Origin of the sequence: Streptomyces sp. NPDC096048, assembly GCF_044763415.1 — a bacterium.
In the GTDB taxonomy this organism is placed as follows: domain Bacteria; phylum Actinomycetota; class Actinomycetes; order Streptomycetales; family Streptomycetaceae; genus Streptomyces.
On sequence record NZ_JBIWGG010000006.1, the window covers coordinates 497,807 to 592,891 of the forward strand.

Annotated in this window: 102 protein-coding genes, 1 tRNA gene and 1 rRNA gene (1 of these 104 running past the window's edge); 46 read left to right on the forward strand and 58 right to left on the reverse strand. The window is 71.8% G+C overall.

What is annotated here, in order from left to right:
• Positions 1-1,258, forward strand: partial view of an NADase-type glycan-binding domain-containing protein gene (locus ACIQ6R_RS19480; RefSeq protein WP_404222604.1) — the 3' portion only. Its footprint begins 410 nt before the window's first position; only the last 1,258 of its 1,668 coding nucleotides appear in the window; the start codon falls outside the window, past its left edge; the stop codon is at positions 1,256-1,258.
• A 112-nt stretch (positions 1,259-1,370) separates the two neighbouring features.
• Entirely contained in the window at positions 1,371-3,032 is a 1,662-nt protein-coding gene (locus tag ACIQ6R_RS19485) for an alpha/beta hydrolase (protein WP_404222605.1), read from the forward strand.
• A 62-nt stretch (positions 3,033-3,094) separates the two neighbouring features.
• Here ACIQ6R_RS19485 and ACIQ6R_RS19490 read toward each other — a convergent pair.
• Positions 3,095-3,168: transfer RNA gene (locus tag ACIQ6R_RS19490), tRNA-Thr, on the reverse strand.
• A gap of 220 nt (positions 3,169-3,388) precedes the next feature.
• On the opposite strand from ACIQ6R_RS19490, the gene msiK reads away from it, so the two are divergent.
• From msiK to ACIQ6R_RS19505, 3 genes are all read left to right on the forward strand, one after another.
• Complete coding sequence (gene msiK / locus ACIQ6R_RS19495; RefSeq protein WP_404222607.1) at positions 3,389-4,525, forward strand: diacetylchitobiose ABC transporter ATP-binding protein MsiK; 1,137 nt, start codon at positions 3,389-3,391, stop codon at positions 4,523-4,525.
• Between the two features lie 222 nt (positions 4,526-4,747).
• Positions 4,748-5,203 (forward strand): hypothetical protein, encoded by a 456-nt coding sequence (locus ACIQ6R_RS19500; RefSeq protein WP_404176706.1) that lies wholly within the window; start codon positions 4,748-4,750, stop codon positions 5,201-5,203.
• Between the two features lie 43 nt (positions 5,204-5,246).
• Complete coding sequence (locus ACIQ6R_RS19505; RefSeq protein WP_404222608.1) at positions 5,247-5,984, forward strand: NDP-sugar synthase; 738 nt, start codon at positions 5,247-5,249, stop codon at positions 5,982-5,984.
• Between the two features lie 95 nt (positions 5,985-6,079).
• Here ACIQ6R_RS19505 and ACIQ6R_RS19510 read toward each other — a convergent pair whose 3' ends face one another.
• The 6 genes from ACIQ6R_RS19510 to ACIQ6R_RS19535 all read right to left on the reverse strand — a co-directional run bounded on the left by ACIQ6R_RS19510 (position 6,080) and on the right by ACIQ6R_RS19535 (position 12,822).
• Positions 6,080-7,801, reverse strand: a complete 1,722-nt coding sequence (locus ACIQ6R_RS19510; RefSeq protein WP_404176327.1) for a DoxX family membrane protein — start codon at positions 7,799-7,801, stop codon at positions 6,080-6,082.
• A gap of 239 nt (positions 7,802-8,040) precedes the next feature.
• Complete coding sequence (gene rlmB / locus ACIQ6R_RS19515) at positions 8,041-8,982, reverse strand: 23S rRNA (guanosine(2251)-2'-O)-methyltransferase RlmB (protein WP_404176330.1); 942 nt, start codon at positions 8,980-8,982, stop codon at positions 8,041-8,043.
• Positions 8,983-9,125: 143 nt separating this feature from the next.
• Entirely contained in the window at positions 9,126-10,526 is a 1,401-nt protein-coding gene (cysS, locus tag ACIQ6R_RS19520; protein ID WP_404222609.1) for a cysteine--tRNA ligase, read from the reverse strand.
• Positions 10,527-10,743: 217 nt separating this feature from the next.
• Positions 10,744-11,256 carry a 2-C-methyl-D-erythritol 2,4-cyclodiphosphate synthase gene (gene ispF / locus ACIQ6R_RS19525; protein WP_404222610.1) on the reverse strand — a complete coding sequence of 171 codons (513 nt, stop codon included), beginning with the start codon at positions 11,254-11,256 and terminating at the stop codon, positions 10,744-10,746.
• Positions 11,246-12,022 carry a 2-C-methyl-D-erythritol 4-phosphate cytidylyltransferase gene (gene ispD / locus ACIQ6R_RS19530; protein WP_404176339.1) on the reverse strand — a complete coding sequence of 259 codons (777 nt, stop codon included), beginning with the start codon at positions 12,020-12,022 and terminating at the stop codon, positions 11,246-11,248. The genes ispF and ispD overlap by 11 nt, the downstream gene beginning before the upstream one ends.
• A gap of 317 nt (positions 12,023-12,339) precedes the next feature.
• Positions 12,340-12,822, reverse strand: a complete 483-nt coding sequence (locus ACIQ6R_RS19535) for a CarD family transcriptional regulator (RefSeq protein WP_003953493.1) — start codon at positions 12,820-12,822, stop codon at positions 12,340-12,342.
• Between the two features lie 654 nt (positions 12,823-13,476).
• Here ACIQ6R_RS19535 and ACIQ6R_RS19540 point away from each other — a divergent pair.
• Positions 13,477-14,214 carry a DUF461 domain-containing protein gene (locus ACIQ6R_RS19540; RefSeq protein ID WP_404176342.1) on the forward strand — a complete coding sequence of 246 codons (738 nt, stop codon included), beginning with the start codon at positions 13,477-13,479 and terminating at the stop codon, positions 14,212-14,214.
• A gap of 94 nt (positions 14,215-14,308) precedes the next feature.
• Here ACIQ6R_RS19540 and ACIQ6R_RS19545 read toward each other — a convergent pair whose 3' ends face one another.
• Positions 14,309-14,989 (reverse strand): response regulator transcription factor, encoded by a 681-nt coding sequence (locus tag ACIQ6R_RS19545; RefSeq protein ID WP_310872655.1) that lies wholly within the window; start codon positions 14,987-14,989, stop codon positions 14,309-14,311.
• Entirely contained in the window at positions 14,986-16,257 is a 1,272-nt protein-coding gene (locus ACIQ6R_RS19550; RefSeq protein WP_404176345.1) for a sensor histidine kinase, read from the reverse strand. The genes ACIQ6R_RS19545 and ACIQ6R_RS19550 overlap by 4 nt, the downstream gene beginning before the upstream one ends.
• Before the next feature lie 223 nt (positions 16,258-16,480).
• Here ACIQ6R_RS19550 and phoU point away from each other — a divergent pair, with 223 nt between their 5' ends.
• From phoU to ACIQ6R_RS19575, 5 genes are all read left to right on the forward strand, one after another.
• Complete coding sequence (gene phoU, locus ACIQ6R_RS19555) at positions 16,481-17,170, forward strand: phosphate signaling complex protein PhoU (RefSeq protein WP_404176348.1); 690 nt, start codon at positions 16,481-16,483, stop codon at positions 17,168-17,170.
• 179 nt (positions 17,171-17,349) lie between these two features.
• Entirely contained in the window at positions 17,350-17,505 is a 156-nt protein-coding gene (locus ACIQ6R_RS19560; RefSeq protein ID WP_404222611.1) for a hypothetical protein, read from the forward strand.
• Positions 17,506-17,621: 116 nt separating this feature from the next.
• Positions 17,622-17,870 (forward strand): SCO4226 family nickel-binding protein, encoded by a 249-nt coding sequence (locus tag ACIQ6R_RS19565; RefSeq protein ID WP_404176354.1) that lies wholly within the window; start codon positions 17,622-17,624, stop codon positions 17,868-17,870.
• A 111-nt stretch (positions 17,871-17,981) separates the two neighbouring features.
• Positions 17,982-18,341: an SCO4225 family membrane protein gene (locus ACIQ6R_RS19570; protein WP_404176357.1), complete on the forward strand. Its 360-nt coding sequence runs from the start codon at positions 17,982-17,984 to the stop codon at positions 18,339-18,341.
• A 301-nt stretch (positions 18,342-18,642) separates the two neighbouring features.
• Positions 18,643-19,032 (forward strand): RidA family protein, encoded by a 390-nt coding sequence (locus ACIQ6R_RS19575; protein ID WP_404222612.1) that lies wholly within the window; start codon positions 18,643-18,645, stop codon positions 19,030-19,032.
• 7 nt (positions 19,033-19,039) lie between these two features.
• On the opposite strand, the gene ACIQ6R_RS19580 is transcribed toward ACIQ6R_RS19575, so the two are convergent.
• Entirely contained in the window at positions 19,040-19,381 is a 342-nt protein-coding gene (locus ACIQ6R_RS19580; RefSeq protein ID WP_404222613.1) for a PIN domain-containing protein, read from the reverse strand.
• Between ACIQ6R_RS19580 and ACIQ6R_RS19585 the strand changes: the two genes are divergently transcribed.
• Positions 19,376-19,549, forward strand: a complete 174-nt coding sequence (locus ACIQ6R_RS19585; protein ID WP_404222614.1) for a hypothetical protein — start codon at positions 19,376-19,378, stop codon at positions 19,547-19,549. The two genes, ACIQ6R_RS19580 and ACIQ6R_RS19585, sit on opposite strands and share 6 nt — an antisense overlap.
• Positions 19,550-19,629: 80 nt before the next feature.
• On the opposite strand, the gene ACIQ6R_RS19590 is transcribed toward ACIQ6R_RS19585, so the two are convergent.
• Positions 19,630-20,391 (reverse strand): phosphoglyceromutase, encoded by a 762-nt coding sequence (locus tag ACIQ6R_RS19590; protein WP_053133235.1) that lies wholly within the window; start codon positions 20,389-20,391, stop codon positions 19,630-19,632.
• Positions 20,392-20,552: 161 nt separating this feature from the next.
• On the opposite strand from ACIQ6R_RS19590, the gene ACIQ6R_RS19595 reads away from it, so the two are divergent.
• Positions 20,553-21,851: an MDR family MFS transporter gene (locus ACIQ6R_RS19595; RefSeq protein WP_404222615.1), complete on the forward strand. Its 1,299-nt coding sequence runs from the start codon at positions 20,553-20,555 to the stop codon at positions 21,849-21,851.
• 58 nt (positions 21,852-21,909) lie between these two features.
• On the opposite strand, the gene ACIQ6R_RS19600 is transcribed toward ACIQ6R_RS19595, so the two are convergent.
• Positions 21,910-22,365 carry a DUF2000 family protein gene (locus tag ACIQ6R_RS19600; protein ID WP_404176448.1) on the reverse strand — a complete coding sequence of 152 codons (456 nt, stop codon included), beginning with the start codon at positions 22,363-22,365 and terminating at the stop codon, positions 21,910-21,912.
• 49 nt (positions 22,366-22,414) lie between these two features.
• On the opposite strand from ACIQ6R_RS19600, the gene ACIQ6R_RS19605 reads away from it, so the two are divergent.
• Complete coding sequence (locus ACIQ6R_RS19605) at positions 22,415-23,227, forward strand: AraC family transcriptional regulator (protein ID WP_404176451.1); 813 nt, start codon at positions 22,415-22,417, stop codon at positions 23,225-23,227.
• Between the two features lie 7 nt (positions 23,228-23,234).
• Here the strand turns inward: ACIQ6R_RS19605 and ACIQ6R_RS19610 are convergent, their stop codons facing one another.
• A complete protein-coding gene (locus ACIQ6R_RS19610; RefSeq protein ID WP_404222616.1) occupies positions 23,235-23,738 on the reverse strand; it encodes a YbjN domain-containing protein in 504 nt (167 codons plus the stop codon).
• Positions 23,731-25,104: a D-inositol-3-phosphate glycosyltransferase gene (gene mshA, locus ACIQ6R_RS19615; protein ID WP_404176708.1), complete on the reverse strand. Its 1,374-nt coding sequence runs from the start codon at positions 25,102-25,104 to the stop codon at positions 23,731-23,733. The genes ACIQ6R_RS19610 and mshA overlap by 8 nt, the downstream gene beginning before the upstream one ends.
• Positions 25,105-25,293: 189 nt before the next feature.
• On the opposite strand from mshA, the gene ACIQ6R_RS19620 reads away from it, so the two are divergent.
• From ACIQ6R_RS19620 to ACIQ6R_RS19630, 3 genes are all read left to right on the forward strand, one after another.
• Positions 25,294-26,106: a class I SAM-dependent methyltransferase gene (locus tag ACIQ6R_RS19620; RefSeq protein WP_404222617.1), complete on the forward strand. Its 813-nt coding sequence runs from the start codon at positions 25,294-25,296 to the stop codon at positions 26,104-26,106.
• 363 nt (positions 26,107-26,469) lie between these two features.
• Positions 26,470-27,588, forward strand: a complete 1,119-nt coding sequence (locus ACIQ6R_RS19625) for an NlpC/P60 family protein (RefSeq protein WP_404222618.1) — start codon at positions 26,470-26,472, stop codon at positions 27,586-27,588.
• 267 nt (positions 27,589-27,855) lie between these two features.
• Positions 27,856-29,277: a PP2C family protein-serine/threonine phosphatase gene (locus ACIQ6R_RS19630; protein ID WP_404222619.1), complete on the forward strand. Its 1,422-nt coding sequence runs from the start codon at positions 27,856-27,858 to the stop codon at positions 29,275-29,277.
• Between the two features lie 123 nt (positions 29,278-29,400).
• Here the strand turns inward: ACIQ6R_RS19630 and ACIQ6R_RS19635 are convergent, their stop codons facing one another.
• The 5 genes from ACIQ6R_RS19635 to ACIQ6R_RS19655 all read right to left on the reverse strand — a co-directional run bounded on the left by ACIQ6R_RS19635 (position 29,401) and on the right by ACIQ6R_RS19655 (position 32,387).
• The gene (locus ACIQ6R_RS19635) at positions 29,401-29,736 is read right to left on the reverse strand and encodes a DUF2516 family protein (protein ID WP_404176465.1); all 336 of its coding nucleotides are present in this window, start codon (positions 29,734-29,736) and stop codon (positions 29,401-29,403) included.
• Positions 29,737-29,853: 117 nt separating this feature from the next.
• On the reverse strand, positions 29,854-30,465 hold the full coding sequence (locus ACIQ6R_RS19640) for a hypothetical protein (RefSeq protein ID WP_404176468.1): 612 nt from the start codon (positions 30,463-30,465) through the stop codon (positions 29,854-29,856).
• 76 nt (positions 30,466-30,541) lie between these two features.
• A complete protein-coding gene (locus tag ACIQ6R_RS19645) occupies positions 30,542-31,036 on the reverse strand; it encodes a helix-turn-helix domain-containing protein (protein ID WP_404222621.1) in 495 nt (164 codons plus the stop codon).
• 93 nt (positions 31,037-31,129) lie between these two features.
• Positions 31,130-31,801: a maleylpyruvate isomerase family mycothiol-dependent enzyme gene (locus ACIQ6R_RS19650; RefSeq protein WP_404222622.1), complete on the reverse strand. Its 672-nt coding sequence runs from the start codon at positions 31,799-31,801 to the stop codon at positions 31,130-31,132.
• A 226-nt stretch (positions 31,802-32,027) separates the two neighbouring features.
• Positions 32,028-32,387 (reverse strand): winged helix-turn-helix transcriptional regulator, encoded by a 360-nt coding sequence (locus ACIQ6R_RS19655; RefSeq protein WP_403555938.1) that lies wholly within the window; start codon positions 32,385-32,387, stop codon positions 32,028-32,030.
• A 50-nt stretch (positions 32,388-32,437) separates the two neighbouring features.
• Between ACIQ6R_RS19655 and ACIQ6R_RS19660 the strand changes: the two genes are divergently transcribed.
• Positions 32,438-33,331: an NAD(P)-dependent oxidoreductase gene (locus ACIQ6R_RS19660; protein WP_404222623.1), complete on the forward strand. Its 894-nt coding sequence runs from the start codon at positions 32,438-32,440 to the stop codon at positions 33,329-33,331.
• 15 nt (positions 33,332-33,346) lie between these two features.
• Here the strand turns inward: ACIQ6R_RS19660 and ACIQ6R_RS19665 are convergent, their stop codons facing one another.
• From ACIQ6R_RS19665 to ACIQ6R_RS19685, 5 genes are all read right to left on the reverse strand, one after another.
• The gene (locus ACIQ6R_RS19665) at positions 33,347-35,497 is read right to left on the reverse strand and encodes a HelD family protein (protein WP_404222624.1); all 2,151 of its coding nucleotides are present in this window, start codon (positions 35,495-35,497) and stop codon (positions 33,347-33,349) included.
• A 45-nt stretch (positions 35,498-35,542) separates the two neighbouring features.
• Positions 35,543-36,172, reverse strand: coding sequence for a TetR family transcriptional regulator (locus ACIQ6R_RS19670; RefSeq protein WP_404222625.1), 630 nt, complete (start codon positions 36,170-36,172; stop codon positions 35,543-35,545).
• 61 nt (positions 36,173-36,233) lie between these two features.
• Positions 36,234-38,426, reverse strand: coding sequence for a phosphotransferase (locus ACIQ6R_RS19675; RefSeq protein ID WP_404222682.1), 2,193 nt, complete (start codon positions 38,424-38,426; stop codon positions 36,234-36,236).
• A 359-nt stretch (positions 38,427-38,785) separates the two neighbouring features.
• Positions 38,786-39,541, reverse strand: a complete 756-nt coding sequence (locus ACIQ6R_RS19680) for an HAD family hydrolase (protein ID WP_404222626.1) — start codon at positions 39,539-39,541, stop codon at positions 38,786-38,788.
• Positions 39,541-40,416, reverse strand: coding sequence for a winged helix-turn-helix domain-containing protein (locus ACIQ6R_RS19685; RefSeq protein ID WP_404176490.1), 876 nt, complete (start codon positions 40,414-40,416; stop codon positions 39,541-39,543). The genes ACIQ6R_RS19680 and ACIQ6R_RS19685 overlap by 1 nt, the downstream gene beginning before the upstream one ends.
• Positions 40,417-40,562: 146 nt before the next feature.
• Between ACIQ6R_RS19685 and ACIQ6R_RS19690 the strand changes: the two genes are divergently transcribed.
• A complete protein-coding gene (locus ACIQ6R_RS19690) occupies positions 40,563-40,751 on the forward strand; it encodes a hypothetical protein (RefSeq protein ID WP_345635879.1) in 189 nt (62 codons plus the stop codon).
• Between the two features lie 12 nt (positions 40,752-40,763).
• Here the strand turns inward: ACIQ6R_RS19690 and ACIQ6R_RS19695 are convergent, their stop codons facing one another.
• Entirely contained in the window at positions 40,764-41,675 is a 912-nt protein-coding gene (locus tag ACIQ6R_RS19695; protein ID WP_404222628.1) for a FadR/GntR family transcriptional regulator, read from the reverse strand.
• A 153-nt stretch (positions 41,676-41,828) separates the two neighbouring features.
• Here ACIQ6R_RS19695 and ACIQ6R_RS19700 point away from each other — a divergent pair, with 153 nt between their 5' ends.
• Positions 41,829-42,014 carry a hypothetical protein gene (locus ACIQ6R_RS19700; RefSeq protein WP_404176496.1) on the forward strand — a complete coding sequence of 62 codons (186 nt, stop codon included), beginning with the start codon at positions 41,829-41,831 and terminating at the stop codon, positions 42,012-42,014.
• Between the two features lie 174 nt (positions 42,015-42,188).
• Here ACIQ6R_RS19700 and ACIQ6R_RS19705 read toward each other — a convergent pair whose 3' ends face one another.
• From ACIQ6R_RS19705 to ACIQ6R_RS19715, 3 genes are all read right to left on the reverse strand, one after another.
• Complete coding sequence (locus ACIQ6R_RS19705; protein ID WP_404222630.1) at positions 42,189-43,481, reverse strand: GNAT family N-acetyltransferase; 1,293 nt, start codon at positions 43,479-43,481, stop codon at positions 42,189-42,191.
• A gap of 319 nt (positions 43,482-43,800) precedes the next feature.
• Entirely contained in the window at positions 43,801-44,817 is a 1,017-nt protein-coding gene (locus ACIQ6R_RS19710; RefSeq protein ID WP_404222631.1) for an asparaginase, read from the reverse strand.
• Positions 44,818-44,908: 91 nt separating this feature from the next.
• On the reverse strand, positions 44,909-45,529 hold the full coding sequence (locus ACIQ6R_RS19715; RefSeq protein WP_404176505.1) for an aerial mycelium formation protein: 621 nt from the start codon (positions 45,527-45,529) through the stop codon (positions 44,909-44,911).
• A 180-nt stretch (positions 45,530-45,709) separates the two neighbouring features.
• On the opposite strand from ACIQ6R_RS19715, the gene dtd reads away from it, so the two are divergent.
• Positions 45,710-46,135: a D-aminoacyl-tRNA deacylase gene (dtd, locus tag ACIQ6R_RS19720; protein ID WP_404176507.1), complete on the forward strand. Its 426-nt coding sequence runs from the start codon at positions 45,710-45,712 to the stop codon at positions 46,133-46,135.
• A gap of 68 nt (positions 46,136-46,203) precedes the next feature.
• Here dtd and ACIQ6R_RS19725 read toward each other — a convergent pair whose 3' ends face one another.
• From ACIQ6R_RS19725 to ACIQ6R_RS19735, 3 genes are read right to left on the reverse strand one after another with little or no spacing between them, the layout of a single operon-like run.
• Positions 46,204-47,169 carry a YgfZ/GcvT domain-containing protein gene (locus ACIQ6R_RS19725; RefSeq protein WP_404222632.1) on the reverse strand — a complete coding sequence of 322 codons (966 nt, stop codon included), beginning with the start codon at positions 47,167-47,169 and terminating at the stop codon, positions 46,204-46,206.
• A 10-nt stretch (positions 47,170-47,179) separates the two neighbouring features.
• Positions 47,180-47,617, reverse strand: a complete 438-nt coding sequence (locus tag ACIQ6R_RS19730; RefSeq protein ID WP_404176513.1) for a Fur family transcriptional regulator — start codon at positions 47,615-47,617, stop codon at positions 47,180-47,182.
• A gap of 32 nt (positions 47,618-47,649) precedes the next feature.
• Positions 47,650-48,225: an FABP family protein gene (locus tag ACIQ6R_RS19735; RefSeq protein ID WP_404222633.1), complete on the reverse strand. Its 576-nt coding sequence runs from the start codon at positions 48,223-48,225 to the stop codon at positions 47,650-47,652.
• 260 nt (positions 48,226-48,485) lie between these two features.
• Here ACIQ6R_RS19735 and ACIQ6R_RS19740 point away from each other — a divergent pair, with 260 nt between their 5' ends.
• Positions 48,486-48,848: a DsrE family protein gene (locus ACIQ6R_RS19740; RefSeq protein WP_404222635.1), complete on the forward strand. Its 363-nt coding sequence runs from the start codon at positions 48,486-48,488 to the stop codon at positions 48,846-48,848.
• An 88-nt stretch (positions 48,849-48,936) separates the two neighbouring features.
• On the opposite strand, the gene ACIQ6R_RS19745 is transcribed toward ACIQ6R_RS19740, so the two are convergent.
• The 9 genes from ACIQ6R_RS19745 to ACIQ6R_RS19785 form a co-directional block, all read right to left on the reverse strand.
• Positions 48,937-49,092: a hypothetical protein gene (locus ACIQ6R_RS19745; RefSeq protein ID WP_404222686.1), complete on the reverse strand. Its 156-nt coding sequence runs from the start codon at positions 49,090-49,092 to the stop codon at positions 48,937-48,939.
• A gap of 94 nt (positions 49,093-49,186) precedes the next feature.
• Positions 49,187-49,453 (reverse strand): DUF3099 domain-containing protein, encoded by a 267-nt coding sequence (locus ACIQ6R_RS19750; protein WP_404222636.1) that lies wholly within the window; start codon positions 49,451-49,453, stop codon positions 49,187-49,189.
• 112 nt (positions 49,454-49,565) lie between these two features.
• Positions 49,566-49,853: a DUF1416 domain-containing protein gene (locus ACIQ6R_RS19755; RefSeq protein WP_100569102.1), complete on the reverse strand. Its 288-nt coding sequence runs from the start codon at positions 49,851-49,853 to the stop codon at positions 49,566-49,568.
• 32 nt (positions 49,854-49,885) lie between these two features.
• Positions 49,886-50,731 (reverse strand): sulfurtransferase, encoded by an 846-nt coding sequence (locus tag ACIQ6R_RS19760; RefSeq protein ID WP_404176530.1) that lies wholly within the window; start codon positions 50,729-50,731, stop codon positions 49,886-49,888.
• A 127-nt stretch (positions 50,732-50,858) separates the two neighbouring features.
• Entirely contained in the window at positions 50,859-50,939 is an 81-nt protein-coding gene (locus ACIQ6R_RS19765; protein WP_350310325.1) for a putative leader peptide, read from the reverse strand.
• Between the two features lie 215 nt (positions 50,940-51,154).
• Complete coding sequence (locus tag ACIQ6R_RS19770) at positions 51,155-51,892, reverse strand: DUF2993 domain-containing protein (RefSeq protein WP_404176533.1); 738 nt, start codon at positions 51,890-51,892, stop codon at positions 51,155-51,157.
• A 285-nt stretch (positions 51,893-52,177) separates the two neighbouring features.
• Positions 52,178-53,524: a hypothetical protein gene (locus ACIQ6R_RS19775; protein ID WP_404222637.1), complete on the reverse strand. Its 1,347-nt coding sequence runs from the start codon at positions 53,522-53,524 to the stop codon at positions 52,178-52,180.
• A gap of 3 nt (positions 53,525-53,527) precedes the next feature.
• Entirely contained in the window at positions 53,528-53,782 is a 255-nt protein-coding gene (locus ACIQ6R_RS19780; protein WP_404222638.1) for a MoaD/ThiS family protein, read from the reverse strand.
• 62 nt (positions 53,783-53,844) lie between these two features.
• The gene (locus ACIQ6R_RS19785; protein ID WP_404222639.1) at positions 53,845-54,768 is read right to left on the reverse strand and encodes an alpha/beta hydrolase; all 924 of its coding nucleotides are present in this window, start codon (positions 54,766-54,768) and stop codon (positions 53,845-53,847) included.
• Between the two features lie 246 nt (positions 54,769-55,014).
• On the opposite strand from ACIQ6R_RS19785, the gene ACIQ6R_RS19790 reads away from it, so the two are divergent.
• The 5 genes from ACIQ6R_RS19790 to ACIQ6R_RS19810 all read left to right on the forward strand — a co-directional run bounded on the left by ACIQ6R_RS19790 (position 55,015) and on the right by ACIQ6R_RS19810 (position 60,310).
• Positions 55,015-55,788, forward strand: a complete 774-nt coding sequence (locus ACIQ6R_RS19790) for a winged-helix domain-containing protein (protein ID WP_404176545.1) — start codon at positions 55,015-55,017, stop codon at positions 55,786-55,788.
• Between the two features lie 42 nt (positions 55,789-55,830).
• Positions 55,831-56,853: a LacI family DNA-binding transcriptional regulator gene (locus ACIQ6R_RS19795; RefSeq protein WP_404222640.1), complete on the forward strand. Its 1,023-nt coding sequence runs from the start codon at positions 55,831-55,833 to the stop codon at positions 56,851-56,853.
• Between the two features lie 114 nt (positions 56,854-56,967).
• Positions 56,968-58,029: a S1C family serine protease gene (locus ACIQ6R_RS19800; protein WP_404222641.1), complete on the forward strand. Its 1,062-nt coding sequence runs from the start codon at positions 56,968-56,970 to the stop codon at positions 58,027-58,029.
• Between the two features lie 95 nt (positions 58,030-58,124).
• Entirely contained in the window at positions 58,125-58,865 is a 741-nt protein-coding gene (locus ACIQ6R_RS19805) for a response regulator transcription factor (protein WP_404176553.1), read from the forward strand.
• On the forward strand, positions 58,862-60,310 hold the full coding sequence (locus tag ACIQ6R_RS19810; protein WP_404222642.1) for a sensor histidine kinase: 1,449 nt from the start codon (positions 58,862-58,864) through the stop codon (positions 60,308-60,310). The genes ACIQ6R_RS19805 and ACIQ6R_RS19810 overlap by 4 nt, the downstream gene beginning before the upstream one ends.
• On the opposite strand, the gene ACIQ6R_RS19815 is transcribed toward ACIQ6R_RS19810, so the two are convergent.
• From ACIQ6R_RS19815 to ACIQ6R_RS19830, 4 genes are all read right to left on the reverse strand, one after another.
• Positions 60,301-60,699: a hypothetical protein gene (locus ACIQ6R_RS19815; RefSeq protein WP_404176559.1), complete on the reverse strand. Its 399-nt coding sequence runs from the start codon at positions 60,697-60,699 to the stop codon at positions 60,301-60,303. The two genes, ACIQ6R_RS19810 and ACIQ6R_RS19815, sit on opposite strands and share 10 nt — an antisense overlap.
• Positions 60,696-60,983 carry a hypothetical protein gene (locus tag ACIQ6R_RS19820; protein WP_345635924.1) on the reverse strand — a complete coding sequence of 96 codons (288 nt, stop codon included), beginning with the start codon at positions 60,981-60,983 and terminating at the stop codon, positions 60,696-60,698. Before ACIQ6R_RS19820 ends, ACIQ6R_RS19815 begins: the two co-directional genes overlap by 4 nt.
• A gap of 150 nt (positions 60,984-61,133) precedes the next feature.
• Positions 61,134-61,331, reverse strand: coding sequence for a DUF397 domain-containing protein (locus ACIQ6R_RS19825; protein WP_404222643.1), 198 nt, complete (start codon positions 61,329-61,331; stop codon positions 61,134-61,136).
• Entirely contained in the window at positions 61,328-62,089 is a 762-nt protein-coding gene (locus ACIQ6R_RS19830; RefSeq protein WP_404222683.1) for a helix-turn-helix domain-containing protein, read from the reverse strand. Before ACIQ6R_RS19830 ends, ACIQ6R_RS19825 begins: the two co-directional genes overlap by 4 nt.
• A gap of 186 nt (positions 62,090-62,275) precedes the next feature.
• On the opposite strand from ACIQ6R_RS19830, the gene ACIQ6R_RS19835 reads away from it, so the two are divergent.
• The gene (locus ACIQ6R_RS19835; RefSeq protein WP_404222645.1) at positions 62,276-62,575 is read left to right on the forward strand and encodes a hypothetical protein; all 300 of its coding nucleotides are present in this window, start codon (positions 62,276-62,278) and stop codon (positions 62,573-62,575) included.
• An 87-nt stretch (positions 62,576-62,662) separates the two neighbouring features.
• Here the strand turns inward: ACIQ6R_RS19835 and ACIQ6R_RS19840 are convergent, their stop codons facing one another.
• Entirely contained in the window at positions 62,663-64,489 is a 1,827-nt protein-coding gene (locus ACIQ6R_RS19840; protein WP_404222646.1) for a bifunctional metallophosphatase/5'-nucleotidase, read from the reverse strand.
• A 184-nt stretch (positions 64,490-64,673) separates the two neighbouring features.
• Between ACIQ6R_RS19840 and mshD the strand changes: the two genes are divergently transcribed.
• Positions 64,674-65,603 carry a mycothiol synthase gene (mshD, locus tag ACIQ6R_RS19845; RefSeq protein WP_404222647.1) on the forward strand — a complete coding sequence of 310 codons (930 nt, stop codon included), beginning with the start codon at positions 64,674-64,676 and terminating at the stop codon, positions 65,601-65,603.
• Positions 65,604-65,659: 56 nt separating this feature from the next.
• Here mshD and ACIQ6R_RS19850 read toward each other — a convergent pair whose 3' ends face one another.
• Genes ACIQ6R_RS19850 through ACIQ6R_RS19870 form a run of 5 tightly spaced genes read right to left on the reverse strand, consistent with a single transcriptional unit; the run spans position 65,660 to position 70,133 of the window.
• Positions 65,660-66,322, reverse strand: coding sequence for an ABC transporter (locus ACIQ6R_RS19850; protein ID WP_404222648.1), 663 nt, complete (start codon positions 66,320-66,322; stop codon positions 65,660-65,662).
• Positions 66,310-67,827, reverse strand: coding sequence for an ABC transporter permease (locus ACIQ6R_RS19855; RefSeq protein WP_404222650.1), 1,518 nt, complete (start codon positions 67,825-67,827; stop codon positions 66,310-66,312). Before ACIQ6R_RS19855 ends, ACIQ6R_RS19850 begins: the two co-directional genes overlap by 13 nt.
• Entirely contained in the window at positions 67,824-68,687 is an 864-nt protein-coding gene (locus ACIQ6R_RS19860; protein ID WP_404222651.1) for an ABC transporter ATP-binding protein, read from the reverse strand. Before ACIQ6R_RS19860 ends, ACIQ6R_RS19855 begins: the two co-directional genes overlap by 4 nt.
• A gap of 43 nt (positions 68,688-68,730) precedes the next feature.
• On the reverse strand, positions 68,731-69,594 hold the full coding sequence (locus ACIQ6R_RS19865; protein ID WP_404222652.1) for a zf-HC2 domain-containing protein: 864 nt from the start codon (positions 69,592-69,594) through the stop codon (positions 68,731-68,733).
• Positions 69,591-70,133: an RNA polymerase sigma factor gene (locus ACIQ6R_RS19870; protein WP_404222653.1), complete on the reverse strand. Its 543-nt coding sequence runs from the start codon at positions 70,131-70,133 to the stop codon at positions 69,591-69,593. Before ACIQ6R_RS19870 ends, ACIQ6R_RS19865 begins: the two co-directional genes overlap by 4 nt.
• Before the next feature lie 277 nt (positions 70,134-70,410).
• Between ACIQ6R_RS19870 and ACIQ6R_RS19875 the strand changes: the two genes are divergently transcribed.
• From ACIQ6R_RS19875 to pstB, 7 genes are all read left to right on the forward strand, one after another.
• Positions 70,411-72,651: an RNA degradosome polyphosphate kinase gene (locus ACIQ6R_RS19875; RefSeq protein ID WP_404222655.1), complete on the forward strand. Its 2,241-nt coding sequence runs from the start codon at positions 70,411-70,413 to the stop codon at positions 72,649-72,651.
• Entirely contained in the window at positions 72,632-73,867 is a 1,236-nt protein-coding gene (locus ACIQ6R_RS19880) for a CHAD domain-containing protein (protein ID WP_404222656.1), read from the forward strand. The genes ACIQ6R_RS19875 and ACIQ6R_RS19880 overlap by 20 nt, the downstream gene beginning before the upstream one ends.
• Positions 73,868-73,887: 20 nt before the next feature.
• Positions 73,888-74,325, forward strand: coding sequence for an NUDIX hydrolase (locus tag ACIQ6R_RS19885; protein ID WP_404176592.1), 438 nt, complete (start codon positions 73,888-73,890; stop codon positions 74,323-74,325).
• Positions 74,326-74,541: 216 nt separating this feature from the next.
• Complete coding sequence (gene pstS, locus ACIQ6R_RS19890) at positions 74,542-75,669, forward strand: phosphate ABC transporter substrate-binding protein PstS (protein ID WP_404222657.1); 1,128 nt, start codon at positions 74,542-74,544, stop codon at positions 75,667-75,669.
• A 129-nt stretch (positions 75,670-75,798) separates the two neighbouring features.
• On the forward strand, positions 75,799-76,812 hold the full coding sequence (pstC, locus tag ACIQ6R_RS19895; protein WP_121747786.1) for a phosphate ABC transporter permease subunit PstC: 1,014 nt from the start codon (positions 75,799-75,801) through the stop codon (positions 76,810-76,812).
• On the forward strand, positions 76,809-77,873 hold the full coding sequence (pstA, locus tag ACIQ6R_RS19900) for a phosphate ABC transporter permease PstA (RefSeq protein WP_404222658.1): 1,065 nt from the start codon (positions 76,809-76,811) through the stop codon (positions 77,871-77,873). The genes pstC and pstA overlap by 4 nt, the downstream gene beginning before the upstream one ends.
• Before the next feature lie 57 nt (positions 77,874-77,930).
• Positions 77,931-78,707 carry a phosphate ABC transporter ATP-binding protein PstB gene (gene pstB / locus ACIQ6R_RS19905; protein ID WP_404176601.1) on the forward strand — a complete coding sequence of 259 codons (777 nt, stop codon included), beginning with the start codon at positions 77,931-77,933 and terminating at the stop codon, positions 78,705-78,707.
• A 209-nt stretch (positions 78,708-78,916) separates the two neighbouring features.
• On the opposite strand, the gene pitH is transcribed toward pstB, so the two are convergent.
• Together pitH and ACIQ6R_RS19915 are read right to left on the reverse strand one after the other, a co-directional pair.
• Complete coding sequence (pitH, locus tag ACIQ6R_RS19910; protein ID WP_404222659.1) at positions 78,917-79,915, reverse strand: low-affinity phosphate transporter PitH; 999 nt, start codon at positions 79,913-79,915, stop codon at positions 78,917-78,919.
• A 7-nt stretch (positions 79,916-79,922) separates the two neighbouring features.
• Complete coding sequence (locus ACIQ6R_RS19915) at positions 79,923-80,543, reverse strand: DUF47 domain-containing protein (protein ID WP_053133402.1); 621 nt, start codon at positions 80,541-80,543, stop codon at positions 79,923-79,925.
• Positions 80,544-80,782: 239 nt separating this feature from the next.
• On the opposite strand from ACIQ6R_RS19915, the gene ACIQ6R_RS19920 reads away from it, so the two are divergent.
• On the forward strand, positions 80,783-81,187 hold the full coding sequence (locus ACIQ6R_RS19920; RefSeq protein WP_404176607.1) for a metal-sensitive transcriptional regulator: 405 nt from the start codon (positions 80,783-80,785) through the stop codon (positions 81,185-81,187).
• A gap of 51 nt (positions 81,188-81,238) precedes the next feature.
• On the opposite strand, the gene ACIQ6R_RS19925 is transcribed toward ACIQ6R_RS19920, so the two are convergent.
• Both ACIQ6R_RS19925 and ACIQ6R_RS19930 read right to left on the reverse strand, forming a co-directional pair.
• Complete coding sequence (locus tag ACIQ6R_RS19925) at positions 81,239-81,418, reverse strand: hypothetical protein (RefSeq protein ID WP_404222660.1); 180 nt, start codon at positions 81,416-81,418, stop codon at positions 81,239-81,241.
• Between the two features lie 68 nt (positions 81,419-81,486).
• Positions 81,487-82,398: a hypothetical protein gene (locus tag ACIQ6R_RS19930; protein ID WP_404222684.1), complete on the reverse strand. Its 912-nt coding sequence runs from the start codon at positions 82,396-82,398 to the stop codon at positions 81,487-81,489.
• 86 nt (positions 82,399-82,484) lie between these two features.
• Here ACIQ6R_RS19930 and ACIQ6R_RS19935 point away from each other — a divergent pair, with 86 nt between their 5' ends.
• Positions 82,485-82,655: a hypothetical protein gene (locus tag ACIQ6R_RS19935; protein ID WP_404176613.1), complete on the forward strand. Its 171-nt coding sequence runs from the start codon at positions 82,485-82,487 to the stop codon at positions 82,653-82,655.
• Between the two features lie 98 nt (positions 82,656-82,753).
• Here the strand turns inward: ACIQ6R_RS19935 and ACIQ6R_RS19940 are convergent, their stop codons facing one another.
• The gene (locus tag ACIQ6R_RS19940; protein WP_310872582.1) at positions 82,754-83,464 is read right to left on the reverse strand and encodes a phosphatase PAP2 family protein; all 711 of its coding nucleotides are present in this window, start codon (positions 83,462-83,464) and stop codon (positions 82,754-82,756) included.
• A 236-nt stretch (positions 83,465-83,700) separates the two neighbouring features.
• The gene (locus ACIQ6R_RS19945) at positions 83,701-84,720 is read right to left on the reverse strand and encodes an NlpC/P60 family protein (RefSeq protein WP_404176619.1); all 1,020 of its coding nucleotides are present in this window, start codon (positions 84,718-84,720) and stop codon (positions 83,701-83,703) included.
• Positions 84,721-85,186: 466 nt separating this feature from the next.
• Between ACIQ6R_RS19945 and ACIQ6R_RS19950 the strand changes: the two genes are divergently transcribed.
• The 6 genes from ACIQ6R_RS19950 (at position 85,187) to ACIQ6R_RS19975 (ending at position 92,328) form a co-directional block, all read left to right on the forward strand.
• Positions 85,187-85,495, forward strand: a complete 309-nt coding sequence (locus tag ACIQ6R_RS19950; protein ID WP_121747793.1) for a hypothetical protein — start codon at positions 85,187-85,189, stop codon at positions 85,493-85,495.
• 165 nt (positions 85,496-85,660) lie between these two features.
• A complete protein-coding gene (locus ACIQ6R_RS19955; RefSeq protein WP_404222661.1) occupies positions 85,661-86,470 on the forward strand; it encodes a hypothetical protein in 810 nt (269 codons plus the stop codon).
• Positions 86,460-87,803, forward strand: coding sequence for a hypothetical protein (locus ACIQ6R_RS19960; protein WP_404222662.1), 1,344 nt, complete (start codon positions 86,460-86,462; stop codon positions 87,801-87,803). Before ACIQ6R_RS19955 ends, ACIQ6R_RS19960 begins: the two co-directional genes overlap by 11 nt.
• Entirely contained in the window at positions 87,800-89,359 is a 1,560-nt protein-coding gene (locus ACIQ6R_RS19965) for an SCO6880 family protein (protein WP_404222663.1), read from the forward strand. The genes ACIQ6R_RS19960 and ACIQ6R_RS19965 overlap by 4 nt, the downstream gene beginning before the upstream one ends.
• Before the next feature lie 12 nt (positions 89,360-89,371).
• The gene (locus ACIQ6R_RS19970) at positions 89,372-90,784 is read left to right on the forward strand and encodes an ATP-binding protein (RefSeq protein WP_121747796.1); all 1,413 of its coding nucleotides are present in this window, start codon (positions 89,372-89,374) and stop codon (positions 90,782-90,784) included.
• A 23-nt stretch (positions 90,785-90,807) separates the two neighbouring features.
• Positions 90,808-92,328, forward strand: coding sequence for a type VI secretion protein (locus tag ACIQ6R_RS19975; RefSeq protein ID WP_404222664.1), 1,521 nt, complete (start codon positions 90,808-90,810; stop codon positions 92,326-92,328).
• A 19-nt stretch (positions 92,329-92,347) separates the two neighbouring features.
• Here ACIQ6R_RS19975 and ACIQ6R_RS19980 read toward each other — a convergent pair whose 3' ends face one another.
• Positions 92,348-92,908, reverse strand: coding sequence for a GNAT family N-acetyltransferase (locus ACIQ6R_RS19980; RefSeq protein WP_404222665.1), 561 nt, complete (start codon positions 92,906-92,908; stop codon positions 92,348-92,350).
• Positions 92,909-93,003: 95 nt separating this feature from the next.
• Between ACIQ6R_RS19980 and ACIQ6R_RS19985 the strand changes: the two genes are divergently transcribed.
• Entirely contained in the window at positions 93,004-94,266 is a 1,263-nt protein-coding gene (locus ACIQ6R_RS19985; protein WP_404222666.1) for a sensor histidine kinase, read from the forward strand.
• A complete protein-coding gene (locus ACIQ6R_RS19990) occupies positions 94,263-94,922 on the forward strand; it encodes a response regulator (protein WP_404222667.1) in 660 nt (219 codons plus the stop codon). Before ACIQ6R_RS19985 ends, ACIQ6R_RS19990 begins: the two co-directional genes overlap by 4 nt.
• A gap of 81 nt (positions 94,923-95,003) precedes the next feature.
• On the opposite strand, the gene rrf is transcribed toward ACIQ6R_RS19990, so the two are convergent.
• Positions 95,004-95,085: ribosomal RNA gene (rrf, locus tag ACIQ6R_RS19995) — 5S ribosomal RNA — on the reverse strand; the annotation flags it as partial.

Below are 95,085 nucleotides of genomic sequence, written 5' to 3' on the forward strand. Positions count from 1 at the left end.
TGCCGCAGGCGCCGCGAGTACAGCGGGTGCCGCCGGTACCGCGGGAGCGGGAGGCGCCGCGGGCACCACCGGTTCCGCGGGCTCGGCCGCGACCTCCGGTACCGCCGGCTCCCCCGACGACACGGCGACGACCGGGCCGACGGGCACCCACGGAAGCACGGGCGGCCCCGGAAGCACGGACACCCCCGAAGGCACGAGCACACCCGGAAGCGCGGCCACCCCTGGACGCACCAGCACCCCCGGAAGCGCGGGCACCGCCGGAGGCCCCCGCACCTCCGACGTGGACGAGACCGCCCCCACCACCCCGATGGCGTCCGCCCCGGCCCCGAACGCCCCGAACGCCCTCACCGACACGATGTCCGACCGCGCCCGCTCCCTCCTCGTCCCCGTCGCGGACCCGGAGGCCCACAGCCCGGCCCCGCCGCCCGCCGTCGCCCCCGTCCTGCCCGGCCGCCCCGACGCGGACCGCCCGCAGGTACGCGCCCCCGGCCACCAGCAGGACATCGCCAACGGCCCGCCGTGCCCGTGGTGTTCCACCCCCAACCGCCCCGACCGCCACTACTGCGCGCGCTGTGCGATGCCCCTGGTGCGCACCGGCGAGGACGGCACCGCACCCGGCCCCTGGTGGCGCCGCCTCTTCGGCGGCCGGCGCAGCGAGACCCCCTGGGCCGGCGACCGCCCCCGCCTGCGCCGCGTCTTCGACCGCATCGGCACCTGGATCACCGTCCTGGTCGTCATCACCCTGGTGGTCCTCGGCTTCGTCTACATCCCCGACGGCGTCCAGGCCACCCGCGACCACTTCGCCAAGCGCGCCCCGGTCTCGCCGGACCGGATCACGGCCTCGCGCTCCTTCACCGGCCACAAGCCGGAACTGCTCATCGACAAACTCAGCAACACCTGGTGGGGCCCGGGCATCTCGCAGTCCGGCCAGGGCGAGTGGATCGAGGTCAGCTTCACCGAGCCGACCCGGCTGCTCGACCTGATCATCACCCCGGGCACCTCCACCAAGCCCGACCAGCTCAACCAGTCGGCCCTGCCGCACCGGGTGAAGGCGACGATCACGACGAAGGACGGCAAGACCACGACCCGCGACCTCACCCTGGACCAGGGCGCCGGCGGCCAGCGACGCCCCTTCCGCGTCGGCGAGGTCACCAAGGTCCGCTTCACCATCGAGTCGGCGCACGCGGCCTCCGCGAAGAAGCAGGTGGCCATCGCGGAGATCGAGTTCTTCGGCCCGTCGAGCGCCAACCGCGCCTGACCCGGCCCCGGAACACCTGGAAAACGGTCTCCGCCCGGCACCGGCGGAGGCCGTTTCCGCCGAATGGACGCCACGCCGCGCGCTCCCGGACGGCCCGCCGGAGCCTGAGGCCATGCCCTCCGCACGAGCGATAGCCACCGCTGCCCTGCTGGCCACCGCCACCCTGCTCTCCTGCTCCCTGACGGCCTGCGCGCCGACGGCGCGGGACGGCGGCCGGGGCGGTGACGGCGGCGGCACGGCAACCGGCGCACAGGACGCGGACCGCTTCCGCGAGCAGTCCCTGGACTGGAAGGACTGCCCCGCCCCCTCCCCCGTCCAGGGCGGCGGCGAGGCCCCCGCGCCCCTCCCCGACGGCACCCGCTGGCAGTGCACCACCATGCGGACGCCACTGGACTGGAAGAAGCCCTCCGGGGAGTCGATCGGCATCGAACTGATCCGGGCCCGCGCCGGCGGTGACACCGACGACCGGATCGGCTCGCTGCTCTTCAACTTCGGCGGCCCCGGCGGCTCCGGAGTCACCACCCTGCCCGCTCTCGCCCCCGACTACGAGAAGCTCCGTTCCCGGTACGACCTGGTGAGCTTCGACCCGCGCGGCGTCGGCGACAGCCGGGGCGTGCGCTGCCTGGACCCCGACGCGGCCGAAGAGGCCGAGGACGAGGTGGACGGGACCCCGGACGACGGCGGCGACGAGACCGACGCGCTGGTCGAGCTCAACCGGTTGACGGCCGCCGCGTGCGAGAAGAACTCCGGCGACGTCCTCCCGTACGTCGGCACCACCGAGGCCGCCCGGGACATGGACCTGATGCGGCACCTCCTCGGCGACGAGAAGCTGCACTACTTCGGGATCTCGTACGGCACCGAACTCGGCGGCGTGTACGCCCACCTGTTCCCCGGGAATGTCGGCCGTGCCGTCCTGGACGGCGTCGTCGACCCCACCCGCGACAGGGTGGAGGAGGCCCTCGGACAGGCCGGAGGGTTCCAGCTCGCCTTCGAGCACTTCGCCGCATGGTGCGTCGAGCAGCGCTGCACGCTCGGCGAGGACACCGAGGCGATCGTGGACGCCGCCGTGGAACTGGAGGCGGACCTGGACGAGACGCCGCTGCCCACCTCGGACGGCAGCGAGCTGGACGGCGACGAGGTGCTCTCCGCGATCACCGGTTCGCTCTACAGCCGGTCCTTCTGGCCCGCGCTCCTGGTCGGCCTGGAGGCGGTGACCGACGGCGACGGCGACGTCCTGGCGGACCTGGCGGAGGCACTCGGACAGCACGGCACCGGCGGCGACAGCGACGACACCACGGACGAGAACACGGACGACCCCGCGGACGAAAGCAACGAGAACGACGCCTTCAGGGCGATCACCTGCGACGACTCCAGCGACCGCTACACCGTGGCGGACGTGGAGGCCCGGATGCCCGAGTTCGTCGAGACGTCCCCCCTGTTCGGTCCGGGCCTGGCGTGGAGCGCGCTCTCCTGCGCCGGCTGGCCGGTGCCGGGAGAGGCCCACCACCCCGAGGTGAGCGCGCCGGGCGCCGCGCCGATCATGCTGGTCGGCAACACCGGCGACCCCGCCACCCCCTACCGGGGCGCCGCCCGCATGGCCGAGGCGCTCGGCGAGGGCGTCGGCTTCGAGCTCACCTACCGCGGCGAGGGCCACGGCGCCTTCGACAGCGCGAACGCCTGCGTGCGCGATGCCGTCCACGCGTACCTGCTCGACGGGAAGCTCCCGGGGAGCGGCGCGGTGTGCGAGCCGGAACCGCTGCCGGAGGGCAAGTAGTACCCGCGTCACCGCGTGAAGCCCTGCCGTCCGGTGGACGGCAGGGCTTCATCTCGCTTCCGAGCCCCCTGTCGGATTCGAACCGACGACCTTCGCTTTACAAGAGCGGCGCTCTGACCAGCTGAGCTAAGGAGGCACTCGCGCGGCGGCGCGCGGAGGCTGCTCCACTGTACACAGAGCCGGTGAACGATGGGATTCGAAAATTTCGGCGAAGTTCACAGGTCCACAGGTACTGACAGACCAGGTGAACGCCAGGTACCGTCTCGCCCAGCTTCACCTGTGTGGACTACACCACACCACCTTCCTACAACGGATCGTCCGGCACGTTCCTGCCGGTAGAAGGGGGCCCATTCACCATGGCCACTGTTACGTTCGACAAGGCGACCCGCGTCTACCCGGGTTCCACGAAGCCCGCCGTCGACGGTCTCGACATCGACATCGAGGACGGCGAGTTCCTCGTCCTCGTCGGCCCCTCCGGCTGTGGCAAGTCCACCTCGCTCCGCATGCTCGCGGGGCTCGAGGACGTGAACGGCGGCGCCATCCGCATCGGCGACCGCGACGTCACGCACCTGCCGCCGAAGGACCGGGACATCGCCATGGTGTTCCAGAACTACGCGCTGTACCCGCACATGACGGTCGCCGACAACATGGGCTTCGCGCTCAAGATCGCCGGCGTCAACAAGGCGGAGATCCGGCAGAAGGTCGAGGAGGCCGCGAAGATCCTCGACCTCACCGAGTACCTCGACCGCAAGCCGAAGGCGCTCTCCGGTGGTCAGCGCCAGCGTGTGGCGATGGGCCGCGCGATCGTGCGTGAGCCGCAGGTCTTCCTCATGGACGAGCCGCTGTCCAACCTGGACGCCAAGCTGCGTGTCTCCACCCGTACGCAGATCGCCTCGCTCCAGCGCCGCCTCGGCATCACCACCGTCTACGTCACCCACGACCAGGTCGAGGCCATGACGATGGGCGACCGCGTGGCGGTCCTGAAGGACGGTCTGCTCCAGCAGGTCGACAGCCCCCGCAACATGTACGACAAGCCCGCCAACCTCTTCGTCGCCGGCTTCATCGGCTCCCCGGCCATGAACCTGATCGAGGTCCCGATCACCGACGGCGGCGTGAAGTTCGGCAACAGTGTGGTGCCGATCAGCCGCGAGGCCCTGCAGGCCGCCTCCGACAGGGGCGACCGCACGGTCACCGTCGGTGTCCGCCCGGAGCACTTCGACGTGGTGGAGCTGAACGGCGGCGTCTCCAAGGCCCTGTCGAAGGACGCCGAGGACGCCCCGGCGGGCATGGCGGTCTCCGTGAACGTCGTGGAGGAGACCGGCGCCGACGGCTACATCTACGGCTCGGTCGACGTCGGCGGCGAGAGCAAGGACCTCGTGGTCCGCGTCAGCAGCCGCGCGGTGCCGGAGAAGGGCTCGACCGTCCACGTCGTGCCGCGCCCGGGCGAGGCCCACGTCTTCTCGTCCTCCACGGGCGAGCGCCTCACCGACTGAGAAACCACGCGGCCGGGTGAATTCACCCGCGTTGACGAAAAGAGCCCCGCGGCCTGCTGCGGGGCTCTTTTCGTTGTCGACAAATACCCCGGCACAACGGACGTTTCGAGCACTTCGCGTCAACGCTCTACCCATTTCCCTCCCCCTCTTCATCCCCCATCCGGGTGACTAAATGTCGCCAAATCATTACCGGGCGCTACCCTCACTCGCGTGAAGCACTCCGTGAAGCACTCCACCACCCGACAGACGCGACGCGGCCGGGGCCCCGCCCGCCGGATCGGCCGCTCTCTCGCCTTCGTCCTGCCCGTCGTCCTGGTGCTCTCCGGGACCCTCGCCGTCACCCGGGTCAACTGGTCGGGGGATCCGGCCGACTCGGTGCTCGCCGCGTCGGAGGCCACCTCCTCCAAGGCGTCCTCCAAGGCCGCCGCCCGCGCGCCGCACGAGGTGCTGCGCGACCGGCTGCTGACCGAGCTGCAGGAGGAGGATCCGGGCGTCGCCCTCACCCACCTCCAGGAGGCCGTGAACGAGCGCCCGTCGCTGGCCGGCCACTGCGCGTCCATCGCCCGCGCCCTCGGCCGCGCCGCGGTCAAGGTGTACGGCCCGACACGCGCCCAGTCGTACGCGCGCCCCGTCTGCGACACCGCCTTCGCCTCGGGCGTGCTGGCCGCGCACGGCTGAGCACCCTTTCGGGGGCCGGTGGGCCGCCGCGTACAGTTCGGGCATGACCGATCCGAGCGCCGCGTCCCGCCGCCCCGTGCAAGCCGTCGTCCTGGCCGGCGGACAGGGTTCCCGGCTGCGTCCCTACACCGACGACCGGCCCAAGCCGATGGTCGAGATCCCGGGCACGGGCACTCCGATCATCGGCCACCAGCTCGCCTGGCTCGCCGAGGAGGGCGTCACCGACGTCGTGGTCTCCTGCGGCCATCTGGCCGAGGTGCTGCAGAAGTGGCTGGAGACCGCCGACCTGCCGCTCTCCGTCACCACCGTCGTCGAGACGGAGCCGCTGGGCCGCGGCGGCGGCCTCAAGTACGCCGCCGCGCACCTGCCCCACCCGGACCGGCCCTGGTACGCCACCAACGGCGACATCTGGACCCGTTTCTCGCTGCGCGACATGGCCGACTTCCACGCCGAGCGGGACGCCGTCGCGTCCCTCGCCCTGGCCCGGCCGCGGCTGCCGTGGGGCGCCGTGCAGACGGACGGCTTCGGCCACATCACCGACTTCATCGAGGCACCGCCGTCGACCTTCGAGATCAACGCCGGTGTGTACGTCTTCTCGCCCGGCTTCGCCGCGATGCTGCCGGAGCGCGGCGACCACGAGCGGACGACGTTCCCGAGGCTGGCCCGTGAGCGCCGGCTGGCCGGCTTCCCGATCCCCCAGGGCTCCTACTGGCGCGCGATCGACACCGCGAAGGACCTGACGGAGGCGGCACGGGAGCTGGCGGCCCTGGGCGGCCGCTGAGCACCCTGGTACGCCGATACGCCGAAGGGGCCCCGCACGTCATCCGTGCGGGGCCCCTTCGGCGTACGGAGGGCCGCGTGAGCCCTGTGGGCCGGCTAGCCCAGGAGACCGCCCACGAGGCGGCTGCCCGGCTCTCCGGTGGAGGAGGAGCCGCCGCCGTCGTCGCCGCCGCTTCCGGTGCCGGTGCCGCCGGTCGAGCCATCGCCGCCGCCGGTCGCGGTGCCGCCGGAGGTGGGTCCCGCCGTGGTGCTCGGCGCCCGGTCGGCCGGGGAGGACTGCTGCGGCGGGGCCTGGCCCGTGGTGCCCTGGGTCTGGCTGGGCGTGCCGCCGGTGCGGGTGCCGCTGTCGCGGGTCGCTCCCGGGGTGGTCGCGGCGTCCTCGGAGGGGGTGGCCGCACCACTGGTGGCGCCCTGGGTGGGTGAGGCGGACGCCTCCGGAGACGTCTTCGGCTTCCGGGTGCCGGGCTCCTGCGGGAGCGGGGAGCCGGGCAGTTCGTTGCGCGGGGCCTCACCGGGGCCGGGGACGACCACGCGGTCGGCGTCCCGGACCGCGCCGCCGAGCAGCGAGCCGACGAGGAGGGTGATGCCGGTGACCAGGAAGGTGACGAGGGCGCCGCGCCGCAGGACGTAGCGGCGCAGGTCCCAGATGTCGGCGCGGGGGCCAAGCCGCCGCCAGGCGCTGCCGGCGAGCCGACCGTCCACGGAGTAGACGGGGGCGCCGGCGATGATCAGCGGGGACCAGGCGGCGAGGTAGATGATGTCGGGCGCGTCGTAGACGGGGACGCTCTTCCAGCTGACGGTGACCAGCAGCGCGGCGGACAGGCCCGCGCCGATGACGGCGCCGACGCGCTGCCAGCAGCCCAGGACGGTCAGCACGCCCACGATCACCTGGAGGAAGGCGATGACGAGCCCGGAGCCGACGGGGTGGGCGAGGGCGAACTGGCGCAGCGGCTCGGCGACGTCCCAGGGGTGCAGGGTGTTGAGCCACTTGACCATGGAGCCGCGTTCGCCGCCGTCGAAGTAGACGGGGTCGCAGAGCTTGCCCATGCCGGCGTAGATGGAGATGAAACCGAGGAAGACGCGCAGCGGCAGCAGCACGACGCCGAGGTTCATGCGGCGGCCGGGGAAGTAGGCGTGCTTCGCGGGATCGTCGGCGTGGCGCCTGGTGCGCGGCTCGGCCGGCTCCGCGTCGTCGTAGCCGTCGGGACCGGAGCCGGAGCCGAAGTCGTCGCCGGCGTAGGCCGGTTCGTCGTAGGCGCTGCCGACGGTGCGCATGGCGGGCAGCAGCCGGGTGCCGTCGGGGACGGGGCCGCGCTGGGCGCCGACGAGCGGGGTCTCCAGGGTCTCGGTGGCGGGCCCGTCGTCGTAGCCGTCATAGCCGTCGTAGCCCGGGGCGCCCCCGTCGATGTCGACGCGGGGGATGACCTGCGTGGCTCCGGCATCGGTGACCGGGTCCTCGGCGTGGTGACCGGCGCCGGCCCGCACCGCCTGGAGCAGCCGGTGTGCGCCGGTGTCGTCCGGGTCGGACCGTCCGCTCCACACGAGGGCGCGGCGGCGGGCGGCGGCCGGGGCGGCGGGGCCCGCGGCACCTGCGACGGGCATGCGGGCGGTGTCCTGGGTGGCGCTCAAGTGCCGCGCGATCCGCGGGGATTGGGTCCGCCGCGCGGAGGCACCGAACTGCACGCGGAAGCTCGCGTGATTGACGATGACCTGGGCCGGATCGCTCGGCACCTTCACCATGCTCAGCGCGGGAGCGTCGTCGATTCCCGACGAGCGGTCCCCCGTGGGTGTGCGGGGTGTTCTGGTGTCCACACTCATCTAACCGAGTGATGTGTCGTTAGGACACTGCCTTGACCGCCCTGAACTGTCCGGACCGCGTCAAGCCTGCCCGGACCGCCCGGAACACCCCGTACGGGGGACCGAGTCGAACACCCGCTCCCCCTCCGGCGACCGCGCGCCCGCGCCCCCTCCCGCCACCGCGCTCGCACGCCGCGCGGCGTCGCACGGCCGCGCCGGCCTCCGGCCGTCGGGACACCGCGCCCCGCGCCGGTACGCCGTCAGGCCCGCCGACGCGCCGCCTCGTACAGCACGATCCCCGCCGCCACACCGGCGTTCAGGGACTCGGCACCACCGGGCATCGGGATCCGCACCCGGTAGTCGCAGGTCTCGCCGACCAGCCGCGACAGGCCCTTGCCCTCGCTGCCGACCACGATGACCACGGGGCCGCCGAGGGCCTCCAGCTCACCGAGTTCGGCCTCGCCGTCGGCGGCGAGGCCGACGACCGTGACGCCGGCCTTCTGGTACGACTCCAGCGCGCGCGTGAGGTTGGTGGCGCGGGCCACCGGCGTACGGGCGGCCGTACCGGCGGACGACTTCCAGGCGCCCGCCGTCATGCCGGCCGCGCGCCGCTCGGGCACGACGACGCCGTGGCCGCCGAAGGCGGAGACGGAGCGGACGACGGCACCGAGGTTGCGCGGGTCGGTCACGCCGTCGAGGGCGACGATCAGCGGGTCCGCGCCCTCGTCGTGGGCGGCGGCGACCAGGTCCTCGGGGTGCGCGTACTCGTACGGCGGCACCTGGAGGACGAGGCCCTGGTGGTTGAGCCCGTTGGTCATCCGGTCCAGCTCGGGGCGCGGCGCCTCCATCAGGTTGATGCCGCCGCGCTCGGCCGCGAGCTGGAGCGCCTCGCGCACCCGCTCGTCGTTGTCGATGAACTGCTGGACGTAGAGCGTCGAGGCGGGCACGCCGTCGCGCAGCGCCTCGAAGACGGGGTTGCGGCCGACGACGAGCTCGGACGTCGACCGTCCGCCACCGCGCCGCTGCGGGGCGCGTCCGGTGGCGCGACGCGCCTTCGCGTTGGCGACGCGCTGCTTGGCGTGCCCCTTGCGCATCTCGGCGGGAGGCGTCGGCCCCTTGCCTTCCAGGCCCCGGCGTCGCTTGCCGCCGCTGCCGACCTGCGCGCCCTTCTTGCCGGACATGCGGCGGTTGTTCGCGGCCATGAGTTACCTGTCTCCGCTCTCTACGGGAGTGTGCGTAATGCTTGCGTCTTATGCAGTGTGCCGCCCGGGAGGCCGGGCGGCACAATCGATCTACGGAACCCGCGCGGCCAACAGGCCCGGGCTCCGGTGGACCGGGCGGCGGGTCAGCGGGAGCCGAGGCTCCAGCGGGGCCCCTGCGGGCCGTCCTCGATGACCAGACCGGACTGTCCGAGCTGGTCGCGGATGGCGTCCGCGGTGGACCAGTCCTTGCGCTCCCGCGCGGCCTCGCGCTGGTCGAGGACGAGGCGTACGAGGCTGTCGACGACGTGCCGCAGGTCCTCGCCCTGCTCCTGCTCCCCGGCCCAGTGCGGGGCCAGCGGGTCGAGACCGAGCACCCCGAGCATCGCACGGACCTCGGCGAGACGGGCGACCGCGGCCTCCTTGTCGCCGGCGGCCAGCGCGCTGTTGCCCTGCCGGACGGTGGTGTGCACGATGGCCAGCGCCTGCGGCACGCCCAGGTCGTCGTCCATCGCCTCGGCGAAGGCGGGCGGCACCTCGGCGCAGGGCCCGACGGCCTGGCCGGCCAGCTCGGTGACGCGCTGCACGAAGCCCTCGACGCGCGCGTACGCCGACTCGGCCTCGCGCAGGGACTCCTCGCTGTACTCGATGGTCGAGCGGTAGTGCGGGGTGCCCAGGTAGTACCGCAGCACGACCGGGCGCCACTGCTTGACCATCTCGCTCACGAGCACGCTGTTGCCGAGCGACTTGGACATCTTCTCGCCGCTCATGGTGACCCAGGCGTTGTGCACCCAGTACCGCGCGAAGGCGTCGCCGAAGCCCTTGGCCTGGGCGATCTCGTTCTCGTGGTGCGGGAAGATCAGGTCGATCCCGCCGCCGTGGATGTCGAACTCCTCGCCCAGGTACTTGTGCGCCATGGCGGAGCACTCCAGGTGCCACCCCGGGCGTCCCCGCCCCCACGGCGTCTCCCAGCTCGGCTCCCCGGGCTTGGCCGCCTTCCACATGGCGAAGTCCCGCGGGTCCCGCTTGCCGCTCTCGCCCTCTCCCGAGGGCTGGCGCAGCTCGTCGAGGTCCTGGTTGGACAGCGACAGGTACCCCGGCAGGGACCGTACGTCGAAGTAGACGTTGCCGTCGGCCTCGTAGGCGTGGCCGCGCTCGATGAGGCCGCGCATCATCTCGACCATCTCGGTGATGTGACCGGTGGCGCGGGGCTCGTAGGTGGGCGGAAGGCAGCCGAGGGCGTCGTAGGCGTCGTTGAACGCCCGCTCGTTGTCGTACCCGATGGACCACCAGGGGCGGTTCTGCTCCGCGGCCTTCTTGATGATCTTGTCGTCGATGTCGGTGACGTTGCGGACGAAGGTGACGTCGTAGCCGCGGTACGCGAACCAGCGGCGCATGATGTCGAAGTTCAGCCCCGACCGGATGTGCCCGATGTGCGGGGCGGCCTGCACGGTGGCACCGCACAGGTAGATCGAGACGCAGCCCGGCGTGAGGGGGGCGAAGTCACGAATCTGCCGGGCGCTGGTGTCGTACAGGCGAATAGTCACGACTCCAGGGTAGTAGGCGGCGAGCAGTGCCACGGGCGCACGTGCCCGCTTGTTACCACGTCTTGCCCGACCGAGTCGGGTGGTGGGTGGGCACAGGCCGGGGTCCAGGGGCGGAGCCCCTGGCCGGGTGCGGGGCGGAGCCCCGTCACGGCACGCCCCACGCCGGCGCGACACACCACCGGCCCAGGACACACCCCACCCCGCTCACCTCACCCGCTCACTCCACCCGCACGACCAACGCCGTGGCCACCGCCACCAGCCCTTCCCCCCGCCCGGGAAATCCCAGCCCGTCCGTCGTCGCCCCGGACACCGACACCGGCGCCCCCACCGCCTCCGACAAGACCTTCTGCGCCTCGCCCCGCCGCTTGCCGATCTTCGGCCGCGCTCCGACCACCTGCACCGCTACGTTCCCGATCCGGAACCCCGCCGCCCGCACGATCCGCGCCGCCTCCGTCAGCAGCGTCACCCCGGACGCGCCCGACCACTCCGGCCGTCCGGTACCGAAGTGCTGCCCGAGGTCGCCGACCCCCGCCGCGGAGAACAACGCGTTGCACGCCGCGTGCGCGACGACGTCCGCGTCGGAGTGCCCGGCCAGCCCGGCGCCCTCGCCCTCCCACTTCAGCCCGGCGCACCACAGTTCGCGCCCGTCCTCGAAGGCGTGGATGTCGGTCCCGATGCCGACCTGGGGCAGCACGGGGAACCCGTCCGTGCCAGAGGTGTCAGAACCCATCGTTCAGCCTCCTGCGCGCCAGCACGGCCTCCGCCAGCACCAGATCGAGCGGCCGCGTCACCTTGAACGCCTCCTCGTGCCCCGGCACCACCATCACCGTGAGCCCGAGCTGCTCGACCATGCTCGCGTCGTCGGTGACGTTCTCGGTCACCGTCTCGTGGGCGCGCACCAGCGTCCCCCGGTCGAACCCCTGGGGCGTCTGCACCGCGCGCAACCGAGCCCGCTCCGGTGTCGCCACGACCGGTTCCGGCTCGCCCGGCACGGCGGCGGGCTCGACCTGCTTGACCGTGTCGGCGAGCGGCACCGCGGGCACCACGGCGGGTGCGCCCTCCCGGACGGCCTCGATCACGGCGTCCACCGTGTCGACCGGCACCAGTGGCCGGGCGGCGTCGTGCACGAGGACGGTGTCGTAGTCGGCCGGCAGCGCGTCCAGGCCGAGCCGTACGGACTCCTGCCGTGACTCGCCGCCCGGCACGACGAGGAAGTCCGTCCGCTCCGGCAGCGCGTGCGCGTCGAGCAGGCTCTTGACCTCGGCGGCTCCGTCGGGCGGGGCCACGACGACGACGAGGGAGACCGCGCGGGAGGCGGCCATCGCCCGGACCGCGTGGATGAGCATGGGCGTGCCGCCCAGCGCACGGAGGGCTTTCGGAGCGCCCGGACCGAGCCGAACGCCCCGCCCGGCGGCCGGAATCACGGCCGCGGTTCGGGTGTTCGCACGGGTACCGGCGGGCATCTCGGCGGGCGAGGGACGCGATTCGTCAGACATCGGTTCCTGTCAGGTTTGTGTGCTCGACCTAGTTGGGTATGGCCTCACCGTGCCGGGCGCGACGCCTTGACCGGACCCTTCCGTGACCCTGGTCGAGCCAGCTTCCCGGGCCCGGCACGCCAGGACCACGCAGACCCAGCACCGCGCGGTACCCAGGACCACGCGGACCGGGGGAAGTCTCCCGGAGTGATCGTACGAGGACTCGATCCGGGTACGAACATGCCGCAGCGCCCGGCGACAGCAAAGGATGTCATCGGGCACCGCGGCATTTCAGTGCGCTGAACCGAGCGGGCAGGTCTGCGCCTCGCCTCAGAGCCTCAGGAGGCGAGCACCTCGTCGAGCAGGGCCTCCGCCTTGTCCTCGTTGGTGTTCTCCGCGAGAGCGAGCTCGCTCACCAGGATCTGGCGGGCCTTGGCGAGCATGCGCTTCTCACCGGCGGAGAGTCCGCGCTCGCGCTCACGACGCCACAGATCGCGTACGACTTCCGCGACCTTGATGACGTCGCCGGAGGCGAGCTTCTCCAGGTTTGCCTTGTAACGACGCGACCAGTTCGTGGGCTCCTCGGCGTACGGCGCGCGCAGCACCTCGAAGACCCGGTCCAGCCCGTCCTGACCGACCACATCACGCACGCCGACGAACTCCGCATTGTCCGCTGGCACACGTACCGTCAGGTCACCCTGGGCGACCTTCAGCACCAAGTAGGTCTTGTCCACGCCTTTGATCTGGCGAGTTTCGATAGCCTCGATCAGCGCGGCCCCGTGATGGGGATAGACCACGGTGTCGCCAACCTTGAACGTCATGTGACAGGTACCCCTTCCGTGGCTATCCAGAGTAACACGGATACGGCGTCTTCTGAATGGCGTTTTCGCAGGTCAGGGCATATCTCGGGGCTTGACAACAGCAACAGGAACGTGCTGCGGCGGGCGAGCGGAAGAAAGTATTCGCAGGTCGGAGCAGTTCTTCAGGCCGGACGAAACGCGCACGTCGCACACATCCGGAGGCCCTCCCGCCTGCCCGAAGAGCCCCATATGTCCGATTCCGGGCGTGCGACTTCCGCTACTCCGTTCGGTGACCGGGGCGGGCTTCCGGACGAATCCGGAATTGATCACGAGGCACCCCGTCCGACCCCCCGATGATCAATTTCCGGCCGCCCCCGCATTCCTTCACGGAAATTTCGCGCGCCGCTCGACGACCGGTATGCCGGTCGGCTTCTTATGTGAATGACGGACGAGTACCAGCCACAAAGCGACGCGGGAACCGGTCACGGAACGAGCGCGCCGCGCACTCCTGCCGCGCGCCGCTCCTACCGCCTGCCGGGCGAAGCGGGGGGTCTTGGGGGAGGGTCGGGTGCGGCGGCCCGGGAACGGCTCGGTAGCCTGAAGCCGCTGACAGACACTTAGGGCGGCTTTATCCGTTGCCGCCTCCTCGCTCGAGTCCAAGGAGTTGCCGCCGCCGTGAGCAGCAGCCTTCGACGCGGTGCCCTCGCCGCCGCCGCCATCGCGTTCTCGATCGCCTCGCTCGCCGCGTGCGGTGCCGGTCACAACGCCCAGACGCTGGAGATCAAGCCGGACAACGCCGCGACGACCGTCGGTGACATCCAGATCCAGAACGCGATCGTCATCACGCAGCCCGACCTGGAGTCGACCGGCCCGGCCGTGGTCTCCGCCACCCTGTTCAACAACGGCAGGTCCGACCAGACGCTCGAGTCCATCACCGTGGCCGGCACCGGCAAGTCCGCCGAGCTGAAGCCCGCCGAGGGCGAGAAGGGCGGCAACGGGGGCCTGACCGTCCCGGCCGGCGGTTCCCTGGTCCTCGGCGGCGAGGGCAACGCCTCCGCCGTCCTGCCCAGCAGCCGCGAGGCCATCCAGGACGGCAACGCGCAGGAGATCACCTTCACCTTCAGCAAGACCGGCGAGGTGAGCCTGCGCGCCTTCGTCGTGCCCGCCGAGAGCTACTTCTCCAAGTGGGGCCCGAGCGACGTCCCGGCGGCCCCCGGCGCGTCGGCGGAGCCGTCGCAGGAGACCTCCGGCGAGCCGTCCGACGGCCAGACCTCCGGCACCCCGGCCGACGGCACGACGGATCCCGCGACCGGCGAGTCCGCCGAGGCCGGGGACGGGACCGAGGGCGGCACCGAGGCCGGTACGGCGACGGACGGCACCTCGCAGGGGACCGGCGCCGACGCCGGCCACTGAGCACCGTACGACGAAGGGCGGGACCTCTCCGGAGAGGTCCCGCCCTTCGTCGTACTCGCGTGCCGTCGAGGGCGCGGACGCGCGCCCGGGCGCTCTACGGCTCGAACTTGTAGCCGAGCCCGCGCACCGTCACCAGGTACCGCGGCGCGCCCGGGTCGGGCTCGATCTTGGCGCGCAGCCGCTTGACGTGGACGTCGAGGGTCTTGGTGTCACCGACGTAGTCGGCGCCCCAGACCCGGTCGATCAGCTGCATGCGGGTCAGCACGCGGCCGGCGTTGCGCAGCAGCATCTCCAGCAGGTCGAACTCCTTCAGCGGCAGGTCGACCTTGGTGCCGCCCACGGTCACGACGTGCCGGTCGACGTCCATGCGGACGGGGCCGGCCTCCAGCGCGGCGGGGGTGACCTCCTCGGGCTCGCCGCGGCGGCGCAGTACGGCGCGGATGCGGGCGACCAGCTCGCGGGAGGAGAAGGGCTTGGTGACGTAGTCGTCGGCCCCTATCTCCAGCCCGACAACCTTGTCGATCTCGCTGTCCTTGGCGGTCACCATGATCACGGGAACGTTGGAGCGGCCGCGCAGCTGGCGGCAGACCTCGGTGCCCGGCAGGCCGGGCAGCATCAGGTCGAGGAGCACGAGGTCGGCGCCGTTGCGCTCGAACTCGTCGAGTCCGTCGGGGCCGGTGGTCGCCACGGCGACCTCGAAACCCTCCTTGCGGAGCATGTACGACAGGACGTCGGAGAAGGACTCCTCGTCCTCGACGACGAGCACACGGGTCACGGAAGGACCTCCGGGGCGGGAAGCGTTTCGTACGGGGAAGTATGGGGGGATGAGGGGGACCGCTCGGTCTCGACACTGAGTCCGGCGCGGTCGGGATGCCGCTGTGCGCGGCCGCGGGCGGGGCCCGACTCCGGCAGTCGCAGCGTAAAAGTGGAGCCCTGGCCTTCGGCACTCCACACCGTGACCTCCCCGCCGTGCGAGGCGACCACGTGCTTGACGATCGCGAGACCCAGACCGGTGCCTCCGGTGGCCCGGGAACGGGCCGGGTCGACGCGGTAGAAGCGCTCGAACACGCGCTCCTTGTCCTTCTCGGAGATCCCGATGCCCTGGTCGGTCACGGCGATCTCGATCAGATCGCCGCCGGGGGCGTTGACGCGGCGGGCGGCTATGCCGACGCGGGTGCGGGCGGGCGAGTAGTTGACGGCGTTCTCGACGAGGTTGCCGAGGGCGGCGGCGAGCTGGCCGCGGTTGCCGCGTACGCGCAGATCCGCCGTTCCTCCGGCGGCCATGGTGATCTGCTTGGTGCCGGCCTGCTGCCGGCAGCGGTCGATGGCCTCGGCGACCAGCTCGTCCACCCGGACGGGCTCGGCGTCGTCGAGGGGGTGGTCGTTCTGGACCCGGGACAGGTCGATGAGCTCCTGGACCAGGTTGGTCAGCCGGGTCGCCTCGATCTGCATGCGCCCGGCGAACCGCTCCACGGCCTCCTGATCGTCGGAGGCGTCCAGCACGGCCTCGGAGAGCAGGGAGAGCGCGCCGACCGGTGTCTTCAGCTCATGGCTCACATTGGCGACGAAGTCGCGGCGTACGGCCTCGATGCGGCGGGCCTCGGTGAGGTCCTCGACCAGCAGCAGCACCAGCCGCGACCCGAGGGGCGCCACGCGTGCGGAGACGGCCAGCGCCTCCCCCCGCCCGTTGCCCCGCCTCGGCAGATCCAGCTCGACCTGCCGTATCTCCCCGTCCCGCCGGGTGTCCCGGGCCATCTGCAGCATGGGCTCGACGGCGAGCTTGCCGCCCCGGACCAGGCCGAGGGCGTACGCCGCCGAGCTGGCCTTGACCACCGCGTCGGCCTCGTCGAGGACGACCGCGGAGGAGCGGAGCACCGACAGGACGGTGTCCACGCCGGGCGGCAGCACGGGGTCCGTGTGCAGCGAGGTGCGCGTGGGGCGCTTCTGCTCGCGCTCGCTCCAGCGGAACGCCAGCATGGCGATGACACCGGTGAGTACTCCGGCGATCGCTGCCGCTGCGGCGACCGCCGCGTTCACGTCCATGCGTCCAGGTTAGGCATGCCGAACGGCCCCGCCCCAGCCATCGGACTGCGACCTCGAACACTCGTCGCCCAGAGTTCACCTTGGAGCCAGGGACGGTTCATTTGTGATGCCGGAAACGGACGCGTACAGGCCGGAACGTGTAAGCGTGGGGGCACGGCAAGGGGTGCGAGCCGATGCGAGCAAGTGCGAGCCCCCTTAAACGGACGTACGAGAGGGAACCCTGATGCGGGACGCGTACCACGAGGAACTGGACTCGATCGGCGACAGCCTGGTGGAGATGGCCCGGCTGGTCGGGTCGGCGATCGGGCGCGCCACGACCGCCATTCTCGACTCGGACCTGAAGCTGGCCGAGAACGTGATCGAGGGCGACCAGAAGGTCGACGAGCTCCACCACGAGCTGGAGGCCCGGGCGATAGCGCTGCTGGCCCGGCAGCAGCCGGTCGCCACGGACCTGCGGATCGTCGTCACGTCGCTGCGGATGTCGGCCGACCTGGAGCGCTCGGGCGACCTCGCCCAGCACGTGGCCAAGCTGGCCCGGCTGCGCTACCCGGAGCGCGCGGTCCCGAGCGACCTGCACGCGACCATCCTGGAGATGGGCCAGCTCGCCCAGCGCCTGATGGCGAAGGCGGCCGAGGTGATCATCACCAAGGACGTCGACCTGGCCCTCCAGCTGGAGCAGGACGACGACGCGATGGACCTCCTCCACCGCACGCTCTTCCAGCACCTGATGGACGACCGCTGGAAGCACGGCATCGAGACGGCCGTGGACGTCACCCTCCTCGGCCGCTACTACGAGCGCTACGCCGACCACGCCGTCTCGGTCGCCAAGCGCGTCGTCTACCTGGTCACCGGCGAGCACGTGAACGACCTCCAGGCGGACATCCAGCCGTCGACGCAGGTCGAGGGGGCCTGACGCGGAGCTGGGCGCGGAGCTGGGCGCGGAGCTGAGCGAGGACCTGGGCGGACCTGGGCGGACCTGGGCAGGAGCGCCCAGGCGTGGGGCAGGGGCGCGCGGTCGCCCCAGTGCGCCGTTGATGCGACGGCCACCGGGGGCGTGCAATGGGCCCAGGCACCAGCCTCTAGGAGGAACCCATGGCCGATTCCCCCAGCACCAAGCCCGCCCCCACCGAGGAACGCCGGACCGAGCAGCCCGCCGAGACCCGCAGTCTGCCCCTGATCGCCGCGTGCGGCTGCGGCTCGGGCTGCGGCTGCGGCTGCCAGTCGGGAAATCCGTGCCAGTGCGGCTGACGCGGTAGCGGCGGGCGCTGGACGGCAGGCACCACCGTCCGTACGGCGGCCGGGTTCGCCCCGGCCGCCGTACGGGCGCACCCTGGAAGAAAGACCCCTGAAGGGGGTGCGAGGCCATGGCTCACTTCATGGACGTGCACCACGGGATGCACGGCATCACTTCGGACCAGCTCCACGAGGCCCACCAGGCGGACCTCGCCATCGGGAAGGACGAGGACGTCCACTTCGAACACGCGTGGGCGGACCCGGACTCCGGCACCGTCTACTGCCTCTCCGAGGCCCCGTCGGCCGACGCGGTCCAGCGCGTCCACGAACGCGCGGGCCACAAGGCGGACGAGATCCACGAGGTCCCACTGACGGTATAGCCCCTCCCCTGGGTGTCGCGTCGCCCGACTTGAGTACGAGTACTCAGGCCTGGGCGCCGCCTCCGTCCGACCCTGGAGCACAGGACGCCGACCAAGGGGAGACGACACCCGATGAAGACCAGCCGAACCAGCCGGATACGCACCCTCACCCGCCTGACCGTCGCCAACCGCGCCTCGGCGGTCTACCTCGCCGTGGTCGGCGGCGCGATGACCGTCGCCGCACTGGAACCCCTCTTCACGTCCGCCCCGGACGCGTCCCTCATCTGGGTCTGGCCGGCCCTGTTCACCTTCCCGGCCTTCGGCTTCGTCGCCTGGCTCGGCGAAGCGGGCTGGGGCGGCGACGCCCCGACGTGGTTCTTCCTCGGCGGCATCGTGCTCTCGGCGCTGGTCCAGTCACTGGCACTGGGCGCGACGTGGAGTGCCCTGCGGGGGCGGCGGGAGCGCCGGGGGCGGCTGACGACGGCGAGCTGACGCGGGGCGCCGGGCCGGGCCGGCGACCGGGCCGCAACGTACAGGGGTCGTTCTACGAAAACGTACCCCTAGACCTGCGCGGGACCGAGCGCCTGACAGTCCGAGTGTCAGTGCCCGCGGCTAGAGTCTCGAAGGCGCGGTCGGCTTCCGGGGGTTCCAGCTCTACAGGGAATGGTTGCATCCCCGTCCTGTCCGGGGGCGGCCCGGAGATCCCGTCCGGGACCCAACCGACGGTCGGGCCCAGTCGATGACCAGGGAGAGACCTGCCAGCGCCGGCCGCGCGCCCCTTAATGTGCCATGCATGACAGAGCGACGTTCCATCCTCAGCGGCTCGACGTTCGAAGAGCGGATCGGCTACGCCCGTGCCGTGGTCGACGGCGACTGGGTGCACGTGTCGGGCACCACCGGCTTCGACTACACCACGATGACGATCTCCGAGGACGTGGTGGAGCAGGCCGAGCAGTGCCTGCGCAACATCGAGGCCGCCCTGACCGACGCGAAGTGCACCTTCGCCGACGTGGTCCGGGTCCGCTACCTGCTCCCCGACCGCACCGACTTCGAGCCCTGCTGGCCGGTACTGCGCCGCGCCTTCGGCGAGATCCGCCCGGCCGCCACCATGCTGATGTGCGGCCTCGCCGACCCCCGCATGAAGATCGAGATCGAGGTGTACGCACGGCGGCGCACCGCGTAGCGCGCCCTCACTTGCCGGCTTCGGGCCCGTACCACTGGAGCGCTTGGCCGGTGGCGGCGACGCACTCGAAGTCACGGTCGCGGTGGAGGAGGGTCAGCCCCTGCAACTCGGCGGTGGCGGCCACCACGAGGTCGACGGGACCGGCACCGCGGTGCTGCCCGCGACGGGTGAGGATCTCCTGGACCTGCCAGGCCCGGTCGTAGGCACGGTCGTCCACCGGCACCCACCCGAAGAGCACGCGCAGATCCTCGACGCCCTGCGTACGGTCCGCGGCGGAGCGCGCGCTGTAGAAGAGCTCCAGCTCAGTGATGGGGCCCGCGAGGGGAGTTCCCTCCGGGGCGAGGTGCACAACCCAGGGCTGCCGGGAAACGTCCGGCTCAGATGCCCCGACGCCAACGACGCGCACGGGCGCGGGTTGCTCCTGGTCGACTCCCTCGCCCACTCGTGGCACACCGGGCCCAGCCACTTCGGAGGAACGGTGGTCTCCTTCGAGATGGCCGACGCCTGGCCGTCCTGAGTACGCCGCCGGATCATCCGGTCATCAGTAAGCCCCCGCGCCGCGAAGTAGCCGCAGTGCGGGGGCTCGGTGATGTGGGCCTACTTCTTCTTGCCCTGGTTCTTGACCGCCTCGATCGCCGCCGCGGCCGCGTCCGGGTCCAGGTAGGTCCCGCCCGGGTTCAGCGGCTTGAACTCGGCGTCCAGCTCGTAGGAGAGCGGGATGCCGGTCGGGATGTTCAGGCCCGCGATGTCGGCGTCGGAGACGCCGTCAAGGTGCTTGACCAGGGCGCGGAGCGAGTTGCCGTGCGCCGCGACCAGGACCGTGCGGCCGGTGAGGAGGTCGGGGACGATCGCGTCGAACCAGTACGGGAGCATCCGGACGACGACGTCCTTCAGGCACTCCGTCTGCGGGCGCAGCTCCGGCGGGAGCGTCGCGTAGCGGGCGTCCGAGAACTGGGAGTACTCGGCGTCGCGGTCCAGCGCCGGCGGCGGGGTGTCGTAGGAGCGGCGCCACAGCATGAACTGCTCCTCGCCGAACTCGGCGAGGGTCTGTGCCTTGTCCTTGCCCTGGAGGGCGCCGTAGTGGCGCTCGTTCAGGCGCCAGTGGCGGTGGACGGGGATCCAGTGGCGGTCGGCGGCCTCCAGCGCGAGCTGGGCCGTGCGGATCGCGCGCTTCTGGACGGACGTGTGGACCACGTCGGGCAGCAGGCCGGCGTCCTTGAGCAGCTCGCCGCCGCGTGTCGCCTCCTTCTCGCCCTTCGGGGTGAGGTTGACGTCCACCCAGCCGGTGAACAGGTTCTTCTCGTTCCACTCGCTCTCGCCGTGGCGGAGGAGGATCAGCTTGTACGGTGCGTCGGCCATGGTCCCGAGCGTAATCGAACCCCCTGATTCCCCGCGCGGTGCGCCCGACGGTCGGACAGTTGACGAGAAGTGTTAATCGACTGGCCTCCGACGGCCTCCCGTTCGTAAGTTGTGCCCACCGATAGAGCCACTTACAGCCGCTATCCGTTCACGGGGGTCCCATGTCAGTCGCCGGAGTGAGACGTGCCGTGCGCGAGTCCGTCTCCGGGCTCCCCCGCGAGTTCTGGTGGCTGTGGACCAGCACCCTGGTCAACCGGCTCGGTGCCTTCGTCGCCACCTTCATGGCGCTGTACCTGACCATCGACCGCGGCTACTCCGCCTCGTACGCCGGTCTGGTCGCCGCTCTGCACGGGCTCGGCGGGGTCGTGTCCTCGCTCGGGGCCGGGGTGATGACCGACCGGCTCGGGCGGCGGCCCACGCTGCTCGTCGCGCAGGTCTCCACCGCGTTGTCCGTCGCGCTGCTCGGCTTCGTGCGGGACCCGGTCGCCATCGCGGGCGTCGCCTTCCTGGTCGGCATGGCGAGCAACGCCTCCCGGCCCGCCGTGCAGGCGATGATGGCGGACATCGTGCGGCCCGAGGACCGTATCCGGGCCTTCTCGCTCAACTACTGGGCCATCAACCTCGGCTTCGCGATCTCCTCCATGGCGGCCGGGTTCATCGCCGAGGTCAGCTACCTCGCCGGGTTCCTGATCGAGGCGGGCATGACCATGGCGTGCGCCGTCCTCATCTTCGTCAAGCTGCCCGAGTCCCGCCCGCAGAAGGTCACCACGGAGGGCCAGGTCGCCGTCGAGAGCACGCCCGTCTCCCTCGGTACGGTCCTGCGCGACGGGCGCTACATGAGCGTCGTCGGACTGTCCTTCCTCATCGCCCTGATCTTCCAGCAGGCGTACGTCGGGCTGCCGGTGGCCATGGGCGAGGCGGGGTTCACGCCCGCCGACTTCGGCATGGCGATCGCCGTCAACGGTGTGCTGATCGTCGTGCTCCAGATTCCCGTCACGCGGTTCATCGAGCACCGTGATCCGCGGCTGCTGCTCGTCGGCTCGGCGCTGCTGGCCGGGTACGGCTTCGGGCTCACCGCCTTCGCCGGGTCGGTCGGTGTCTTCGCCCTCACCGTGTGCGTGTGGACGCTGGCCGAGATCGTGAACGCGCCGACCCAGACCGGTCTCGTCGTCCGCCTCTCCCCGGTGCACGGGCGCGGGCGCTACCAGGGCATGTACACCATGTCCTGGGCGGTCGCCGCCCTCGTCGCCCCGCTGATGTCCGGTTTCGTCATCGACCACTGGGGCGCCGAGTGGCTGTGGGGCATCTGCGCGGTCGTCGGCACGGTGGCGGCGGCGGGGTACTGGGCGCTCATGCGGGGGCTGCCGGCGGAGGAGACGGTCCCTTCCGAGACCGCCCCCTTGGAAGGGGCCTCCCCCGGGACGGCCGCACCCGCGAAACCCGAGGTCAGCCCCGCCTGACGGCCGTCCGGGTCAGCGCGGCCCGACGGCAGCCTGCGGCTCCGCCGCGCCCCCGGCCTCACGGGTGCATCCGTGCCCCCTTCAGCACCTTGTCCACCGCGTTCCTGGGGCCGTACACCGCGAGGCCGACCAGATCCAGTCCGGCCGTGGGCACGGCCCGTACCGCCGCCCGGTTGTCGCGGTCGTTGCCCGTGGTGAACAGGTCGGACGTGAAGAGCGCGCGGGGCAGGGCGCGGGACAGCACGCGCGCGTGGGCGTTCGTCAGCGTCTCCTTGGTGCCCTCGAAGACCAGGACCGGCTGGCGGAACATCGGCAGGTAGCCGACCGCGTCGGCGTCCTCGTACGGCTCCCCGATCACCTCGGGGAACTGCGCTCCCAGGCCGCTGACCAGGAACGCGGTGACGTTCAGGCGCTGCCAGGTCTCCAGGTCCTCGCGGAGCAGGACGGCGATCTTGGTGTCGAAGCGGACGGGGGCCGCCGGGTCCGCGTCGTGCGTGCTCACATGCGTGCTCATACGGTGAGACTGCCGGTCGGCGTGCGGCCGGGTCTTGTACGTTTTTTGCATGGCCGACCAGGACCGGCGGCGGACCGTCTCCGCCTGGCGACCCCCCGTACCGGGCGTCGTCGAGGTCTTCCACGCCCACTTCACCGAGTACGCCTACCCGATGCACGTCCACGAGGCGTGGACGCTGCTCATCGTCGACGACGGGGCCGTACGGTACGACCTGGACCGGCACGAGCACGGCACCCCGCACGACACGGTGTCGCTGCTGCCGCCGCACGTGCCGCACAACGGCTCCCCCGCCACCCCGGACGGCTTCCGCAAGCGCGTCCTGTACCTGGACGCCTCCCGGCTGGGCGACGACCTGATCGGGCGGGCCGTCGACGCCCCCGACCTGCGTGACCCGGTGCTGCGGCGGCGGGTCGGACAGCTGCACTCCGCGCTCGCCCTGCCCGGTGACGAACTGGAGGCGGAGAGCCGGCTGACGCTGATCGGCGAGCGGCTGCACGAGCATCTGCTGCCCCGCCGCGAGGAGCGTCCGGAGCGCCGGGACCCCGTCCTCGCCCGCCGGCTGCGGGAGCTGCTCGACGAACGCGTCGTCCAGGGGCTCGGCCTGGAGGAGGCGGCCGCGCTCGTGCCCGCCCATCCGGCCCACCTGGTACGGGCGTTCAGCGGCGCCTACGGCATCGCGCCGCACCAGTACCTGATGTCCCGCCGCGTCGACCGGGCCCGGCGCCTGCTGCTGGCGGGGCGCACCCCCGCCGACGTGGCCACCGCGACCGGGTTCTACGACCAGGCACATCTGACCCGGCACTTCAAGCGGCTGGTGGGCGTCCCGCCCGGGCGCTACCGCGTCAGCGGAGGAGCGGTCTGAGGGCGCGTCAGTCCCCGGAGCGCTCGATCAGGTGCTGGAACGCCTCCAGGTTCCGCGTCGACTCCCCGCGCGAGGTGCGCCACTCGTACTCCTTGCGGATGGCGGACGCGAAGCCCAGCTCCAGCAGGGTGTTGAAGGCGCCGTCGGCGGCCTCCAGGACCTGGCCGAGGAGGCGGTCGATCTCGTCGGGGGTGACGGTGACGAGGGGGAGTTTCGCGGTGACGTAGATGTCGCCGAGGCGGTCGACGGCGTAACCGACTCCGTAGAGCTTGAGGTTGCGCTCCAGCAGCCAGCGGTGGACGGCGGGTTCGTTCTCGTCGGGGTGGCGGATGACGAAGGCGTTGAGCGAGAGGGAGTGCCTGCCGAGGAGGAGGGAGACCGTCGTCGAGAGCTTGCGGGTGCCGGGGAGCTTGACGACGTAGTTGCCGGACTCCGGGCTCTCCCACTCCAGCTCGGCGTCCTTCAGGGCATCCTCGACGACCTGTGCTGCCTTCCGCGCTGCCTCAGCCATGGTGGGAGCGTACGCGACGGCGGTGGGACTGGATCGCGGCCGTGTAGGCGTCGGCCGTGGCGGCGGCGGCGCTGTCCCAGCCGAAGGACTGCGCATGCCGGGCGGCGGCGGCGCCCATCCGGGGCGTCAGCTCCGGGTTGTCGGCGAAATCGCGCAGTACGCGCGCGTACGCGGCGGGATCGTGCCCCTCGACGAGGCGGCCGGTGTGCCCGTCGCGCACGGCGACCGGGAGGCCGCCGACCGCGGCGGCGAGCACCGGCGTACCGGCCGCCTGGGCCTCTATGGCGACCAGGCCGAAGGACTCGCTGTAGGACGGCATCACCAGCACGGACGCCGCCCGGAACCAGTCGGCGAGCTGCTCCTGCCCGACGGGCGGACGGAACCGCACGACGTCGGCGATGCCGAGCCGCGCGGCGAGTTTCTGCAGCCCCTCCGGCTTGGCGAGGCCGCTGCCGCTGGGGCCGCCGACGACGGGGACGACGATGCGGGAGCGCAGCTCCGGGCGTTCGTCGAGGAGCACAGCCACGGCACGCAGCAGCACGTCCGGCGCCTTCAGCGGCTGTATGCGGCCGGCGAAGAGCGGGATCAGCGCGTCCTGCGGCAGGCCGAGGCGGGCGCGGGCGGCGGCACGGGCGGACGTGCCGTCCCCGCGGCCCGGCTCGGAGCCCTTGGGGAAGGGGCGGAACCGTTCGAGGTTCACGCCGGGGTGGACGACGGCGACCTTGTCCGGGTCGGCGGCGTAGTGCCGGACCAGCTCGTCGGCCTCCTCGGCGGTGTTGGCGATCAGCCGGTCGGAGGCGGCGACGATCTGCGTCTCGCCGATGACGCGGGCGGCCGGTTCGGGGGTGTCGCCGTCTGCCAGGTTGGCGTTCTTGACCTTGGCCATGGTGTGCATGGCGTGCACCAGGGGGGCGCCCCAGCGCTGGGCGGCGAGCCAGCCGACGTGGCCGGAGAGCCAGTAGTGGGAGTGGACCAGGTCGTAGTAGCCGGGGCGGTGGCCGGCCCACGCCTGCATGACGCCGTGCGTGAAGGCGCACAGCTGGGCCGGCAGCTCCTCCTTGGCCAGGCCCTCGTACGGTCCGGCGTCGACGTGGCGGACGAGGACGCCCGGGGCCAGTTCGACGCAGGGCGGGAGCGCGGCGGTGGTCGCGCGCGTGAAGATCTCGACCTCGATGTTGATCGCGGCGAGGCGCTGCGCCAGCTCGACGATGTAGACGTTCATGCCGCCGGCGTCGCCGGTGCCGGGCTGGTGGAGCGGCGAGGTGTGCACGGAGAGCATGGCGACGCGACGGGGCCTGCGCAGCAGCCGGAGCCGTGGGGAGGCCGCCGGTGAGCGACGCCCGAGCCTGCTGACGTACTGGCTCACGAGCCGTTCCTCCTCGCTGCGGGCATGCCGGTCGGAGGACACGCGCCGCCCTCCAGGAGGTGGAACACCGGATGGCGGTGCTCCATTTCCGGTTTCCCGACCTTTGCCGAATCATTACCGCTGGTCGCTCAACCGTTCGAGCGCGGGATGCGTCAAAGAGAGCGGGCCGGGCCGCATACCCTCGTACGCATGCCCTCCCGCGCCACCCCCCGCCCTGTGGGCACCGTCACGCGCGGGACGACGAATCCGAACCGGCTGCGCCGCATGGACCGCTGGATCGCGGCCACCCACGGTGCCGAGCTGCGCCGCGCAGCCGATCCCGTCGCCGTCGACCTCGGCTACGGCGCCGCCCCCTGGACGGCCGTCGAGCTGCTGCACCGCCTGCGCACGGTCGCGCCGCACGCGCGCGTGGTGGGCGTCGAGATCGACCCGGCGCGGGTGGCGGCGGCCGAGCCCTACGCGCGCGCGGGGCTCGTCTTCCGGCACGGCGGGTTCGAGGTCCCCGCCCCCCGGCCCCCGCTGCTGATCCGCGCGGCGAACGTGCTGCGCCAGTACGACGAGGACGAGGTGGCCGCCGTCTGGCAGCGGCTGTGCGCGCGGCTCGCGCCGGCGTCGGGGCACTCCCGGGGCGGGCTCCTGGTCGAGGGGACCTGCGACGAGATCGGGCGCCGGCACGTGTGGGTGGCGCTCGGGCCCGAGGGGCCGCGCACGGTCACCCTCGCGACCCGGCTGGGCTCCCTGGAGCGCCCCTCCGACCTGGCGGAACGGCTGCCGAAGGCGCTGATCCACCGCAATGTCCCCGGCGAGCCCGTGCACGCCTTCCTGCGCGACTTCGACCGCGCCTGGGCCGCCGCCGCGCCCTACGCCTCCTACGGCGCCCGCCAGCGCTGGATGCGGGCCGTGCGGGACCTGGCGGCCGACTGGCCGGTGACGGACGGGCCGGTGCGGTGGCGGCAGGGCGAAGTGACGGTGCGGTGGGAGGCGTTGGCACCGCGCGCGTGAACCGGCGGCCCGCGCCCGGACCGGCACCCGTACCCGGACCGGAACCGGCGCCCGGACCGGCACCCACGCCCGGACCGATACCCGTGCCCGGACCGATACCCACGCCCGGACGGACGCCCACGCCCCGGTCGATGGGCGGGAACGATCTCCGTGCGGTGTTCGTCACACAGCGGGGGAGCCGTCGCAGCAGGCAGCCGTCGCACGCGAAGGCGGAGGTGAGGCAGGAAGCGAGGCAGAAGGGGCAAGGAAGGCAAGGGAGGGGAAGCGGAAGGAAAGCACGACCTCTGTCGCTTTCCACGCCGGCATGGCACGATCCCCCAGGCGACCTATGTTACTGACGGTTAACCAGTTTGGGGGCGAGGTATGCGTACGGGGAAGCATGGCTTGATGACCGCTGCCGTGACCGTGGTCTGCGCGGTCACGGTGCTCGCGGCACCGGGCACGGCGTTCGCGGATCCCGGCCCCACGCCCTCACCCGGCACCCCGAGCGCCTCACCGTCCCCGGCCGCCACACCCGGCAAGGACCTGGAAGCCGTACGCAAGAAGCTCGACAAGCTCTACCGCGCGGCGGCCTCCGCCACGGACGAGTACAACGCCGCCGAGGAGAAGGCGGACAAGCAGTCCGCCGAGATCGTCGAACTGGCCAAGAAGATCGTCCAGGGCCAGGAGAAGCTCGACGGGCTGAAGGAGCGCGCGGGCGCCGCGGCCCGCTCCCAGTACCGCACCGGCGGCCTGCCCGACGAGGCCAAGCTGCTCCTGAGCGACGACCCCGAGGAGTTCCTCGACGGCACCGGCCGGGTCAGCCAGGGCCAGCGCGCGACCAAGGGCCTGCTCGGTGAGATGACGCGCACCCAGGAGGACCTGAAGGCGTACGCGGCGGACGCCTCCGCCCAGTTCAAGAAGCTGGAGGCGAACCGCAAGGCCAAGGCCACCGCCCAGAAGAAGATCGAGAAGCAGATCGCGGCGGCCGAGAAGCTGGAGTCCGAGCTGGAGAAGGAGGAGAAGGAGCGCCTCGCCCGGCTGGAGCGGGAGGCCCAGGCCAAGGCCCAGACCGCCTGGCTCGACTCCGGCATCCTCAAGGACCTCGACACCAGGGCGACCGAGCGGGGCAGGAAGGCCGTCGAGTACGCCACCGCCCAGATCGGGAAGCCGTACCAGTGGGGCGCCGAGGGCCCGAAGGCCTACGACTGCTCCGGCCTGACCTCACAGGCCTGGGTGGCGGCCGGGCAGTCGATACCGCGCACCTCGCAGCAGCAGTGGAAGCAGCTCGAACGCGTCGACATCAAGGACATGCGCCCCGGCGACCTGATCATCTACTTCGACGACGCCAGCCACGTCGGCATGTACGTCGGCGACGGCTCCGTCGTGCACGCTCCGCGCCCGGGGCGCTCGATCACGATCGCGGGGGCGGGCACGATGCCGATCCTCGGCGTCGTACGTCCGGACACGGGCGCGGGCACGGGCGCGACGCCCTCGGAGTGACACGGGCCACGCGCCTCGCGGCGGCGTGAGACGGGCCACGTGACCCAGTCCACGCCCGGCGCCCCGCCCCGCGTGACCTTCGTCATCCCCGGCCCCCGGTCGACGTGTCCAACTGCGGTACGGAACGCGGCATATGACAGTGGCCGACGACCGCCCGACGTGTTCTGGACCATTCCGCAGCGGCACCGTCACCCGCTATGGTCCCCGTCGGTGGGTCGAGGTCCCTCGCCCCGCCATGCCCTCGGGGGGAGGGAAGGAAACAAGACGATGCCCGTACCCGTACCGCGGCAGAGGGCGATCCCGGCCGCGGAGTGTGGTCAGGCGCCCGCCGCATCCCCGGACAGCGGCCCTTCCACGGAACAGGCCGCGCCCGGGACGAACCCGGCCGAAACCCCCACCGCTCGGCGAGAGAACCCCACGGAGAAGCGCGAGAAGACCACGAACGAGACCACGGACCAGCTCGGGAGCACCGCCCCCACCAACCTGACGCTGCTGCTGATCGAGGACGATCCGGGCGGCTCGCCGATCGTGCCCGACCTGCTCGACCAGACCGGCAAGCCGGTCCGCGTGCGCACGGCCCGCAACCTCACCGAGGCCGAGCGGCTGCTGACCGACGACGTCCACTGCATCCTGCTGGACCTCGCCCTGTCGGCGCCCGCCCCTGCCCGCGCGAGCGCCGACGGCAACGGAGGCGGTGACGCCGACGGCAACGGGGACGACGAGCTGGCGGTGCTCAGGCACGTGCTGGAGCTCGCGCCCCGGCACGCCGTGCTCGCGCTGACCTCCTCCAGCGACGCCGAGCGCGGCGCGGAGGCCGTGGCGGTCGGCGCCCAGGACTACCTGTTCCGCGACGAGCTCGACGGCCGGCTGCTGAGCCGGGCGATCCGCTACGCCGTCGAGCGCAAGCGGTCCGACTCGGCGGAGCGGCGCCTGGCCGAGGGCCGGCTGCGCGCCCAGGAGAACCGCCGTCTGGAGCGCGGCCTGCTGCCGACGCCGCTGCTGGCCGGTTCCTCGCTGCGCTTCGCCGCCCGCTACCGTCCGGGGCGCTCGCGCGCACTGCTCGGCGGCGACTTCTACGACGTCGTCCGCACCCCGGACGGCACCGTGCACGCCATGATCGGTGACGTCTGCGGGCACGGCCCGGACGAGGCGGCGCTCGGCGTGGAGCTGCGGATCGCCTGGCGCGCGCTGACCCTGGCCGGTCTCTGCGGCGACGAGCTGCTCGGCACGCTTCAGCAGGTGCTGGAGCACGAGCGCTCGGACGACGAGATCTTCGCGACCCTGTGCGCCGTGGACATAGCCCCGGACGGCCGCCGCGCCGGCCTGTGCCTGGCCGGTCACCCGTCGCCCCTGGTCGCGGGTCCGGGCACGCCCGCACGGCTGCTGCCCTACGACAACAACGGCCCGGCGCTGGGCCTGCTGCCGGGCGCCCGCTGGCCGCGCACGCAGGTGGAGCTGGGGGCCGAGTGGAGCCTGATGCTCTACACCGACGGCCTGATCGAGGGCCACGTCGGCGAGGGCCGGGAGCGGCTCGGCCAGGACGGCATGGTGGAGATGGTCCGCCGTCAGTTCGCCCAGGGGCTGGAGGGCGAGCAGTTGCTGCGGGCGACCGTCAACGAGGTCCGCGAGCTGAACGGCGGCGAGCTGGCGGACGACGTGGCAGTGGTGCTGCTGGACCGGACGCCCTGAACGGGACGGACGCCCGCGGCACAGGGTGACCGCCGTACAGGGTTGACCGTCGTACCCCGCCCGCTGGTCCGCTGCGTCTGCTCGCGCAGTCCCCCGCGCCCCTGTCGGGGGCGCGGCGGCGCCTCAGCGTCCGCCGTTGTACGGGCCGTAGGGGCCGTCGCTGCTGGAGCCGCGGCGGCTGCTGCGGCCGCCGCCCGGCAGGCCGCGCAGCGCGGGCCGTACGTCGACCATGTAGACGATCGTCGCGATGAGCCCGATGATCGGCAGGAACGACAGGATGTTGAAGATCAGGTTCACCACGAAGGCGATCCCGAGGATGATCAGCCAGAACGGCTTGGTCTTCTTGTCCGCCGCGCGGTAGGCGTCCTCGCGGCGCACGGCGGCGTCGACCAACGCGAAGCCGCTGAAAAGGATCAGGGCGATGCTCAGCAGCCACATCAAGCCTGCGAACCCCTGCATCAGCACAACGTCCACCACCAGACTCGGATCGTCTCTACGCGGTCACCGTACCCGGAGAACGGGCCGGACACCCCAAGGGTGCCCGGCCCGTACCGTACTCGTGCCGCCTCTCGCCGGTTACTTGGCGGGCGGCGTGGTCTTCTTCGCGGTGCCGTTGGTGCTCTTCTTGGCCGGAGCCTTGCGCGGGGCGGGGGTCTTCTTCGCCGCGGCGGTCCTGTCCTCCGTGACCTCGACCGTCTCGGACTTGGCGGGCTTGGCCGGCTCCACGGCCACGGCGAACTCCTCCACCTCCTCGGCGATGTCCTCGATGCCGTCGGCGGCCTGGCCGCGCCAGGTGCGCACCGCCTGCTCGCCGCGCTCGGCGACCTTCTCGTAGGTCTCCCGGGCCTTGACGGCGTATTCGGCGGCGACGCCGACCGAGCGCAGCGCGAGGTCCTGGGCGCTCTCGCCGAGCTTCTTGAGGTCGGTGTCGAGGGAGCCGAAGAGCTCGTTGGCCTTGGCCTGGAGGGTCCCCTGGGTCTCCTTGACGCGGGCCGTCGCCTTCTCCTGGACGGCCTTCGGGTCGGTGTTGCGCACGGCCTCGATACGGGACGGCGCCTCGGCCCGCAGCTGCTCCACCAGCACCGGCACCTTCTTGGCCTGCTGGAAGGCCAGGTCGGCGGTGCCGGCGGCGAAGTAGAGCGGGGTGGGGTCGCTGAAGGTCTTGCGCAGGTCGTCGGTGATGGCCATGGTGATGGTCCTCCGGTATTGCGTTCGGCTGAGGGTTTCGTGGTGGTCCCGCGCCGGGCCGGCTACTCGCTCCCGCTCATCCGGCCGTCTGCTGCGGGCCGGCGTCACTGCCGCCGGTCGTACGGGGGCCGAGCCCCGGTATGGAGGCCCCGCCTTCGGCGGCGTCGCCCGCCGTCGCGTCCTGAGCCGGCACCTCGTCGCCGGTGTCGTCGGCGTCGGTCCCGAATCCGTTCTCCTTGCGGAAGGACTCGTAGATCTGGAGCAGCACCTGCTTCTGCCGCTCGTTCAGCGAGGGGTCGGCGAGGATGACCGCACGCGTCTCCACGTCGTCCCGGTCGCGCTCCGCGTCGAGGATCCCCGCGCGCACGTACAGCGTCTCGGCGGAGATGCGCAGCGCCTTGGCGACCTGCTGGAGCACCTCCGCGCTCGGCTTGCGCAGCCCGCGCTCGATCTGGCTCAGGTACGGATTGGACACGCCCGCGGCGTCGGCGAGCTGCCGCAGCGACAGCTGCGCGTTGCGCCGCTGCTCGCGCAGGTACTCACCGAGATTGCCGACGTTGAGCGATGCCATGCCTCCACGATGCACCACGCCGCTAACTATTGCAAGCATGCGCTTGCAATAGTGTGCCTTCGCGTGCCGGACCGCGCACCTCCGGGCGCACGGTCACACTGTCTCGCAGCGATCGCGCAGAATCGCCGCACCGTCGCCCGCGAGTTCGTCGCAGTACGTCGCGCGTCCGGTCATGGCCATCACCAGGGCCAGGGTGGAGCCGGACACGAGCGGCCCCGAACCGGTCGAGAAGGGGCCGTCGTCCGCGACGAGCCTCAGCCCGCCGACGCGTCCCTTGGCGACGAGCACGAGATCCGAGCCCCGGTAGTACTCGGCCACCCGGGTGAGGACCTCGACCGGGTGGTCACGGCGGATGCCCAGCGGGCGCCGGATGTCCTCCCCGTGCACGACCGTCTCGCCCAGCATGGCAAGGGCGGGCAGGGGAGGCTTGGTGGTGCTCGGGACGATGCGCCGGAACCGCTCGAGGGTCTCGGCCGGGGTCGCACCCAACTGCTCGGCCAGCCGCATGGCCACCTGCTTGTCGAAGTCGAACCGGCAGCGGATCACCCCCGCCATCCAGCGCACGGTGTTGAGGCTCCCGCCCGCGGTGAGGTGCGCGAGCACCTCGCGCACCGTCAGGCCCGCGCAGAGCGAGGGCGTCTCCCACCGCTCGTCGGTCACGTCCCCGAGATCGGCCGCCAGCGCGGCTCGCTCGGCGCGGATCAGGGGCCAGGCCCCGGCTCCGTGGCCGCGGCCGCGGGGCGCTGTCACTGCCGGATCAGTCATACGGGAGGTCTCCTGTCACGGGGGCGTACTCCGACATCGCGCCCGGGCAGCGTCCGGCACGGGCGTTCGTGAGGAAGACCGGTGATCCGGAGGAAAGTCATCGCCCGCGACGGACCTCGCTCCGTCCCGGCTCGGACGCGCCCGGGCCAGGACGGCACCTACCCACTTTTTTGTGCGTACTTGGCAGCGCGTCCCCCTCGGCCGAAGCTGAAGGGGCAGGTGATCGTCAGGAGGCAGCGCGGGTGGCGGTCTCCGGCCCGGCCAGCCTGTCCAGGCGCCGGTGGCCCCAGTCGGAGAGAGGAGAGAGGGCCTCGGCGAGGTCGCGGCCGAAAGCGGTCAGGGAGTACTCCGTCTTCAGCGGAAGCACGTCGTACACCCGCCGGTCCACCAGTCCGTCCGCCTCCATCTCGCGCAGCGCCTGGGTCAGCACCTTCTCGGTGAGGCCGGGCACCCGCCGGCGCAGTTCGGCAGGCCGCTGCGGGCCGGACTCCAGCAGCCACAGCAGCGTCGTCTTCCACTTGCCCTCGATCACGGCGATCGCGGCGGTCACTCCGCAGACGTTCGGATCCTGACGCCGGTGCGCCATGCCGTGCCCCTTTCCTCAGCAATTGCTCACTACGTTACGGGAGTTGAAACATGTGCGTGCACACCGACCAGTCTGCCGCCGCCGTCACCGTTCTCGGCCTCGGTCCGATGGGCCGGGCGCTGGCCGAGGCGTTCGTGGCCGCCGGGCTGCGCACCACCGTCTGGAACCGCACGCCCGGCCGGGACGCCGATCTGGTCGCCCGGGGCGCGGCCTCGGCGCCCTCCGCGGAGGAGGCGGTCGCCGCCTCCCCGCTGACCGTCGTCTGCGTGGTGAACTACGACGCCTCCGACGCCGTACTGCGCCAGGACGCCGTCGCCGCCGCCCTCAAGGGCCGTACGGTCGTGAACCTGAGCGCCGACACCCCCGAGCGGGCCCGGGACACGGCCGAGTGGGCCGGCCGGCACGGCGTCCGCTACCTGGACGGCGCGATCATGACGCCGACCCCGACCATCGGCACGGACGACGCGGTGTTCCTGCACAGCGGCCACGAGGAGCTGTACCGGGAGCACCGGCCCGTGCTGGCGGCGCTCGGCGGCACCCACACCCACCTCGGTGAGGACCCCGGGCGAGCCGCGGCCTACGACATCGCGCTGCTCGACATCTTCTGGACGGCGATGGCCGGATACTCGCACGCCCTCGCCGTGGCCCGGGCGGAGGGCGTCACCGGCGCGGAACTCGCCCCCTTCGCCCAGGGCATCGCCGCGATCCTGCCACCGCTGTTCACCGAGTTCGCCGCCGACACCGACGCCGGTTCGTACTCGGGCGAGCTGAACCCGATCACCTCGGCCGCGTCGACCATGGCGCACGTCGTCCACGCCTCCGAGGCGCACGGCATCGACGCGAGCGTGATGCGCGTGATCGAGGGGCAGGCCCGGCGGGTCATCGCGCTCGGGCACGGCACGGACGGGTTCACCCGGGTCGCCGAGGTGATCGGCCGCCGCTGACCCCGCGACGGGACGTCAGAAGGGCAGGGGACGTCCGTGCACCACGTCCAGCCGGGACACCGCACGGGTGAGCACCACGTACAGCCGGTGCAGGCCCCGCCCCCGGGCGCCCTCCGCCTCCGCGATCGCCGCCGGTTCGACGGTGACGACGTGGTCGTACTCCAGTCCCTTCACGACACTCGCGGGCACCACGGCCACCCGGGCGCCCAGCGCCTCCGGTCCCGCCGCCGCGATCCCGGCGGCGTCGAGGGCGTCCCGCAGCCGGGGCACGTCCGCGTCGGCGGCGACGACGCCGACGGACCCCTCCCGGACGAGAGCGTCCCGTACGGCGTCGACGGCGGCGCCGACGACCTCCCCGGGCGCGGCCGGACGCATCGTCAGCTCGCCGTCCCCGCGCAGGGAACGGGCCGCCGGTACGTCCACGTCCAGCCGCGCGAGCAGCCGGTTGGCGAGGCCGACGACCGCCTGCGGCACCCGGAAGCCGGTGGTCAGCGGCGTCACGGTCGCGTCCGGCCGGCCCAGGTGCGCGAGGGTCGTCCGCCACGACCGCGCCGCCCACGGCGTGGTCCCCTGGGCCAGGTCGCCGAGGACGGTGAGCGAACCGAAGGCGGCCCGGCGGGCGATGGCCCGGCACTCCATCGGGGAGAGGTCCTGGGCCTCGTCGACGACGATGTGCCCGTAGCCCTCGGGGTGTTCGAGGAGCCCGGCGACCTCGTCGAGGAGGACCAGGTCGGCGGCGGACCAGCGGGCCGACCGCCACGACTGCGGCGCGCCGGCCGCCGTCCACCGGACCGCCCGCTGCTCGTCGTCGTCCAGCAGCCCGTCGGCGGCCCGCGCCAGCGCGTCGGGGTCGCCGAGCAGCCGCGCGACGACCTCCTCGGGGCGCACCCGGGGCCAGACGGAGTCGAGGTACGCGCCGACCGGCCGGGACCGTTCGATCCGGCGCCCCCAGGCGCCCGTCCGCGGCCCGGCGCGCCGCTCGGCCAGGTCCCGGACGTACCGCACGATCCGGGCCCGCACCCGCTCCCGCCCCACGGTGTACGGCGGTTCCTCGTCCCGTACGTCCGCCACGATCCGGGCCAGCTCGTCGGCCGGGACCCGCCAGCGGTAGGAGCCGTCCGGTACGGCGAGGGAGTCGGCGGCGCCGGCGGCCACGCGCGCGTACAGGGCGCGGCGCAGCACCTCGGCCGTCCGGGCGTCGTGCTTGACGGCGGCGGCCCGCTCGCCGTCGGTGCCGGTGACCGGGTGCCGGGCGATCTCCCGGGCGAGCGTGGACTGCCGTACGCCGGTCTCGCCGAGGGCGGGCAGTACCTCGGCGATGTAGGAGAGGAAGGTGGGGTTGGGGCCGAGGATCAGCAGTCCACCCCGCCGGATGCGCCGCGGGTGGGTGTAGAGCAGGTACGCGGCCCGGTGCAGTCCGACGGCGGTCTTTCCCGTGCCCGGGGCGCCCTGGACGCAGACCGTGGCGGTGAGGTCCGCGCGGACGAGGTCGTCCTGCTCGGGCTGGATGGTGGCGGCGATGTCCCGCATGGGTCCGACGCGGGGCCGTTCGATCTCGCGGGCGACGATGTCGCTCGCCCGGGACTCGCCGCGGCCGAGCCGCTCGTCCTCCAGCCCGGTGAGGTCGGCCGAGTCCCCGCGGCTGCCGGGCGCCCACCCGAAGCGGCGGCGGACGGCGACACCGTGCGGGTCGCCGGCGGTGGCCTGGTAGAAGGCCCGGGAGACGGGGGCGCGCCAGTCGACGACGAGGGGCGGCGCGGCGGGGTCCTCGGTGATCCGCAACCGGCCGATGTGCAGCCCGGCGTGGTCGCCACCGGCGTCCGGGTCCTGAGGCGCGGCGGCCTGAGCCACGGCCTCCTGAGCCACGGCGGCCTGAGGCGCGGCGGCCTGAGCCACAGGGTCCTGACCCACGGCGTCCCGAGGCGAGGCGAAGTCCAGCCGGCCGAAGAACAGCGGCCCCTCGGGCAGTTCGCGCAGCGCCTTGGCCCGGCTGCGCAACCGGTGTCCGAGCACCTCGGCGTCGGCACCGGAGGCGGAGACGTCCTCGCCGGTGACCACGTGTTCCCGGGCGCCGTCGACCATGGCGGCGAGAGCGGTACGGCAGTGGTCGTGGTGGGCGCGTTCCTGGGCGAGGGCGTGCTGGAGGGCGGAGTCGGGTGACGTCATTCCAGCGAGCGTACCCGAATAACGTTACCGAGTTACTTTTTTTACTCAGTCGCGTGAATCGGGTTCCGGCAGAGCGAACCGCGGCAGCCCCGCCGCCAGTCCGCCGAACGCCCGCTCCGCCGCCGCCACGGCATCACCCCGCACGTCCGCCATCCCCTCCCCGGCCGCGATCCGCCGCCAGTTCTCCTGCGCGAGGACCCGCCGCACGGCGATGATCTGCCCGGCGGCCAGCCTGGCCTCCAGGTCGCCGCCGAGGGCCTCGGCGAGCGCGGCCTCCGACCGCTCCAGGTGCGTGTGCAGCCGGGCGAGGAGGGCGGGAGTGCCGTAGAGCAGCGTGTGGAAGGCGAGTACGTCGGGACGGTCGCTGAGCCCGGTCACCGGGTCGGACCGCTCCAGCCCCGCCAGGAAGTGCCGGCGCAGCGCCTCGATCGGCGCCGGGCCCTCCCCCGCGACCCGTGCCGCCTCGCCCTCGTGGTCGGCGATGCGGTGCAGGACGAGGTCCTCCTTCGCCGGGAAGTACCGGAAGAGCGTCGGCTTGGACACCTCGGCCGCGGCGGCCACCTCGGCGACGGACACCGCGTCGAACCCCCTCTCCACGAAGAGGCCGATGGCGATGTCCGACAGCGACTGGATCGTCCGCTGCTTCTTGCGCTCACGCAGGCCGGTCTCCACCATGCGACGACCCTACGCCGGGCCCGCGGGCCGATGGCTCACACGCGGCGACCCCGGTGACGGCTCAGGCCTCCGCCGGGACGAGGGCGGCGGCCCGTGGGCCCCCGTGGCCTCCGTGGCCTCCGTGGCCTCCGTGGCCTCCGTGGCCCCCGTGGCCCCCGTGGCCCCCGTGGCCCCCGTGGCCCCCGTGGCCCCCGTGGCCTCCGTGCGGCAACGCGCGGGCCAGGGAGGGACTGGCCGTGGACTTGTCCGGCAGGCCGAGGGCCGCCGTGGCCTCGGCCAGCGTCATCGCGTAGGCCTGGACGGCGCGTTTGACGTTGGGCGCCTCCAGGCCGGCGCCGGTCACCAGGCGGTGCAGGTCGACGTAGGCGGAGCGGACGGTCTCGATCCACCGGTACACACGCCAGTCGTCGTGCCAGTTGCGGGCGCAGTCGGGCGGCAACCGGCGCTCCCACCGCCGGAACATGCGGTCGCGGATCTCCGGCCGCGTCGGCGTGAGGTGCATGTGGCGCACGAGGTCGTACAGGGGATCGCCCACCATGGCCATCTCCCAGTCGATGAGCGTCAGGCCGCCGTCCGGGCGGCGCACCAGGTTCCACGGGTTGAGGTCACCGTGCAGCAGTACGGGCCTGCGCCGGCTCAGGGTGTGCCGGGTGAGGATCTCGGCCAGCCGCACGGTGTCCGGCAGTCCCAGTTCGCGGGCCAGTTCCATCGTGGCCTTGGGCAGCGCGCCCACCATGCGCACCAGCTCGCCACGCAGCCAGGGGTAGAACGCGGCACCGTTGAGCGGGTCCAGCTCTCCGCACTCGACCTCGGTCAGCGCGCCCAGCTGGTCCACGAGGTCGTCCGCCTCGTGCGGGCGCAGCCCGTGCTCGGGGTGCTCCGGGGGACGGAAGCCACCGGCCGGCCCTTCGTAGGAGTGGATGGTGAACCGCTCGCGCAGCCCGCTGGTGCCCAGGGCCAGCACCCGCGGAGCCCGTACGCGCGCCCCGGAGCGTTCGATCGCCGTCAGCACGGCGTGCTCGCTGAGGAACCGGCGCTCCAGGGATTCGGTGGCGCCCACCTTCCGACGGACCATGACGGGGAAGCCGACGCCCTCGACCTGCACGGCCGTGTTCAGATGGGCGGTCCCCTTGAAAACCCGGTCGGCGGCGGCCGCGCCCTCCTCCAGCAGAGCCCGGCTGACGGCCCAGGCGGGGAAGTCACCGCGGATGCGGACCCTCCGGTCGCGCTCCCACGCGATCCGGAAGAGGGTCCGCTCCCGGCCAGGCCGGACGCCGTGCGACTCGTTCCACCGGTAGAGGATGCGTTCGATGGCCGGCTCGTCCGGCACGCTCTTCAGGCGCAACGGTTCCTCCGCCGCCACCAGCGCCCGACGCACCGCCCGGGTCGCGGCGTCGAGGTCCTCCGGGCCGGAGGAGTCGCCGAGCGACTTCGCGGCCCGCATGACGTCCGGATAGACGGACTGGGCCCGCTCGAACGCGACGTAGTGCCTCAGGTCCCGGTCCAGGCCGTTGACGGCCTTGCCGCGCCGCTCCCCCGTCACCTTGCGCCACGCCTCGATGACCTCCGGCCACTGGTACTCGGGGTAGCGCATGCGCACCAGGTGGGTGGCGAGGTCGTGGAGGGGGTCGCCGTAGCCGGCCAGTTCCCAGTCGACACAGGTCAGTGGGGGGTTCCCGCCGTGGGACACGATCACGTTGTCCCGGTGCAGGTCCGTGTGGAGCAGGCTGAACGGGCGGCTGACGAGGGTGGGCACCCTCTCGGCGAACCGGACCAGGGCATCCTCCGGCACGCCCAGCATGGCGAACAGACCGCCGAACTCCGCCCGGTTGCGCTGCCTGATCTGCTCGTCGGCCGCGAACGCCAGTGCTCTGAGGAACGCGCCGCCGTCCCGGCTGGACCGGGGCCAGTGGACCGGCAGCGGGGGCAGGTGCTGCCTGCGCACCTGGGTCATGTCGGCGAGCAGCCCCGCCAGCGCGACGATCAGGTCGTGGTCGACGGGCGTGTCGCCCGGGCAGACGGTCGACAGGGGTACCCCCTCGACGTAACTGAGGACGACGACGTCACGGTGCTTGGCCAGACAGCGCGGGACGTTGTGCAGCACACCCCAGATCCGGTTGAGCAGGTCGGACTCGTCCTGCCAGGTCCGGATCACCACCGGCAGGGCGGACGGGACGCGTTTGCGGACGGTGACCGGCGCACCGTTCTCGGCGGCGACCAGCCGCGAGTCCTCGGCGGTGAGGGGGCGCACCATGTAGTTGAGGTGGTGGTGCCCCCGGCCGAACCGCCCCAGCGCCGTGGCGTGAGCCAGGAACCGGTCGAACGCCTCGTCCGCCGCCCGCTCGAGTGCCGGCTTGCCGAGCGGGGACGGACGACTCACGGAGTGCTCCAGGAGGGACTTGCGACGCGCCAGATCTTCATGCTGCGACGAAGAAAGTGGGCACACAGTACAGCCAGGACTCGTGGCCCGTTGAAAGTACTCCAGTATCCGGAACGCACTTGAGCAACTCGGGTGACCGGATCGAGCGAATCAGCCCCGCCACCCGAGCCCCGGACACCCTTCGCACGGGATCGGCCGGCGGCCCCGGCCGGCGAACGTCCTGACGCCGTGACTCAGGCGGGGCCCCGCCCCCGGGCGTCCTCCCACAGCAGCCTCAGTACCGGCTCCAGTGAGTGCACGACCGTTTCCGCGCCGGCCTGCCTCAGGAGCTTCGCCTTCTCGTCGTCGCGCGCGTAGCCCAGGAACGGCACTCCGGCGCGCCGGGCGGCGGTCAGGTCGGACGTGGTGTCGCCGACCATCAGCGCCTGGCCGGGGGCGGCGCCCATCGCTCTGAGGGCCCGGTTCAGGCAGTACGGGTCGGGCTTGAGCAGGTGCAGGTCCCGGGTGCGGCCGTAGATGTGGGGGGCGAAGCAGTCCAGCAGGCCCCGCGTGGTGAGGTACTCGCCCACCACGCGCGGCGAGTTGTTGGTGGTGACCGCCAGTCCGACACCCAGCGCGGTCCAGGTGCGGATCAGGGGGTCCGCGTACGCCGTCGGCCGCGCGGTGGCCACGGCGCGCAGCTCCTCGCAGGTCAGCCGCTCCTCGAAGTCGGCCGCGAGGTCACTGCGGTGACGCCTGCGGTCGACGGCCCCGAGCAGGACATGCGGGTCCGGGTGGACCTGCTCCTCCTCGCTCAGCAGCTCCTTGAGGCCCAAGCGTCCGAGCCAGTCCACCAGTTCACCCGCGACCCGGTCGGCGGAGTAGCCCGCGAACAGCCTGCAGATGGGGCCGTCGAAGTCCCAGAGGACGACCCGGGCGCCCGAGACCAGCTTCCTCAGGCCATCGGCCCGCTCGGCCACCGGTTCCGTCTGATCCGTATCGGAAGTCACTAGGAGAGTGTCATGTCCGTGGTGATGGTTTCCCAGAGGGCGTCGAACCACTTCTGCGATTCCTCCACGAACACCGCGTCCCGGTGGCCCGCCCGCTTCAGGAAGGAGAACAGCAGCGACTGGGAGCCGAGGGCGTCGTACATCTCCAGCGTCCGGCTCTCGTACTCCTCCTCGCGCCGGGTGAGCATGTAGTAGCCGAGGAGCGCCTCGTCGCCGTTGAGCAGGTAGAGCTTCATCGGCGGGGTGAAGGGCAGGGCGCGGAAGGCGATGTGCACGTCGACGCGGTGGGTGGAGCGCACGGCGTGCAGGTTGTGCTGGAGCACGCGGGCCTGGGCGTTGCGCATCTGGAGCCAGCGCTGGTGGACCGGGTCGTCCTCCTCGTCCTCGACCAGGACGGGGAAGGCCAGTTCGATGTCCCTCGACGGCATCAGGACGCGGAAGTCGATGGACTCCGGGTGGATGCGGCCCTCGTGGATCATGCGGAGCGGCTCGCTCAGGGCCAGCATCAGCGTCTCCGAGGTGTGGCACACGACGTCGACCCGCACCCGCGGTGCCGAGAACGCCTCCGCCAGCCGCGGCCCGAGCGCCACCATCGTCGGCTGCGGCTCGCCCCGGGGCGTGGCGGGCTCGGCGATGCGGGGCGGGCTGCCCTTGCTGACGTTGGTGAGCAGGCCGTCCTCCTGGAGCGCCCGCAGGGCCTGGCGGACGGTGCCGCGCTCCACCTTGAACTCGTCGGCCAGCTCGGCCTGGGTGGGCAGGCGGTCGCCCGCCTTGAGGTCTCCCCCGCGGATCCGCTCGCGCAGGATCTCGGCGATCTCCTGGGACGAGAGCCTTCTGCCGCCGTTCACGGACACGTTCTCCTGAGTCACGACCAAACGCTACAACTTCGACCTACCTACAGGGAGTTGCTTGAAACTTGTTTATAGATAGCAGCCAAGTGGGGACAACATAGGCAGAGTTGGTTGCCAACTTGGTCTAGTTGGCGGAAGTTCCTTCCCAGACTTCCGAAGGGGGAAAGACCATGCCCGTTCTCGCCCTTGTCTCCGCGGTCCTCGTCGTCGCCTTCGAGCAGATCGTCCAGTGGAAGTACGGCGCCTCCGGCATCGTCGGCCTGCTCCTGCTCACCATCGGCATCAAGGCCAAGAGCCCGTCCGTCAGCTCCGTCGGAGCGGTGGTGCTGGCCCTGCTGGTCGCGGGCCCCGCGCTGTGAGCGGGAGTCCGATCAGGCGGTGAGCAGCAGTTCCGAACTGATCGTCTCCCACAGCGCGTCGAACCACAGCCGCGACTGCTTCACGAACACCCCGTCGCGCAGGCCCCCGCCCTGCTCGAAGGTGAACAGCGTCGAGCGGGTGCCCTCCGCGTCGTACATCTCCACCGGCTCGTGATCGATCTCCTGCTCGCGCCGGCTGAGGGTGTAGTACGCGAAGAGGGCCTCCGCGCCGTTGAGCAGGTACAGCTTCACCGGCGGCGTGAAGGGCAGGGCGCGGAAGGTCACGCGCACGTCGATGCCGTGCGTGGCCCGCAGGCCCAGCAGGTTGTGCTGGAGCACCTGGCCCTGGGCGTTTCGCATGGCCAGCCACCGCTCGTGCACCGGGTCGCCGGCCCCCCGTCCGGCCACCGCCACCGGGAAGGCCAGGTCGATGTTCCGGCTCGGCAGCAGCACCCGGACGTCGATCTTGGCCGGTTTCAGTCGCCCCGCGTGGATCTGGCGCAGCGGTTCGCCGATGGCGAGGGTGAGGGAGACCGAGGTCAGGCACAGGGCGTCGATCTCGACGTGCGGGGCGGCGAAGGCCTCGGCGATCCGGGGCGCGAGGGCGGCCGTGGTGGGCATCGGCGGCGCCGCGGGCCCGCCCAGGGAGCCGTGGAGGTCGGGCGCGACGGTCGCGGGGCTCCCTTTGGACACGTTGGTGAGCAGACGCTCCGACTGCAGGATGCGCAGGGCCTGGCGGACGGCGCCGCGCTCCACGCCGAACTCGTCGGCCAACTGGGCCTGTGTGGGCATGCGCTGGCCCGGCTGCAGCCGACCGGACCTGATCCGGGCGCGCAGTTCGTCGGCCACCTCGCGGTGTGTCCGCTGTGGCCGCTGCGGTCTCTTCCGCCCATTGACGGGGGCATGTTCCGGCTCCACGACCAAACACTACAACTTCTCGCCATCTTTAGGCAGTTCGCGGAAAGGTGGTTATGAGACGCGTCCAAGCGGAGATAAGTACAGTGAAGTTGGCAGCCAACTTGAGCAACGTGGTCGGACCTTCAGGGGGTTGGCCACCACGGTGACAGGGGGACCACCATGCCGCTCATCGCCATCGTCGTCGCCGCTCTGGCCATCGGGTTCGAGCAGCTCGTGCAGTGGAAGTACGGGCCCATGGGCGTCATCGCGCTCGTCGCGCTGTCCATCGGCATCAAGGCGAAGAACACCATGATCGGCGGTGTGGGCGCGGTGATCCTCGTGATGCTGCTCGCCCAGTCCGGCTGAACCGACGTACTGCTGTCCGGGCCCCCTTCCGGAGGGGAGCCGGGAGCCCGGGCAGTCAGTCAGCACCACGCACCACAACCACAACCACAACTGAACAACGGCACCACAACCACAACCGAAGAGCACGCGCTACGGATGCGCACACCCACCCGTCACCGGCAGAAGGGGGCCACCTCAGAACATGTCCGGGCACCAAGGCCGCCTGGACGTACGCAGCAGGGCGTCGGCCACACGGGCGGCGCCCGCTCGTTCTTCCCGGACCCGGCCGAGCGCGGCCAGCCGTACGGCCGACTCGTCGCCCAGCCACAGCGTCGCCAGCTCGGCCACGTCGAGCACGAGGTGGGCGCTCTCGGTGGTCGGCACGCAGGACGCCCCGTCCGCTCCCGCCTCCAGCCGCCACCGCCCGCCGGCCGGCCCTCCCCCGCTCTCGGCTCCGCTCGAGCGACGGGACCCCCATCGGTCCACGACCTCCAGCACCAGCGAGCCCTGCCCCTCGTACGTCCGCGCCTCCAGCGCCCGTACGACGTCCAGGATCCGCACCCACAGCCAGTCCGCCTGCGTGCTGATCCTGGCCGCGCGCGGATCCGGCAGGAGGTGCGGAAGCAGGTCGTCGGGGGCCCGCCAGCCGCTCTTCACGGTCGTGATCCAGTCGATCGAGCACAGGTAGCGCCACAGGGCGCGCTCGGCGTCCGGCGTGACGGCCAGCAGCCAGTCGACGGTCGCCGTGTTCAGCGGCTGCTTGGCGTCGCCCCACTTGTCGTCGGCCCGGTACGAGGCCATGCCCTCGACCTCGCCGTCCGCCGAGCGGTAGACGGCGTAGTAGGGCTCGGTCCACGGAGTGCCGTTCGTGCTCAGGACCCCGGTACGGGCCTGCCACCACAGCTCGTCCCGGCTGACCGCGCCGGGCTGGGTCCGGCGCAGCCGCTCGTGCAGCTCGGGGCCGAGCTTGCGGACGTCCGCCCCGTCCACGAGGTCGATCCGGCCGCCGTCCTCCGGGGCCGCCCAGCGCGCGTCGAGACCGGCGCGCGGCACGTCGACCGTCCACTCGGTCATCGTGGTGGCCGGGCCGAAGCCGTACCGGCCGTAGATCGGGTACTCGGCCGCGATCAGGGTCGCGACGACGTCCCCGCGGTCCTTCGCCGCCGCGAGGTCCCGCGCCATCATGCGGGTGAGCAGGCCGCGGCGGCGGTGGGTCGCGGTGACGGTGACGTTGGAGATCGCGTCGGCGGGCACCGGGGCGCCGCCCACGGCGGTGATCTCCTGCGCGAAGGACCGGTAGGTCGCCACGCACCGCTCACCGTCGAAGGCGCCGAGCGACCGGCCGGGGACGAAGAGGTTGCGCCGGGCCTCCAACTGCTCCGCGGCGACGGCGGGCGGCATCAGGAAGCCGGTGTTCAGGGCGCGGTTCCAGTCGGGGAACTCGGCCTCGGTGATGGGACGTACGTCGATGTCGGTGCGGCGGGTCATGCGCTCACGGTAGGTCGACGACCACGCCGGCGTCGCGCGGATTTGCCCGCGCCCGCGTCCCGCGAGCCACCCGCCCGGGCACCTCGGAGGGACACCCGACCGCCGGGGGGGACCCGACCGCGAGGGGGCCACCCGACCGCGGGCGGACACCCGACCCGGCGGGACACCCGACCCGGCGTGACGGCACCTGCCTACCCCGGCGTGACGGCACCTGCCGGCCCCGGCAGCACGGGAACCACAGGGCGCTGCGCGCTGCCCGCCCCCGCGCCACGGGCCCCGGCGGCACCGGAGCCGAGCCCCCACCTGCCCGCTCCGCCCCTCAGAAGGCCGCCCGGACCTCCCCCACCTCGCGACCGCCGCCCAGCAGAGGCGCACGGCCGATGCGGTCGACCACCGGCCCCGCCACGCCCAGCAGCGTCAGCGCGCGGGCCAGTACCGGGCCCAGGGCGCGCGTCGCGCCGTCCTCGACCTTGAAGGCCAGGGCGCGGCCGTCCGGCAGGGCCACCGCCTGGACGGCCTCCGCGCCCATCTTGGAGAGCGTGCCGGGCACCTCGCGCATCAGCCAGGTGTCGGCGCGGCGGGTGCCGGCGACGTACTCGGGGTGGGCGCGCATCGCGTCGGCGACCCGGCGCTCCGCCGTTCCGGGCTCGGCGCGGACGAAGGTGCGGAAGGCGCGGGCCAGCCCGACCAGGCTGATCGCCAGCAACGGCGCCCCGCACCCGTCCGTGCCGACGGCGGCGACCGGCTCGCCCGCGGCGTCCTCCACAACCCTGTGGATGATCCGCTGCAACGGGTGCTCGGGGTCGAGGTACGACTCCAGCGGCCAGCCCCGCCGCGCGCAGACGGCCAGCATCGCGGTGTGCTTGCCGGAGCAGTTCATGGTGACCCGGTCGGGCGCCGCACCCGACGCCAGGTACGTCTCCCGCTCCTCCGCGTCCAGCGGCAGGTCGGGCGGGCACTGGAGCAGGGCCGGGTCGAGGCCGTACTCGTCCAGCATCCTGCGGACCAGGCCGCGGTGGAAGGGCTCCCCGGAGTGGCTCGCGGCGGCCAGCGCCAGCCGCTCCCCCGCGAGGTCCAGGCCGGCCCGCAGGACGCCGGCCGCCTGCATCGGCTTGTTCGAGGAACGCGGGAAGACCGGCGCCGTCACCTCCCCCAGCGCCAGCTCCACGGCCCCGTCGGCACCCAGCACGACCAGGCTGCCCCGGTGCCGCCCCTCGACGAAGCCGGACCGGACGACCTCGGCGAGGACGGGCGGTACAACGGGCGCGAGGGCGGACGTGGGCGCGGGCGGGGACGGCTGGGCCGTCGGGGGAGGGGACGGTCGCGACGCGGGCATCGGCGGTGGCCTTCCGGACGGACGGCCCGCCGCGGCGACGGCCCGGGATCGCCGGGCCCCCGGGGGGCGGCCTCGTGAGCCGCCCCTCGTGTCACACGAGCAGGTCGTCGACTTGTGCTTCCCCCTCACGGTACCGGCGTGCGATCTCCGCGCTGCAGTCGTCGGCCGTGCGCTGCAGCCGCTGCCGTCGACGGGAGACCTGCTGCTCGTAGCGCACGAGCCGGCCCATCCCCGCGGTCAGCTCGACGTCGGTGCGGGCCGTCAGGTCGGACAGCTCGACCTCGCCGAGCATCTCCGCGGCCAGCCGCCGGCACTCCTCGCTCCGCGGAGTGCCGAGCGTCACGTGCCGGGCGGAGGAACGCTGCCGGGCCGGTGCGTCGGTCAGGATCTCCGACAGCCGCTCGACCACGGACCCCTTCGCCGCGGTGGTCACCACGGACGCGGGCCGGCGCCCCGCCAACTCCGCACGCAGGATGTCGATACGGCCCTGCAGCAGCCGCCGTACGTAGCTCAGGTCGGCCTCCTCGCGCTGCGCGTCCCGGCGCAGCGTGCGCAGCTCCGGCAGCCTCAGCGCGATCAGGTCGTGCCCCGGAGGATCCGCGGGCAGCTCCGGGCTGTCCGTGCGCTGCACGGGCGGCCGGGGCGCCTCCAGGCCACCCGGACATGTCAACGCGACAGTCCCAAGCGGCTGCCCCGTACTCGGTGTGCTCATATGCCTCTACCGTCCCCTCGACCGGCCTCTGGGGAGCATCGTGCCACCCCAAGTGGCCGCTATGTGACCGAGTGCCCACGATCGGCCCCGATCGGCCCCAGATGGGGGGTTAGGGAGCGAAAAAAACCCCGGTACGGGCCCGCGTGCCCACACCCTAGGGGCGCACGGCATCATGACGGGATGCGTGCGGTGGTGCAGAGGGTGGACGGCGCGAACGTCGTCGTGAACGGCGAGACCGTGGGAGCGATCGACGGCGAGGGCCTGTGCGTCCTGGTCGGCGTCACCCACGACGACACCAAGGAGAAGGCCGCGCAGCTGGCCCGCAAGCTGTGGTCGGTGCGGATCCTGCCCGACGAGAAGTCGTGCAGCGACATCGACGCACCGCTTCTGGTGATCAGCCAGTTCACCCTTTACGGCGACGCCCGCAAGGGCCGCCGCCCCACCTGGAACGCCGCCGCGCCCGGCGACGTGGCCGAACCGCTCGTCGACGAGGTCGTCGCGCGACTGCGCGCACTGGGCGCGACCGTGGCGACGGGCCGCTTCGGCGCCCAGATGCGGGTGTCGCTGACGAACGACGGCCCGTTCACGGTGATCGTCGAGGTCTGAGACGGCCCCGGGCTCCACTCGGGCCCGGGGACCTGTGCTCTCGGGGCTCTCAGGGCGCTACGGCGGTCTCAGGGCTCCACGACGGTCTCCTGGGCCGCCGCCGTGGTCTCCGCCATCAGGCGGGCGTCCACCGGCACGTTCCGCTTCACCAGGGCCAGGGCGACCGGTCCCAGCTCGTGATGGCGTACGGACGTGGTGACGAAGCCGATCTTCCGGCCGTCGGGACCGTCGTCCGCGAGGCGCACCTCGGCCCCGTTCGGCGGCAGGTGGACCTCGCTGCCGTCCAGGTGCAGGAAGACCAGGCGGCGCGGCGGCTTGCCGAGGTTGTGCACCCGGGCGACGGTCTCCTGCCCCCGGTAGCAGCCCTTCTGCAGATGGACCGCGGTCCCGATCCAGCCCAGCTCGTGCGGGATGGTCCGGTGGTCGGTCTCGAAACCGAGGCGGGGACGGTGCTGCTCGACGCGCAGCGCCTCGTGCGCGAGGATCCCGGCCGGCGGGCCGGCCCGATCGGCGAACGCCTCCAGCCTCTCGCGCGGCAGGAAGAGATCACGGCCGTACGGCGTCTCCCGGACGGCGACGCCCTCGGGGACCTCGGTGATCGAGCCGGCCGGCACGTGCACGAGCGCGATGTCGGCGGTGCGGTCGGCGACCTCGACCCGGTAGAAGAACTTCATCGACTCCAGGTAGGCGATCAGCGCCTCCTGGCTGCCGGGCTCCACGTGGGCCCAGACGGTCGTGCCGTCGTCGACGAGGTACAGGGCGTGTTCGATGTGGCCGTTCGCGGAGAGGATCAGCGCCTCGGTGGCCTGGCCGGTCGGCAGGTCGCTGACGTGCTGGGTGAGCAGCAGGTGCAGCCAGCTCAGCCGGTCGTCGCCCGTCACGGTGACGACACCGCGGTGGGAGAGGTCGACGAAGCCGGTGCCGTCGGCGAGGGCACGCTGCTCGCGGAACAGGTCGCCGTAGTGCGCGGCGACGCCTTCGTCCACGCCCTCGGCTGGGACGGCGCCGGGCAGGGACAGCAGGGGGCTCTTCATACGCCCTAGCCTACGACTCGGTAGTTGAGCCCTTCAGGGAACAGTCCTCGCACCGGCCGAAGATCGCGAAGTGCTTCAGATCGGTGTCGAAGCCGAACTGCTCCCGCAGCTTGGCGGTGAACTCGGCGGCCACCGACAGATCGGCCTCGATCACGTTGGTGCAGTCCCGGCAGACCAGGTGGATGTGGTGGTGCCGGTCGGCCAGGTGGTAGGTGGGCGCGCCGTGCCCCAGGTGGGCGTGCGAGACCAGCCCCAGCTCCTCCAGGAGCTCCAGCGTGCGGTAGACGGTGGAAATGTTGACCCCCGACGCCGTCTTCCTCACTTCGCCGAGGATGTCGTCGGGGGTCGCGTGCTCAAGGGTGTCCACGGCTTCGAGGACCAGCTGCCGCTGCGGGGTCAGCCGGTAGCCGCGCTGCCTGAGGTCGCTCTTCCAGTCGGTGCTCACCACACCCACGAGTCTAGGGTGTGTCGGCCGCGGGCCTACTTGAAGAAGGCGATCCCGTCGTCGGGCATGTCATCGGGCAGGGCCTTGGCCCAGCGCTCGACGTCCTCCGGGGTGACGACCTTCTTCAGGTGCGCCGACATGTAGGGGCGCAGCTCGACGTCGGGGGTCTGCTTCTCGCCCACCCACATCAGGTCGCTCTTCACGTAGCCGTACAGCCGCTTGCCGCCGGTGTAGGGCCGCGAGGCCGCCGTGCGGGCCACCGCGTCCGTGACCAGGTCGATCTGGGGCTTCTGGTCGGCCAGCTCGCCGTACCAGATCTCGATGACGCCGTCGTCGCGGGTCATCGTCACCTCGACCTTGCGGTTCGCGTCGATGCGCCAGAAGCCGTGCTCGGACTCCAGCGGGCGCACCTTGTTCCCGTCCTGGTCCAGGACCCAGCTGTGGGACCGGTACTCCAGGAAGTCCCGGCCGTCGTGGCTGAAGGAGACCTCCTGCCCGAAATTGCACTTCTCGGCGCCCGGGAAGTCGTGCACGCCCGCGCCCGCCCAGTCGCCCAGCAGGAAGACGAGGGGGACGAGGTCCTTGTGGAGGTCGGACGGGATCTCGATCATGAGCGGTACTTCCTGGCGTCGGTGATCAGCGCTGGCCCTGGTACAGCTTCTTCACGGTCAGACCGGCGAAGGCGAGGACGCCGACGCAGACCAGGACCAGCAGGGCTTCGAAGAAGATCTCCACGGGGTGCTCCTCGGTAAAGCGGAGTGCGGTGCGTGCGCCGGGTGCGCTACGTGCACAGGGCCGTGGCCCAGCTTACGCGGCCCGGGGCGGCGCCACTTTGCGAGGTGCGCCCTCCAGTGCGCCGTATGATGCGGCCATGGCGAAGAAGCTCGTGATCAAGGTGACGGCGGGCGCCGACGCGCCCGAGCGGTGCTCCCAGGCGTTCACGGTGGCGGCGGTGGCCGTGGCCAGCGGCGTCGACGTCTCTGTGTGGCTGACCGGCGAGTCCGCCTGGTTCGCGCTGCCGGGCCGCGCGGCCGAGTTCGAGCTGCCGCACGCCGCGCCGCTGCCCGATCTGCTGGACTCGATCCTGGCGGGCGGCCGGCTGACCCTGTGCACCCAGTGCGCGGCCCGCCGCGACATCACCGAGAAGGACGTCCTCGACGGCGTACGGATCGCGGGTGCCCAGGTCTTCGTGCAGGAGGCGCTGGGGGACGAGACGCAGGCGCTGGCCTACTGACCCTGCCGAAAAGCGAACGATGACGGAGAAGTGCCCTCAGAACGCCCACCTGAGCACCCCGAGGACATCTGAGGGCGAAATGCCCACGTCAGCGGAGCAGCAGGGACTGCAGAGCCACGGTCTGCCGGAAGGGCACCGCCTCGGCCTCGCCCTTGCGGCTCTGCAGGACGATGGCCAGCACGTCACCGGCGCCGAGGTATGACGTGAAGTGCGCGTTCCGTATGCGCGCACCCAGGAGACCCACAGCCGACGACCGGGGTTGCGGCGAGGTTGATCACGATTCGGCCCCGACGCTGGGCTCCCGGTGCGTGTCCCGGGCGCGCGGCACACAGGCGCCGCTACCGGGAGTGCGGGCGCTTCTTGCCGTCCAGCTCGTCCCACCACTCGTCGGACTTGGGGTCGCCGGAAGGGTCGTCCCACCAGCGGTCGTCGGGGCCGCGGCGGTTGGCGACCATCGCGGCGAGCGGGGGGATGACCATGGCGACCACGCACATGCCGACGGCCGCGGGGACCGACCAGAGGCGGACCACGCCCCACGCCAGGACGAACAGCGCGATGCAGATGCCCATCATCACGAAGTAGCAGTGCCGCCGCCGCGCGTACATACGTCCAGGGTAGGTCGGGACGGGAGGTCCGGACATGCCGAAGGGCCGCACCCCGGGCGTCCAACCCATGGGGTGCGGCCCTGCGGCCGTCGCTCGCCGCTGCCGCGTGCCGTCAGACGGCGATCGCGACCTCCGCCAGTCCGCCCTGCTGGGCGACGACCGTGCGGTCGGCGCTGGCGCCCGGGACGAGCGCCCGTACGGTCCAGGTGCCCTCGGCCGCGTAGAAGCGGAACTGGCCCGTCGCGGAGGTCGGGACCTCCGCCGTGAACTCTCCGGTGGAGTCCAGCAGACGGACGTAGCCCGTCACCGGCTCGCCGTCGCGGGTCACCTGACCCTGGATCGTGGTCTCACCGGGCTTGATCGTCGAGGCGTCGGGGCCGCCGGCCTTCGCACCGCACATGTCGTACTCCTGAGGGGTTGAGGGGGCGGGACTTACTTGTTGGCGCCGAGCTCGATCGGCACACCGACGAGGGAGCCGTACTCGGTCCAGGAGCCGTCGTAGTTCTTGACGTTCTCCACGCCCAGCAGCTCGTGCAGGACGAACCAGGTCAGGGCCGAGCGCTCACCGATGCGGCAGTAGGCGATGGTGTCCTTGGCCAGGTCGACCTGCTCGTCGGTGTAGAGCTGCTTGAGCTCGTCGTCCGACTTGAAGGTGCCGTCGTCGTTGGCGTTCTTCGACCACGGGATGTTGCGGGCGGACGGGACGTGGCCCGGGCGCTGCGACTGCTCCTGGGGGAGGTGGGCCGGGGCGAGCAGCTTGCCGGAGAACTCGTCGGGCGACCGGACGTCGACCAGGTTCTGCGCGCCGATCGCCTTGACGACGTCGTCGCGGAAGGCGCGGATCGCGGTGTTCTGCGGCTTGGCCTTGTAGTCGGTGGTGGCGCGCTGGGGCACCTCGTCGCCGGGGACCAGCTCGCGGGCGTCCAGCTCCCACTTCTTGCGGCCGCCGTCGAGGAGCTTGACGTTCTCGTGGCCGTACAGCTTGAAGTACCAGTAGGCGTAGGACGCGAACCAGTTGTTGTTGCCGCCGTAGAGGACCACCAGCGTGTCGTTGGCGATGCCCTTCGCGGAGAGGAGCTTCTCGAAGCCCTCCTGGTCGACGAAGTCGCGGCGGACCGGGTCCTGGAGGTCCTGGGTCCAGTCGATCCGGATCGCGTTCTTGATGTGGTTCTTCTCGTAGGCGGACGTGTCCTCGTCCACCTCGACGATCGCGATGCTGGGGTCGTCCAGGTGGTCCTGCACCCAGTCGGCGTCGACCAGGACGTCGCTGCGGCTCATGTTTTCTCCTCCGGGGCAGTTGCGGCGGGCGTGCGGTGCGAGGGTGCGCGCGCTCGGGCCGTGCGGCGGCGCGCGGATGCCCAGGGCAGGGCGGGTGAGGGGGAAGGACGGCGGCGTCGCCGTCCGCTCAGAAGGTGCGACAGAGCATGGCGGCAACGCGGCACAGGTCCACTGCCCGCCGCTTCGTGAGGTCCGCCTGGCGCTTCATAGCCCCGATCGTAGGGACGGACAGCGGGACATGTCACCGGCGTGTCGGATTCTGAGACGGGATCGTCCGCGATATGGGATCAGCGCGCCACCCGGAGCCCCCTGGAACGCCGCCGGACCGGGGTGGTCGCCGTCGCATCTACGGTGCGGACGGCGTCGTCTCGCCTGTCGGACTTCGGGTCGCCGCCCCCGCCTTTCCGGCGGCCGACCGTCGTCCTACCCGGCCAGCTCGACGTTCGAACCCTTCACCGTGATCTCGACGCCGTCCTTCGCCGCCTCGACCTTGTCCAGCTCGATGCCGCCCGGCAGTTCGTCGATGGTCTGCTGGAAGTCGGTGATAGCCCGGATCCGGGACTCGGCGAGCTGCTTGCCGCCGATCTCCGGCAGGCCGTCGGCGACGACCTCCACGTCGTTGTCCTTGACCGTGACCGAGCTGAGCACCTCGACCGGCTCGGGCACCTCGACACCGAGCACCGTGGCCTGGAGCGACACCTTGATCTTGCCGTTGCCGCCGTCGGAGAGGCCGACGACCTTGGCGGTGATACCGGGCGCGATGTCCGTGGGCTCGGATTTGGTGGCCTTCATCAGCTCGTCGTAGCCGACGGTCGCGGTGCCGGTGGCGGTGGCCGCGGTGGCGGAGCTGTAGTCGCCGGAGAACTCGACGCCCTTCATGTTCGCGCGCAGGTGGTCGATGAGGATCTTCTCGCCGCCGTTGCCGGTGGACGCCTCGTAGTCGTCGATGCCGATCTCGACGTCGTCCAGCTCGCCGCCGGCGACCTGGGTGAGGAAGGGGAAGCCGTTGATGGAGACGTCGGGTGTCGAGGGCAGGTTCTCGGTGCTCCGCAGCTTGTCCGCCACCTCGTCCTCGGCGAAGTTGACCGCCACACGGTCCGCGATCACGAAGAGCCCGCCCAGGATCACGACGACGATCAGCAGTATTCGCAGTGCACGCATGCGGTGTTCCCCAACCCTGGGCGGTCAACGACGGCGGTCCCCGACGACCTGCGGCCGTCCAGCGCGAGGGTAACGCGGCCGGGCGGGGCCGCCGGGGTTTTGTCGATCAGCTGTGACAGGGGTGCGAGGGCCCGTACGGGGCCCGTACGGGGCCCGTACGGGGCCGGTGCAGCGCCGGTGCGGGAGCCTGTGCGGTGGCGTGGCTCGCGCGAGGGCCCGTGCGGTGGGAAACGCCCGGCCCCGGCGGACGCCTTCCCGGTCGGAGGCGTCCAGCCCGGGGGCGGATCAGGCGAGGGCCCTGCCGAGCACGTACACCGCCGGTGCCGCCGCCGCGAGCGGCAGGGCCACGCCCGCGGTGAAGTGGACGAACCGGGAGGGGTAGTCGTAGGCCGCCACCCGGTGGCCGATCAGCGCGCACACCGCCGCGCCCGCCCCGAGCAGCGCCCCGGACGTCCCGAAGTCCGTCATCGAGCCGACCGCGATCCCCGCACCGGCCGCCGCGAGCAGCGCGACGACCACGGACACCCGCGCCGGCAGCGGCAGGGCGCGGGCCACGACGGCCACGGCCACCGCGATCGCGCCGACCGCCACCGCGTCCGCGTCGGCGGCGAGGTATCCGCCCGCGACGATCGCCAGGGCCGCCGCGGCGACGGTCGCGAGCAGGCCGTACATCCGCTCGTCGGGGTCGGCGTGCGAACGCAGTTGCAGTACGAGGGACAGCAGCACCCACACCCCGAGCGTGCCGAGGATCGCCGCCGGGGAGCGGTCCGACACCAGCATCGCCGCGTCGGCGGCGAGCGCGCCCGCGAAGCCCAGCGCGATGCCCTGCCGGGCGGGCCACATGCCGTTCAGGCGGAACCAGCCCGCCGCGGTGACGGCCTGGAGGACGACGAGCGGAACCAGGAGGGCGTACGTACCCAGCGCCGCCCCGCCCGCCAGCAGCAGCCCGAGCAGCGCCGTGAGCCCGGCCGGCTGTATCCCCGGGTCGATGATCGGCGAACGCCCCTCGGCGCGGGCGCGCTGCGCGTCGGTGACCCGCGTGTTCCCGGCGAGGGTCGAGGGGCCGTAACCGGGCGCGTCGGAGGAGGGCGCGGGCTCAGCGACGGCGGGAGCGGGGGCCGGGGCCGGGGCCGGAGCCGCGGGTTCGTACGGCTGGGGCTGGGGCTGGGACTGGGGCTGGGGCTGGGGCTGAGCGTGGGCCTGGGGGGCGTACGCCTGCGGCTGTGACGGGTACGGCTGCGGGTACGAGTGAGGCTGCGGGTGTGGCTGCGGCTGCGGGTGTGGCTGCTGCGGCGCGTAGGAACCGGTCGTTCCGTACGGCGTGCCCGTCGGCTCCGGGTATCCGTTCGGGGCCTGCGGCGGCAGGTACGCCGTCTCCTCCGCGGATACCGGCGGCTGCACCTGGGTCTCCCAGGTCTGCCCCTGCCACTGCTGCGTGTACTGGGCGGCGTCCGGGTCCTCGTAGCCCGGCCCGTCCTGATACGCCTGCTGCCCCTGAGGCTGCTGGTGCGCGGGCCACGCCTGGGCGTCGTACTCCGACTGCCCCTGCTGCCATCCCTCGTACGCCTCATATCCCTCGTACGGCTGATTCTGCCCGTACTGCTGATGCGGCTGATGCGGCTGGTTGGTCATCGCTCACCCTCCTGCGAACGGCGGGAGGACCTCGACCGTGCCGCCGTCGGCCAGCCGTACCGTCTCGTGCGCGCGCGTGCCCACGGGGTCGCCGTCGACGAGGAACGAGCAGCGCAGCAGTACGCGCGTGAGTTCGCCGGGGTGCCGCTCGCGCACCGCGCCGAGCGCGTCGGCGAGCGTGGCCGCCTCGTACGGCTCCTCGGCCACTCCCGCCGCGGCCTTCGCGGCGGCCCAGTAGCGCACCGTGACCTTTGCCATCTGGATCCTTCGTCGCCGGTGCCGATCGGCGTCCGTGTCGATCGGCGGTGAACACCGTCAGGCTAGCCCGCCCGGGACACGGCCCAGTCGCCGATGCGGCGCAGCAGGGCGTCGTCCGACGCGTGCTCGGCGTGGCCCATGCCGGGCTCCAGCCAGAGTTCGCCGTGGTCACCGGCCGCCTCGGCCAGCATCCGGGGGTGGTCGACGGGAAAATACCCGTCCCGGTCGCCGTGCACGACGAGAAGGGGCGTCGGCGCGATCCGCGGCACCGCCTCCACCGGCGACAGCGGCACCGGGTCCCAGTCCCGGTGATGGATACGGGTGCGCATGCCGTAGCGGCCCACCAGGCGCCCGGCGGGCCGCATCACCAGCCAGTGCAGCCGGCGCATGGGCGCAGTACCCCGGTAGTACCAGCGGGCGGGGGCGCTCACCGACACGACGGCGTCCGTGCGGGCGTCCCTGTCACCACCGCCGTCACCGTCACCCACGCCTCTGCCGTCACCCCCGCGTCTGCCGCCGTCGCCGCGTTCGCCGTCGGCGCCGCCGTACAGCGCGGCGTGCCGCAGCACCACCGAGCCGCCCATGGAGAAGCCGACGGTCACCACGCGCGCGTGCCCGAAGCCGCGCGCCCAGGTGACCGCCGCCGCCAGATCGAGCACCTCGCGGTCACCGACGGTGGAACGTCCGCCGGAGGCACCGTGGCCCCGGAAGGAGAACGTGACCACCGCGCCGTAGCGCCCGAACGCCTCCGCGATCCGCCGTACGTGGGGCCGGTCGGCGTCGCCGGTGAAGCCGTGCGCGATGACGAACACCAGGTCAGGGGCGTCGCGACCGCCCGCTCCCGGCTCGTACACGGCGTCGATCCGGACCCCGTCGGACGTGCGCAGGAAGGTGCGTGAGGGCGTGCGGCGCGGCGTCCTTTGGGGCGTCTCGGGATGCGGACGGTCGGTGGAACGCGCCACATGACCTGCCGGTCGGTTGCTCATGTCGGCTATTCTGCTGGGCAGAGGACTCGGGCAACGTAGCCCCCGGGTCCTTTTGTGCTTCCAGGAGCGCCGCCGGGCAGTCGTCGGGCGTTCACCTCCCGGACCCACAGCGGGCCCCACGGGCACGGGATCCGCACCTGTACGAAGCAGTGCCGTAAACGTCCTCGCAGGGACCGAGGAGGAACCAGACGTTATGGGCGAGCGAACCGTGCACGACCGTAAGACGACCCAGGCAGGTGGGGCGCGATGAGTTCTCTGCTGCTCCTGACCAACGCCCTCCAGCCGTCGACGGAGGTGCTTCCCGCCCTCGGCCTGCTGCTGCACAACGTCCGTGTCGCGCCGGCGGAGGGCCCCGCCCTCGTCGACACCCCCGGCGCCGACGTCATCCTCGTCGACGGACGCCGTGATCTACCGCAGGTCCGCAGCCTGTGCCAGCTGCTGCGCTCCACCGGCCTCGGCTGTCCACTCGTCCTCGTCGTCACCGAGGGCGGCCTCGCCGCCGTCACCGCCGACTGGGGCATCGACGACGTGCTGCTGGACACCGCCGGCCCGGCCGAGGTCGAGGCCCGGCTGCGGCTGGCCATGGGCCGCCAGCAGATCGGCGGCGACGACTCCCCCATGGAGATCCGCAACGGCGACCTGTCCGTGGACGAGGCGACGTACTCCGCCAAGCTCAAGGGCCGGATCCTGGACCTGACCTTCAAGGAGTTCGAGCTGCTCAAGTACCTCGCCCAGCACCCGGGCCGGGTCTTCACCCGCGCCCAGCTGCTCCAGGAGGTCTGGGGCTACGACTACTTCGGCGGCACCCGCACGGTCGACGTGCACGTACGGCGGCTGCGCGCCAAGCTCGGCCCCGAGCACGAGTCGCTGATCGGCACCGTCCGCAACGTCGGCTACCGCTTCGTCACGCCGGAGAAGCCCGAGAAGGGGGAGCGCGCGGAGGACGCCAAGGCGAAGGCCGGAGCCCGGCCGGAGGCGCAGGCGGACACCGCGGTGGAAGAGGCGTCAACCAAGGTGTGATACGCCCTGCCCGGGGCGGATCCATCCGCGTAGACTCCGCGCGTGGCCAAGGTGACTCGGGATGACGTGGCGCGACTGGCGGGGACTTCCACCGCCGTCGTCAGCTATGTCATCAACAACGGACCCCGGCCGGTCGCCCCGGCCACGCGCGAGCGTGTCCTCGCCGCGATCAAGGAACTGGGGTACCGGCCGGACCGGGTCGCCCAGGCCATGGCGTCGCGGCGCACGGACCTCATAGGGCTGATCGTGCCGGACGCGCGCCAGCCCTTCTTCGCGGAGATGGCGCACGCGGTCGAGTGGGCCGCCGCCGAGCGCGGGAAAATGGTCCTCGTCGGCAACTCCGACTACGCCGGCGAGCGCGAGGCGCACTACCTGCGCGCGTTCCTCGGGATGCGCGTCTCGGGCCTCATCCTGGTCAGCCACGCCCTGAACGACCTGGCCGCCGCCGAGATCGAGGCCTGGGACGCCCGCGTCGTCCTCATGCACGAGCGCCCCGAGGCCATCGACGACGTCGCCGTCGTCACCGACGACCTGGACGGCGCCCAGCTCGCCGTGCGCCACCTGCTGGAGCACGGGTACGAGTACGTCGCCTGTATGGGCGGCACCGCCGAGACCCCGTCCGTCGGCGACCCGGTCTCCGACCACGTCGAGGGCTGGCGGCGCGCGATGAAGGAGGCCGGGCTCTCCACCGAGGGGCGGCTCTTCGAGGCGCCGTACAACCGCTACGACGCGTACCGCGTGGGGCTGGAGCTGCTCTCCGGGGCACAGCGCCCGCCCGCGATCTTCTGCTCCACCGACGACCAGGCGATCGGCCTGCTGCGCGCGGCCCGTGAGCTGCGCATCGACGTACCCGGCGAGCTGGCCGTGGCCGGCTTCGACGACATCAAGGAAGCCGGCCTGGCGGACCCGCCGCTGACGACGGTCGCCTCGGACCGGTCGGCGATGGCGCGGGAGGCGGTGGACCTGGTCCTGGACGACGGTCTGCGAGTGGCGGGCTCGCGGCGGGAGCGGCTGAAGGTCTTCCCGTCACGCCTGGTGGTCCGGCAGTCCTGCGGCTGCGCGTAGCCGCACCGCACGGCTTCCGGCTCTTGCATCGGGTGGCTTTATATCGGGCATACGAGGTTCTGCCGGGCTTCTCAGGCAGCACTCAGGCCGCTCTCATCCGGGGGCGGAAAGCTCATGAACATGACCGAGAGCCTCCGCCGCAACGGCGAGTACGAGCACGCGCAAGAGAACCCGTACGAGAACCCGTACCAGGGCGCCCAGCAGCACGCCTCCTCTCCCGTCGACCCCGAGTGGCCGCCCCCGCCGGCGCAGCCGCCCGCCGCCTTCTTCCAGGACGGACAGCCCGAGCAGCCGCACAGGAAGCGCACGTCCCGTCGTCGCGGCCCCGTCGCCCTGCTCGCGGCCGTGGCGATCGTCGCGGCGGCCGTCGGCGGCGGCACCGCGTACGGCATCCAGGAGCTGACCGGCAGCGACACCGTCGCCTCCAGCGCCACCAGCACCAGCGTGGTGCCCACCGGCCAGAAGGGCACGGTCGCCGGGGTCGCCGAGTCGGTCAGCCCGAGCATCGTCGAGATCAGCGCCACCTCGAACGCCGGTTCCTCCACCGGTTCCGGCGTGATCATCACCGGTGACGGCGAGATCATCACCAACAACCACGTCGTCTCCGGCGCCTCGTCCGTCAAGGTCAGGACCAGCGACGGCAAGCAGTACACCGCCCGGGTCGTCGGCACCGACAGCAGCAAGGACCTGGCGCTGATCAAGCTGGAGGACGCCTCGGGTCTGAAGGCCGCGACCCTCGGCGACTCCGACGGCGTCGGGGTCGGCGACCAGGTAGTCGCGATCGGCTCCCCGGAAGGCCTCACCGGCACCGTGACCAGCGGCATCGTCTCCGCCCTGGACCGTGACGTGACCGTCTCGACCGACGAGGGCCGGCAGCAACAGCAACAGCAGCAGGGGGGCGGCTGGCCGTTCGAGTTCGGCGGTCAGGAGTTCAACGGCGACACCGGCTCGTCCACGACGACGTACAAGGCGATCCAGACCGACGCGTCCCTCAACCCGGGCAACTCCGGCGGCGCGCTGATCGACATGAACGGCAACATCATCGGCATCAACTCCGCGATGTACTCGTCGGCCGAGTCCTCCGCCGGTGCCGGAAGCGTCGGCCTCGGCTTCGCCATCCCGATCAACACGGTGAAGGCCGACCTGCCCGAGCTGCGAGCGGGCGCCGACGGCTGAGCGGGCGGCCCGAGGCCGATGCGAACATGCGACGCTGAAGACGCCCGCAGCCGTCACCCGACACCGCATCCGAGAATTCCGAGGAATCCGAGCCCATGAGCCCCGCAGATGGCGACCGCGACCGTGACACCCAGCGCATCCTGATCGTCGACGACGAGCCGGCGGTCCGCGAAGCCCTCCAGCGCAGCCTCGCCTTCGAGGGGTACGACACCGAGGTCGCCGTCGACGGCGCCGACGCCCTGGAGAAGGCGGCGGCGTACCGGCCCGACCTGGTCGTCCTCGACATCCAGATGCCCCGCATGGACGGCCTGACCGCCGCCCGGCGCATCCGCGGCGCGGGCGATGTCACCCCCATCCTGATGCTGACGGCCCGCGACACGGTCGGCGACCGGGTGACCGGCCTGGACGCCGGCGCCGACGACTACCTGGTCAAGCCCTTCGAACTGGACGAGCTGTTCGCCCGCATCCGCGCCCTGCTGCGCCGCAGCTCCTACGCGGCGGCCGTGGAGGCCGGTGCCGACAACGACGACACCCTCACCTTCGCCGACCTGACCATGGACCTGGCGACGCGGGAGGTCGTGCGGGCCGGGCGCCCGGTGGAACTGACCCGCACGGAGTTCACCCTCCTCGAGATGTTCATGGCACACCCGCGCCAGGTCCTCACCCGGGAGCAGATCCTCAAGGCGGTCTGGGGCTTCGACTTCGAGCCGTCGTCCAACTCCCTCGACGTGTACGTCATGTACCTGCGCCGCAAGACCGAGGCGGCCGGCGAGCCGCGCCTCGTCCACACGGTCCGCGGCGTCGGCTACGTGCTCCGGCAGGGCGGCGCGGAGTGAGAAGGCTGGTTCGCCGCTTCCGGGCGCTCCCTCTCCGGTCGCGCCTGGCGCTGCTGGTGGCCGCGTCGGTGGCGTTCGCCGTGACGGCGGCCGCGGTGGCGTGCTGGTTCGTGGTGAAGAGCGTGCTGGTCAGCTCATTGGACGAGGCCCTGAAGGCGAACCGCATGAGCAAGGACCAGGTGAGCCAGTACGTCAACCTGCGCACCGGCCAGTGCGCCCACGACCCCGTCACGCACGAGAAGAATCCCCTCGGGTCGTCCGTACAGCTCGTCGACGGCACGGGCGGAAGCTGCCTGATCATCGGCACGGAGGAGGTCCCCCTCACCGACGCCGACCACGCCGTGGCCGAGGGCAGGGCCACCGACGCGCTGCACGACGTCAAGGGGGCCGACGGCGCCCAGTACCGCGTCTACACCTACAGCGTGCTGCCCGAGCTGGGCGTGGCCGCCTCCGCCGCGCGACCACTGAACGAGGTGAACAGGAGCCTCAGCAACCTCGCGCTGGTGCTCGTCTTCGTCGCGGGCGCGGGAGTCGTCGGCGCCGGCGCCGCCGGCCTGTGGGTGGCCCGCACCGGCCTGCGCCCCGTCGACGAACTGACCCGGGCCGTGGAACACGTGGCCCGCACCGAGGATCTCACCGTCCGCATCCCCGTGGAGGACGACAGCGAGGACGAGATCGCCCGCCTCTCGCGCTCCTTCAACAGCATGACCTCGTCCCTGGCCAGCTCCCGTGACCTGCAACAACAGCTCATCGCCGACGCCGGCCACGAACTGCGCACCCCCCTCACCTCTCTCCGCACCAACATCGAACTCCTCTCCCGCAGCGAGGAGACCGGCCGCCCGATCCCCGAGGCGGACCGCAAGGCGCTCCTCGCCTCGGTCAAGGCCCAGATGACGGAGCTGGCCGCCCTGATCGGCGACCTCCAGGAACTCTCCCGCCCCGACACCGGCCAGCACGAGGGCCGCACCCGCATCCTCGCCTGGCACGACGCCGTCGAGTCGGCCCTGCGCCGCGCCCGCCTGCGCGGCCCCGAGCTGACCATCACGGCCGACGTGCGGCCCTGGTACGTACGGGCGGAACCGGCGGCCCTGGAACGCGCGGTCGTCAACATCCTGGACAACGCGGTGAAGTTCAGTCCCGAGTCCGGCACCGTCGACGTACGCCTCGCCGACGGCGTCCTCACCGTCCGCGACCACGGCCCCGGCATCCCCGCCGAGGAACTCCCCCACGTCTTCGACCGCTTCTGGCGCTCCCCGAGCGCCCGCGCCCTGCCCGGCTCGGGACTCGGCCTGTCGATCGTGGCCCGGACGGTGCAGCAGGCGGGAGGCGCGGTGAGCCTGACTCCGGCGGAGGACGGTGACGGCGGAACGGTGGCGACCGTACGGCTGCCGGGGGCGCCGGTACCGCCGCCGGAGGCGGACGCGGCCGGCGGGGGTCAGTGGTAGCCGAGCATGCCGGGGGAGTCGATGTCGACGGTGACGACGCCGGGGGGATAAGCGTCCTCCCGGTCCGTGAGGAGGATGGACATGCCCGTGAACTCGGGGCGGGGCAGCGCGCAGTACAGGGCGTGACAGGTGTCCGCGCCTCCGTACCCGTCGCGGATCATGGTGCCGACGGTGACCGACCCGGCCGTGTCCAGGTCGTCGACGACCACCGACGAGAAGGCCAGTACCCGTCCGCCCGCCCCCGCTTCCTCCGACTCCGCCTGCACGAGGCAGAGAGCGGGAATGCGGAGCAGATCGCCCGGCGTACGAGCCATGTTTCCGGCGAGCAGGTTCAGCGTCTTGTGGCCGTCCGCGAGGGCACGGGTCGCGCTGGTGTCCAGAATGATCACGCGGCGGCGCCTCGGGCCATGCGGACCTTCTCGGCGGCGATCCGATAGATGTTCCCGAGCACGTCGGGCGCCCGGTCGAATTCCTCGTCGCTGATCGCTACGCCGACGACGTCACGAACGACCTGCCGATCGGCCGCCACCCGCTCCGCGATCTGCTCCGCCGTCGGCTGCTCCGAGGCCAGCTGCTCGACGAGCTGGCCGAGGGTCATGCCTCGCTCCTTGGCGACCTGCGCGAGGTGGTCACGGGCCTGGCGTGACACCTGAATGGTCGTGTTCTCTGCCATGACCCCACCATAGTCGCGCCACGGCCAGGAGGCCGCCGTCCGTCGCTTCCTTCACCCGAAGGTGCCTACGGCCCTCGCCCCGGTTGACTCCGCCGTCGCGTCACCCAGGCGGGCGGGCGTCCGGGTACCGGCCCGGCTCGGCCCGAGTGGCTATGCCTTCAGCCGGGCCACGAATGCCCCCCACGACGTCGCCCCGAAGACCAGCACCCGCCCGTCCGGCACCTTGGTGTCGCGCACGGGGACGAGGCCGGGGTGACCGTCGGCGACCTCGACGCAGTTCGTGCCGCCCCCGTCACTGTAGGAGGACTTGCGCCAGGTCGCGGCGGTGAGGTCAGGGAGTCGGTTCATGATTTGCGCTCCTCCAGAAGGCCCTTGATGAACGCCATCGACTCCACCGGGGTCAGAGCCGCGTCCCTGACCAGATCGTAGGACAAGCGAAAGGACAGAACCTTGTCCGGATCGTCGATCAACTCGCCAAAGCCGTTGCCTTCCACGTAGGCAACGGGGTCGCCGACCCGTTGCCACAGGAGCCAGAGGTGACTGTCCATGAGGTCGTGCACACCAGCCGCGTAGGGCAATACCTGAAGCGCGACCGTGGGCAGTTCTGCCGCGTTCACCAGATGCGAGAGCTGGTCCCTCCACACCGTCCTGTCCGGAACAGGCCGCCGCAGCGCCCCTTCGTCCAATATCACGCGGATACTCGGCTCCGGTTGTCGATGCAGCAGTTCCTGCCGCCCCAGGCGCAGAGCAACCTGCTCCTCGACTGCCTCACTGTTGCCTGCCGTTGTCCGGGCTCCCGACAACACTGCCCGGGCGTAGTCCTCGGTCTGCAACAGGCCCGGGACCCGGAGCTGGAACAGCCACATCACCCGAGCCGTCGCTTCCAGTTCCATGAACGCCTTGTACTTGTCCTTGACGACCTCCTGGCGCGCGTCGCGCCAGAGGCGGACCAGCAGGTCACCGGTGCCGTGATACCTGTCGAGGTCCTCCATCACCGCCCGTTTGGAGAGCCGTTCCCCTTTCTCCAAGCGGTACAGATAGCTCTTGTCGTACGAGGTCTCCTCAGCCAGCTGCCCGAGTGACTTGCCCGCCTTGTCACGCAGCATCCGGAGCGTGCCACCCAGCTCCGCACGTCTCGACTGCCCGTCCCCGAGCGGGTGTTCGGCCACCTCGCTCCTTCCGTTGTCTGCCAGCCAGGCAACACCTGACCCCTTCCGCAGCGTACGCGCGACCAGTGACGATCGAGGCACGAAGCGTAATCACCGCTGCTCGTCGCTATCGAAGGGACAGCCATGCCCACTCCCCCGCTCCGTCTCCTCCCCTGGACCACCCCCGAAGGCAAGCCCTGCTACCTGAGTACCGACAGCGGGCAGAGCCGGCTCTCACGTCTCGCCGATGACATCGAGGCGGCCCAGTTGAACTCGGGCGAGCAGGTGCTCGCGGGGTCCAGGGCCGTGCTTGCCGACCGGAAGGCCGGGGAGCGGGCGGTGCGGTTCGCGTTGGCCAGGGCGACGGAGGCGCTCGCGGATCTGCTCCGGATCGCGGTCAGCCGGGGCGAACGCGTCGCGGATGGTGACAGTCGATCGCGGTGACACTCCCGGACCAACTGTTCGCGCCGCGCCCATATGAGCGCGGCGCGAACATCACATGCCGATGTGTACTCGCTTCGGCAGGTTCGGCTACCGCACGACCGTGATCCGGTCAGCCGCCGGCGGGGTGATCGGGTCGGTCGCCGACGAGTTGGCCGTCAGGTACTGCTCCAGCGCCGTCAGGTCGTCCGCGCCGACCAGTTCGTTCGCGCCCTCGCCCAGCGTGGGGAAGCCGTCGCCGCCGCCCGCGAGGAAGCTGTTGGACGCGACGCGGTAGGTGGCGTTCTCGTCGACCGGCGAGCCGTTGAGGCGGATGGAGTCCGTGACCACGCGGTCCGCGCCGGTCTTGGTCAGATCCAGCGTGTAGGTGAGGCCGGACGAGATCTGGAGGATCTTCGGGGCCGCCTCGTTCGGGCCGCTCACCTGCTCCTTGAGGATCTGGATCAGCTGGGCGCCCGTGTAGTCCTTGAGATTCACCGTGTTGGCGAAGGGCTGGACGGTGAAGCCCTCGGCGTAGGTGACGACGCCGTCGCCCTCGTTGCCCGTGGACGCGTACGTCAGCGGGGCGCGGATCCCGCCGGGGTTCATCAGGGCCAGGTCGGTCTCCGGGTCCTGTGCCCTGCCGTAGGCCAGCTGCGCGTCGGCGATCAGGTCGCCGAGCGGGGACTCGGTGCCGTCCCGGTTGATGTCGCCGGAGATGTAGCCGATGGGGCGGTTGCCGATCGGGGCGGCGAGGGTGCTCCACTTGTCGATCAGCCGGGTCATGTCCGGCGCCTTCGGGACGTCCCGCGTCACCACGTGGTTCGCCGACTTCACGGCCGTACGGGCGATGTCACCCGTCGCGCGGTCGTAGGTCAGCGTCGTGTCCGTGTAGAGGCGGCCGAAGGACGAGGCCGACGTGACCATGCGGGGCTTGCCCGCCGGGTCGGGGATCGTGCAGACGTACGCCGCGTGGGTGTGGCCGGTGACCAGCGCGTCGACCTGCGGGGTGACGTTCTTGGCGATGTCGGCGATCGGGCCGGAGATGCCGTCGCCGGCGCCCGGGGAGTCGCAGTCGTAGTTGTAGGAGGACGAGGCCGGGAAGCCGCCCTCGTGGACCAGGGCGACGATCGACTTCACGCCCTGGCGCTGGAGCACCTTGGCGTACTTGTCGATCGTCTCGACCTCGTCCTTGAAGGAGAGGCCCTTGACGCCCTCCGCCGAGACGATGTCCGGGGTCCCCTCCAGGGTCACACCGATGAAGCCGACCTTGACGCCCTTGTGCTTCCACACCCAGTAGGGCTTCAGGATGGGCTTCTTGGTCTTCTCGTCCAGGACGTTCGCCGCCAGGTACGGGAAGTCGGCGCCCTCGAACTCCTTGTCCGTGTAGCAGCCCTCGGTGGGGTGGCAGCCGCCGTTCTGGAGGCGGGCCAGTTCCCTGGCGCCCTCGTCGAACTCGTGGTTGCCGACGCTCGTCACGTCCAGGTCGAGCTTGTTCAGCGCCTCGATGGTCGGCTCGTCGTGGAAGAGGCCGGAGAGGAGGGGGGACGCGCCGACCATGTCGCCGCCTGCGGCGGTGATGGAGTAGCGGTTGCCCTCGCGGGCCTCGCGGAGGTGCGTGGCGAGGTATTCGATGCCGCCCGCGTCGACCGTCTTCGTCGTGCCGTCCGGCTGGAGTTCCGTGACCCGGCCGGAGGAGCCGGCCGGGGGCTCCAGGTTGCCGTGCAGGTCGTTGAAGGAGAGGAGCTGGACGTCCTGGTAGCGGCCGTGGCCGTGCCCGTGACCGCCGTCGCCGCGGTGGTTCTCGCCCGCGGTCGCCGATGCCGGGAGCGTCGCGGCGGCGAGCGCGCCGGCGGTGACGACCGTGGCGGCGGCGGCGAGGAGACGGGTCGCGCGGCGTCTGCGGCGCGGTTGGTGCGACTGTGCTGTGGCTGGCATGCGCCCCCCTGTGGGTGTGCGTGAGCGCGAGCCGCTGAGGAGACGGCTCGTCGGCGCAGCAGCCTAGAGTCAACGCGCGTAGCGCGACAGGGGGTGACGGGTTACATCCTGGTGTACCTCCCCCGCCGGCCCGACTCCCGCGACTGCCGCCGCTTTGCCGCACCCGCCCCTTACCCTCGTACGCATGACCAGCGACGACACCGTGCAGCCCGGCCGCCCCCGCTCGATCGAGACCCTCGCCGAACTCACCCCGGAGCAGACCGACGCCGTCCTCGCCCTGCTCACCGAGGCCGCCCGCAACGACGGGCAGCAGGCCGTGTCCGAGCAGGGACGGCTGCAACTGCGCGGCCCCGCACGGGAGGGCATCGCGCACCTGCTGCTCACCGTGAACGGCGGCGAACTCGTCGGCTACGCCCAGCTGGAGGGCACCGACCCGATCGAACCCCCGGCCGCCGAGCTGGTCGTCCACCCCTCGCACCGGGGCCAGGGACACGGGCGGGCGCTGGGCTCCGCGCTGCTCGCCGCCTCCGGCAAGCGGCTGCGGGTCTGGGCGCACGGCGGCCACTCCGCCGCCCGGCATCTCGCACAGGTGCTCGGTCTGACCCTGTTCCGCGAACTGCGTCAGATGCGCCGCCCGTTGGCCGGCCTGGAGCTGCCCGATCCGCGTCTGCCCGAGGGCGTGACCGTACGGACCTTCGTGCCGGGGCGGGACGACACGGCGTGGCTCGCGGTCAACGCCGCCGCCTTCGCCCACCACCCGGAGCAGGGCTCCCTCACCCAGCGGGACCTCGACGACCGCGCGGCCGAGGCCTGGTTCGACCCGGCGGGGTTCTTCCTGGCCGAGCGGGACGGCGAGCTGATCGGTTTCCACTGGACCAAGGTGCACGCCGAGGAGCGGCTCGGTGAGGTGTACGTCCTCGGCATCCGCCCCGACGTCCAGGGCGGCGGCCTGGGCAAGGCGCTGACCACGATCGGCCTGCGGCACCTGGCGGAGCAGGGGCTGCCCACGGCGATGCTGTACGTCGACGCCGACAACAAGGCGGCGGTGTCCGTCTACGAGCGCCTCGGCTTCGTCACCCACGAGACGGACCTGATGTACCGCACGGAGACCTGAGTTCCGGTCCTGGGGCCGGTCGTCGGGGTCATGCCGGAGTCGCGGGGCGACCGGCCCTAGACCGGTCCGGCGACCGCGCGGGGCCGCCTCCCCCGCCGCCGCCCCGCCGGCTCCGGCCCGCAGGCCGCCCACGCCACGGCCACCGCCGCGAGCAGCACCGCCCACCGGTCGTGCGCCGCCTGCCACCGCGGGTCGTCGGGCAGCACGAACAAGGCCCAGCTCTCCGGCGCCAGCAGCGGCGTGAGGACCGCCGCCAGCAGCAGGGCGGCCGCGACGGACGGCCCCGGCCGCGCCTCGTCCGTCAGCCGTACCGCCGCCGCGGCACCGGCGAGCGCCAGCGCGCCCAGTACCGCCGCCTCCACGGTGATGCCGCCGGCCGGGGGCCGGGACGCCGGGGGAGCGAGCAGCAGTACGGCCGTCCACCACAGCGCGGCGAGCGGCGCGACCAGGGCCACCCGCAGCGCCTGCCGCAGCGGGCGCCGGGTCGGGACGGGGGCGGTGAGGTGGCGTGCCGGGTCGTCCAAAAGGAAGGCCAGGCCGAGCGCGCCGATCAGGGCGGTGCCCCGCAGCAGGGTGAGCGTCTGCCAGGAGTTCGGCTCCGCGCCGAGGACGACCGGCGTACCGGCGAGCAGCAGTCCGAGGGTCCCGGCCGCCGCCAGGGCCCGCCACGGCAGCGTGCGCCACACCGGGCCGATCAGGGACCGCGTCACTCCTCGCACGAGTCCGCCTTGTCCGGCCCGGCCACGCCCAGGAGTTCGGCGGCCCGGGCGGTCGTGACACCCGGCGCGGTCAGCTCGGCCCAGTGCGCCTTCACCCGGTCCCCGACACCGGGGTCCGGCTTCTCCAGCAGGCGCCGTACGACGTCCGTCTGCCCCTCCGTCATGGTCAGCGGGTCGGTGGGCGACAGGACGATCGCGGAGCCCTTCACACTGTCGTCGAGGCGGACCCGGCGCAGGGCGTTCATCGGGTCGTCCTGCCAGCTCAGGGACAGCCACATGAGGGTGACCATCCGTCCGTCGCAGATCTCGCTGCCCGCCGCCTCCGTGCCCGCGACGAGGACCGCGGCGACGGCGCTGGAGAACTCGGGTACCCGGTTGCCGCCCCAGGCGGTGCCCACGGTCACCTGATGGGCGTCGGTCAGCGCGGGGATGGCGGCGTCGCCGTCCAGCCCGTACCGGGCGTCGATCCGCTGCCGTACGACGAGGCGCCGGTCGTGCGCGGAGCCGCCCGCGAGGGACTGGACCCGGTCGACGACCCCGGCCCAGGTGCCGGTGCGGGGCCCCCACTCGGGGAAGGCGCAGTACGTCGACCGGCCGTGCTCGACGCAGGTCGGCTCGGGGCGCACCGAGGCGCGTTCGCGGGCCGCGGTCAGCTCCGGTGACGGCGCCGCGCCCCCGGCCTGCATGACGCCGCCCGTCACCGCCAGTGCGAGGGTCAGGACGACGCCCGCCCGGACGGCCAGGTTCCGCGCACCGGCGAGGAGCACCGCGAGGAAGGCGGCGCACAGGGCCGCGCCCGCCAGGTAGAGGGCGTGCCAGGCGGCGGGCCGTCCCAGCAGGTCGGAGGGCAGGGTGCCGGAGCTGGCCTCGGCGACGACCGGCGCCAGCCAGGACAGCCCGCTCGCGCCGCCCGGTGCCGTGCCCAGGACGAGCGTGAACAGCAGCAGGACCACGACCAGGGGCGCGGCGAGCGCCGACCGGACCACCCGGGCCAGCAGCACCCCGAGGGTCCCGAACAGCAGCACCGTCAGCGGCCCGACGAGCAGCTCGGCCGGTGAACCGTGCCCGATCGCGCCCGGCTTGGACGCCTCCCAGGCGAACTGGCCGGCCACGCACACCGCGGTGAGCAGGACGGCCGGTACGACGGACAGCGCGTGGGCCGCCGTACGCCGCCAGGGCGCCACCACCAGCACGGCGAAGTGCTGTTCGGTGCCGTGCCGTTCGGAGCGCAGGACGGCGAAGCTGGCGGACAGCAGGACGGCGAGGCCGACGAGCATCGGCATGCTCTGGGTGGCGCGGTCGACGTCCTGCAACGCCGGATAGCCGTCCCAGGAGCTCCGCGTACGCCAGACGATCCACGCGACGTACGCCACGAAGGCGACGACGACGGGGATGCTCAGCAGCAACCGGCGCGCCTCGCACCGGGCCAGGGCGAGCACCGCCCGCGCGCCGCCGCGCGGCCCGGTCTCCACGGCGGACGGGGTCACGGTGAGTACGGCGCTCATGCGGCCACCTCCGCGTCGGCGCCGTCGAGGGCGAGCAGGTAGCCGTCCTCCAGGGTGGGGTCGACCAGCTGCGCTCCGGCGGGCGGATCACCCACGTTCCGGAACGACCCGGTACCGGTACGCCACCCGGCCTTCGCGCCCGCGTCCCGCTCCGTACTGCTCCACACGCGCCCGGCGGCCCGCGCGGTCAGCTCGGCCGGGGTCCCGTCGAACCGCACGGCGCCGGCGGCCATGACCACCACCCGGTGGCAGAGCATCGCCACGTCCTCGGTCTGGTGGGTGGACAGCAGCACGGTCCGCCCTTCTCCCGCCCCGGCGATCAGCTCCCGGAACCGCATCCGCTGTTCCGGGTCCAGCCCGACGGTCGGCTCGTCGAGCACCAGGAAACCGGGGTCCCCCACCAACGCGGCCGCGAGCGCCACCCGCTGCCGCATTCCCCCGGACAGCCTCTTGATCTTCCGCCCGCGCACTCCGCCCAGGTCGACCTCCTCCAGCACCCGCCGCACCTCACGATGGCGAGCGCCACGATCCGTCAGCTCCTTGAGGATCGCGACGTAGTCGACGAACTCGAAAGCGGTGAAGTCCGGATGGAAGCCGGGCGTCTGCGGCAGGTACCCGAGCCGCCGCCGCACCTCCTGCCGCCCGCTCGCGGTCCCGGGGTCGTGCCCGAGCACGGTGAAGGCGCCGCGGTCGGCGGGCACGGCGGTGGCGAGCACGCGCAGCAACGTGGTCTTCCCGGCGCCGTTGGGCCCGAGCAGCCCGGTGACGCCCGGAGTCAGCCGCAGCGACACGTCGTCGAGGGCGCGGGTGCGGCCGTAGTGAAGGCTGAGCCCGGAGGCGGAAACGGTGGGGGGATTCATACGGCACTCCCGTACAGGCGAAGGACAGGGAAGAAGGCGGGACTCACGCGGCACCCCGCGGAAAGACGTCGAACCGGTCGCGGAACAGGAACAGCAGCCCGGCACCCAGCACGGCCACCACGCCGGAGACGCCCTGCCCGGCCGCCGTGAACGGCGCCAGCGCACCGTCCTCGGCCGCGCGCGCCCCGTCCGCGACGAGCAGCACGGCCACCCACGCCCCCGCGACCGCGGATGGCGCGAGAACCGGACCCAGCCGGGGCGTCAGTGCGAGGCCGGTCGCGGTGAGGGCGAGCCCGGGCAGCAGCCAGGCCAGGGCGCGCAGCCCGTACCCCGGCAGGGCGAAGGTCGCCAGCCCGTTCACCCCGAGCGCGACGGCCAGCACGGCGACCGTACGGATCATCAGCAGCCGGAAGCCGTGCATCGGCGAGACGACCGCCATCTCGTGGGTCGGATCCAGCGCGGGCCCGTAGGCGAGCGCCACCCCGGCCAGCGGCAGCAGCGGAGCGAAGGCGAGGAACAGGGTGGGCGTGCGGGCGGCGCCGGCCGTCAGGGCGACGGCGAAGGTCATCAGCAGCACGGCGAGGACCGCGCCGAGCCAGGACCGGCGCAGTACGGGGGTGGCCGCGAGCAGCCGCGCGGTGCCGTCACCGACGCCGCACCGCACCAGCAGCCCCTCGAACCATCCCGGCCGGGGCGCGTCCAGCTCGGCGTCGAGCCGTTCCCACCCCGCCTCCAGAGCGGCGGCGTCACTCACCTCGGCGAGCACACCGCGGCAGTGCGCGCAGGCGGTCAGGTGGGTGTCGGCGGACCACAGGACGGGCGCCGCGAGCTCGCCCCGGGCGTAGGCCCGCAGATCGTCCTCGTCCACGTGCCAGGTATCCCGGCGACGGCTGTTCTCGTCACTCATGCCAGCGCCTCCCGCAGCTGCCGGCGGGCGCGCATCGCCCGCGTCTTGACCGTGCCCGGCGGGATGCCGAGCAGGACGGCCGCCTCACGGGTGGTCAGCCCGTCGACGACGGTGGCCTGGAGCACCGCGCGCAGCTCCGGTGAGAGCCGTACGAGGGCGCCGGCGAGGTCGCCGTGCTCGACACCGGCGAGCACCCGCTCCTCGGCGGAGGCCTCGTCGCGGTGCCGCAACCGGGCCAGCGCCTGCCGCAGCCGCCCCCGCGCCCCGTCGCCGCGCAGTACGTCGACCAGCCGCCGGGACCCGATCCGCCACAGCCATCCCGCCACGTCGCCCTCCTCCCGGTAGCGCGCGCTGCCGCGCCACACCGCGAGGAAGGTCTCCTGCACGACGTCGTCGACGACACCGGCGTCGGCGCAGCGGCCGCGCAGGCGCGCGGTCAGCCAGGGGGCGTACCTGCGGTACAGCTCCTCGAAGGCACGCCGGTCGGCATCGGCCGCGACGGCCCGCAGCAGCTCCCCGTCGCTTCTCGTTTCGCTCACGTCTCCTCATCGGACGAGCCCGGCCCAGCGGTTCACGCGATCGCAGCCGAGGTTCTCCCGCCCCACCCACGACCGGACGCGTCGCCGCCGCGGGCACCGGCACCCGACCACCGCCGGAGGCCCCCCGCTATCCCACACGTCATGTCCCCGTAACCATCGATTCAGACTGCCTTGCGACGCTCACCGAATGAAGCCGACCGTGCCGGAGCAACCAGGAGCAGAGCATCCCGCGCCTTCCGACGCGCCTGTCCTGCGCGCGGCGCGGAAGAATGGGTTCATGAGGCAGCCGAACACCCAGGCAGAGGTCCAGCACACGCAGCCCTCCGTGGGCTCCATCGCCGCGCACCGCCCGCACACGGTGGCCGCCACGGTGTCCGACCTGGAACCCGACATCGACGCGGACCTCGACGGGTACGAGGAGTCGGAGGAGTCCCAGGCCGGCGGCGCCCGGCTCCCGCAGGGCCGCTTCCTGGACCGCGAACGCAGTTGGCTCGCGTTCAACGAACGCGTGCTCGAACTCGCCGAGGACCCGAACACCCCGCTCCTGGAGCGCGCGAACTTCCTCGCGATCTTCGCCAGCAACCTGGACGAGTTCTTCATGGTCCGCGTCGCCGGCCTCAAGCGCCGCATCGCGACCGGCGTCGCCACCCGCTCCGCCTCCGGCCTCCAGCCCCGCGAGGTGCTGGAGATGATCTGGGCCCGCTCCCGCGAGCTCATGGCCCGGCACGCCGCCTGCTTCCACGAGGACGTGGCCCCCGCCCTCGCCGAGGAGGGCATCCACCTGGTCCGCTGGAACGAACTCGCGGAGAAGGAGCAGGCCCGCCTCTTCACTCTCTTCCGGCACCAGATCTTCCCGGTCCTCACCCCCCTCGCGGTCGACCCGGCCCACCCCTTCCCGTACATCTCGGGCCTCTCCCTCAACCTCGCGGTCGTCGTCCGCAACCCGGTGACCGGCCACCGCCACTTCGCCCGCGTCAAGGTCCCGCCGCTGCTCTCCCGCTTCCTGGAGGCGTCCCCGGGCCGCTACGTCCCCATCGAGGACGTCATCGCCGCCCACCTCGAAGAGCTGTTCCCGGGCATGGAGGTCCTGGAGCACCACGCCTTCCGCCTCACCCGCAACGAGGACCTGGAGGTGGAGGAGGACGACGCGGAGAACCTCCTCCAGGCCCTCGAGAAGGAGCTGATGCGGCGCCGCTTCGGCCCGCCCGTACGCCTGGAGGTCGAGGAGTCCGTCGACCGCGAGGTCCTGGACCTCCTCGTCCGCGAGCTGAAGATCGGCGAGGCGGAGGTCTACCCGCTCCCCGGCCCCCTGGACCTCACCGGCCTCTTCCGCATCGCGGGCATCGACCGGCCCGAGCTGAAGTACCCGAAGTTCGTCGCCGGCACCCACCGCGACCTGGCCGAGGTCGAGTCCGCGTCCGCGCCGGACGTCTTCGCCGCCCTCCGCAGCAGGGACGTACTCCTCCACCACCCGTACGACTCCTTCTCCACCTCCGTACAGGCCTTCCTGGAGCAGGCGGCGGGCGACCCGGACGTCCTCGCGATCAAGCAGACGCTGTACCGGACGTCCGGCGACTCCCCGATAGTCGACGCGCTCATCGACGCGGCCGAGTCCGGCAAGCAGGTCCTCGTCCTGGTCGAGATCAAGGCCCGCTTCGACGAGTCCGCCAACATCAAGTGGGCCCGCAAACTGGAGGAGGCCGGCTGCCACGTCGTCTACGGACTGGTCGGCCTGAAGACCCACTGCAAGCTGTCGCTCGTCGTCCGCCAGGAGGGCGAGACGCTACGCCGCTACAGCCACGTCGGCACCGGCAACTACCACCCGAAGACGGCCCGCCTCTACGAGGACCTCGGCCTGCTCACCGCGGACCCGCAGGTCGGCGCGGACCTCTCCGACCTGTTCAACCGCCTCTCCGGCTACTCCCGGCGCGAGACGTACCGCCGCCTCCTCGTCGCGCCCAAGTCACTGCGCGACGGCCTGGTCTCCCGTATCCACAAGGAGATACAGCACCACCGCGCCGGCCGTCCCGCCTACATCCGCATCAAGGTCAACTCGATGGTCGACGAGGCCGTGATCGACGCGTGCTACCGGGCGTCCCAGGCGGGCGTTCCCGTCGACGTGTGGGTGCGCGGCATCTGCGCGCTGCGCCCGGACGTGACGGGCCTGTCGGAGAACATCCGGGTCCGTTCGGTCCTCGGCCGCTTCCTCGAACACTCGCGCGTGTTCGCCTTCGGCAACGGCGGTGAGCCCGAGGTCTGGTTCGGCAGCGCCGACATGATGCACCGCAACCTCGACCGCCGGATAGAGGCCCTGGTCCGGGTCACCGACCCGGCCCACCGGGCGGCCCTCAACCGGATGCTGGAGACCGGCATGTCGGACAGCACCGCCTCCTGGCACCTCGGCTCGGACGGCGAGTGGACCCGGCACGCGACCGACTCGGACGGCCAGCCCCTGCGCAACGTCCAGGAGATGCTCATAGACGCCCGGAGGCGCCGGCGTGGCACAGCGACACCTTGACCCGACGGACCCCGCCGCGACGGCCACGGCCGCTGCCGGCCCGCCGGTACCCGCGGACGCGGACGCCCTCGCGGACTACCTGCGGGCCCAGGCCACGGAGTTCCTCCGCGCCCTGCGCCTGCACCGGGAGTCGGGCACCGGCGCACACGGCTCGAACGGCTCACATGGCTCACCCCGCTCGCACGACGCACACGGCTCGCACAGCGCGCGCCGCTCGGACAGAGGGACCCCGGCCGCGGCCCCCGCGGACGCGGTCCGCGCCCTGCGCCGTGCCGCCCGCCGTCTCAGCGGCACCCTGCACACCTTCCAGCCCCTGCTGGACGCCGACTGGGCGGAGAGCATGCGCCCCGAGCTGGCGTGGCTGTCCGGCACGCTGGCGATGGAGCACGCCTACGCGTCCCGCCTGGAACGCCTGCTCCAGGCCCTGCACCGGCTGTCCGGTTCGTCGGCTCTCCCGGCCCAGCAGACGGCCGGCCGGGCCACCGCCGCCGTGTCCGCGACCGTGCCCGCAGCCCACCCGGCGCCCCCGGAGCGCGGCAGCCTCACCGTGGGCGCGGCCAAGGCGGGCGCGCTGCTCGACCGCCAGCTGACCCTGGCCCGCACCCGGGCGCACTCCACCGCCCTCCAGGCGCTGGGCAGCAGCCGCTTCCACGCGGTCGCCGACAAGGTCGCCTTACTGGCGAGCGAGGTCCCGCTGAGGGCCACCGGACCCGCCACGTCCGGGACCACCGCCACCAGCGCGGCCACCACCAGCGCCGCGTCCCCCACCGACCTCCGCCCCCTGGCCGCCGCCGCGGAGACCCGCCTCACCGACGCCGTGGCCGCACTCCCCCTGGTCACCGCGGGGAGCCCGTACAACGCGGAGGCGCTGATCCACGGCCTCTCCCCGGACCCCGTCGCCCACCCCCAGGACGCCCCGTGGCACCAGGTCCGCCTGCTGCTGCGCCTGCACCGGTACGCGCTCGAAGTGCTGGCCGGCGAGGAGGCCGAGGATTGCGGGGACGTACGCCTCCTGGCCGCCGGCGAGGCCCTGAACCGCCACCGCGACGCCGCGGAGGCCGCCGCGGCCGCGGCCCAGGCCGCCCGTACGCCGCGCATCGCGCCCGCGACGGCCTACGCGCTCGGTGTGCTCCACGCCGACCAGCGGCATGAGGTGGAGGCGGCGAGGTACGCGTTCCAGCACAGCTGGCGCAAGGAGCCCATCAGGTTGCCGTAGGACAGGAGGCGTGAGCGCACGTGAGTCCCGCAGACGACACCACCGTCCGCGCGGCCGGCTGCGTGCTGTGGCGGCGCTCCCCGGTCGACGGCGAGCTGGAGCTCTGCCTCGTCCACCGTCCGAAGTACGACGACTGGTCGCACCCCAAGGGCAAGCTCAAACCCGGCGAGGACCCGCTCGCCGGCGCCCTGCGCGAGGTCGCGGAGGAGACGGGGTACGCCGCCGCACCGGGCGCCGAACTGCCCACCGTCCGCTACCTCGCGGACGGCCGTCCCAAGGAGGTCCGGTACTGGGCGGCCGCGGCCACCACCGGCGCGTTCGCCCCGTCCGACGAGGTCGACCGCATCCTGTGGCTGGCGCCCGCGGCGGCCCGCGCCCGTCTCACTCAGCCGCGCGACCGGACCCTCGTGGACGCGCTGCTCGCGACGCACCCGCTCGGAACCACTCCGTGTCCTTGACGTAAGCGTTCCGTGACCTCACCGCACCGTCCTCAGGGGTTCACCCCCCGTTCATTTACGCCCTTCGGCGGCTTCACCTGTTCTGCCTAATTTCGGCCTTACCGATACGGGGCGCATCTCGAAAAGGCGTCCGCATCGCCCATCTCGATCGTCTTCAACGCCACTCCTCGCACGCCGCCGGATTCAGGACGGCGGCTCCTGGAAGGAACTCCCTCAGTGAAGCTTCAGCGCATGAACCGGCGGGCCCTCGCTCTCGGTGCTCTCGCCGTCTCCGGCGCCCTGGCCCTCACGGCGTGCGGCTCGGACGACACCGGCGGCAACGGCGGCGGCGGTGACGCCAGCGCCGCCGCCAACAGCAACATCAAGTGCGACGACGCCAAGGGCCAGCTCCAGGCCTCCGGCTCCTCCGCCCAGAAGAACGCGATCGACGCCTGGGTCAAGCAGTACGTGTCGGCCTGCCGGGACGTACAGATCAACTACAACCCGACCGGCTCCGGCGCGGGCATCACCGCGTTCCTCCAGGGCCAGACCGCCTTCGCCGGCTCGGACTCGGCGCTGAAGCCCGACGAGATCGAGCAGTCCAAGAAGGTCTGCAAGGACGGCCAGGCCATCGACCTGCCGATGGTCGGCGGCCCGATCGCCGTGGGCTTCAACGTCCCCGGCGTCGACTCCCTCGTCCTGGACGCCCCGACGCTCGCCAAGATCTTCGACAGCAAGATCACCAACTGGAACGACCCGGCGATCGCCAAGCTCAACCCCGAGGCCAAGCTGCCCGACCTCAAGATCCAGGCCTTCCACCGCTCGGACGAGTCCGGCACCACGGACAACTTCACCAAGTACCTGAAGGACGCCGCGCCGGACGACTGGAAGTACGAGGGCGGCAAGTCCTGGGAGGCCAAGGGCGGCCAGTCCGCCAGCGGCTCCTCCGGCCTCGCCCAGCAGGTGAAGCAGGTCTCGGGCTCCATCTCGTACTTCGAGCTGTCGTACGCCAAGGACGGCATGAAGACCGTCGACATCAAGACCGAGGCCGCCGAGCCGGTCAAGGCCACCGTCGAGAACGCCACCGCGGCCATCGGCGCCGCCAAGGTCGTCGGCACCGGCAAGGACCTCGCGCTGGAGCTGGACTACACGCCCACCGCCGACGGCGCCTACCCGCTCGTCCTGGTGACGTACGAGGTCGTCTGCGACAAGGGCAACAAGGCCGAGAGCCTGCCCGCCGCCAAGTCCTTCCTGAACTACATGGCCTCGGAGGACGGCCAGGGCCTGCTGAAGGAAGCCGGCTACGCCCCGATGCCCACCGAGATCATCACCAAGGTCCGCGAGACCATCTCGGGCCTGAGCTGACCCGAGTGCGGTCCGGTCTCCCCCGGGGGCCGGACCGCACCGTCCGGTGCACCGCCGCCAGGAGCCCCCGAGACGGGGTGCCTCCGCCCGAGCCGCCGCGTACGACGGCTCCGCAGACCGGAGAACCCGATGGACATCACCACTGATCCCCAGAAACCCGCACCAGCACCCGTCCCGCACCAGCCCCCCGGGAAGGACGCCAAGCGCGCCGCACGCGGCGCCACCCGCCCCGGCGACCGGATCTTCCTCGGGCTCTCCCGCGGTTCCGGCATCTTCGTGCTGGTCATCATGGCCGCCATCGCGGCCTTCCTGACCTACCGCGCCTCGATCGCGATCAGCAAGAACGAGGCCAACTTCTTCACCACCCTCGAGTGGAACCCCACCGGCACGCCGCCGGAGTTCGGCATCGCGGTCCTGGCCTTCGGCACCGTCGTGTCGTCGGTCATCGCCATGGCCGTCGCGGTCCCGATCGCGGTCGGCATCGCCCTGTTCATCACGCACTACGCGCCGCGCAAGCTGGGCGGCGCGATCGGGTACGTGATCGACCTGCTCGCCGCCGTGCCCTCGATCGTCTACGGCCTGTGGGGCGCGCTCGTCCTCGTGCCGCACATGGAGGGGCTCTTCGGCTGGCTGGACGAGTACCTCGGCTGGACCGGCGTCTTCGAATGGAACCAGGGCGCGCCGCGCTCGCTGTTCACCGTGGGCATCCTGCTCGCGATCATGATCCTGCCGATCATCACCAACGTCAGCCGTGAGGTCTTCCGGCAGGTCCCGCGCATGCACGAGGAGGCCGCCCTGGCCCTCGGCGCCACGCGCTGGGAGGTCATCCGCATGTCGGTGCTGCCCTTCGGCCGCTCCGGCGTCATCTCCGCCTCGATGCTCGGGCTCGGCCGCGCGCTCGGCGAGACGATGGCCGTGGCGATGGTGCTCTCCTCCAGCTTCGAGATCAACCTCAGCCTGCTCGACACGGGCGGCGGCACCTTCGCCCAGAACATCGCCAGCAAGTTCAACGAGGCGACCGTGATGGGCCGTGACGCGCTGATCGCCTCCGGTCTCGTCCTCTTCGTCATCACCCTGCTGGTCAACGGGGCGGCCCGGATGATCATCGGACGCCGCAAGGAGTACTCGGGGGCCAACGCATGAGCCACGCAACCCTTACCCCCAAGAGCCGCAGCTCCCTGCGCGGCGCCACGCTGCCCAAGTGGTTCCTCTGGGCGGTCGCCGCCGGCTCGATCGCGGCCGGCCTGGGCATCAGCGCCGCGGCCGGGCTGAACAGCAGCATCCAGTGGGCCCTGATCGCCGCGGTCCTCTTCGTCCTGGGCACGTACGCCATCTCGGCGCGCGTCGAGGGCGGGCGCCAGGCCAAAGACCGGGTGGCGACCAGCATGGTGTGGGTCGCGTTCATCGTGGCCGTGATCCCGCTGGCCTCCCTGGTCTGGGCGACCGTCAAGCGCGGCGTGAAGGTCCTCGACGGCTACTTCCTCACCCACTCGATGGGCGTGGTCGCCGACGCCGAGGTGGGCGGCGGCATCTACCACGCCATCCTCGGCACCCTGGAGCAGGTCGGCATCGCCACCCTGATCTCCGTGCCGGTCGGTGTGCTGACCGCGATCTACCTGGTCGAGTACGGGAGCGGCAGGCTCGCCAAGGCCGTCACCTTCTTCGTCGACGTCATGACGGGCATCCCGTCGATCGTCGCCGGCCTGTTCATCCTCAGTACGTGGATCCTGATGCTGGACATGGGTCCGTCCGGCTTCGCCGGCTCGCTCGCCCTGTCGATCCTGATGATCCCGGTGGTCGTCCGCTCCACCGAGGAGATGCTCAAGCTCGTCCCGAACGAGCTGCGCGAGGCGTCCCTGGCGCTCGGTGTGCCGAAGTGGCGCACGATCCTGAAGGTGGTCCTGCCGACGTCGGTCGGCGGCATCACCACCGGTGTGATGCTGGCGGTCGCCCGCATCACCGGTGAGACGGCCCCCGTGCTGCTGCTGGTCTGGGGAACGGACTTCATCAACGCGAACCCGTTCCAGGATCCGCAGGAGTCGCTGCCGATGTACATCTATCTGCAGTTCGCCAACAGCGGCGGCTCCGGCGCGGCCTACGACCGTGCCTGGGCGGCGGCTCTGACGCTCATCGCGTTCATCATGATCCTCAACCTCGCGGCCCGCGGCATCGCCCGCTGGAAGGCCCCGAAGACGGGTCGCTGACGCGACCAGAGCGACAACAGTCAGCGCCCCGGACACGCGAAAGAAGAAGTGATACCCATGGCCAAGCGCATAGATGTCAGCGGCCTCAACGCCTACTACAGCTCCTTCCTGGCCATCGAGGACATCTCGATGACCGTCGAGCCCCGCTCGGTGACCGCCTTCATCGGCCCCTCGGGCTGCGGCAAGTCCACGTTCCTGCGCACGCTCAACCGCATGCACGAGGTCACGCCGGGCGGCCGGGTCGAGGGCAAGGTCATGCTCGACGACGAGAACCTCTACGGCGCGGCCATCGACCCGGTGGCCGTACGCCGCGAGGTCGGCATGGTCTTCCAGCGGCCGAACCCGTTCCCGACCATGTCGGTGTACGACAACGTCGCGGCGGGCCTGCGCCTGAACGGCAAGTACAAGAAGTCGGAGCTGGACGACGTCGTCGAGAAGTCCCTGCGCGGCGCGAACCTCTGGAACGAGGTCAAGGACCGCCTGAACAAGCCGGGCTCCGGCCTCTCCGGCGGTCAGCAGCAGCGCCTGTGCATCGCCCGCGCCATCGCGGTCGAGCCGAACGTCCTGCTCATGGACGAGCCCTGCTCCGCCCTGGACCCGATCTCCACCCTCGCCATCGAGGACCTGATCGGCGAGCTGAAGGAGCGCTTCACGATCGTCATCGTGACGCACAACATGCAGCAGGCGGCGCGCGTCTCGGACCGTACGGCGTTCTTCAACCTGGCGGCGGTCGGACAGCCCGGCAAGCTGATCGAGATCGACGAGACGGAGCGCATCTTCTCCAACCCGTCGGTCCAGGCCACGGAGGACTACATCTCGGGCCGCTTCGGCTAGGCCCGACCCGATCCCCTCGCGGTGCTGCATGGCGGTGCCACCGCGAGGCGCACAAGGGCCCGCCCCCGTTCACCGGGGGCGGGCCCTCTTGGCTGCGGCACAGTTGCGGTCAGTCGCGCCGCTGGGGCGGCACGGGCGGGCGGTGGGGGAGGCATCCCGCAACGCCGGGCAGCGCACCCGCCCCCGGTCGGCACCCACGCCGGATCCCGCTACAGGAACGCCAGATTCACGACCCAGAACGAACACGCCGCCACCACCGCAGCCGCCGGCATCGTGATGAACCACCCCAAGATGATGTTCCGCGCGACGCCCCACCGCACGGCGTTCACCCGCTTCGTCGCCCCCACACCCATGATCGACGACGTGATGACATGCGTCGTCGAGATCGGCGCGTGGAACAGGAACGCCGACCCGAACATGATCGACGCCCCCGTCGTCTCCGCGGCGAACCCCTGCGGCGGATCCAGCTCGATGATCTTCCGCCCCAGCGTCCGCATGATCCGCCAGCCACCCGCGTACGTCCCCGCGGACAGCATCAGCGCACAGGCGACCTTCACCCACACCGGAATGGGATCGCCGTAGTCCTCGACATCGGCGATGACCAGCGCCATCACCACGATGCCCATCGTCTTCTGCGCGTCCTGCAGACCGTGCCCCAGCGCCATACCCGCCGCGGACACCGTCTGCGCGATACGGAAGCCCCGCTTCGCCTTGTGCGGATTGGCCCGCCGGAAGATCCACATGATGGCGGTCATCACCAGATACCCGGCGAGCAGTCCGACCACCGGCGACACGAACATGGGGATGACGATCTTGTCGACGACCCCGTCCCAGTACACGGTCGTACTGCCGGCCAGCGCGGCCCCGACCATGCCGCCGAACAACGCGTGGGAGGACGAGGACGGCAGACCGAAGTACCAGGTGATGAGGTTCCAGACGATGGCGCCGACGAGCGCCGCGAAGAGGATCCCCATGCCCTTCGAGCCTTCGGGGGTCTCGATGACCCCCTCGCTGACGGTCTTGGCGACCCCGGATCCCATGAACGCACCGGCGAGGTTCATGACGGCGGCCATCGCGAGCGCCGCCCGGGGCGTCAGCGCACGCGTCGACACGGACGTCGCGATCGCGTTCGCCGAGTCGTGGAAACCGTTGGTGTACGTGAAGAAGAGCGCGACCCCGATGGTCACGACCAGAGCGAAGGTGTCCATGAAGAGGTCAGGACTCCTTGACCGCGATGGTCTCCACCGTGTTCGCCACGTGCTCGAAGGCGTCGGCCGCCTCTTCCAGGACGTCCACGATCTGCTTCAGCTTCAGCACCTCGATGGCCTCGTACTTGCCGTTGAAGAGGTGGGCGAGCAGCTTGCGGTGGACCTGGTCGGCCTGGTTCTCCAGCCGGTTGACCTCGATCCAGTACTCGGTGAGGTTGTCCATGGTGCGCAGGTTCGGCATCGCCTCGGCCGTCAGCTCGGCGGCCCGCGCCAGCACCTCGATCTGCTGGTCGACGCCCTTGGGCAGTTCCTCGACGTTGTAGAGGACGACCAGGTCGACGGCCTCCTCCATGAAGTCCATGATGTCGTCGAGGGACGAGGCGAGGTTGTAGATGTCCTCGCGGTCGAAGGGCGTGATGAACGAGGAGTTCAGCTGGTGGAAGATCGCGTGGGTCGCGTCGTCACCTGCGTGTTCGGCGGCCCGCATACGCTCTGCGATCTCGGCCCGGGCGGATGCGTCCGCCCCGAGCAGTTCCATCAGGAGCTTGGAGCCCGTGACGATGTTGTCCGCGGAGGCGGCGAACATGTCGTAGAAGCTCGTCTCCCTGGGGGTCAGACGAAAGCGCACGTGGGGTCCTCGGGGTGCATCGGTTTCGGTCAGGCTGATGCTAGGCGCATCATCCGGCCACGGCTAACGGGCCGTCCCCCAGTGTCGCCCATCAGGCAGAGTGATGAGCAGGGGGGCGGCGCCAGGGGCTCTGTCAAGGGCCCCTTACCCCGCAAAGTTCGTTACCATATACCCGCCAGGGGTATATGTCCGCTATCTTCCCAGACTCTGCCCACTCTGCCCCACAACAGGAGGACGCGATGACGACCACCGAGGCCGGCGCGGGTGCGCCCTCCCCCGCCGTGGACGCGGCGGAGACGGACGGGCCGGACGTGACGGACGAGACTGCCGGGACGGACGTCGTGACCGACCACGACCGCGGTGTGCACGGCTACCACAAGCAGAAGGACGAGCACCTCAAGCGCCTGCGCCGCATCGAGGGCCAGATCCGCGGCCTGCAGCGGATGGTCGACGAGGACGTCTACTGCATCGACATACTCACCCAGGTCTCCGCCTCCACGAAGGCCCTGCAGTCCTTCGCGCTGCAACTCCTGGAGGAGCACCTGCGCCACTGCGTCGCCGACGCGGCCGTCAAGGGCGGCGCCGAGGTCGACGCGAAGGTGGAGGAGGCGACGAAGGCGATCGGCCGCCTCCTGCGCACCTGACCCGGAGCCGGTGGGTCCGGCCGACTGCCTGTGAACCCTGCCCGCCCGCCCCTACTGGTCGGTCCCGTCCCCTCGTTCCTCGGCCACCCGCAGCACCTCGTCGATGCTCTCCAGACTGAGCCGCTCCCGGGCGGCCGACGCCGCGATGATCAGCTCGCCGCACAGCTCGATCTCGGCGAGGGCCACGTGGTCCTGAACCGTCGTACCGCCGACCCGAGCCACACGCGTCACCTCGTCTCTGCCGTCACCGACTTCCTAGAGTAGGGAGCGGCCTACACACCGCGCATGGCACGGAAGGGCTAGTTCTTGCCGCCCGCCCCTCCGCCGGACGCCTCCCCCGCCGCCTCCGCCGGCTCCCCCGGCTCCGCCGCGATCTTGCCGGCGTAGATGTCCCGGTCCTTGGGCAGCCGTACGCGGACGGCGGCGCCGAAATCGTAGAGCAGCGTCGTCGAGGCGACGGCCACGATGCCCTCCTCCCGCCCGTTGGCGAAGCTGAAGCGGTGCCGGACCTTGCGGATACGGCCCTCGTCGTCGAGGTAGGCGTCGAACGGCACCTCGGCGGTGGCGAACCCCTCGGCCGCCGCGGCCAGCGCCTGCCTGTTCCCGTCCGACGCGCCCCGCGCCGCCCGAGCGAGATCGGCGGTCCCCCGGTAATGCCGCACCGCGGTCCCCGCGACCTCCGTCCGCCCCACGTACGTCGCCGTCCGGGTCCCGCGCAGCACCTCGGCGGCGGCGAAGGGGTCCGTCGCCCCGCCGGTCACCAGGTTTCCGTCGGACAGCGACGCGGTCTCCACCCGCACCCACTTGTCGTCGGGCACACCGGCCCCGCGGTTCTTCATGAACAGGGCACCCGGTGCGAGCAGCTCGGTGATCGGCCGATGCTCACTCGATCCCGCCGGGTCCTGCGGCAGCCGCACCTTCAGCCGCCCGAGCCGGCCCTCGAAGTCGTACACCCCCTCGCCCCGGATGGTCACCCGCGTCCCGCCGCTGGCCATCTCCATCGCGGTGCGCGCCTTGGCGCTCCCGGCGGCCACCAGCCGGTCGGCGGCCCGGTGCAGCACGGCGACCGGATCGCCGCCGCCCGCCCCATCGGCGGCGGCCCCCCGCCCGGAGCACCCGCTCCCGGCCAGACACACACAGATCACGCCCCCGGCGAGGACGAGAATTCCGCCCACCCTGCCCTTCCGCCGCTCCCTCTCCCACCCGACCATCGCCACCTACCCAGCCGTCACACGCGTTCCGGACCCCCTGCCGTCCCGGTTAACGAGGGGCAGGCGACCCCGGTAACGTTGTGGGCGTGGCGCAGCAGGAAGGTCTGGAAGCTCCCCAGGAAGTCCCGGAACACCTCACGACGACGGTCGAGCAGGGCCCCTTCTGCCTGGCCCGCTGCACCTGCGGCTGGCGAGGCCCGGCCCGCAGAGCGAGAAGCCAGGCCCGCACGGACGCGAGGACGCACGCGCCGGCCTGACCGCCGGCAGGCACCCGAAACGCGCGGAGGGCGCCCCCGGCACGGGGGCACCCTCAGTACACACGGCCGCAGTTGAGGCGGCCTCAGTTCAGGCGGCCTCAGGCGGCGAGATCCCGCTCCCCCGCCTCGGCACTCTCCTTGCGCGCCCCCGGAATCACGGCGTCCCGCCCGGCGGCATCCCCTCGCCCCCGCGCGCTGACCAGCCACCCCACCCGGGGCGACCGCTCGACGGCCCGGGTCAACGGCGTCAGCAGGGCCATGGCGACCGGCGACAGCAGCAGCGCGACGGCCGTACCGAGGGCGAAGCCGCCCACGACGTCCGTCGGGTAGTGCACGCCCATGTAGACCCGGATGAACCCGCCGAACACCGCGAGGACGATCGCGAGGAGCCCGAACTTGCGGTTGGCGACGAACAGGGCGACGGCCAGGGCCATGCACAGCGTGGCGTGATCGCTCACAAAGGAGAAGTCGTCCTTCCCCGCGACGAGGACCTCCAGCCCGTCATGGGACTTGAACGGCCGAGGCCGTTCGACGAAACCCCTTATCGGCACGTTGACCAGTACCGCGACCCCGGCCGCGAGCGGCGCCCACACCAGTGCCGCCACATTCGAGGCCGCGTCCTCGCCGCCCCGCCGCCGCACGGACCACCAGCACCACAGCACCAGCAGCACGATCGCGAACAGCAGTCCGTACTCACCCACGAACTCCATGACCCGGTCGAACCAGTGCGGTGCGTCCTTGGCCAGGCCGTTGATGTCGTAGAGCAGCTCGACGTCGGGGTTCGACCCGGATTCGGCGAGTCCAGCCATGGTGCTGCGGCCCCTTCGTCATGTCCTCCGGCGTACCGAGCGCACGCCTCTTCTGCCACCCCCGTGGTCGTAGATCCGCCGGTTCCTCTTGCCCCGCACACCTACACGTCAACAGGAACGCACGGCTCCCGGTTATACGTTCCACGCTCCACCGAATGATCACGCAGACGTTATCGAAGAGAAACACGTCGCCGCAGCTCAGGGCATGGATTCACGCTGCGTCCAAACCATGGCATTCACACCGTCGCGGGCAGCGCTTTCGCGCCATCCTCGGTCACCCGGGTGGCCCCGAAGTAATCAGGGGTGTCGATCGGGTCGAACCGGATCACAGCACCCGTCCGCGGCGCGTCGATCATGTATCCGCCGCCGACATAGATCCCCACATGCCGGATGGCCCGGGAGTTGGTGAGATCGTCCGAGAAGAACACCAGGTCACCAGGCATCAACTCGTCCCGCGACGGATGCGGCCCCGCGTTGTACTGGTCGTTGGCGACCCGCGGCAGCTTGATCCCCACACTCTCGTACGCCGCCTTGGTCAGCCCCGAACAGTCGAACCGCCCACCCTGCTCGGGCGTCCCGTTCCCGCCCCACAGATAGAGCGTCCCGAGCTTCTTCTGCGCGTAGGCGATGGCCCCGGCGGCCTGCTCGGACGGATCGACCCGCGTCTCGGGTGCCGCGAAGCTCTTCTCCAGGGTCGTGATCACCTTGACGTAGTTCTGGGTCTCCTTGTACGGCGGCACACCCTGGTACCTGATGACCGCGTAGGCCCCCGCGTTGTAGGAGGCCAGCATGTTCTCGGTCGGGTTCCCGGGCACGTCCTTCACGTACGACGCGAGGGAGCAGTCGTACGACGCGGCGGACGGGATGGCGTCGTTCGGGTCCCACACGTCCCGGTCGCCGTCCCCGTCCCCGTCGATCCCGTGGGTGGCCCACGTCCCGGGGATGAACTGCGCTATGCCCTGCGCCGCCGCGTGGCTCTGCGCCCTCGGGTTGAAGCCGCTCTCCTGGTAGAGCTGGGCGGCGAGCAGCGCGGGGTTGATGGCGGGGCAGAGGTTGCCCCACTTCTGCACGAGCGGCTGGTACGCCGCCGGCACCGACCCCTTGGCGAGCTTCTTGGCCCCGCCCCCGGCACCGCCCGCGAGGTTTCCGGCGACGAGGTAGACGCCCACGACGAGCAGCATCACGAAGCCCATCCCGCCCGCGACCGCGACACCGGCGCCGACCCACATCTTGCGCATGGCCCAACTCTCCCCCATGTCCGAGCCGTTCAATAACACTTTCCGGCCATGTCGCGCACCCTTTCGGCATCACCCGCGGGGGCGACCCCGGCACCCCCGTCCGCGCGCACGGCACCGGCGCCTCCAAAGCCGTCGCCACGACGGATCGTCAGAAGCGGGAAGCCTTCACGTTCGACGCGCGGGCGGGCGAGTCCGATCACTTCGCAGAAGGGCTCAACGACGCAACCGCACGACAGGTTGCGCTCCAGCCTCATTGCCCGGCGTAACGGGACGTGATACACAGAGTGACCATACGACTCTTTGCATACCGGTCCGCGCCACCCTGTTAGGGCCCGATGTGGACCGGTGGCAAGCTATTCGCACGAAACCCGCCAATCAATGACGCCAAGTCGACATACGACGGCGTCATTGTCGGCGACAATGAGGCCTGACCTCTGCACGTCCGCAGAGGATGCGGAACTACCCAACAGGGGCGGTGACTTACATGCTCTTTGCGGCCGACGAGGGAGACATCAACACCATCATCGGGGGGATCGCTCCGGACTGGGGCCCCTTCGGCAGCCTGGGCAACGAGGCCAAGATCATGATCGAGGTGGTGATGGCCGTCGCGATTCTGCTCTGCCTCGGCATCGCCATCTGGGGCGCCGCCAAGCAGCGCATCGGCGCCACCGCGCTCCGCGACACCTTCAGCGCGGAGCAGGGCAAGGGCCTCATCGTGGCGGGCCTGACGGGCGTGTTCATCATCGGCTCGCTCGGCACGCTCTTCACCATCGTGTACGGAATGGCCGTGTAGCCCGGCGCGCATCCGTTCCTCCCCTCCATCCCACCCGCCCGTCGTGCCAACCGGCTGAGGTTGCGTTTCCCTGATGTCGAGTCACCACACCGCGCCCGCGCGGGAACCAGCACGGCTACCGTCGTACTTCTACGGCAGGCACGACGTCGAGGGGGCGTACGCGGCATGAGTCTCGGAGACGACCACCGGTCCGGCGAATACGGCGGCACCGGTCAGACACGGACGCGGCTGCCCGACGGGGACGGCGACGGCTACGGCGGCCCCCGCCGCGGCGGCCGCTCGTCGTCCCGGAGCCTGGTCACCGTGGTCGGCGTCGTCGTCCTCCTCATCGCCGCGATCGCCTTCGCGAACCGTGGAGGAGACGATTCCGCATCCCCGGACGACACGGCGGCGGACAAACCGAAGACGTCGGCGACGGCACCTTCCGGAAAGCAGCCGGTGCAGTCGGGCTTCGCCCGGGATGAGCAGGGGGCGCAGAGCGCGGCGGCGAACTATGCGGTGGCGCTGGGCTCGGCCGACATGTTCGACAAGGCCAAGCGTGATCCGATCCTCCAGTCCCTCATCGTTCCCTCCAGAGTGGCGGCCTTCGAGGCGGCCCTGGACAAGGCATACAGCCCGGCCTTCAACAAGAACGTCGGTCTGAACGAGGACGGCACCACGCCAAAGGGCTACACCTTCGTGTCCCGTACAAGCCCGATCGGTACCAAGGTCACCGAGAACTCGGCCGACAACGCGACCGTCGAGGTCTGGTGCAGCGGTCTCCTCGGACTCGCGGGTCAGGACTCCACGGCCCCGGTCACGAACAGCTGGTTCACGATCACCATGAAGCTTGAGTGGATCAATGGTGACTGGAAGATCGTGACGCACTCTCAGAAGGAAGGCCCGGCGCCGATTCCCGGCGACGACAAGGCTTCCGGCGCGGACGAGATGGCGAAGGCCGTCCAAGAGTACGGAGGGTTCACGTATGCCCGCTAACCGCCGCGTACTCGAACTTACCGGCGTCGTCATGGCCGTACAGTCGGCGGCGATTCTCTTCGCCACCCGGGCCTTCGCCGCTCCCACCCCTTCGCCCACTCCGAGCGATGACCCCTGCGACCTGATCCACGGCCCCGCCAAGGACTACTGCGAACGAGGCGAAGGCGGCGGCTCCACCGGCGGTGGCGGCGGTGGGACCCTCAACTCCCCCACCTCCGCCCTCGACCCCCTCTCCTCCCTCGCCAAGGGCTGCGCCGACGCCGCCTCCTGGACCATCGACAAGCTCAGCGCCGCCGTACAGGACACGGCGAACGTCGACTTCACGAACCCGACGTTCCTCCAGCAGTACGCCGTCGTCTTCGCGGCGTCGACGATCCTCACGCTCCTCCTCTGGCTCCTCGCGGTGGCGAAGCGTGCCGTGCGCGGCGTCCCCCTCACCACCGCGCTGACCGAGGCCATCGGGTTCCTCTGGCTCACCGTCCTGGCGTCGGCCTTCACGCCGCTGATCCTGTACACGGTGGTATCCGCGACCGACGGCGTCACCGACGTACTCGCCAAGGCGACCGGCGAGCAGACGGACACCTTCTTCGGCACCTTCTCCGCCGCCCTGGAGAAGGGCGAGGACATCGGCGGCGGACCGATCATGCTGATCGTCGTCTCCCTGGTGTCGATCCTCGCCGCCGGCGTCCTCTGGCTGGAACTCGTCATCCGCGCCGCCCTGCTCTACGTCGGCGCCCTGCTCGGCACCGTCGTCTACGCCGGCCTGGTCGACAAGAACCTGTGGGGCCACGTCCGCCGCTGGGCCGGGATCATGATCGCGGTCATCCTCGTGAAGCCCGTCATCGTGATCGTCCTCGGGCTCGCCGGGGCGCTCTCCGCCGACGACGGCCCGGACGCCTTCTCGGCCGTCGTCTCCGGCCTCGCCATCATCCTGCTCGCCATCTTCGCGTCCGCGATGATCTACCGCTTCGTCCCCGGCTTCGGCGACGAGATCGCGAACGGCCGCAACAACCGCATCATGCAGGGCGCCGAAGGCAAGGCCGCGGCCGTCATCAGCTCCCCGGCGAACCTGGTCGCCCAGGGCATCAGAACCCACAGCACCCGCCACAACGGCGACAGCGGAGGCGGCGGCCAGTCCAGCTCCTCCTCCGCGTCCCGTCCCTCGAACCCCGCCTCCGGCGGAGTCGCCGCGCACAGCTCGCGCCCCTCGAACGGCGGCGGCGGAAATGTCCCCTCCGCCGCACCCGCACCGCGCGCCGGCAGCCCGGTGAACACGCCCCACGCAGGCAACACCCGTAACAGCAAAAACAGCACAGGAGGTGACGGGCGTTGACGACCGAGTCCCACGTGTCCCATCCGGTCACGCCCCGCCGTACGTATCTGATCGGCCGCGCGCGGCCGAACGCGATCGTCGGCCGCAACCGCGAGACCGGTGAGATCGCGCTGATCGTCGTGGGCGCGTTCCTCGGCATGATGTGCGGGCTCCTCGTCCCCGTCCTGACCCTGCGCATCGTGCTGCTCGTCGGCTTCCCCATGCTCGCGCTGGCGGCCGTCTACGTGCCGTACAAGCACCGGACGTTCTACAAGTGGTTCGAGATCAACCGCAGCTACAAGCGGACGCTCCGCAGGGGCACCACCTACCGCTCCGGCGCCATCGAGGCCGGCACCCGGCTCGACGGGCGGGAGGTCGAGGTCGGCCCGCCGCCCGGCATCGGCCGCATCACCTGGCTGGCGGCGCCCTTCGGGCCGGACGAGATCGCCGTACTGCTGCACGCCGACCGCAAGATGGTGACGGCCGCGATCGAGATCGAGGGCCCCGGCGTCGGCCTGCGCGACTCCGAGGACCAGGAAGCCCTCGTCGACCGCTTCGGCACCCTGCTCAAGCACGTGGCCAACGGCGACGGCTTCGTCACCCGCATCCAGATGCTCGCCCGCACCCTCCCGGCCGACCCCGACGCGCACGCCAAGGACGTCGCCCAGCGCGGCGACGAGAAGGCGCTGCCGTGGCTGCGGGAGTCGTACGACCAGCTCCAGTCCATGGTGTCCACCAGCAGCGAGCAGCACCGCGCCTACCTCATCGCCTGCATGCACTACAACCGCGAACTGGCCGCCGAGGCCAACGCGATGGCCCGCGCCGCCCGCCCGCAGAACGGGCGCAAGCTGGACCGGGACGCGGGGCTCGCGGTCGTCATGGCGCGCGAGCTGACCGACATCTGCTCCCGCCTCCAGGAAGCCGACATCCGCGTACGCCAGCCGCTGGGGCAGGGCCGGCTCGCCTCCCTCATCCACGCCATGTACGACCCGGACCACCCCATCGACCACATCCAGGCGATGACCAAGCGCAACGCCTGGCCGGCCGAGCTGGACGCCATGGAGCCCACCTACCTCCAGGCCAAGACCCGCGAGTCCTCCACCCGCGCCCCCTGGTGCCACGCCACCGCCTGGGTCAAGGAGTGGCCGATGACCCCGGTGGGCGTCAACTTCCTGGCCCCCCTTCTCGTCCACACGCCGGACGTCATCCGCACGGTCGCCGTGACGATGGACCTCGAACCCACCGAGGTCGCCATCGAGCGCATGCTGACGGAGAAGACGAACGACGAGGCCGAGGCCTCCCGCGCCGCCAAGATGAACCGCACCGTCGACCCCCGCGACATCGCCGCCCACGGCCGCCTGGACCAGCGGGGCGAGGACCTGGCCAGCGGCGCGGCCGGCGTCAACCTGGTCGGCTACATCACGGTCTCCTCCCGTTCCCCCGAGGCACTGGCCCGCGACAAGCGGACGATAAGGGCCTCGGCCGGCAAGTCGTACCTGAAGCTGGAGTGGTGCGACCGTGAGCACCACCGCGCCTTCGTGAACACACTTCCGTTCGCCACCGGCATCCGAAGGTAGGGGCTGAGCCTGATGCGGGACCCGCTGACCGTCCTCACCGAAGCCTTCACGTCCTTCCTCTTCGGGAAGGTGGAGACGACCCGCCTCCCCGTCCGCACCTCCACGGGCCAGGCGCAGGCCGTCTACCTGCCGACCGCCGCGCCCGGCCTCGGCGACTCCGGCGTGATCATCGGCCGCGAGGTCTACTCCGGCAAGGGCTACATCTACGACCCCTTCCAGCTGTACGGCCAGCAGCTCCCCGCCCCGCACTGGCTGGTGCTCGGGGAGTCGGGCAACGGCAAGTCGGCGCTGGAGAAGACGTACGTCCTGCGCCAGCTCCGCTTCCGCGACCGCCAGGTCGTCGTCCTGGACGCCCAGGGCGAGGACGGGGCCGGTGAATGGAACCTCATCGCGCAGCAGCTGGGTATAACGCCGATCCGGCTGGACCCGATGGCGGCACTCGACCAGGGCATCCGGCTCAACCCCCTCGACCCGGCGATCACCACGACCGGGCAGCTGGCCCTGCTCCGCACGATCATCGAGGTCGCGATGGGGCACGGCCTGGACGAGCGCTCCGGCTTCGCGCTCAAGGTCGCGCACGCCTACGTCAACGAGACCATCGTCCAGCGCCAGCCGGTCCTCACCGACATCGTCGAGCAGCTCCGCCACCCCGAGCCGGAGTCCGCCGAGGCGATGAACGTCGCCATAGACGACGTACGGGCGTGGGGCCTGGACGTGGCACTGGTCCTCGACCGGCTCGTCGACGGTGACCTGCGCGGCATGTTCGACGGCCCGACGACGGTCGGCATCGACCTCGACGCCCCCCTCATCGTCTTCGACCTCTCCCACATCGACCGCAACTCCATCGCGATGCCGATCCTCATGGCCATCGTGGGCGTGTGGCTGGAGCACACCTGGATCCGGCCCGACCGGAAGAAGCGCATCTTCCTGGTCGAGGAGGCCTGGCACATCATCAACAGCCCCTTCGTGGCACAGCTGTTCCAGCGGCTGCTGAAGTTCGGGCGCCGGCTGGGTCTGTCGTTCGTGGCGGTGGTGCACCACCTGTCGGACGTCGTCGACGGGGCGGCGGCCAGAGAGGCCGCGGCCATCCTCAAAATGGCGTCCACCCGGACCATCTACGCCCAGAAGGCCGACGAGGCGCGGGCCACGGGGCGCGTACTGGGCCTGCCACGCTGGGCCGTGGAGATCATCCCCTCCCTCACCCCCGGCATCGCGGTGTGGGACGTCAACGGCAACGTCCAGGTGGTCAAACACCTGATCACCGAGACCGAACGCCCCCTGGTCTTCACCGACCGCGCCATGACCGAGTCCTCCGCCGACTTCAACGACGACGCCCTGCGCGCCGCCGAACTGGAGGCGGAGGAAAGGGCGGCGGCCTTCATGGAACAGCACATCGGCGACTCGTCCGAATCGACGGTGGCGTAGGAAGACGGGGAGGAACCGGACGCATGAGACCGGACGACCGCCGCGAGCAGCGGCCGGCCCAGCAGGGCGGCATCCCCGACGGCCTGCTGCTCGGCCTGCTCGCCTTCCTCCTCGGCATCACCGTGCTGGTGTGGACGGCGACCGGCCTGTCCGCGCTCTTCGCCCACGGCTCGTGGCCCTCCGGCGTCACCTTCACCGGCACCCCCCTGGCCATGCGCCACCTGATCTCCGAGCCCCACGACATCCCCGGCGCCTGGCCGGACACCCCCGAGACGGCACTCTCCGGGTACGGGCTGTTCTGGGGGCTGTTCATCGGTCAGATGATGGTGCTGGTGGTGCTGACGGTGTTCGTGATGGGCACGGTGGCGCGATGGCGCGCGGTACGGCAGCGCGGGCGCGAGGAGCCCGTGCCGACACCGAAACCGGCCCAGGCGACGCCGGTCCAGGCGACGCCGGTCCAGGAGGTACCACAGCACGAGGCCCCGCCGCAGCACGAGGTCCCCACCCCGAGGACCCCGCAGCAGGCCCCAGTGCCTCCTCAGGCTCCGGCCCAGGAGACCGACCCCTCCGCTTCTCTGCCCAACGGCAAACGGATGGGCGGGTGGGAAACCGACCGCGCCGAAGGCGCGGTGTACTACGCCCCCCGGGAGAGCCGCCGCACAACCGCGACCGCAGCCCTGCGGGACGCCGAGGCCGCCGCCCTCGTCCTCACGTCCAACCCGTCGCTCTGGTCGGAGACCAAGGACGCCCGCGCGAAACTCGGCCCCGCCCACCTCTACGACCCGAACCACCTCTGCGACACCCCGGACCGGCTGCACTGGTCCCCCACCGCCGGCTGCGAGGACAGACAGACGGCCACCGCCAGAGCGGCCGCCCTCCTCACGCCGGTCCGCCCCACCGCCCGGCTCGACCAGGCGGTCGGCGACACCGCGGAACTCCTGCTGCGCAGCTACCTGCACGCCGCCGCCGTCGACGGCCGCACCGTCCGCCACGTCCACCGCTGGTCCCAGGGCCTCCAGATCCAGGACGCCGTACGCATCCTCCGTACCAACCCCAAAGCCGCGCCCGGCTCAGCGGGCGAACTCGAAGGGGCCCTCACCGCCCACCCCGAACGCCGGGACATGGCCCAGCAGCTGACCACCCGTGCGCTGGCCACCCTCTCGATGGTCAACATCCGCGAGGCGTGCACACCCAACCGAAATGATGCGCTCGCCTTGGATTCCTTCATCCACGAACAGGGAACCCTTTACGTGGTGGGTAAATCCATCGAGGACCCCCGCACGAACCCGGGCGCGATGCCGCTGCTGACGGCGCTCGTCTCAAGCGTGGTCGAGCGCGGCCGGCGCATGGCCGAACGGTCATCCTCCGGTCGCCTCGACCCACCACTGACGCTCGTCCTGGACGACGTCGCGGCCGTGGCTCCGCTTCTCCAGCTCCCCGAGCTGCTGGCCACCGGCGCGGACCGGGGCATGCCGACCCTGGCCCTGCTCCGGTCCCGCGAACAGGGCCGGTCCCGCTGGCCCCACGACGAGCTCCCGGTGTAGCGGCGACCCCGGCACCGCCTCAGCGCTCCAGCACGAACTCAAGCTCGTGGTCACCGGGCCCGCCCACCAGCGGCACCTTCCGCCCGCTCGGCGCGAACCCCGCCTTCCGGTAGGCGCCCTGCGCCCGCGCGTTGTCCGGATGCACGATGAGCCGCACCCGCTCCAAGCCGCTCGCCCAGGCCCACTCCAGCCCGGCGTCGAACAACGCCTTGGTCAGCCCGCTCCCCCGCCACTCGGGCCGCACGTACACACCGACCACGTGCCCCTGTCGCCGCTCCACGGAGAACCCGGCCCAGTCCGTCGTCCCGGCCTCCTCCACCAGCACGGTCAGCGAGCCGAGCCATGTCCCCCCAGGCACCTCCGCGACGATCTGCCGCGCCCCGGACGCACCCTCCGCGCCCGTGGCCGCCCGCTCCTGCCAGTAGGAGTCCGGCCGTGCCGCGGCGACCTCGTACGTCTCCAGGTAGGCCAGGTGCGCGAGCGGATCCCGCAGCGCACGCAGCCGCAGCTCCTTCACGGCGGGCCATTCGTCGGCGCGTATGGAGCGGATCACGTAGTCACCGGGGGCCGTGGCACTCATGCGGCCCACCGTAATACCCGGGTACTACGCCCCTCACCTGATATACGGCCTCCGGACGGACGCCCCCTCGCCCGCCGGGCCCCGATCATGGTCGGATGGACCCCGTGAAGCCCGTGCCGGAAGACCGAGCGGCCGAACCCCTCACCGAGTACGTCCAGCGCGTCAACCGGCGGGTCCGCGCCTTCGACCGTCGCCGTCCCCTCGTGTGGGACCTGCACCTCACCGGTCTGTGGGTGCTGGCCGCCCTGATCGACGCCTCCGGCGGCTGGCGCAACGTCGCCCACGACCCCGACGTTCCCGTCGGCCTCGTCCTGGCGCTCAGCCTCGTCCTCTCCGTCCCCCTCCTATGGCGCCGCAGCCACCCCCAGGTCGCCCTCCTCGTCACCCTGCCCGCGGCCCTGGTGAACGCCTGGTCGGGCGCCGCCCTCCAAGCGGCCCTGCTCCAGCTGCTCCTCGTCCACCACATCGCCCTGCGCCTGCCGCTGCGCAACCTCTGGTGGACGGTGGCCGTCGTGATCGCCCCGACCTGCGTCACGGTCGCCCGCTACGGGGACAGCGCGGGTTCCTGGACCCAGCAGGTCGGCTCGCAGCTCTCCGCCATCGGCGTGGCCGCCCTCATCGGCATCACCGTCCGCACCCGGCGGGACTACACCGAGGCCCTGGAGGACCGCGCCCGCCGCCTGGAGACGGAACGCGACCAGCAGGGCCGCCTCGCCGCCGCCGCCGAACGCGCCCGCATAGCCCGGGAGATGCACGACATCATCGGCCACAACCTCTCCGTCATCACCGGCCTCGCCGACGGCGGCCGCTACGCCGCCGCCAGGTCCCCCGAACGCGCTTCCCAGGCCCTCGACGCCATCGCCACCACCAGCCGCCAAGCCTTGGGCGAACTACGCCGCCTGCTCGACGTCCTGCGCGAGGAGGAGCGGCACGGCCCCCAGGCTGCCGAACTCGCCCCCCAGCCCTCCCTCACCGACCTCGACCAACTCCTCGACGGCGTCCGCCGGGCCGGCCTCCCCGTCCGCACGACCGTCCAGGGCCGGGCCGGCCTCCCCGAGGGCCGCCAGCTCACGGTCTACCGCGTCATCCAGGAAGCCCTCACCAACACCCTCAAACACGCCGGCCCCGACGCCACCGCACACATCGACCTCTCCTACGATTCCCGCGGCGCCGTCGCCCTCACCGTCACCGACACCGGCCGCGGCGGCCCGGCCCCCGCCCCCTCCGACGGCCGCGGCCTGCCCGGAATGCGCGAGCGAACGTCCCTGTACGGCGGCACACTCGAGGCCGGCCCACGTCCGCGCCCCGAGCGGGGCTGGCGCGTCCACCTGCACCTACCGGAGGAACCCCAGCAGTGACCACCGTCCTCATCGCCGACGACCAGCCGCTCCAGCGCTTCGGCTTCCGGATGCTCCTGGAGAGCCAGGACGACATGACGGTCGTGGGCGAGGCGGCCAACGGCGCCGAAGCGGCCCGCATGACGGCCGAACTCCACCCCGACGTCGTCCTCATGGACGTCCGCATGCCCGGCCTGGACGGCATCGAGGCGACCCGCCGCATCGTCGCGGGCGGCGGCCGCACCCGGGTCCTCATCCTCACGACCTTCGACCTCGACGAGTACGCCTACTCCGGCCTGCGCGCCGGCGCCTCCGGCTTCCTCGTCAAGGACGCCCAGCCTGAGGAGCTGCTCTCCGGCATCCGTGCCGTGGCCACCGGCGACGCGGTGGTGGCTCCGAGCCTGACCCGCCGCCTGCTCGACGCGTACGTCCACCATCTGCCGGCCGCCACCCAGCCGAACGTCTCCCCGGACCCGCGGCTGGCCGCCCTCACCGAGCGCGAGACCGAGATCCTGCGGGTGATGGGCCAGGGCTGGACCAACACGGAGATAGCCGAGCGACTCCACCTCGCCGAGTCGACGGTCAAGACCCACGTGGGCCGCATCCTGGCCAAGACGGGTTCGAGGGACCGCGTCCAGGCGGTGATCCTGGCGTACGACACGAAATTGGTGGGCTAGGCAGGGGCGGGACAGGCATGGGTGCCTGAAACGCAGAAAACCCCGCACCGTTCCCGGTGCGGGGTTTTCCTTTGAATAATTGTTCGGCGGCGTCCTACTCTCCCACAGGGTCCCCCCTGCAGTACCATCGGCGCTGTAAGGCTTAGCTTCCGGGTTCGAAATG

Coding starts and splice junctions, on each gene's coding strand:
- ACIQ6R_RS19800 (WP_404222641.1), top strand. CDS start 56,968: ATGAACATGACCGAGAGCCTCCGCCGCAACGGCGAGTACGAGCACGCG.
- ACIQ6R_RS19760 (WP_404176530.1), bottom strand. CDS start 50,731: ATGAGCCGCAGCGACGTCCTGGTCGACGCCGACTGGGTGCAGGACCAC.
- ACIQ6R_RS19930 (WP_404222684.1), bottom strand. CDS start 82,398: ATGGTCGGGTGGGAGAGGGAGCGGCGGAAGGGCAGGGTGGGCGGAATT.
- ispF (WP_404222610.1), bottom strand. CDS start 11,256: ATGGGTTCTGACACCTCTGGCACGGACGGGTTCCCCGTGCTGCCCCAG.
- ACIQ6R_RS19715 (WP_404176505.1), bottom strand. CDS start 45,529: ATGAGCACACCGAGTACGGGGCAGCCGCTTGGGACTGTCGCGTTGACA.
- ACIQ6R_RS19655 (WP_403555938.1), bottom strand. CDS start 32,387: ATGGCGCACCGGCGTCAGGATCCGAACGTCTGCGGAGTGACCGCCGCG.
- ACIQ6R_RS19840 (WP_404222646.1), bottom strand. CDS start 64,489: ATGCCAGCCACAGCACAGTCGCACCAACCGCGCCGCAGACGCCGCGCG.
- ACIQ6R_RS19970 (WP_121747796.1), top strand. CDS start 89,372: ATGCGGGACCCGCTGACCGTCCTCACCGAAGCCTTCACGTCCTTCCTC.
- ACIQ6R_RS19595 (WP_404222615.1), top strand. CDS start 20,553: ATGTCAGTCGCCGGAGTGAGACGTGCCGTGCGCGAGTCCGTCTCCGGG.
- ACIQ6R_RS19980 (WP_404222665.1), bottom strand. CDS start 92,908: ATGAGTGCCACGGCCCCCGGTGACTACGTGATCCGCTCCATACGCGCC.
- ACIQ6R_RS19485 (WP_404222605.1), top strand. CDS start 1,371: ATGCCCTCCGCACGAGCGATAGCCACCGCTGCCCTGCTGGCCACCGCC.
- ACIQ6R_RS19630 (WP_404222619.1), top strand. CDS start 27,856: ATGCCCGTACCCGTACCGCGGCAGAGGGCGATCCCGGCCGCGGAGTGT.
- pitH (WP_404222659.1), bottom strand. CDS start 79,915: ATGGACACCTTCGCTCTGGTCGTGACCATCGGGGTCGCGCTCTTCTTC.
- ACIQ6R_RS19975 (WP_404222664.1), top strand. CDS start 90,808: ATGAGACCGGACGACCGCCGCGAGCAGCGGCCGGCCCAGCAGGGCGGC.
- ACIQ6R_RS19635 (WP_404176465.1), bottom strand. CDS start 29,736: ATGCAGGGGTTCGCAGGCTTGATGTGGCTGCTGAGCATCGCCCTGATC.
- ACIQ6R_RS19820 (WP_345635924.1), bottom strand. CDS start 60,983: ATGGCAGAGAACACGACCATTCAGGTGTCACGCCAGGCCCGTGACCAC.
- ACIQ6R_RS19835 (WP_404222645.1), top strand. CDS start 62,276: ATGCCCACTCCCCCGCTCCGTCTCCTCCCCTGGACCACCCCCGAAGGC.
- ACIQ6R_RS19600 (WP_404176448.1), bottom strand. CDS start 22,365: ATGAGCACGCATGTGAGCACGCACGACGCGGACCCGGCGGCCCCCGTC.
- ACIQ6R_RS19645 (WP_404222621.1), bottom strand. CDS start 31,036: ATGGCATCGCTCAACGTCGGCAATCTCGGTGAGTACCTGCGCGAGCAG.
- ACIQ6R_RS19940 (WP_310872582.1), bottom strand. CDS start 83,464: ATGGCTGGACTCGCCGAATCCGGGTCGAACCCCGACGTCGAGCTGCTC.
- ACIQ6R_RS19670 (WP_404222625.1), bottom strand. CDS start 36,172: ATGGTGGAGACCGGCCTGCGTGAGCGCAAGAAGCAGCGGACGATCCAG.
- pstC (WP_121747786.1), top strand. CDS start 75,799: ATGGACATCACCACTGATCCCCAGAAACCCGCACCAGCACCCGTCCCG.
- ACIQ6R_RS19830 (WP_404222683.1), bottom strand. CDS start 62,089: ATGCTGCGTGACAAGGCGGGCAAGTCACTCGGGCAGCTGGCTGAGGAG.
- ACIQ6R_RS19860 (WP_404222651.1), bottom strand. CDS start 68,687: ATGAATCCCCCCACCGTTTCCGCCTCCGGGCTCAGCCTTCACTACGGC.
- ACIQ6R_RS19660 (WP_404222623.1), top strand. CDS start 32,438: ATGTGCGTGCACACCGACCAGTCTGCCGCCGCCGTCACCGTTCTCGGC.
- ACIQ6R_RS19750 (WP_404222636.1), bottom strand. CDS start 49,453: ATGTACGCGCGGCGGCGGCACTGCTACTTCGTGATGATGGGCATCTGC.
- ACIQ6R_RS19510 (WP_404176327.1), bottom strand. CDS start 7,801: ATGAGTGTGGACACCAGAACACCCCGCACACCCACGGGGGACCGCTCG.
- ACIQ6R_RS19875 (WP_404222655.1), top strand. CDS start 70,411: ATGAGGCAGCCGAACACCCAGGCAGAGGTCCAGCACACGCAGCCCTCC.
- ACIQ6R_RS19960 (WP_404222662.1), top strand. CDS start 86,460: ATGCCCGCTAACCGCCGCGTACTCGAACTTACCGGCGTCGTCATGGCC.
- ACIQ6R_RS19755 (WP_100569102.1), bottom strand. CDS start 49,853: ATGTGCGGTGCGAAGGCCGGCGGCCCCGACGCCTCGACGATCAAGCCC.
- ispD (WP_404176339.1), bottom strand. CDS start 12,022: ATGTCTGACGAATCGCGTCCCTCGCCCGCCGAGATGCCCGCCGGTACC.
- ACIQ6R_RS19605 (WP_404176451.1), top strand. CDS start 22,415: ATGGCCGACCAGGACCGGCGGCGGACCGTCTCCGCCTGGCGACCCCCC.
- ACIQ6R_RS19955 (WP_404222661.1), top strand. CDS start 85,661: ATGAGTCTCGGAGACGACCACCGGTCCGGCGAATACGGCGGCACCGGT.
- ACIQ6R_RS19705 (WP_404222630.1), bottom strand. CDS start 43,481: ATGACCCGCCGCACCGACATCGACGTACGTCCCATCACCGAGGCCGAG.
- ACIQ6R_RS19785 (WP_404222639.1), bottom strand. CDS start 54,768: ATGAGCAACCGACCGGCAGGTCATGTGGCGCGTTCCACCGACCGTCCG.
- ACIQ6R_RS19780 (WP_404222638.1), bottom strand. CDS start 53,782: ATGGCAAAGGTCACGGTGCGCTACTGGGCCGCCGCGAAGGCCGCGGCG.
- ACIQ6R_RS19775 (WP_404222637.1), bottom strand. CDS start 53,524: ATGACCAACCAGCCGCATCAGCCGCATCAGCAGTACGGGCAGAATCAG.
- ACIQ6R_RS19855 (WP_404222650.1), bottom strand. CDS start 67,827: ATGAGCGCCGTACTCACCGTGACCCCGTCCGCCGTGGAGACCGGGCCG.
- ACIQ6R_RS19690 (WP_345635879.1), top strand. CDS start 40,563: ATGCCCGTTCTCGCCCTTGTCTCCGCGGTCCTCGTCGTCGCCTTCGAG.
- ACIQ6R_RS19825 (WP_404222643.1), bottom strand. CDS start 61,331: ATGAACCGACTCCCTGACCTCACCGCCGCGACCTGGCGCAAGTCCTCC.
- ACIQ6R_RS19665 (WP_404222624.1), bottom strand. CDS start 35,497: ATGACGTCACCCGACTCCGCCCTCCAGCACGCCCTCGCCCAGGAACGC.
- ACIQ6R_RS19610 (WP_404222616.1), bottom strand. CDS start 23,738: ATGGCTGAGGCAGCGCGGAAGGCAGCACAGGTCGTCGAGGATGCCCTG.
- rlmB (WP_404176330.1), bottom strand. CDS start 8,982: ATGGCCGCGAACAACCGCCGCATGTCCGGCAAGAAGGGCGCGCAGGTC.
- ACIQ6R_RS19920 (WP_404176607.1), top strand. CDS start 80,783: ATGACGACCACCGAGGCCGGCGCGGGTGCGCCCTCCCCCGCCGTGGAC.
- ACIQ6R_RS19725 (WP_404222632.1), bottom strand. CDS start 47,169: ATGAAGAGCCCCCTGCTGTCCCTGCCCGGCGCCGTCCCAGCCGAGGGC.
- ACIQ6R_RS19565 (WP_404176354.1), top strand. CDS start 17,622: ATGGCTCACTTCATGGACGTGCACCACGGGATGCACGGCATCACTTCG.
- dtd (WP_404176507.1), top strand. CDS start 45,710: ATGCGTGCGGTGGTGCAGAGGGTGGACGGCGCGAACGTCGTCGTGAAC.
- ACIQ6R_RS19620 (WP_404222617.1), top strand. CDS start 25,294: ATGCCCTCCCGCGCCACCCCCCGCCCTGTGGGCACCGTCACGCGCGGG.
- ACIQ6R_RS19985 (WP_404222666.1), top strand. CDS start 93,004: ATGGACCCCGTGAAGCCCGTGCCGGAAGACCGAGCGGCCGAACCCCTC.
- ACIQ6R_RS19640 (WP_404176468.1), bottom strand. CDS start 30,465: ATGGCCATCACCGACGACCTGCGCAAGACCTTCAGCGACCCCACCCCG.
- ACIQ6R_RS19945 (WP_404176619.1), bottom strand. CDS start 84,720: ATGGGGGAGAGTTGGGCCATGCGCAAGATGTGGGTCGGCGCCGGTGTC.
- ACIQ6R_RS19550 (WP_404176345.1), bottom strand. CDS start 16,257: ATGGACGTGAACGCGGCGGTCGCCGCAGCGGCAGCGATCGCCGGAGTA.
- ACIQ6R_RS19710 (WP_404222631.1), bottom strand. CDS start 44,817: ATGCCCGCGTCGCGACCGTCCCCTCCCCCGACGGCCCAGCCGTCCCCG.
- ACIQ6R_RS19625 (WP_404222618.1), top strand. CDS start 26,470: ATGCGTACGGGGAAGCATGGCTTGATGACCGCTGCCGTGACCGTGGTC.
- ACIQ6R_RS19570 (WP_404176357.1), top strand. CDS start 17,982: ATGAAGACCAGCCGAACCAGCCGGATACGCACCCTCACCCGCCTGACC.
- ACIQ6R_RS19650 (WP_404222622.1), bottom strand. CDS start 31,801: ATGACTGATCCGGCAGTGACAGCGCCCCGCGGCCGCGGCCACGGAGCC.
- ACIQ6R_RS19770 (WP_404176533.1), bottom strand. CDS start 51,892: ATGCGTGCACTGCGAATACTGCTGATCGTCGTCGTGATCCTGGGCGGG.
- ACIQ6R_RS19590 (WP_053133235.1), bottom strand. CDS start 20,391: ATGGCCGACGCACCGTACAAGCTGATCCTCCTCCGCCACGGCGAGAGC.
- ACIQ6R_RS19505 (WP_404222608.1), top strand. CDS start 5,247: ATGACCGATCCGAGCGCCGCGTCCCGCCGCCCCGTGCAAGCCGTCGTC.
- ACIQ6R_RS19535 (WP_003953493.1), bottom strand. CDS start 12,822: ATGACGTTCAAGGTTGGCGACACCGTGGTCTATCCCCATCACGGGGCC.
- mshD (WP_404222647.1), top strand. CDS start 64,674: ATGACCAGCGACGACACCGTGCAGCCCGGCCGCCCCCGCTCGATCGAG.
- ACIQ6R_RS19805 (WP_404176553.1), top strand. CDS start 58,125: ATGAGCCCCGCAGATGGCGACCGCGACCGTGACACCCAGCGCATCCTG.
- ACIQ6R_RS19735 (WP_404222633.1), bottom strand. CDS start 48,225: ATGATCGAGATCCCGTCCGACCTCCACAAGGACCTCGTCCCCCTCGTC.
- pstB (WP_404176601.1), top strand. CDS start 77,931: ATGGCCAAGCGCATAGATGTCAGCGGCCTCAACGCCTACTACAGCTCC.
- ACIQ6R_RS19675 (WP_404222682.1), bottom strand. CDS start 38,426: ATGGTGCGCCCCCTCACCGCCGAGGACTCGCGGCTGGTCGCCGCCGAG.
- ACIQ6R_RS19575 (WP_404222612.1), top strand. CDS start 18,643: ATGACAGAGCGACGTTCCATCCTCAGCGGCTCGACGTTCGAAGAGCGG.
- pstA (WP_404222658.1), top strand. CDS start 76,809: ATGAGCCACGCAACCCTTACCCCCAAGAGCCGCAGCTCCCTGCGCGGC.
- msiK (WP_404222607.1), top strand. CDS start 3,389: ATGGCCACTGTTACGTTCGACAAGGCGACCCGCGTCTACCCGGGTTCC.
- ACIQ6R_RS19740 (WP_404222635.1), top strand. CDS start 48,486: ATGGCGAAGAAGCTCGTGATCAAGGTGACGGCGGGCGCCGACGCGCCC.
- ACIQ6R_RS19765 (WP_350310325.1), bottom strand. CDS start 50,939: ATGAAGCGCCAGGCGGACCTCACGAAGCGGCGGGCAGTGGACCTGTGC.
- ACIQ6R_RS19700 (WP_404176496.1), top strand. CDS start 41,829: ATGCCGCTCATCGCCATCGTCGTCGCCGCTCTGGCCATCGGGTTCGAG.
- ACIQ6R_RS19560 (WP_404222611.1), top strand. CDS start 17,350: ATGGCCGATTCCCCCAGCACCAAGCCCGCCCCCACCGAGGAACGCCGG.
- ACIQ6R_RS19950 (WP_121747793.1), top strand. CDS start 85,187: ATGCTCTTTGCGGCCGACGAGGGAGACATCAACACCATCATCGGGGGG.
- ACIQ6R_RS19865 (WP_404222652.1), bottom strand. CDS start 69,594: ATGAGTGACGAGAACAGCCGTCGCCGGGATACCTGGCACGTGGACGAG.
- phoU (WP_404176348.1), top strand. CDS start 16,481: ATGCGGGACGCGTACCACGAGGAACTGGACTCGATCGGCGACAGCCTG.
- ACIQ6R_RS19790 (WP_404176545.1), top strand. CDS start 55,015: ATGAGTTCTCTGCTGCTCCTGACCAACGCCCTCCAGCCGTCGACGGAG.